Genomic DNA, 101,684 nt, shown 5'->3' on the forward strand with positions numbered 1-101,684 from the left:
TGGCCGGTCAGGCCACCCGCCGCCGGCGCTTCCCCGAGGCCAAGCGCTGCGGCGAGATCGACCACGCTCCAGAGCCGCCCGGCCAGGCCGCTGACGCCGATGACCGGCGCGGTGGCGCCGGGGACGGCCACGCAGGCCCGGGCGGGCAGGATCTCCGCGATGGCATCGAGGCTGAGCGCGTAGGTATCGCCGCCGCAGGTGCAGGCCAGCACCTGCGCGGTGGCGAGGGGGGCCGGCGCGCCACGCTGCGGCGCGGCCAGCAGGGCGGTGCGGGCATCGAGGATGCGCTCCGCCTGCGCCGCGCTAGGGCCGGCTGCGGGATGGCGGCTCGGCATGCCTCAGCTCCTGCCGCTGGCCAATTGCAGCCGGGCGAGGTCGCGGAAGGCGGCGGCCGTCAGCCCATCGCCCTCCCGCAGCGGCGCCGCATCGGGCAGGCCGCGGGCGATGCTGAGCGCATTGCCGATGGCGCGATGCGCCTTGGCGGGATCGCCACCCTTCAGCAGCAGCAGGCCGAGCTGGTAATGCGCCATGACGAACCCTGTATCGAGATAGATCGCCCGGCGGAAGGCTCCTTCGGCCTCCGCCCGGTCCCCGCGCCCCCAGGCCAGCAGCCCGGCATAGAAATGCAGCTCCGCCGCCATGGGCTCGGCGGCCAGCCCCTGCCGGCAGAGCGTGGCGGCCCGCTCCGGCTCGCCATGATTGGCGAGGGCGCGCAGCTCCGCCAGCAGCTCCGACGGATCGGGCCGCGGCGCCGGGGCCGGCGGCGGGGCGACGGGTTTCGGGACGGGCCGGGCCTCCACCACCGGGGCCGGCACCGGCGGGGGCGGCATCGGGGACACGGGTGGCGGCGTGAAGACCGGCGCGACCACCTCGATGGTGGCGGAGCGGGGGCGATAGGCGACCGTCCCGGGCAATTCCGTCAGCCGCAGGAATTGCGTGAAGGCAGGGTTGGGCTCGGCATGGCCCAGCAGCATCCAGCCCTCCGGCGCCAGCCGCTGCCCGAGCGCGCGGACGATCTCCGTCACCGTCTCCGGATGGAAATAGATCAGGACGTTCCGGCACAGGATCAGGTCGAAATCGCTGAATGTCAGCGGCGCCGTGCCATCCAGCAGGGATTGCAGGTTCTGCCGATCGAACCGCACCAGCGCCCGGTGCTTCGGCCGCAGCCGCCAGAGCTTGCCGTCAGCGCTCGGCAGGAAATCCTCCGCCCGCTCGGCCGGGGGAATGGAGCGTAAGGCCCAGGCGCCGTATTCGGCGCGGCGTGCGGCCTCGAGGAAGGCCTGGTTGATATCCGTGCCGATGATGCTGATGCGCCACTGGCCGATGGCCTCGCCCAGCAGCTGGCGCAGCAGGATGGCGACGGAATGCGGCTCGGCCCCGGTGGCACAGCCGGCGCTCCAGATGCGGATCCGGCGCTGATCCCGGTTGGCGGCGATGATCGCCGGCAGGATGGTGTGGCGGAGCGCGGCGAATTGCTCGGCGTAGCGGAAGAAGAAGGTCTCGCCGATGGTGATCTCGGCTTCCAGCGCCGCCCATTCGGCCTCGCCCTGCACCGGGTCGGCGAGCCGCGCCAGATAGGCCTCACTGTCATCGAGCCCGGTCGTCCGGAAGCGGCGCGCCAGCCGTTCCCAGAGCAGCGCGTCCTTGTCCTCGTAGTAGAAATGCCCGGTCCGCCGGATCACTGCCTGCTTCAGGCGCCCGAAGGCCGCGGCCGATCGGGCGGGACTCATGCGGGCTGCGCTCTCCAACCCTCCAGCCGCGCCTCGGCCGCGGCGCGGAGGCCGAGCAGGGCCTGCCGTTCCTCCTCCAGCAACAGGCGGTCCACTGCGATCAGATGGACGAAGCCGCCGGCCAGCTCGAACTCGGCTTCGACGCAGCCATTCAGCGTAGCCTTGTCCGCGACCGGGCGCAGCCTCTCCGGCGCGAAGGACACCAGGTCCTGCACGCGGGTGACGAGCAGGGCGACGGGCGTGGCGCGCAGCAGAATCAGGTGCCGGTAGAGGCCGGCGCCCGGGTCATCCTCACCATCAGGGAGGCCGAACAGGCGGGCCAAGTCCAGCACCGGCACCGCCTCCCCCGCCAGATTCAGGAAGCCGGCCACCGGCGCGGGCTGTGTGGGCGCCCGCCAGAGCCGCGGCAGCGGCAGCAATTCCCGGACATCGGCATGGCGGATGGCGCAGCGGAGTCCGGCGAGGGTGAAGACGACCAGCATGCAACGCGCACTCGCGGATGGCCCGCCGGTCTAGCAGAGGGCCCGGCAGGCGGCCACCGGTGCCGCGATCAATCTGCCAGCGGTACCCAGGGAATCCGCGCCACCTCGATCCCCTCGTCGCGCAGGGCCTCGGCCTCCGCCTCGGAGGCCTCGCCATAGATCCCGCCGCGCTCGCTCTCGCCGCGATGGATGCGCCGCGCCTCCTCGGCGAAGTCGCGGCCGACATAGTCGCATTTCTTCTCGATCTCGGACCGCATCCGCTGCAGCAGCGCGACCAGCTGGGCCGGCACGGGGCCGGAGACGGCCTGGGCGGGCGGCGCCTCGGCTGGGGGCACAGCGGGCGCCGGCACTTCGGCCTTCGGGCGGCTGCGGCTCTTCTTCGGGATGGCCGGCGCCATCAGCTGCTTCGCGACATCCTTCGAGCCGCAGACCGGGCATTCGACGAAGCCCGCCCGAGCCTGACTCTCGAAGGCTTCGCTGTCCTTGAACCAGCTGTCGAAGGCATGGCCTGCGCCGCAGCGCAGATCGTAGTGGATCATCCCTGCTCGTCCCGGGGGCCTAGAACCGTTCCGTCATATAAGGATGGCGCTCAAGCCTTGCGAGTGCCAATCCCTTGCGGCGGCGATTCAGGCAGCGAGCAGCGCGTCCAGCTTGCCGGCGCGGTCCAGCGCGGTCAGGTCGTCCGAGCCGCCGATGGCCTCCCCGTTGATGAAGATCTGCGGCACGGTGGACCGGCCGCCCGAGCGGGCGATGGCGTCCTTCCGGGCTTGGGAGCCGCTGGGGGCGTCGATCTCCTCGAACGCCACGCCTTTCTTCGAGAGCAGCGCCTTGGCGCGCTCGCAATAGGGGCAGAAGAGGATGGTGTAGATCTGGACCTGGGCCATGGCGGAGAGCTTGGCAGCCGCCCGGCCCGGGTCAAGGGCCCGGGCCGAGGCGCGGGCTCACAGCGCCGGCAGCACCGAAAGGCCGACCAGGGCGGTGAGGGCGAAGACCAGGCCCAGCGCCATTAGGAAGCCGCGCAGATCCCCCACCTCGATCGCCTGCGCGGGCGCCGGCGGCGGCACCGGGGCCGGCAGCGGTGTGGTCATTAGGCGGGAGGTGCTTGGCTTGGGCGGGATGGCGATGAGGGATTCCCGCAAGGGCGTCTTCGGGGCGATCTGGGGCTCGGGCATCCTGCCGCATCCTTCCATCCTGGGGGTGCGGCGGCAGCATGGCGCAGAGGAGTAAAGGCCCGGTTAGCGCCCCTCCAGCCGCGGATCCGGCACCCGCGCCGCCGCGAGGACGGAGACGGATGCGGCGCCGCCCGCCAGCAGCACCCGGGCGCAGCCCTCGGCGGTGGCGCCGGAGGTCATGACGTCATCGACCAGCAGCACATGCCGCCCGGCGATGCGCCGGGCCGCGCCACGGCTGAGGGCGAAGGCCCCCTCCAGCGCCGCCGCCCGTTCCGCCGCCCCCATATGCCCGAGGGAGGGGGTCGGCCGGCAGCGGCGCAGCAGGGCCGGGGCGTGCGGCCGCCCGGCGATCCGCGCCAGCCGGGCCGAGAGCAGCGCCGCCTGGTTGTAGCGCCGCGCCACCAGCCGCCGCCAATGCAGCGGCACCGGCGCCAGCAGGTCGGCCCGTTCCAGCAACTCGGCGCCGGCGCGGGCCATCTGCCGCGCCAGGGGCCCGGCCAGCTCGGTCCGGTCGGCATGCTTGAAGGGCAGGATCAGCCGCTGCGCCCCGGCATCGTAGCGCAGCGCCGCACGGGCAGCACCGAAGGCCGGTGGCCGCGCCTCGCAGGATGGGCAGACGGGCCCGATCCCGGCATGCGGGAAGGGCACGCCGCAGTGCTCGCAGAGCGGGGCGGTGACGAAGGACAGGCTGCCGAAGCAGGTGGCGCAGAGCGCGCCCTGCCGGTCCACCTCCGCCTCGCAGGTCAGGCAATGCGGCGGCAGCAGCACATCCAGCAGCCCGGTCCCGAGCCGGCCGAGCCGCGCCGCGAGGCTCACATCACCCCGAAGCGGGCATCGCCGTCGCGCGCCACCTCATGCACCAGGTCGATCTCCCAGGAGAGGTATTCGCGCATCGCCTCCTCTACCCCCTCGTTCCGGTCATAGGGACGGAGATAGGTGTCGATGCAATCGGCATCCTCCGGGTTGCGGCGGTCGCGGGCGAGCGGCAGCCCGGCCGCCCGCCAGGCGCCGAGGCCGCCGGCCAGCAGCCGCACCGGCGCCGCGACCAGCCCTTGCAGCTCCGGCACCGCGAGCCGGGCCAGCGCCTCCTCGGCCCCTGCGACCACCACCGGCCGGTCGGCCTGGAGGCGGGGCGCCAGCCGGGCCAGACGGGTGCGGACACCCCAGAGCGCGCCGGGGATATGCGCCTCGCGGAAATCGATGGAGCGGGAGAGCTGCACCACCTGCGCCCCGCCCTCGGCCAGCAGGGCCGAGAGCTCGGCCGGCGCGACGGTCACCGGGCGGAGGGCATCGGCCTCCGGGCAGCGGGGCTGCCAGGCGCCCTCCTCCAGCCGGCCGGAGAGCCCGTCCTCCAGCACATAGACCTCCCATTGGCCGAGCTGGCGCAGCCAGCCGCCGGTCATCCGCGCCCTGACGCCGGTGTCGTCCACCAGCACGATCCGCGCGCCGCGCACCGCGACCCACTGGTCCGTCGCCTGCACCAGCTGCCCGCCCGGCGCGCTGCGGCTGCCGACCAGATGCCCCGCCGCATACTCGGCCGGGTCCCGCACATCGAGGAGGTATGTGGTCCGCCCCCCATCCGCGAGCAGCCGGTCAAGCCCCGCCCGGTCGATCGTCTTCACTCCCGACCGCTCGGCGAAGGCCCGGGCGCGGTCGAGCGCGACCGGCAGGCTGCCTGGCGTGCCGGCGGGGTAGCTGGCGGTCTTGCCGGTCTCGCAGGCGAAGCCGGCCAATTCCCAGCCCATGGTGCCGTTGCGCAGCGCCACCACCTTGTTCGGCAGGCCGGCGCTGCGCAGGCTCTCGGCGCCCATGATGCTGCGGGTGCGGCCGGCGCAATTCACCACGATGGTGGTGCTCGGGTCCGGGGCGATCTCGCCGATCCGGTAGACCAGCTCGCCGCCCGGCACGTCGATGGCGCCGGGGATCGACATGCGGCGGAACTCGTCCATCGGCCGGCTGTCGAGGATGATCATGTCCTGCCCCGACTCGCGCATCGCCGCCAGCTCGGCCGGGTCGATGGAGGGGGTGTGGTAGTGGTGCTCCACCCATTCGCCGAAGGCCTTGGAGGGCACGTTCACGCCGGAGAAGAGGACATAGCCCGCCGCCGCCCAGGCCGGCGTCCCGCCCTCCAGCACCGCGACATCGGTGCAGCCGATCCCTTCCAGGTAAGCGGCCAGCCGCTCGGCCAGGCCACCTTCCCCGCCATCGACGCAGGCGATCCGGGTGCCGAAGCGCGGCAGGATGGCCCGCGCCCGCAGCTCGGCGCGCGAGAGGCCGCAGGGATTGGCCCAGAACAGGTGGGAGCGGCCGAATTCGCCATCCTCCCGCGCATCGAGGATCGCCAACTCCTGCCCATCCGAGATCCAGGATTTGAGGGTGGCGGCACTGATTCGCTGCATGGGGGCGTCCCTTCTTTCCGGCCAGGGTATGGCGGGCAGGTGTGGACAGCAACTCGGCCCGGCGGCAAATGACGCCATGCGCCGATCGAGCCAAGCCGCCCCCGCCCCCCGCCGCCCGCCCCAGCCGGATGGCCGCGCCGCCGGCGGGCTATGGCTTTACGGCCAGCACGCCGTGGCCGCCGCGCTGGCCAATCCGGCCCGCCGCCTGAAACGCCTGCTGGTGACCGAGGAGGCGGAGGGCGCGCTCGCCGCCCGCCTGCCGGGCGGCTTCCGCATCGCCCCCGAACGCGCCGAGCGCGGCCGCTTCGGCACCTTCCTGCCCGAGGATGCGGTGCATCAGGGCGCCGCCCTGCTGGTGGAGCCGCTGCCCAACCTCACCCTCGACCGGGCGGTGGAACATGGCACCGGCCCGGTGCTGGTGCTCGACCAGGTGACGGACCCGCGCAATATCGGCGCCATCCTGCGCTCGGCCGCGGCCTTCGGCGCCGCGGCGCTGGTCATGCAGGACCGCCATGCCCCGCCCGAGACCGGGGCGCTGGCCCGCGCCGCCTCCGGTGCGCTGGAGATCGTGCCGGTGGTCCGGGTGGTGAACCTGGCCCGGACGCTGGAGGAGCTGAAGCGCGCCGGGCTCTGGGTGGTGGGGCTGGATGGCGGGGCGCCGGTGACGCTGGCGCAATCCGGCCTCGGCGGTCGGCGGGTGGCGCTGGTGCTGGGTGCCGAGGGCGAGGGCATGCGCCGGCTGACCCGCGAGGGCTGCGACGAGCTCTGCCGCTTGCCCATCGCGCCGGAAATGGAAAGCCTGAACGTCTCGGCCGCCGCCGCCGTCGCGCTCTATGAGCTGGGCCGGTCGTAAGGGGAGGACAAAGGCATGAACGCCACCGCACAGGCCATCCTGGAGGCCCGCCGCGCCCGGCGGGTGCTGGCGCCACTCGGCGAGGCCGCACCGGCCGATGTCGCCGCCGGCTATGCCGCGCAACGCCAGGTCGCCGAGGCGCTGGGCGAGGTGCCGCCGGCCGGCTTCAAGATCGGCGCCACCACACGGCAGATGCAGGAATATCTGGGCCTCGCGGGCCCCGCCGCCGGCTTCGTCCCGCGCGCCAGCCTGAATGGCGACGGCGCCGAATTCCGCTTCGCCGACTTCCTCGCCCCCGGCGTCGAATGCGAGATCGGGGTGCGGCTCGGCCGCGACCTGCCCGCGGGCCCGACCACCCGCGCCGCCGCCGAGGCCGCCGTGTCCGAGGTCTTCCCGGCGATCGAGATCGTCGAGCGGCGCTATGGCGACCTCGCCGTGCTCGGCACGCCGAGCCTGATCGCCGACCAGGTCTTCCATGCCTCGGGCGTGCTCGGCGCGCCGCGGGCGGATTGGCGGGGGCTCGATCTCAGCGCGGCGCGGGGCACCTTCCATGTCGGCGGCAAGGTGGTGGGGTCGGGCCATGGCCGGGACCTGCTCGGCCATCCGATGGAGGCGCTGGCCTGGCTCGCCGGCTCCGGCGCGGTGGCGGAATTCGGTGGGTTGCGGGCCGGGCAGGTGGTCTGGCTCGGCTCGGTCACCCCGCCGATCTGGCTGGACGGCCCCTGCGAGGTGGTGGCGGATTTCGACCTGCTGGGCACGGCGCGGCTCCGCTTCCGGTGATCGCGGCGGCAACGCCGGGTTAACCCCTCGCAGTCCAGGATGCCGGTGCCGCCGCTGGGCGGCTGTGATTGGTCCCGCCAGAATGGCGTCACGGAATGGAAACCCCATGCCGCCCGCCGACTGGAACCTGCTGACCGACGATCTGCAACTTGCGCTGACGCGCGAGGCCCTGCGACGTGCCGCGGAAACCCTGGCGGACCATGCGCGGCTGCTGGCGCTCGAGATGGAACAGGGCACGCTCGGCGACCGCGGCGGGCCGGAGGCGCTGCGCCTCTTCGCCGCCGTGGTTACCGCAACCAGCGTCGATGCCTTCGGGCCGATCGGGCATGCCTGATCGGCGGATTGCCCGCGTCCCGGCCCCCTGATAGGGGCATCGGGGTATGGAAGATCCGATCCTCTTCGCCCTCGCCGTGCTCGCGGTGCTCGGCACGCCCGGCCCCACCAACACGCTGCTGGCGACCGCCGGGGCGACGGTCGGGTTCCGCCGCGCCCTCTGGCTGATCCCGGCCGAGGCGGCGGGCTACTGCATCGCCATCCTCACCCTCGGCCTGATGCTGGGGCCGGTGCTGGCCGCGGCGCCGCTGCTGGCGACCGGGCTGCGCGCCGCGGTCGGCGCCTGGCTGCTGCTGCTTGCCTTCCGGCTCTGGCGCAGCGGCGGGGCGGCGCTGACCCGCGGGGCGGCGGTGCGGCCGGCGCATCTTTTCATCACCACCCTGCTGAACCCGAAGGCCATCGTCTTCGCCCTCGGCATCATCCCCTTCGGCCGAGTGCCGGTGCTTCTCTATATGCTCGGCTTCCTCGCCCTGCTGGCGGGCGTGGCGCTGGGTTGGGTGGCGCTGGGCGCGGCGCTCGGTGGCGCTGCGGGGCGACGGGGTTGGGGCTGGGTGGTGCCGCGGGTCGGCGCCACCGCGGTCGCGGGATTCGGACTGCTGCTGCTGGTCGGGCCGCTGCTGCGCTGACGCCGCGGCTACGCTAACTCTCGGAACATCCTTTTCTTGACCCGCCGAGGATAGAAGAGGCGACGGGGAGCCGTTGCACGAACCGGCTGCAGCAGGCGAGGATGGCGGCAAGGCGCAACAAGCGCTTGCTGGGAGGACACCATGGCCATGCCATCCATCCGCCGTCGCACCGCGCTCGGCGCCGCATTCGCGGCGACGGCACTCGCCCGTCCTGCGCTGGGGCAGGCGAAATTCCCCGACCGTCCGGTGCGGTTCCTCATCCCCTGGGCGCCCGGCGGCACGCTGGACGGCTTCATGCGGTTGCAGGCGGAGCTGTTCCAGCAAGAGACGGGCCAGCCCCTCATCATCGAGAACCGTCCCGGGGCGCGCGGCACGCTGGCGGCGCAGGCCCTGCTCCAGGCCCGGCCGGACGGCTATACCATCGCGCATCACCACCTCTCGGTGATCCGCCACCCCTTCCTGACCAAGCGGCCAAGCTGGGATCCGGTGGGCGACTTCACCTACATCATGCAGCAGACCGGCTTCGTCTTCGGCCATGTGGTGCACCCGGCCTCGGGCTGGAACAGCTTGGCCGATATGTGGGCCGAGGCGCGGCGCCGGCCCGGCGAGCTGACCTATGGCACATCCGGCATCGCCACCTCCAACCACCTGGCGATGGAGGAGCTGTGCGAGAAGGAAGGCGTGCAGATGACGCATGTCCCCTTCCGCGGTACCTCGGAGAACATCACCGCGACGCTGGCGCGGCAGATCGACTGCATCGCCAATTCCAATTCCTGGCAGCAGAATGTGGAAGCCGGCCAGCTGCGGCTGCTGGCAGTCTGGACGCGGGAGAGGCTGAAGAGCCTGCCGAATGCGCCGACGCTGCTCGAGCTCGGCTATGGCATGGTCGTGACCTCGCCCTATGGGATCGCCGGGCCGAAGGGCATGGACCCGGCCATCGTCCGGCGGCTGCATGACCTGTTCCGCGGCACCCAGTTCCATCCGCAGATCCAGGAATTCATGGCCCGCAACGACCTGCCGGACGAATATCTCAACCCGGCCGACTACACCGCCTTCGCCCAGCAGCGCGCCGAGTATGAACGCCGGATGGTGACACGGCTCAATCTCTCGATCGACTGACGGCAGGCTGTCCAACACAGGAGGAACCCGTACCGCATGATCGACAAGTTCGTGCGTTCCATGGCGGAAGCCATGAACGGCATCCGGGACGGATCGACCATCCTGGTCGCAGGCTTCGGCGAGGTCGGCGTGCCGCATGCGCTGCTGGACGGCCTGATCGAACAGGGCGCCAGCAACCTCACCATCGTCGTCAACTCCGCCGGCCGGGTCCATAAAACCGGCGATGCGACCGCGGGCGTCGTGCGGCTGATCGAGCTCGGCCGCGTCCGCAAGGTCATCACGACGTTCCTGCGCAGCCAGAGCCTCGCCGGCGAGGCGGTGCGGGCCGGCCGGATGGAGGCGGAGGTCGTGCCGCAGGGCACGCTGGCCGAGCGCATCCGCGCCGCCGGCGCCGGCGTGCCGGCCTTCTTCACCCCGACCGGCGCGGGCACGCTGGTCGCGCAGGGCAAGGAGGTGCGGGAATATGGCGGCCGGCCCTGCGTGCTGGAGACAGCCCTGCCGGGCGATGTGGCGCTGATCGAGGCCTGGTGCGCCGACCGCTGGGGCAACCTGACCTACAAGGATAGCGGCCGGAACTTCAATCCGATCATGGCCATGGCGGGGGGCCTCACCATCGCGCAGACCCATCATGTCTGCGATCTCGGGCAGTTGCCGGCCAATGACATCGTCACCCCGGGCATCTTCGTCGACCGCGTGCTGCATGTCGCGGCCGGCGCGCCGACCCTGCCGCGCTGAAGGAAACCGTGATGAGCGACACCGCACAGGGTTTCAGGCCGCTCGGCCGCACCGGCATGGCGGCCCGCGTGGCGCAGGACATACCGGCGGGCTGGTATGTCAATCTCGGGATCGGCATCCCGACGCTGATCGCCGACCATATCCCGGCGGAGCGGGAGGTGGTTCTGCATTCGGAGAACGGCGTGCTCGGCATGGGGCCGGCGCCTCAGCCGTATGAGGAGAACCCCTGGCTGGTCAATGCCAGCACCCAGCGCGTGACCATCCGCGCCGGCGGCAGCTTCGTGCACCATGCCGACAGCTTCGCCATCGTGCGCGGCGGCCATCTCGACCTCTGCGTGCTCGGCGGCTTCCAGGTGGCGGAGAATGGCGACTTGGCGAATTGGGCGCATTCGGCGACCGAGGCCGGGCGGCAGATCGGCGGCGCCATGGACCTCGCAGTGGGGGCCAAGCGCGTCTGGGTGGTGATGGAGCATGTGACGAAGGACGGCCAGCCGCGAATCCTCTCGCACTGCACCTATCCGCTGACGGCGGCGGGCTGCGTCAGCCGCATCTACACCAACCTCGCCGTGCTGGAGGTGACGCCGAAGGGGCTGGTCGTCCTCGACCGGGTGCCGGGCCTGTCCTTCGAGGCCTTGCAGGCGCGCACCGAGGCCGTGCTGCAACAGGCCTAGGAGGGCGCCGCGCTTTGGGCTCGCCAAGCGGGGCCGGCTGTCTATAATGCCGACCAACCGCTCGGTCGGGCCATCACCATCTTCGGCTCCCGCAAGGCGGAAAGGCGGCGCCAAGGCCAGCCGAGGGGGATGCGGATGAGTGAGGTGGTGCGCTACGAGGTCGAGGACGGCATCGCCGTCATCACCATCGACAACCCGCCGGTGAATGCGCTGGGCGCCGGCGTCTCCGAAGGGGTCGTTGCCGGCGCGGACCGTGCCGCGGCCGATCCGGCGGTGCAGGCCGTGGTGCTGATCGGGGCCGGGCGCAGCTTCATCGCCGGCGCCGATATCCGCCGCTTCGGCACCAAGCGCGAGACGCCGACGCGGCGCAGCTATGACGCGCTGGAGGCGAGCCCCAAGCCGGTGGTCGCCGCCATCCATGGCTTCGCCCTCGGCGGCGGGCTGGAGAATGCGCTCTGCTGCACCTGGCGCATCGCCGTGCCGGAGGCCAGGATCGGTCTGCCGGAGGTGCTGATCGGCATCATCCCTGGCGGCGGCGGCACGCAGCGCCTGCCGCGGGTCGCCGGGGTCAAAGCCGCGCTGGAGATGATCACCTCCGGCCGCCATGTCCCGGCACCGGAAGCCAAATTTCTCGGCATCATCGATGAGCTGGTGGAGACCGGCGACCTGCGCGCCGCGGCGATCGCCTTCGCCCGCTCCATCGCCGGCAAGGGGCTGCGCCGGGTCGGCGAGATTCCCCCGCCCGCCGCTGAGGCCGGCCTGTTCGAGGCGCAGCGCAAGGTCATCGCCCGCAAGGCCCGCGGTCAGCCGGCGCCCTTCGCCGCCATCGCGGCGGTCGAGGCCGCGACGCGCCTGCCCCTCGCCGAAGGCCTTGCCGAGGAGCGGCGGCTCTTCGCCGAGTTGGAGAATTCGCCCGAGGCGCGCGCCCTGCGCTACGCCTTCTTCGCCGAGCGCGAGGTGGCGAAGCTGCCGCATCTGCCGAAGGACACGCCGACGCCCGAGATCCGCCGTGTCGCCGTGGTCGGCGCCGGCACCATGGGCGGCGGCATTGCCATGAGTCTCGCCGATGCCGGCATCCCGGTGAAGCTGATGGATGCCTCGCCGGAGGGCCTCACCCGCGGCCTGCAGAAGATCCGCGACAATTACGCCGTCAGCGTGAAGCGCGGCAGCCTGACCCAGGCGGAGATGGACCGCCGCCTGCCGCTGATCGAGCCGGTCGAGGGCTATGACGCCATCGCCGATTGCGATGCGGTGATCGAGGCGGTGTTCGAACAGCTCCCGGCGAAGCAGGAGGTGTTCCGCGGGCTCGATGCGGTGATGAAGCCCGGCGCCCTGCTCTTCACCAACACCTCGGCCCTCGATATCGACCAGATCGCCGCGGCGACAGGCCGCCCCGAAGCCGTGGCCGGCACGCATTTCTTCGCCCCGGCCAATGTCATGAAGCTGTTCGAGGTGGTCGAGGGGGCGAAGACCGCACCGGCCACCTTGCTCGCGGCGATGAAGCTCGGCCGCGCCATCGGCAAGGTGAGCGCCTATGCCGGCACCTGCGACGGCTTCGTCGCCAATCGCAGCCGCATCCCCTTCGGCCTCGAGCAGAACCTGATGGTGGAGGAAGGCGCGCGGCCGGAGCAGATCGACCGCGTCATGACCGCCTTCGGCTATCCCATGGGGCCCTTCGCGGTGAACGACCTCTCGGGGCTCGACGTCAACTACATGACCCGCAAGCGCCGTGCCGCCGCCGATCCCAATTACCGGAAATGGCCGGTGGCCGACCGGCTGGTGGAGATGGGCCGGAAGGGCCAGAAGACCGGCGCCGGCTGGTATCGCTACGAACCGGGCGACCGCACGCCGCATCCGGACCCGATCGTGGACCAGATCGCGCGCGAAGTCGCGGCGGAGCTCGGCATCGAGCAGCGCAGCTTCACCGATGAGGAGATCCTGCACCGCCTCCTCTTCGCCTCGGTGAACGAGGCCTGCCGGATCCTGGCCGAGGGCAAGGCGCTGCGCGCCAGCGACATCGATGTCATGTGGCTGAACGGCTTCGGCTTCCCGCGCTATCGTGGCGGGCTGATGTTCTGGGCCGACGGCATCGGCGCCCGCGAGATCTACAACCAGATCGCCGCCTGGCATCAGCGCTACGGCGCCCGCTGGGCCCCGGCGCCGCTGCTGCGGGAGATCGCCGAGGCCGGCGGCTCTCTGCGCGAAGCCAAGGCGCCGCAATTGCGCAACGGATAAGGGAGGAACAGGGGATGGATCTGCGGTTCACGCCGGAGGAGATCGCGTTCCGCGAGGAAGTGCGCAGCTTCATCCGCGACAACCTGCCCGCCGGCACGCGGGAGAGGATGCGGCTCGGCCACAAGCCGAGCAAGCCCGAGACCATCGCCTGGCAGCGCATCCTGAACGCCAAGGGCTGGGCCGCCTTCAACTGGCCGAGGGAGTATGGCGGGCCCGGCTGGAGCGCGATCCAGCGCATGATCTTCCTCGAGGAGAACCTCTCGGCGCCGGCGCCGGAGTTGCTCTCCTTCAACATCACCATGATCGGCCCGGTGCTGATCCAATTCGGCACCGAGGAGCAGAAGCGCCGCTTCCTGCCCCGCGCCGCCAATCTGGACGACTGGTGGTGCCAGGGCTTCTCCGAGCCCGGCGCCGGCTCCGACCTCGCCAGCCTGCGCACGGCGGCGAAGCGCGAGGGCGACCATTACGTCGTCAATGGCCAGAAGATCTGGACCAGCACCGCGCATCATGCCGACTGGTGCTTCTGCCTGGTCCGCACCAACCCGCAGGCGGCCAAGCGGCAGGAAGGCATCTCCTTCCTGCTGATCGACATGAAGACGCCGGGCGTCGAGGTGCGGCCGATCATCAGCATCGATGGCAGCCACCACCTGAACGAGGTCTTCTTCACCGATGTGCGGGTGCCGGTGGAGAACCTCGTCGGTGAGGAGAACAAGGGCTGGAACGTCGCCAAATACCTGCTGGGCAATGAGCGCACGGGCATCGCGCGCCTCGGCATCAGCAAGGCTGCCATCCGCCGCGCCAAGGAAGTGGCCCGCGAGGTCCGCATGAACGGCCGGCCGCTGATCGAGGACAAGGCCTTCCGCATCCGGGTGGCGCAGCTGGAGATGGACGCCAAGGCGCTGGAGATCATGCAGCTCCGCGTGGTCTCGGCCTTCGCCAAATCGGGCGGCAAGAAGCCGGATCCGCTCTCCTCGGTGCTGAAGATCAAGGGCACCGAATTGCTGCAGAACTCCTCGGAACTCGTGATGGATGTCGGCGGGCCGCTGGCCATGCCGGCCTGGCAGCAGGAGCTGGAGGCGATGAGCAACGAGCCCTCGCCGGGACCCGACTGGGCGGCGCAGATGGCACCTGCCTATCTGATGCTGCGGGCCGCCTCGATCTATGGCGGCACCAACGAGATCCAGAAGAACATCCTGAACAAAGCGGTGCTGGGGCTGTAAGATGGATTTCGATCTCACCGAGGATCAGCGCCTGCTGACCGACAGCGTCGCCCGCCTGCTGGGCGACCGCTACAGCTTCGAGCAGCGCAAGCAACTGCTGGCCGCGCCGCCCGGCTATAGCGAGCCGCTCTGGGCCCAATATGCCGAGCTGGGCCTGCTCGGCCTGCCTTTCGCCGAGGATTTCGGCGGCTTCGGCGGCGGCCCGGTGGATGTGATGCTGCTGATGCAGAGCTTCGGGCGGCATCTGGTGCTGGAACCCTATCTGGCGACGGTGGTGCTGGCCGGCACCGCGCTGCGCCTGGCCGGCAACGAGGCGCAGCAAGGCGAGCTGATCCCCGCCATTGCCGCCGGCGAGCTGCGGCTGGCCTTCGCCCATAGCGAAAGGCAGGCCCGCTACGACCTGACCGACGTTCTCACCACCGCCAAGGCCGAGGGCGGCGGCTGGGTGCTGGAGGGCGCGAAGAGCGTGGTGCTGCATGGCGACAGCGCCGACAAGCTCCTCGTCAGCGCCCGCACCGCCGGCGGGCGGGACGATGCGGAGGGCATCTCCCTCTTCATCGTCGATGCCGAAGCGGCCGGGGTGGCGCGGCGCGGTTATGCCCTGCGCGATGGCTCGCGCGCGGCCGAGCTCTCCTTCTCCGCGGTCCGGCTGCCGGCCGAGGCGCTGCTGGGCGAGCGCGACCAGGCCTTCCCCATCATCGAGCAGGTGGTGCAGGCCGGCATCGCGGCGAGCGCGGCGGAAGTGGTTGGCGGGATGGAGGCCCTGCAGGCCATGACGCTCGACTATCTCAAGACCCGCCAGCAATTCGGCCGGCCGATCGGCGAGAACCAGGCGCTGCAGCACCGCGCCGCCGAGATGCTGGTGAATCTGGAACAGGCCCGCTCCATGGCCATGCTGGCGACCATGGTGCTGGAGGAGCCGGATGCGGCGGACCGGGCGCGCAGCATCAGCCTCGCCAAGGTGGGCGTCGGGCAGGCGGCGCGCTTCGTCTCGCAGACCGCGATCCAGCTGCATGGCGGCATCGGCATGACGGATGAATATGCCGCCGGGCATTTCTTCCGCCGCGCCATGGTGTTCGAACATATGTTCGGCGACACCGCCTACCACCTCGACCGGCTGGCCGAGGGTATCGAATAGGCCGGGCCCTACCCCGCCCCGAGCAGCCGGTAGAGCCGCACCGCCGGCGGCCAGGCCGCCATGATCGTGCCGCGCCACACCCAGGCCGAGCCGAGCAGCACCCCGACCAGCAGCCCGGAGCCGATCCAGGCCACCCAGAGCGCCACCACCGCAAGGCGTGACGGTGGCGGCTCCGCAGGCGGGGCCGGGGCCGGCTCGGCCGGCGGCGCGGGGGGTGGTGGCGGCTCCGGCGGCGGGGGCTCAGGCTCGGGCGGGGGGGCTGGCGGCGGCGCCTCGCCCTCCGCCTGCCATTCGCCCCCGCAGCGGGCGCAGCGCAGCCGTCGCCCGGCGAGGCTCAGCGTCGCCGGCACCTCATACACGGCCTCGCATCGGGGGCAGGCAATCCGCATCGCCGGCGTAATGTGTGGCCACCTTCCCTCTACCGCAAGCATCCTTCTCCTCGGGCGCGGCCTTGGCGTGGCGGGCCGCCGGCGGCATTGTCCCGCCCCATGGTGCGCTTCGCCGAAGTCGGGCTGCGATACGCGACGCCGGCCGGGCAGCCCGGTCCGGCGCCGGAGGTCCTGCGCGATGTCAGCTTCGACCTGCCGCAGGGCAGTTTCCACTGGCTGCTCGGCGCCTCGGGCGCCGGGAAATCCTCGCTGCTCGGGCTGATGCATCTGGCGCTGCGGCCGAGCCGGGGCGAGGTAGAGATTCTCGGCCAGCGCCTCTCCCGCCTCGGCCGGGCGGCGCTGCCGGCGCTGCGGCGTCGGATCGGCGTGGTCTATCAGGATTTCCGCCTGCTGCCGCATCTGACCGTGCAGGAGAATGTCGCCCTGCCCATGCGCGTCGCCGGCCGGCCCGAAGGGCAGCTCCGCACCGATGTCGCCGAGATGCTCCGCTGGGCGGGGCTGGAGGCGAAGGCCGGCGCCCTGCCCGCCACCCTCTCGGGCGGCGAGCAGCAGCGGGTCGCCATCGCCCGCGCCGTGGTGACGCGCCCTGCCCTGCTGGTGGCGGATGAGCCGACCGGCAACCTGGATGGTCTCCAGGCCCGGCGCGTGCTGGCGCTGCTGCGGGAGATGCATCGGCTCGGCACCACCGTCGTCGTCGCCACCCATGCCGAGACGCTGGTGGCCGAGCACCCTGCCCCGGCGCTCCGCCTGCAGGAGGGCCGGCTGGTCGCCCATGGCTAGTGTGCCACGCCTTCGCCGCAGCCGCGGGCGGGACCCGCTCGGCCTGCGCCGCGCTCTCTCGGACCGGCTGCTGCCGGCGCTCGTCGCCGCCATGACGCTGCTGGCGGCGCTGGCGCTCGCCGGCGCCCGCGGCGCGGCGGAACTGACCGCGCGCTGGGAGGCGGGCGCCGCCGCCGCAGTCACCGTGCAGCTGCCTGCCAGCGCCGCGGCCGGCGGGCGGCTGGAACGCGCGTTGGCGGCGCTGAACGCCCTGCCGGAAGTCGCCGAGGCCCGGGCCATGGACCAGGCGCGGATGGCGGCGCTGCTGCGCCCCTGGCTGGGCGAAGCGCCGGCAGTGACGCTGCCGACGGTAATCGAGCTGCGCCTGGCCGGGCTGCCGGCCGAGCCGGAGGCGCTGACGCGCCGCATCGCTGCCGCAGTGCCGGGGGCCGCGGTCGAGTCCCATGGCGTCTGGGTGGCACGGCTGGTGGCGCTGGCCCGCAGCCTGGAAGGCGTGGCGCTGGCGGCGCTGCTGCTGGTCGCCGGCATCGCCGCGGCGGTGGTCGCCGTCGCCGTGCGCGCCGGCATCGCGGCACGGCGCAGCGCCATCGGCATCCTGCACGATCTCGGCGCCACCGATTCCGACCTCGCCGGGCGCTTCGCGGCGCGGGCGGCGCTGCTGGTCGGGGCCGGGGCGCTGCTCGGGACACTGCTCGCCGCGCCGGTGCTGGCGGGCTTCGCCGATCTCGCCGCGCCGCTGCTCGGCGGTGCCCCGGCCGGGCGGCTGCTGGACCTGCCCTGGGCGCGGCTGCCCTGGGCGGAGCTCGGCCTGCTGCCCCCGGCCGGGGCGCTGCTCGGCTGGCTGACGGCCCAGGTCACGGTGCGGCGATGGCTGCGGCGCCTGCCATGAGCGAAGCCCTTCCCCGGCCGCGCTGGCGCCGCCGCCGGCGGCTGTTGGTCATGGCCCCGGCCCTGACGCTCGGCCTGCTGGCCGCCGGCTTCGCCTGGTTCCTGCTGCTGGCCGGCCGCGGCCCGGCCGAGCCGGAGCGGCATACCGACGGCATCGCCGTGCTGACCGGCGGGGCGGAGCGGGTGGAGACCGGCCTCCGCCTGCTGCGCGAGGGGCGGGCGGAGCGGATCCTGGTCTCCGGCGTGCATCCGCAGGTGACCCTGGCCGACCTGGCCCGGCTGGGCGGGCAGGAGCCGGAGGCGCTGGCCGGCCGGGTCAGCCTCGGCCCACGCGCCACCACCACCCGGGGCAATGCCGCCGAGATCGCCGAATGGGCGCGGGCGGAGCATCTGGACTCGCTTCGGGTGGTGACGGCCGGCTATCACATGCCGCGGGCGCTGCTGGAATTGCGGCGGCGCCTGCCGGAAGTGGCGCTGGTCGCCCATCCGGTGGTGCCGGCGACGCTCCGGGACCCGGCGGCCGGCGGCCGGGCGCGGACCTGGTCGCTGCTGGCAGGCGAATATCTGAAATTCCTCGCAGCCTGGGCCGGCATCCCCTACCTGCTGGGCCTTCCCCTGGACCCCCCACGATGATCTGGCTGCGCTCGCTCCTGTTCAACATGGCCTTCTTCGGCATCTCCGCCTCCATCGCGGTGCTGGCCACGCCGCTGCTGCTGGCGCCCAGCCGCTGGACCATGCCGGTGATCCGCTTCTGGGCCTGGACGGTGGTGCAGGAGCTGCGCTTCCTCTGCGGCATCCGGCTGGTGGTGCAGGGGCGGGAATACCTGCCGCAGACCGGCCCGGCGCTGATCGCGGCCAAGCACCAATCGGCCTTCGACACCATCATCTGGCTGCTGCTGCTGCCGCGCTGCGCCTATGTGCTGAAGCGCGAATTGCTGCGGATCCCCTTCTACGGCTTCCTGGTGGCGAAGGCGGGGATGATCCCGGTGGACCGCTCGGCCGGCGGCGTGGCGATGCGTCAGCTGCTGAAGGCCGGCCGCGCCGCGGCGGAAGCCGGGCGGCAGCTGGTGATCTTCCCCGAGGGCACGCGGACCGCGCCGCGTGAGAAGGTGCCGTATCAGCCGGGCATCGCCGCCCTGGCCGGGGCGACCGGCCTGCCGGTGATCCCGGTGGCGACCGATAGCGGCGTGCATTGGGGGCGGCGCGCCTTCCGCAAGCGGCCGGGAACCATCACCGTCTCCATCCTGCCGCCACTGCCGGCCGGGCTGCCGCGGGCGGTGCTGATGCAGCAATTGGAAACCGTGATCGAGCGCGAGAGCGAGCGGCTGATCGGTGGAAGGCTTGTGGATAACTCCGTGGACGAATGCCCGCAACCAGCTGCGCCGTGAGGCCAGGATTTACACCCAAGCTGCTGCGGCAACACGGTTTTCCCCATGCAAGAGGGCTTGGGACCGAACTTGTCCACCAGCCTCTACACAGGCTAATGCTTTGAAATGCATGGAAAATCCCGGGCATGCCCAAGGGGTTTCCCCGCCCGTCCTTCGATGCCGCGGCATCGATTCGGGCTATTATCGAAGCCTATGAGTGGATTGTGGACAATCTGCCGCTGGAGTCAGAGCTCCGGCAGCAGCGCCGCGATCCGGTCCAGCCCTGCATCCCTTAGCCCGAGGGCCTGGAGATGCGACAGGGTATTCAGCAGGTAGTCCCGGTTGCTGCCGGCCTGCCCGATGCCGCGGGCGATGGCGGCGGCCGCTTCGGCCGGGCTCGGACGACAATAGGCCCGATGGGTACGGTTTGCCACATAGGCCACCGCTTCCACCATCCGCCCGCTATCGAGCAGCCGCACCGGCAGCATCCGGCGGGCATAGACCACCTCTCCGCCTAGATTTTCCCGCGCATCGAGATAGTCCAGCACCGCCGGGGCGGCCTCGGGCGGCACCCGGAAGACCACGCCGCGGCAGGACCCGCCACGATCGAGCCCGAGGACCAGGCCGGGGCATTCCGCCGTGCCGCGGTAATGCCGGCTCCAGAGGCAGAAGCGGCGGTGGAAGCCGCGCAGCATCGCGGGATGCATGCCGTCATGGGTGAAGCCCGGCCGCCAGATGAGCGAGCCATAGGCGAAGACATGAAGCGGCTTGGTCGTGTCCTGCATCGTCTGTCCGGTCGGGGCGGCGCGATATATCCTCGCGCCGCATGCTCGCCAAGCGCGTCTTTCTCTCCAGTCTTTTCACCCTCCTGCTGCTGCTCGCCGGCCATGGGCTGCTCTGGCTTTGGCTGGCCGGGCGGCTGGAGGAGGGCTTCGCCGCCTGGGCCACGGCGCGGCGGGCCTCGGGCTGGCAGGTGGCGCATGGCCCGCCAGAGCGTGGCGGCTGGCCCCTCTCGGCCAGCCTGACCCTGCCGGGCTTCCGCCTCTCGGGCGGCGAGGGGCTGCTGCCGGGCGGGATCGACTGGCAGGCCGAGGCGGTGACGTTGCGCCTCGCCCCGCCGCGGCTGCGGGAGCTGGCGGTGGAGATGCCGGGTCAGCACCAGCTGCGGCTCGGCCCGCTGGCCGGCCCGGCGGTGGCGCAACGGCTGGTCGCCACAATGCCGCTCGACCAGGGCCCCATACCCCCGGAGATCCGGCTGGGCGGGTCGGGGCTTCGCCTGGACGCGACGGAGATCGGCGCGGCGCGGCTGCGGATCGGCAATCATCTCGAGGCGCGGGAAGGCGAGGCGGCGATGACCCTCACGGGCGGGGCCGATGCGGTGCTGTTGCCGCCCGGCGCCTCGCCGCTGGTCGCCTCGCTCGGGCGGAGCCTCGACCGGATCGGCCTCGACCTCGTGCTGGACGGCCCCCTGCCGGGGCGGGGCAGCGCCGCCGGCCGGGCCGCCGCCTGGCGGGATGCCGGCGGCACGCTCGGCCTGCGCTCGCTCGAGCTCCGCTGGGGTCCGGTCACGGCGGGGGGCGAGGCGACGCTCGGCCTGGATGACCGGCTGCAGCCGATGGGGGCCGGCACGCTGCGGCTGGAAGGCGCCGATGCGGCACTGAATGCCGCCGCCGCGGCCGGGCTGCTGCCGCCACGCAATGCCTTCGCGGTGCGGGCAGTGGTGGCCATACTCTCCCGCCTGCCTCCCGAGGGCGGGCCGCCGCGGCTGGAGGTGCCGCTGGCGCTTGAGCGGGGGCAGCTCAACCTCGCCCGCATCCCCCTGGCCCGGCTGCCGGACTGGGATTGGGGCCAGCGGTGAATTCAGGGGTGGCCAGGCGGGGTGAGGCTGGGCTAGGCTGTCGCCCCATGAGGTTCCGTTTCGCCCTGTCTGCGCGAATTACCGGCCCGGCTGCCTGAGCCGCGCCGTGGGTACGGCGCGTCCGCGCCGCCGGGTTCGCCCTTCCCACACCCTCAGCTCCCGGAACCTCCCCAATGTCCGAATCCTCTCTGTGCCGCGCGCATTTCCATGTCCTCGCCGAGGCCTCGCCCGGCCTGCTCTCCCGCCTCCTCCAGCCGCTGGCCAAGCGTGACCTGGTGCCGGATTTCGTCCGGGCGGTGCGGGAAGGCGATCTGATGCGGGTCGAGCTCCTGCTGGAGGCGATGCCGCAGGAGATGGTGCATCTGGTCGGCGGCAATCTCGGCCAGGTGATCGGGGTGCTGGAACAGCATTGCGAGTCTGGGCAGGCGCTGCTGCTGGCGGCATAACCTTGCCCGGTTGAGGCCGACCCTCCACCGGAGCCCTTGGCATGCTATGGGACGCCCTGCCCGATGCGCTGCTGCTCGCGCGCATCCAGTTCGCCTTTACCGTCACCTTCCACTTCCTCTTTCCCGCCCTGACCATCGGGCTGGCCAGCTACCTGACGGTGCTGGAGGGGCTGTGGCTCTGGACCGGACGGGCCGCCTATCTCGATCTCTTCCGCTACTGGCTGAAGGTCTTCGCCGTGAACTTCGCCATGGGCGTCGTCTCCGGCATCGTCCTCTCCTACCAGTTCGGGACCAATTGGTCGGTCTTCTCCGACCGCACCGGGCCGGTCCTCGGCCCCCTGCTGGGCTATGAGGTGCTGACGGCCTTCTTCCTGGAGGCAGGCTTCCTCGGGGTGATGCTGTTCGGCCTCGGGCGCGTCGGGCGCGGGCTGCATTTCGCGGCGACCGCGTTGGTCGCGATCGGCACGCTGATCTCGGGCTTCTGGATCCTCTCGGCCAATTCCTGGATGCAGACGCCGGCGGGCTTCACGATCGGGCCGGATGGGCGCTTCCTGCCGGCGGATTGGTGGGAGATCGTCTTCAACCCCTCCTTCCCCTTCCGCTATCTCCACACGATCACCGGCGCCTATCTGACCACGGCGATGATCGTCGGCGCGGCTGGCGCCTTCCACCTGCTGCGCGATCGCGGCAACGAGCGGGCGCGCATCATGTTCTCCATGGCGATGTGGATGGCGGCGACGGTCGCGCCGGCCCAGGCCTTCTTCGGCGACATGCAGGGGCTCTGGGCGCTGCACTACCAGCCGCAGAAGGTGGCTGCGATGGAAGGGCATTGGGAGACGCAGCGCGGCGCCCCGCTGATCCTGTTCGGCCTGCCCGACATGGCGCGGGAGGAGACGCGGATGCGGGTCGAGATTCCCTATCTCGGCAGCCTGATCCTCCGCCACAGCCTGGATGGCGAGATCCGCGGCCTCAAGGATTTCCCGCCCGACCAGCGGCCGACCAATGTCCCGCTGGTCTTCTGGTCCTTCCGCATCATGGTCGGCCTCGGCTGCCTGATGATCGCGCTCGGCCTCGCCTCGCTCTGGCTGCGCTGGCGCCGGCGGCTTTACGAGACGGAGTGGTTCCAGCGCTGGACGGTGGCGATGGCGCCTTCCGGGCTGATCGCCGTGACCTTCGGCTGGATCACCACCGAGGCGGGGCGGCAACCCTATACCGTCTATGGGCTGATGCGGACGGCCGAGAGCGTCAGCCCGATCGCGGCGCCGGCCGTCGCGGCCTCGCTCGCGGCCTTCGTCGTGGTCTATTGCTGCGTCTTCGGCGCCGGGATCTGGTACCTGTTCCGGCTGCTGGGCCAGCCGCCGCTGCCGCAGGAGGCGGGGCCGCGCGAGGATCAGCCGATCCGCACTGCCGGCATCACCCCGGCGCCTTCCGCCCAGCGTCTGTCCCCGAAGCCGGAGCGCGTGGGATGAGCGCCGAGACCATCGCCACGATCTGGGCCTTCCTGATCGCCACCGCCGTCTTCCTCTATGTCTGCATGGATGGCTTCGACCTTGGCGTCGGCATCCTCTTCCCCTGGATTCGGGGGCAGGAGGATCGGGATGTCTCGGTCAACACCATCGCGCCGGTTTGGGACGGCAACGAGACCTGGCTGATCATGGGCGGCGCCGGGCTCTTCGCCGTGTTCCCGCTGGCCTATGCGACGATCATGCCGGCCCTCTACATGCCGATCATCCTGATGCTGCTGGCGCTGATCTTCCGCGGCGTCTCCTTCGAGATGCGCTTCCGTGCGGAGACGGAGGGGCAGCGGCTGGCCTGGGACCGCGCCTTCTCCTGGGGGAGCTATGCGGCGACGCTCTGCCAAGGGCTGGCGCTCGGCGCCTTCGTGCAGGGGATCGAGGTGGAGGAGCGCGCCTATGCCGGCGGCTGGTGGGACTGGCTGACGCCCTTCTCCTGCCTCACCGCCGCGGCGCTGGTGGTGGGATACGGGCTGCTCGGCGCCTGCTGGCTGGTCTGGAAGACCGAGGGCGAGTTGCAGGACCAGGCGCGGACACTGGCGCGGCGGCTGGGCTGGCTGACGCTGGCCTGCATCGCGCTGGTCAGCGCCATCATGCCCTTCCTCCAGCCGGAATTCCGCGACCGCTGGTTCGCCTTCCCGGCCATCCTCGCGGCGCTGCCGGTGCCGTTGCTGGTCGTCTGGCTCGGCTGGCGGATGTTCCGGGCACTCGGCGAGACGGATGGGCATCCCTGGCGGGACGGGCTGCCCTTCCTCTGCGCGCTGGGGCTGTTCTTCCTGGCCTATACCGGGCTCGGCATCTCCATGTGGCCGATGATGGTGCCGCCGGAGATCACCATCTGGGACGCGGCGGCGCCGCGGGATTCGCAGCTTTTCCTGCTGGTCGGAGCGGCGGTGCTGATCCCGATCATCCTGGCCTATACCGGCTACGTCTATTGGCTGTTCCGCGGGAAGGTGAAGCACGGCGAGGGGTATCATTAGCCGCTGGCTGTGGTTCCTCGGGCTCTGGGCGGCGGGGGTGGTGACGGTCGGGGCCGTCGCCATCCTGCTCAGGGCGGCGATGCGGGCGCTGTGAGGCGGGCCAGAAGCACATCCACATTCGCCTCGGGGGCGAGGAGTTCCCAGAGCGTATAGGGGCAAGCTGGCGGCAACGGACGGATCGCGCCGCCCATCGCAGCCAACTTGCGGTCAGCGTAGCGCCGGGCATCCTCCCAGGCATCTGCGAGGCTGATTCTTTGGCCCATGCCCGGAGTGAAGCGCTTCCGAGCGCCTTGCAGCGCGGCCAGGGCTTCCGCCAGCCAATGCTGCACCGGCTCGGGCTGCGGGGTGGCACAGGCCAGCATGAGATGACGCAGCGCGATCTCGATCAGGCTCTCGACCGCGTGTAGTTCGCTCCGCCCCACGCTCTCGACCTCGTCGATCAGGTTGGTCCAGTCGACGGCGTCGTTCACCCGCTCGCCGGCGGCGAGGCGGCGAAGCAGATCGGCCTGCTGCTCCGACCAGAGCAGGATGTCGCGGTCGTAGAGCCCGTCCATGGCGGAAAGATAGGGCGCCGGGTGCGCCGGCGCTATGCCTGCTTCCGCTCGATCAACCCCCGCCGGATACGCCGCCCCCGGCGAATGCGGTCCTCGATGAAGTCGGACTGCCCCCAGCGCACGGCCCGTGCCAGGGCATGGCTGTCCTCGGTGAAGCGGGCGAGCATCTCCAGCAGCGCGTCGCGGTTGTTCAGGAAGATGTCGCGCCACATGTCCACATCGCTCGCCGCGATGCGGGTGAAGTCGCGGAAGCCGGAGGCGGCGAATTTCAGCACCGCCTCGCGCGTCTCCTCCGCCAGGTCGTCCGCCGTGCCACAGATGGTGAAGGCGATCAGATGCGGCAGGTGGGAGACGATGGCGACGACCTTGTCATGCGTCTCCGCATCCATCCGCTCCACCATGGAGCCGCAACGGCGCCAGAGCTCCGCCACCCGCTCCACCGCCTCCCGGTCGCCATTCGGCACCGGCGTCAGGATGCAGTAGCGCCCCTCGAACAGGCTGGCGAAGCCGGCATCGGGGCCGGAATGCTCGGTGCCCGCCATCGGATGCGCCGGGACCAGATGCACCCCGGGCGGCAGCAGCGGGGCCAGGTCGCGGATCACGCTGCCCTTGGTGCTGCCGACATCGGTCAGGATGCAGCCGGGTGACAGGTGCGGCGCGATGCTCGCCATCACCCCGGCATAGGCGCCGACGGGGACGCAGAGGATGACGCCATCGGCGCCCCGCACCGCCGCCGCCGGATCGCCCTCCACCACATCGGCGAAGCCGAGTTCGCGCACGCGGGCCAGCGTCTCCGGCCGGCGGGTATGGGCGACGACCGTCTCCGCGATCCCGCCCCGCTCCCGCGCTGCCCGCGCGATGGAGCTGCCGACCAGCCCGACGCCGATGAGGCAGAGCCGCCGGAACAGCGGCTCAGCCATTGTCGCGCATGAAGCCCGTCAGCGCGTCCAGGACCATGGAGCATTCCTCGGCGGTGCCAATGGTGATCCGCAGGCATTGCGGCAGGCTGTAGCTGCCCATGGCGCGGACGATCAGGCCGCGCGCCTTCAGCGCCGCATCGGCCCCCTTGGCGCGCTCGGCGGTGCCGAAATCGGCAAGGATGAAATTGCCCTCGCTCGGATGCACCGTAATGCCGGCGGCGCGGAGGCCGTCGGAGAGCTTCGCCCGCCATTCGCTGTTGTGGGCGACGGACTTCTCCACCCAGCCCGGCTCGGCCAGCGCCGCGATGCCGGCGGCCATGGCGGGGGCGTTGACGTTGAAGGGGCCGCGGACGCGGTTCAGCACATCGGTGATGTGCGGCGGCGCATAGGTCCAGCCGAGGCGCACGCCGCCGAGGCCGAAGACCTTGCTGAAGGTGCGGGTCATGATGGTGTTGGTGCCGGCCTCGACCAGCGCCGTGCCCGGGTCGTAATCCGGCCGCGTCACATATTCGGCATAGGCGCTGTCCAGCACCAGCAGCACGTCCTCGCGCAGGCCGGCGCGCAGGCGCTCGATCTCGGATTGCGGCAGGATGGAGCCGGTCGGGTTGTTCGGGTTGGCGAGGAACAGCAGCCGGGTGCGCGGGCCGACGGCCGCCAGCAGCGCATCGACATCGGCCGTCAGGTTCCGCTCCGGCACCTTGATGATGCGGCAGCCGGCATAGCGGCCGGCGATGTCGTACATGACGAAGCCATGCGCGCTCATCACCAGCTCGGTGCCCTCGCCGCCATAAGCCATGATGATATGGCCGATGAGCTCGTCGGAGCCGTTGCCGCAGACGATCTTCTCCGAGTTCAGCCCGTAGCGGCGGGCGATTGCCTCACGGAGCGCCGTGCTGCCGCCATCCGGGTAGCGGTGCAGCTCGGTCGCCAGCTTGGCATAGGCCGCCTGGGCAGTGGGCGGAACGCCGAAGGCGCCCTCGTTGGAGGAGAGCTTGATAATCCGGTTGACGCCCGGGATCTTCGACTCGCCGCCGACATAGGGCTCGATCGAGAGGATGGAGGGGCGGGGCAGCAGGGTGGGCATCAGCCGATGACTCCTCTCTCGGGCACTGCGTAGAAGCCGAGCGGCAGGGCGCGGTCCACCGCCAGGGCGGCGAGGCGCGGATCGCCCTCGGCGAGCACGCCATCCACCTCGGCCAGGGCCCGCAGCACGCCGCCCTCGCGGCGCAGCAGCAGCAGGCGTGGCGGCAGTCCGGCGGCGGTCAGCGCGCCGGCGAGCTGGGCGCGGCTGCGATCCGCCACTGCCTCGATCCGCAGCAGGGACCGGTCGGCGCCGCTCGGGTCGGGGGCGCCGGGTGCGACCGCCAGCGCCTCCGGCACGCCATCCCGGCGCGGGGCATAGAAGGGCAGCCGAGCGACGACCTGCAGCCGCGGGCTGTCGAGGCTGGTCCACCAGGCATCCTCGGGCGCCTCGCCCTCCTCGGGCAGCGGCAGCACGGCCACCTGCGCCTCCCCGGCGGCGACGGCGGCCAGCGCGCGGGAAGCGGTGGGCAGGCTGCGCAGCGGCGTCAGGCTGCCGAAATGCTCCCGCGCCAGCCGGCCATGCTCCGGGCTGCGGGCATAGGCGGCCACGGTGAAGCCGCCCTGCTGGGCGGAGGAGGAGGCCAGGATCTCCCGCCACACCCGCACCAGCGCCTCGGCCGGCAGCGGGCCGTGATGGCGGGAGAGCAGGCGGCGGAGGATCATCGCCTCCCGCCCCGGCCGCAGCGGGCTGCCGGTCTTGGCGCGGCTGGCGGCGAGGCGCGCCACCACCTCGGCGCGCCGCATCACCAACTCGTGCAGCGCGTCGTCCAGCGCATCGATCTCCGCCCGCGCGGCGGCGAGCGCGTCGGGCGCGGGGCGCGCCGCGGTGGCGAGGCCAGGGGCGAGATCTGGGGCGAGGTCGGGGCTCGGGGTCATTGTCCGGAACATCGTTCGCCGGTTGCTTTAGACGCGCCGGGGCCCCGCGCCAAGGCATTCCCCCAGGGAGTCCAACCGGGGCGGCGGTTGAAGCCGGCGCCCGCCCGGCCTAATGCTGCCGTCCGAGCACGAATAGGCCATGTCAGCACACGTCCTGCCCTTCCCCCAGGTGGACCATCAACGCGCCCTCTTCCCCGAGGGGCTGGCGCTGGATTGCGGGATGGCCATCGCCCCGCTGGCGGTCGCCTACCGCACCTATGGCCGGCTGAACGCGGCGCGCAGCAATGCCATCCTGGTCTGCCACGCCCTGACCGGCGACCAATACATGGCCGAGCCGCACCCGCTGACCGGCAAGCCCGGCTGGTGGGAGGCGGTGGTCGGTCCCGGTCGGCCGCTGGACACCGACCGCTACTTCCTGGTCTGCGCCAATGTGCTGGGCGGCTGCATGGGCTCGACCGGCCCGCGCGACGAGATGACGGATGCCGAAGGCCGCCCGCTCGGCCGCCCCTGGGGGACGGATTTCCCCAATGTCACCATCCGCGACATGGTCCGCGCCCAGCGCAAGCTGGTGGAGCATCTGGGCATCGAGCGGTTGCTGGCCGTGGTCGGCGGCTCGATGGGTGGGATGCAGGTGTTGGAATGGGCCGCGACCTTCCCCGAGGCGATCTATGCCGCGGCGCCGATCGCGACGGCCGCCTATCACAGCGCCCAGAACATCGCCTTCCACGAGGTCGGCCGCGCCGCCATCCATTCCGACCCGGACTGGCGCGAGGGCCGCTACTGGGAGGATGGCCGGGTGCCGGCCAAGGGCCTCTCGGTCGCCCGGATGGTGGCGCATATCACCTACCTGTCCGAGGAAGCGCTGACCCGGAAATTCGGCCGCCGCCTGCGCGGCGCCAGTTCCCTCACCTTCCTCGAGGATGTGTTCGAGGTGGAGAGCTACCTGCGCCACCAGGGCAGCACCTTCGTCCGCCGCTTCGACGCCAACAGCTACCTGACCATCACCCGCGCCATGGACTACTTCGACTTGGCCTCGGAGCATGGCGGCGACCTGGCGGCGGCCTTCCGCGGACAGGAGACGCGCTTCTTCGTCGCCTCCTTCAGCAGCGACTGGCTGTTCCCGACCGGCGGCAGCCGGGAGATCGTGCGGGCGCTGAACGCGGCGGCGGCCAATGTCTCCTTCGTCGAGATCGCCTCCGACAAGGGGCATGACGCCTTCCTGCTGGAGGAGCCGGACTTCCACCGGGCGCTGGGCGGTTTCCTCTCGGGCTGCGCGGCGCGGCTGGGGGTTTGAGAGGCGGCTGTCAGCTCGGCCCGGCCTGGTGTCCTTCCGCGGGTTTGCCGCGGAAGGCTGTGCGAGGTCTTGGGAGAGGAACGACTAACCGGCCCCCCCCGCAAAGCCGCGTAGCGGTTTTGTGGGGAATTAGAGGAAGTCCTGCAGCATCGCCACCAGCGGCTTGTCCGCCGGCGGCATGGCATAGCCGCCCATCTGCCGTGGCCGCACCCAGGCCAGCGCCTGCCCCTCCACCGCCCGCATCGTCCCGCCCCATTTCCGGCAGAGATAGAGCGGCATCATCAGGTGGAATTTCTCATAGGCATGCGAGGCGAAGGTGAAGGGGGCGAGGCAGCTCTCGCTGACATCGATGTCGAGTTCCTCCTTCAGCTCGCGGATCAGCGCGGCCTCGGGGCTCTCGCCCGGCTTCACCTTGCCGCCGGGGAACTCCCAGAGGCCCGCCAGCGGCTTGCCCTCCGGCCGCCGGGCCAGCAGCACCCGCCCATCGGCATCGACCAGCGCCACGGCCGCGACCAGCAGCACCGTCCGGTCGGCCGGCGCCGGCGGGACGGCGGTGGCCAGGATCTCCTCCCGCGTCGCGCGGAACAGCAGCACCGGCATCGGCCCGCCGCGCGAGAGGAAGGTCTGCATCGCCTCCCCCGCCGGCCGCAGGCCCAGCCGCCGCAGCACGGCGGCGGAGCGGGTATTCTCCCGCAGCGCGCTGGCATGCACCGCCTCCAGGCCGAGCTGCGCCAGCGCCCAGCGGCAAAGCCCGGCGGCGGCTTCCGGCGCCACGCCATGGCCCCAGAATTTCCGCCCCACCCAATAGCCGAGCTCCGCCCCGCGCCGGTCGGCATCGAGCGTCAGCGCCACGCAGCCGACCAGCGTCTCGGCCGGGCCCTCGGGCCCCGGCTCCTCGCCGGTGATGGCCAGGTGCCAGGCCTCGCCGGCCTCGATCTGCGCCCAGGTCGAGCGGATCCAGCTCTCGGCTCGGTCGAGGCCATAGGGGTAGGGCACGCGGGCAAGGGTCTTCGCCACCTCCCAGTCATTCACCAGCCGGTGCAGCGCCGGCGCATCCTCGGCGCGCAGCGGGCGGAGGGTGAGGCGTTCGGTGCGGATGGGCGGGAAATCGGGGGGTGCGGTCACAGCCAGGGAGGAGGCGCCAGCCGCCCCTCCCCTGTCAACGCGGCGGTCCCTGCGCCCACTGGGCCGGGCGCATTTTCAGCCCGGCTGTGGCGCCGCCGCCGGCCCGAAGCCGAGCGCCCGGAGTGCGGCGATGCTGCCTTCGGCCGAGACATGATGGACGAAGATGCCGCCCTTCTTTTCCCAGCCCGGCCCGGCCGAGGCGCGGTCATCCACCAGCACATGGCCGGGGCCGGACCAGCGCGGCTTCTCCCGGCTCATGCAGGTGATGACGGGGACATGCGCGCCGAGCACCCGGGCGACCCAGGCCCGCTTCTGCGCCGGGGCCCAGGCGCCGAGCGGCAGGCCGGTGAGGATGGTCGGGCGGTGCGGCGCGCAGAAGCGCCACAACGCCTCGGCATCGTGCATCGTCTCCAGCGTCTCGAAGAAACGGGGGGCGCGGGACAGCGCGGCCCACATGGTCTTCAGCGGCAGGTCCTCGGGCCGCTGGCCGGTCACCGCATGCACGCCGCGGTCGAAATCCGCCAGCACGCCATCAAGGTCGAGGAAAAGCGGGCCCAAGGGACGGATGCCTGGAGGATGGGTGGTGGAGCTGAGCGGGATCGAACCGCTGACCTCGTCATTGCGAACGACGCGCTCTCCCAACTGAGCTACAGCCCCGAACCATCCGGCGGGCTTGGGGACCCGCAGGGCGCGCTAGATGCCCCCGCGCCGCGTCCGAGTCAAGCGTGCTTGTCCACGGGAGCCGCCGTCACTAGGTTGCGCCCGCGTTTCCACAGGCTCCGCCGCAGCTCAAGGTCCCCCGCATGTTCCTGGACGTGATCTTCTACCTGGCCGGCGCATTGCTGGACCTGCTCTGGTGGGCGGTGATGCTGGCGGTGGTCGTCCAGCTCCTCATCAGCTTCAACGTGCTCGACACCCGCAACCGCGTGGTCTGGACCATCGCCGATTTCCTCTACCGGGTGACGGAGCCGCTGTTCGGCCGCATCCGCCGGGTGCTGCCGAATTTCGGCCCGGTCGATCTCTCGCCCCTGGTGGTGCTGTTGCTGATCACCGCCTGCCAGATGCTGCTCGGCGCCATCCGGCGCTCCCTCCTCGTCAACGGGATGTATTTTTGACCGATGGCTGGTGGCGGCCGGTGCCCGGCGGCCTCTCGGTGCAGATCAAGGTGCAGCCGCGGGCGCGGCGGCCGGGCATAGGCGGCCTCGCCCCCGGGCCGCGGCTGCGCCTGGCGGTGACCGAGCCGGCCGAGGATGGCCGGGCCAACCGCGCCGCCTGCGCGGCGCTGGCCCGGGCGCTTGGCCTGCCCGCCTCCGCCGTCACCCTGCTGCAAGGGGTCGGGGTGCGGGAGAAGCTGCTGCAGGTGGCGGGTAAGCCGGCGGCGCTGGCGCCGAAGCTGAAGGAGCTGGAATGACCGCGACCATCATCGACGGCAAGGCCGTGGCGGAACGGCTGCGTGCCGGCCTCGCCGGGCGCGTGGCCGCCCTGCCCTTCCGCCCCGGCCTGCGCGTGGTGCGCGTCGGCGACGACCCGGCGAGCGGCGTCTATGTTCGCAACAAGGACCGCGCGGCGCTGGCCGCCGGCTTCGACAGCGCGACCATCGCCCTGCCGGCAGATACGCGCGAATCCGACCTGCTCGCCCTGATCGCCCGGTTGAACGCCGATCCGGCGGTGGATGGCATCCTGGTCCAGCTCCCCCTGCCGCCGCAGATCCGCGCCGATGCGGTGATCGAGGCGGTCGATCCGGAGAAGGATGTGGACGGCTTCCACCCGGTCAATGCCGGGCGTCTCGCCAGCCGCCAGCCCGGCCTCGTTCCCTGCACGCCGAAGGGGGTGATGCATCTGCTGCGGGAGGCCGGCGCCCGGCTGCCGGGCGCCCGCGCCGTTGTGCTCGGCCGCAGCCAGATCGTCGGCCGGCCGATGCTGCAATTGCTGCTGGCCGCCGACTGCACCGTCACCGTCGCCCATTCCCGCACCCGCGACCTGCCCGGCGAGTGCCGGCGGGCCGAGATCCTGGTCGCCGCGGTCGGCCAGTCGGAACTCGTCCGCGGCGATTGGGTGGCCGAGGGCGCCATCGTCATCGATGTCGGGATCAATCGCGGCCCGGACGGCAAGCTGCGGGGCGATGTCGCCTTCGCCGAGGCGCTGCCGCGGGCCGCGGCCATCACCCCGGTCCCCGGCGGGGTCGGGCCGATGACCATCGCCTGCCTGCTCGAGAACACGCTGGAGGCGGCGATCGCCCGGCGGCGCCTGCCCAGTTAACATTCCCCACAAAACCGCTTCGCGGCTTTGCGGGGACCCCGGATTGTCGCCCCCTTCCCATGGCCTCGCACAGCCTTCCGCGGCAAAGCCGCGGAAGGACAACGAGCAGGGCCGGCTTCGACAGGTGCCCTGAAAGCCTATGGCGGGTTTCGGCCTCGGCCTCCTCTTCGTCCTGATCTGGGCCTCCGCCTTCACCGCCATCAAGGGGCTGGTGCCGGAATGGCCGCCGCTCTGGGCGCTGGCGGCGCGGTTCAGCCTGGTGGCGCTGCTGCTGGGCGCCATCCTGGCGGCGCGCGGGGTCCGCTGGCCGAGCCGCGGGGATGGCTGGCGGCTGGCGGCGATGGGGGTCTTCGGCTCGGCCGGCTATCTGGGCGGGGCCTGGCTGGCGGCGCTCACCCTTCCCTCCGGGCTGATCGCGCTGCTCTCCTCCACCGCGCCGCTGTTTGTGGCGCTGGGGGAGGTCGCCTTCCTCGGCCGGCGGGTGCCGGCGGCGGCCTGGGCGGGGCTCGGCCTCGGCTGGCTCGGCGTCGCCATCCTGGGCGCCGGGCGCGGCGCGGCGGGGTTCGAGCTGCATGGGGTGCTGCTGGCCCTTGGCGGGGCGCTGTCCCAGGCGGCGGGCATCCTGATCTTCGCCCCGGCCCGCAACCGGGTGGATGCGTGGACCGCCAATGCCATCCAGGCCGCGATCGCGGCGCCGACCCTGGTGCTGCTGGCGAGCCTGGTCGAGACCCGGCTGCCGGGGGCGCCGAGCCTGACCGCCATCTTCTCCCTGGCCTATGGCGTCGTGGTGGTCGGAATCGGCGGCTACGCCCTTTATTTCACCATGATGCGGCGGCTGCCGCCGGCGACGGCGGCGGCGCTGCAACTCCTCGCCCCGCCGGTCGCGGCGCTGCTCGGCTGGGCCCTGCTGGGCGAGGTGCTGGGCTGGACCGATCTGGCGGGCGGGGCGGTGACGCTCTCGGGCCTCGCCCTGCTGTTCCGCGCCCGGGATGCGGGGGGACGTTGACGCGGCCGCCGAGTCCCGTCTATACGCCCTGCCTCCCGGTGGCGCCCCTGGCCCTGCCGGCGGCCAGCTTTGGCCGATACCGAATCAGAACCCTTGCCCGGGGCAGCGCCGACCCCGGCCCATGATCCTGGCGCGACCAGTCGAGGCCGCACGATGACCTTCGCAGTGATCCGCACCGGCGGAAAGCAGTACCGGGTGACGCCCAACGCCATGCTGGCGGTGGAGAAGCTGGAAGCCGAGCCCGGCGCCACCGTCACCTTCCACGACGTGCTGGCCATGGGCGGCGATGCCGGCCTGACCCTCGGCGCGCCCACCATCCCGGGCGCGACCGTCACCGCGACCGTGGTGAAGCAGGCCCGCACCGACAAGGTGATCATCTTCAAGAAGAAGCGGCGCCAGAACTATCGCCGCAAGGGCGGCCACCGGCAGGAGATCACCGTGGTCCGCATCAGCGACATCGCGGCGGCCTAAGGAGACAGACGATGGCACATAAGAAGGCCGGCGGTTCTTCCCGCAACGGGCGCGACAGCGCCGGCAAGCGCCTCGGCGTGAAGCTGTTCGGCGGCCAGGCGGTCACCGCCGGCAACATCATCGTGACCCAGCGCGGCACCAAGATGCTGGCGGGGCGGCATGTCTATGTCGGCCGCACCCATTCGCTGCATGCCGCCGTCGATGGCCGGGTGAAGTTCGAGCGCAAGGCGGAGGGCCGCGTGCAGGTCTCCGTCGAGCCCGTCGCCCAGGCCGCCGAGTAACCCTCTCGCCCCGCAGGCGAGCCTAACGGGGGCCTTGCGGCCCCCGTTTTCGTTTGTCCTTGGGGGCCTTGCGGCCCCCGTTTCTGTTTCCAGGGTCCAAGCCCCGATGAAGTTCCTCGACGAAGCCAAGGTCTGGGTGAAGGCCGGCGATGGCGGCGATGGCGTCATCGCCTTCCGGCGCGAACGCTTCGTCGAATTCGGCGGCCCGGATGGCGGCAATGGCGGCAAGGGCGGCGATATCGTCGTCCAGGCGGTGGAGGGGCTGAACACCCTCATCGACTACCGCTACGCCCAGCATTTCAAGGCCCGCAAGGGCGGCAACGGCGCTGGCCAGGACCGCACCGGCGCGGGCTCGGAGAATGTGGTGCTGAAGGTGCCGGTCGGCACCCAGATCCTCGCCGAGGACAAGGAGACGCTGCTGGCCGATCTGGATGAGGCCGGCAAGCAGGTGGTCATCGCCCAGGGCGGCGATGGCGGCTTCGGCAATGCCCACTACAAGACCAGCACCAACCGCGCCCCGCGGCGCGCCGACAAGGGCTGGCCGGGCGAGGAGCGCTGGCTCTGGCTGCGCCTCAAGCTGATCGCCGATGCCGGGCTGGTCGGGCTGCCGAATGCCGGGAAATCCACCTTCCTCGCCGCCGTCAGCGCCGCCCGGCCGAAGATCGCCGACTACCCCTTCACCACCCTGCATCCGCAGCTCGGCGTCGTCCGCCTCAACGCCACCGAGGAGTTCGTCATCGCCGACATCCCCGGCCTGATCGAGGGCGCGCATGAAGGCGCCGGCCTCGGCGACCGCTTCCTCGGCCATGTCGAGCGCTGCGCGGTGCTGCTGCACCTGGTCGATGGCTCGCAGCCCGACCCGGTGCGCGCTTGGCGCACGGTGCGGGAGGAGCTGGCCGGCTATGGCCATGGCCTCGACGAGAAGCCGGAGCTGGTGGCGCTGAACAAGCTGGATGCGATGACGCCCCAGGCCCGCAGCAGCCGGCTGAAGGCGCTGGAACGCGCGGTGGGCCACCCGGTGCAGCTGATCTCGGGCGTCACCGGCGAGGGCGTGCCGGAGGTGCTGCGCAGCCTCGCACGCACCATCGCGGAGACCCGCAAGGCAGGCTAAGACGCCGCCATGACGACGCATCCCGCCCTCCCCGACCTCGCCGCCGCCCGCCGGGTGGTGGTGAAGATCGGCTCCGCCCTGGTGGTCGACCCGCGCACGGCGGCGCCGCGCGAGGCATGGCTCGCCTCGGTCGCCGCCGATATCGCCGCGCTGCGGGCGCGGGGGACGGAGGTGGTGGTGGTCTCCTCCGGCGCCATCGCGCTGGCGCGCCATGCCCTGGGCCTCACCCGCAAGCGCCTGAAGCTCGAGGAGAAGCAGGCCGCCGCCGCGGTCGGGCAGATCCGCCTCGCCGGCGCCTGGCAGGCGGCGCTGGCCGGCCATGGCCTCGCCGCGGCGCAGCTGCTGCTGACGCTGGAGGATAGCGAAGACCGCCGCCGCTACCTGAATGCGCGCGCGACGCTGGGGACGCTGCTGGAGCTCGGCTGCATCCCCGTCATCAACGAGAACGACACGGTCGCCACCACCGAGATCCGCTTCGGCGACAATGACCGCCTCGCCGCCCGCGTCGCCGAGATGATCGCCGCCGATGCGCTGGTGCTGCTCTCCGACATCGACGGTCTCTACACCGCCGATCCGCGCCGCGACCCGGCGGCCGCGCATCTGCCGGTGGTCGAGCGCATCACCGACGAGATCATGGCGATGGGGGGCGAGCCGCCGCCCGGCTATTCCTCGGGCGGGATGCGCACCAAGCTGATCGCCGCTCGCATCGCCACCGGCGCCGGCTGCGCCATGGCGATCGCCCTCGGCCATCGCAACAACCCGCTGCAGGCGATGCAGGAGGGCGCGCGCTGCACCTGGTTCCTGCCGGCGCCGGAGGGCCGCACCGCCCGCAAGCGCTGGATCGCGGGCAGCCTCGCCCCGCTCGGCGCGCTGGTGGTGGATGCCGGCGCGGCCCGGGCGCTGGCGCGCGGTTCCTCCCTGCTGCCGGCCGGCATCCGGCGGGTGGAAGGCCAGTTCCACCGCGGCGACCCGGTCAGCGTGCGCGATGCCGAGGGGCGGGAGCTGGCGCGCGGCCTCTCGGCCTATGACGCCGAGGATGTCGGCCGCATCGCCGGCCACCGCTCGGAAGAGATCGAGGCCATCCTCGGCTGGCGCGGCCGGGACGAGGTGGTGCACCGCGACGACCTGGTCTTGCTGTAGCCGCCAGCCGGCGCTAGGCCTTCGGGAATGAACGCCCTCGCCGACGAAGCCGCCCGCCAGCTCGAAGCCGCCGCCCGCGCCGCCCGCGCTGCGGCCGCCGATCTCGCCCGCGCGCTGCGACCGGCGAAGGACCTGGCGCTGCGCGAAGCCGCCCGCGCGCTGCGGGAGCAGGCATCCACCATCCTCGTCGCAAACGAGGCCGACCTCGCCGCCGCGCCCGACCTCTCCCCCGCCTTCCGCGACCGCCTGACGCTGACGCCCGCCCGGGTCGAGGCGATGGCGCGCGGCCTCGAGGAGGTGGCGGAGCTGCCCGATCCCGTCGGCCGCATCCTCGCCGAATGGACCCGGCCGAACGGCCTCGTGATCCGCCGCATCGCCCAGCCCCTCGGCGTCATCGGCATGATCTTCGAGAGCCGGCCCAATGTCGCGGCCGATGCCGCCGCGCTCTGCCTGAAATCCGGCAATGCCGTGATCCTGCGCGGCGGACGCGAAAGCCTGCGCAGCGTCGCCGCCATCCATGCCGCCATGGTGGCGGGGCTCCGCGCCGCCGGCCTGCCGGAGGCCGCGGTGCAGGTGGCGCAGACCGCCGATCGCGGCTTCGTCGGCGCCATGCTGCGCGCCGCCGGCCTCATCGACCTGATCATCCCGCGCGGCGGCAAGGGCCTCGTCACCCGGGTGATGGAGGAAGCGCGCGTCCCCGTCCTCGCCCATGCCGAAGGGCTCTGCCACACCTACATCCATGAAGCGGCCGATCCCGCCATGGCGCGCGCCGTGCTGCTGAACGCCAAGCTGCGCCGCACCGGCGTCTGCGGCGCGACCGAGACCCTGCTGATCGACGCCGCCATCGCCCCCGGCCTGCTGCCGGTGCTGGTCGCCGATCTCCGCGCCGGCGGCTGCGACTTCCGCGCCGATGCGCGCGCGCGCGCCATCTGCCCCGAGCTGCCGGTCGCCAGCGAGGCGGATTTCGCCACAGAGTGGCTGGACAGCATCCTCTCGGTGGCCGTCGTGGATGGCGTCGCCTCGGCGCTCACCCACATCCGCCGCTACGGCTCGGAGCATACCGAGGCGATCGTGACCAAAGATGCGGCGGCGGCGACCGAGTTCCTGAACGGCCTCTCCTCCGCGGTCGGGCTCTGGAACGCCTCCACCCAATTCTGCGACGGCGGCGAATTCGGCTTCGGCGCGGAGATCGGCATCGCCACCGGCCGTCTGCATGCGCGCGGCCCGGTCGGGTTGGAGCAGCTCTGTACCTACCGCTACCATGTGATCGGGAGCGGACAGGTCAGGCCCTGATCCCTCCCCAATCACCGGAGGGACCGATCATGCGCCGCCTGCTCCTCGCCACGGCCGCCCTGCTGCTGCCCGCCTTCGCGGCGGGGGCGGCCTGCCCGCCCGATCCGGCAGTGGCCGCGACCACCGGCGCGCTGCTCGGCCATCCGCTAGATGTCATCCCATGGCTGGTCGGCGACCTCGCCCGCAACGGCATCAGGCTGAAGGCCGGCGACATCGTCTCGCTCGGTGGCTTCGCGCCCTCCGTCCCCGCGGTCGGCGGGCGCAGCTATTCGCTCCGCTACGAGGGCCTGCTGCCGCAACCGGTGACGATCGGCCTGCAGGTCAGGTGATCGGCGCCTGGGGGGATCGCCGCCGGGCGCGCATCGGCCTGCTCGGCGGCAGCTTCAACCCGGCCCATGCCGGGCACCGGCATGTCGCGGAGCGTGCCCTGCGCGCGCTTCGGCTCGACCAGGTCTGGTTGCTGGTCTCGCCCGGCAATCCGCTGAAGCCGCGCCGCGGCATGGCGCCCTTCGCCGAGCGCCTGGCCTCGGCCCGCGGCATCGCCGATGGGCGGCGCATCCTGGCGACGGATATCGAGGCACGGCTCGACAGCCGCTACACCGTGGCGACGCTGGCGCTGCTGCACCGGCGCTTCCCGCGCGCCTGCTTCGTGCTGCTGATCGGCGCCGACAACCTCACCCAGTTGCCGCGCTGGAAGGGCTGGCGGGTGCTGGCGCGGCAGACCCCGCTCGCGGTGCTGCCGCGGCCGGGGGAGACGCGGCGCGCATTGTCGGGCCAGGCGGCGCAGGCGCTGGCACGGCACCGGCGGCGGCCCGGCGCGTTGCTCCGCGCATGCGGAACGGGGGGGCATGCGGGCTGGAGCCTGGTGCCGGCCCGGGAACACCCGGCCTCGGCGACGGCGATCCGTCGCGCGGCCGGCATCGTGGTATAGAGTCGAACCATAGAACGAGAGGAGGCGGCCATCGCGCGCTCGCCCAAGCCCCCCACCGGGGGCGAGACCCGATCCACCACGCGGCGCAGCCCGGCCAAGCCCAGGGGAGGCAGCACCGCCGGCGCGACAGCAGGCGCGACCCGCGCCGCCAAGCCGGCGGCGCCGGCCAAGCCGCGCATTCCCGGCAAGCAGGCCCCGCGCAACGCGGCCAAGGCCAAGCCGGCCCCGCGCAGCCGGGCGACGGAGCGGCCCGAGGCACCGGCGCGCGCCAAGCCCGCCCCGAAGGGCCGCGCTGCGCCGCGCAACGCGGAAGCCCCGACCCGCGGCCGCGGCCAGGCGGAGCGCCCTGCGCCCCGCAGCCGCAGCGCCGCCCCGCGCGATGCCGAAGCCCCGGCCCGCAGCCGCTCGTCGGAACGCCCGGCACCCCGCGGCCGCAGCGCTGCCCCGCGCGATGCCGAAGCCCCGGCGCGCACCCGCCGCGCCGCCGCGCCGGCGCCGCGCAGCCGGACGCGCGAGCGCGACGAGGAGGTGACACCCCGCCCCCGCGCCACCGCCAAGCAGCGCACGGTGCCCAAGGCCCGCTCCGCCCGGCCCGAGACGGTCGCGACGCGGCCGATGCGGCGCGAGGACAAGCCGTCCCGCCCCGCCGCCCGGCCCGCCTCCTCGCGGATGGTCCCGGCCCGGCCCATACCCGAGGCCAAGATCATCCGCCGCCCGGTCGGCGCCCCGCCGAAGCCGGTCCCGCAGGAGGAAGCCAGCCCGCGCAAGCGCCAGGTCATCGCCGGGCCCGAGGCGCCGGCCAGCCGCAGCCGCGCCAAGCCGAAGCCGGCACCCGACCGGCTGGAGCAGCTCGTCGCCGCCGCCCGCGCCAGCCTGGAGGATGACAAGGCCGAGGATGTGGTCGTGCTCGATGTCACCGACCGCGCCAGCTTCACCGACCGGATGATCATCGCCACCGGCCAGGTCGAGCGGCAGATCCAGGCGATGGCCAATCATCTGGAGGATGCGCTGGAGAAGGTCGGGCTCAAGCTGCGCCGTGACGCGATCCAGGGCTCGGAGGACTGGGTGCTGATCGATTGCGGCGACCTGGTCATCCACCTCTTCAAGCCCGAGGCGCGGGCGACCTACGCGCTGGAGCGCATGTGGGGGCCGGAAAGCCCGGCGGCCGAGGACGCGCCGCCGCCGGAGGCGTGAGCAGGGCTGCAAGGCTGATCGCCATCGGCCGGCTGAAAGGCGGGCCGGAGGCGGCGCTGTTCGAGCAGCACAATGCGCGGCTGCGCCCGCCCTTCGCGGTGACCGAGCTGCCCGAGGCCCGCGGCAGCCCGGCCGAGATCCGCCGGCGGGAGGGTGCGGCGCTGCTGGCCACCCTGCCGGAGGCAGCGCTCGTCGTTGCCCTCGATCTCGGCGGCGAGGCGCCGACCAGCGAGGCGCTGGCCGCCCTCGCCGCCCGCTGGGAGGGGACGGGCAAGCCGCTCTGCTTCCTGATCGGCGGGGCGGAGGGGCTCGACCCGGCAGTGCTAAGCCGGGCCGACCATCGCCTCTCGCTCGGCCCGCTCACCTGGCCGCATTTCCTGGTACGCGGGCTGCTGGCCGAGCAGTGGTACCGAGTGCAGGCGATCCGCAGCGGGCATCCCTATCACCGGCCGTGGCGGCCCTGAGGGCTGCCTTTACGCCTCCGCCCAGTAGCGGCGTTGCAGGTAGCCGGTCAGGGTCTTCGTGTCCGGCAGGTCCAGCACCGGGCGGAGGAAGGCCCCCGGCGTCGTACCGATATAGTGCTCGGGCTGCTTGAGCACCGCCCGCCAAGCCTCGCCGACCGTGCGGCCGGGCAACGGGGCGGTGACATTCTCATGGAAGTCGGCATTGCCCTGGGGGACCACATGCACATGCCGGAAGGCGGTGCAGCCATGGTCGCGGTTCCTGGCGGCCAGCCAGCCGAGCAGCGTCTGCCGCATCAGCTGATAGAAGGGCTCGAAATACAGGGATGCCGGCTCCACCGGCAGGAAGGGCGAATCCGGCGCACGGATCAGCGCGTCATAGACCTTGGCGTGCGCCTCGACATGCAGGTCCTCGCGCCGGTAGCGCTCGGTGTATTTCCACTCGATCAGGAAGGCGCGCCGCTCGCCCTCTGCGGTGCGGCCGATCATGCAGGCATCGACCGAGGTGCAATTCGCGCCGCGGGAGAAAGCCTTCTCCTGCAGGTAGGGCCGTTCGCCAATGAACTCGAACTCCACCAGCCCGTCGTCCACGGGCTCGGCCGCGACGATCTCGGCATCAATGCCGCGGAGCACCGCCGTCGCTAGGTCGGGTCGCTGGCGCAGCAGGTAGAGATGGTTCACGCAGGCGACCTGCGAGGACAGCACATGCCCGGTGGGATCCCCGGCTTCGCCCTTCCACCAGGCGATGCGGTTCCGGGCAAAATAGTCCAAGGCGTCGTCGCGGAAGCCGGCCCAGAGATTGTTGGCCGCTTCGCTGAGGACAAAGTCGCGCGGTAGGCCGGAGAAGATGCCCCCGCCGGGATCGCCGAACAGCGCATCCCGCGCCGCGACCAGGCGCTGCCGTTCGCGCTCCTGATACCCCATCCCGCTGCCTCTCCATTTCATTCTGAAAAGCGTAGCATCTCGGCGCGCGCCGGCACCAACGCATGCCCCTCGGGACCCGTCAGCCCGCTAGGCTGCGATGCCGCGCGTGGAACCACCGCTTGGCCAGCTCGACGGCGCCGAGATAGGCCACGGTCAGCCCCGCCAGCGCCGCCAGCAGCGCCGGCGGCGGCGGGACGAAGCCGAGCCAGGCGCCGAAAGGCGTGAAGGGCAGCGCCACCGCGACGGCGAGGACGCCGAGCGAACTCGCCACCAGCAGCGGATGCGGCCGGCTGGCGAAGGGGTTGCCGCGGGTGCGGATCAGGAAGATCACCAGCACCTGCGTCGCCATGGATTCGATGAACCACCCGGTCTGGAACAGCGCCGCCCCCGCGCCGAAGACGCCGGCCAGCAGGCCGAAGGTCAGCAGGTCGAAGGCCGAGCTCAGCGGGCCGAGCACCAGCATGAAGTCGCGCACAGTGCGCATGTCCCAGTGGCGCGGCCGGGTCACCGCTTCCGCATCCACGCGGTCGAAGGGGATCGCCGTCTCCGACAGGTCGTACAGCAGGTTGTTGGCCAGGATCTGCACCGGCAGCATCGGCAGGAAGGGCAGCAGCAGCACCGCCGCCGCCATCGACAGCATGTTCCCGAAATTCGAGCTGGTGCCCATCATCACGTATTTCATGATGTTGGCGAAAGTTCGTCGCCCTTCCCGCACGCCCTCCGCCAGCACGCCCAGCTCGTGCCGCAGCAGGATCATCGCCGCGGCATCCTTGGCGACATCCACCGCGCCCTCGACCGAAAGCCCGACATCCGCGGCATGCAGCGACGGCGCGTCGTTGATCCCGTCGCCGAGATAGCCGACCACATGGCCGGCGCGGCGGAAGGCGCGGATCACCCGCGCCTTCTGCGCCGGCGTCACCCGGCAGAAGGCGGTGGTGCGGCCCAGCCGGGCGGACAGCGCCTCATCGTCCAGCGCCGCCAGCTCCGGCCCGGTCAGCAGCCCCTCGCAGGGCAGGCCCAGCTCCGTGCAGACGCGGCGCGTCACCCTTTCGTTGTCGCCGGTCACCACCTTCACCACGACGCCGAGCGCGGCGAGCTCCGCCAGCGCCGGCCGGGCGCTTTCCTTCGGCGGGTCGAGGAAGGCGACATAGCCGGCGAAGACCAGCTCGGCCTCATCGGCGGTGTCGATATGAGCCCGGGTGACATCCACCTCGCGCCAGGCGATGCCGAGGGCGCGGAACCCCTCCTCGCCCAGCCGGGCGAAGACCGCCTCCGCCGCCGCCCGTGCCGCCGGGTCGAGCGCCCGGGGCACGGCGGCGCCGGCCGGCCGATGCGCGACGCAGAGCGCCAGCACGTCCTCCGGCGCGCCCTTCACCACCAGGAAGCGGCGTCCCTCACGCTCGGCCAGGACGGAGACGCGGCGCCGCTCGAAATCGAAGGGCACCTCGTCGATCTTGCGCCAGCCCGCGGGCATCGCCCCGGGCGCAGCCAGGATCGCCTCGTCCAGCGGGCTGCGGAGGCCGGTCTCGAAGCCGGCATTCACCTTGGCCCAGTCCAGCACCTCCTCGGACGGCGCGCCGGTCCCGTCGAGCTGGCGTACGACGCGCACCTGCGCCTCGGTCAGCGTGCCGGTCTTGTCGCTGCACAACACATCCATGGCGCCGAGGTCGTGGATGGCCGAGAGCCGCTTCACGATCACCTGCCGCTGCGCCATCCGCAGCGCGCCGCGCGCCAGGGTGACGGAGACCACCATCGGCAGCAGTTCCGGCGTCAGCCCGACCGCCAGCGCCAGGGCGAAGAGGAAGGAGTCCAGCACCGGCCGGCCGAGCAGCAGGTTGCCCAGCAGCACGAACAGCACCATCAGCACCGTCAGCCGCAGGATCAGCAGGCCGAAGCGGTGGATGCCGAGGGTGAAGGCGGTGGGCGGCGGCTCCCGCCGCAGGCTCCGCGCGATCTCGCCGAGCCGGGTGGCGTGGCCGGTGGCGGCGATCAGCACGCGCGCCGTGCCGCTCACCACCGAGCTGCCCATGAAGACCGCATGGGCATCATCCTCCGCGGCGGCGGCGGTCTTCTCGACCGGATAGGCCTCGCCGGTCAGCAGCGCCTCGTTCACGAAGAGGTCGCGCGCCTCGAGCAGCCAGCCATCCGCCGGCACCAGGCTGCCCGCCGCGAGGCGGACGACATCGCCCGGCACCAGCGCCGCGGCCGGCCGCTCCCCCCACTGGCCATCGCGCAGCACCTGCACGGTCAGCGCAACGCGCTGGCGCAGTGCGGCGGCGGCATCCTCGGCGCGGCGTTCCTGCACCAGGTCGATCAGCACCGACAGGCCGATGACGCCGGCGATGATGGCGAAGCTCGCCGCCTCCCCGGTCAGGGCGGAGACGCCGGCGGCGAAGAGCAGGATGACGACCAACGGGTTGCTGAACCGCTTGAGCAGGCTGACCACCCAGCTCTCGCGCCCTGCCACCTCCAGGCTGTTCGGCCCGTACTGGGCCAGCCGCGCCGCGGCCTCGGCGGAGCCGAGCCCCGTCGCCTCAGGGCTGGTCGCATCGCCGGACATGGCATCTCCCCCGGCATGGTGCCGCATGGGGGCGGTTTCTCCCGGCCGCGCCGCTGCCGCCTTGACCTCGATCAAGGCAGCCGCCGCGACGGGCGGGGATGATGGCGCGGTACGACGAAGGAGAGCTCCGATGGGCCTCGTGATCCGCCTGGTGCTGGCGCTGTCCGGCCTGCTGGCCGGGCTGCTCGTGGCGCGCGACGCACCCAATTTCGGCGTGGTGCAGGCGATGCTCTCGCTCTGGGTGGTGCTGGTCGTGGTGGGCATCGGCGCCCTGATCGCGCGGCGCTAGCGGGCTGGAACGAGCGGGCATAGACGCTGTGCGTCCGATCCCCTCGTCTCCGCTGCCCATGGAGGGCTGAAGGCGGCAATCGCCCGCGTGCTCGGCGCGGCGTCGCAACGGGGCAGAGCCCATCGGATGAGGAATGCGTTGGCGCCTATGGGCCAGGCCCTGCAGTCCATGGCCTCGGCTGCACTGCGCCAGGCGTTCCTGCAGCCCGACCAGGCCAGCGCCCGGCAGCTTGGTGCCATCTCGCCGACCAGTTCCGCCCTCGGTGGCCGAAGCTCGGCGTGCCGATGGACGGGAGCGGCGATGACATAATCGCTCCATGTCCTTCCTCGGCCCGGACCGAACGAAGGAGACCATGACCGATAGGCTCAGCCCCGCACCCGCCCAAGAAACATTACAATTGCCAACCAGGCCCGCCTGAGCCGTGGCCATCCGCAGCCCGTCAGCGAATTCCACCACGTTGACGGACGCTGCCCCGACGCCTCGACGACTCATGGAGTGCGTCGCACCCAACCCGCGGACTTGATGTCTGGGATGCGGTAGGCCGTGCCTCGCCTTGCGTTTCGTTTGAGGCAGAGCACCGAAATCGCGGCAGGGGTCTACCACGACTGTAATGTGGTGAGGACACACCGGAACTGCTCCTTGCGTTCAGCCTTTCGGTCTTCAGCGCACGGAGTTGAAAATGCCAAACGACAAGGGAAAGGGAACCGGGGAGCCCGGCTGGACCGCGGAGGAGAAAGGCCGGGGAGCTCCCATGTCGAGCGACGCGGATGCGGCGGGGGAAGCGGGCGACGCGGCTCCCAAGGCGGGCTATGGCGGCGATGAGCGCGCCGCGACGGAAGCCGCGGCCGCACGGGTGGAACAGGACCCGAAGGGCGACACCGACCCAAAGGACCGTAAGCGCTGACAAACCACGTTCCAGTCGAAGCCTGTGGTCCTGCCTCCGCTGCCAGCGCAAAGCTTGTCCAGAACAGCGCGATCGACAGAGTGGACTACGGTTTACAGGCCGCAGGCGGCTTAGCCTGGGGCGTAACATTCGGCAAGGGCTGCCGGTTGGAGGAGGCCCTGGCCGGCGAGGCGCCCATCATCTCGCTATATGCCCATACCGGTCATCGCGCCCCTCCGCTCAACGCTGCGGGTTACCCCGATGCTGAAATCCGTTGCCGCCGTGGATCCCCTGCTCGCGCGGCGTACCGGCAGCACGGATCTGGACTGAGACGGCGTCACCCGACACGATCGGGAACGCCTTCCGGACACGCAGGGCTTCGAGAGAGGGACAAGGCCATGACCATCCTATCGACACGGCGCGGCATGCTCGGCATCGCGGCTTCCGCCACCCTGGCCACGCCAGCCCTCGCGGCCTATCCGACCCAGCCCATTCGTATCGTCGTGCCGTGGAACCCAGGGGGACCGGCTGACATCGTCATCCGCGCGCTGGCCCCGGCCATGGCGCCCGCACTCGGCCAGCCCGTGGTGATCGAGAACCGGGCCGGCGCGAACGGCGCAGTGGGCACGCAGGCCGTCGCTCGCGCGTCGCCGGACGGGCACACGCTGATCCTCGCGAACGCAGAGACGCATGCCATTAATCCGCTGATCTACCCGCGCCTGCCCTACGATGCCGTTGCCGATTTCCGGCCCATCAGCCTCATCGTACACGCCCCCTGCGTGCTGCTCGTGCGCCCCGAGTTCGGGGTGAACAACGTGGAGGAGTTCGTGGCCAAGGTGCATGGGCAGCCCGGAGGGTTCACCTACGCCACCTGGGGTATCGGGAGCACCTCGCACCTCGCAATGGAAGCGCTCAGCCGTCAGGCGAAGCTGCAGATGCTGCACATTCCCTTCACGGGCGGCGCGCCGGCCAGCACGGCGCTGGTTTCGGGACAGGTCGACGCCGCCTTCCTCAATGCTGGCCCAGCGGAGGCCCTGGCGCGCGACGGGAAGGTGAAGATCCTGGCAGTGGGCGGGCCGCAGCGCCTGCCCTTGCTGCCGGATGTACCGACATTGGCCGAGCGCTCGCTTCCGGTGAATGCCGCAACCTGGTTCGGCCTTCTTGGGCCCGCGAAGATGCCGGAGGATGCGGTTGGGCGCGTAGCATCCGCTGTTGTCGAAGGACTGAAGTCTCCCGCAGTGCAGGAGTTGTTCCGGGCGCAGGCAGTCATCACGGACGCGCGCGGCCCGGAGGCGATGCGGGTCTTCATCGCCGAGGACGTCGCGAGCCGGACCGACCTCGTGCGCGGCCTCGACATTCGACTGGAGTGAACCCGCCGGCGGCCGACCGACCCTGTTGACCGGTGCCAGGGGAGAACTGAGGGACGCTCACGGATCCGTGCGATGCCCGCGGGCTGGTCAGGATGGCAAAATTTCAGTCAACGGCGCCACGCTTGCCGGCTTGAGAAGGTGGAAACAGCCCATGAGCGATACCTCTCCCCCTGGCTCCAGCCGTCGTGACCTCCTCGCGCGCATCGGCCTCGCCGCGGGCGGTGCCGCGATGTACCAGGCAATGACTGCCCTCGGCGTCTCGGCCGCGTCCACCTACACCGGCCCCATCCGGCTTGATGGCGACCCCAAGGGGGCTTCCGTCCTTATCCTGGGCGCCGGCGTCGCGGGCATGGTCGCCGCGATGGAGTTGCGCAAGGCCGGCTACCGCGTCCAGGTGCTGGAGTACCGAGAGAAGGCCGGCGGCCGTGTCTGGACCCTGCGCGGCGGCGATCGCTACACGGAACTCGGCGGGGCAACGCAGGAGATCCGCTTCGACGAGGGCCTGTACTTCAACCCCGGCCCATGGCGCATCCCCTACAACCACCAGGGCATCCTGGACTATGCCCACCGGCTGAACGTGCCGCTGGAGCCGTTCATCCAGGTGAACCACAACGCAATGGTCCACGGCACCCGCGCCTTTGGTAGCCGGCCGAAGCGCTACCGCGAGATCATGTCCGACTACCACGGCGGCATTGCTGAGCTTCTCGCCAAGTCCACCCAGCAGGGCAAGCTGAACGGGATGGTCACGAAGGAGGACGGCGAGATCCTCATCGAGTCCCTGCGCAGCTTCGGGGCCCTCGACCGCGACCTGAACTACGCGAAGAACGTCGTGACCTCCGATCGCCGCGGCTTCGACAAGGACCCGGGCGGCGGGCTCAATGCCCGCCCCGTGCCGTCCGAGCCCATGTCGCTGAAGGATGTCCTGTCCTCCCGCGGCTGGTCCTATCTCGCCTCGGGCGCGCTCTACGAGTTCCAGATGACGATGTTCCAGCCCGTCGGCGGCATGGACATGATCGCGCAGGCCATGGCGCACGAATGCGGCGACATGATCCAGTACAGCCGCAAGGTCGTGGGTATCCAGCAGGACGAGCGCGGCGTGACCGTCGCCTTCGAGGAGACGGGCCGCCCGGGCCAGGTGCAACAGGCCCGCGCGGACTACTGCCTCGCCACCATCCCCCTCTCCATCCTCAGTCAGCTGGAGATGAATGTCAGCAGCCCCATGGCGGCTGCCATCCAGGCCGTGCCCTACGCGGCCTCGGTGAAGGTCGGCCTGCAGATGAAGCGTCGCTTCTGGGAACAGGACGAGCATATCTACGCCGGCATCTCCTATACCGACCTGCCCATTCGGATGATCCAGTACCCGGCCTATGGCTACGGCTCGCGCGGCAAGGGCGTTCTCCTCGGCGCCTATGCCTTCGGCCCCTATGCCTACGAGTTCACCGCCCTGTCGCCGGAGGAGCGCGTCCGCCGCGCCGTGGACTGGGGCGCCCAGATCCACCCGCAATACCGGGACGAGTTCGACAACGGCGCCTCCGTTGGCTGGCACCGCGTTCCCTGGGCACTCGGCTGCAACGGGATGTGGACGGACGCGACGCGCGCAGAGCACTACGACAATCTCTGCGCCCTCGATAACCGTATCCTGTTGGCGGGCGAGCACGCCTCCTACATCCCTGCCTGGCAGGAAGGCGCTGTCCTCTCCGCCCTCGACGCCGTCTCTCGCCTCCATCGCCGCGTGGTGTCCACATGAACCGCCTTGTCCTCAGCATGGCCGCGGTGGCCCTGCTTGTGCTGCCCGCCTTGGCGCAACAGCCGCAGGCGCAGCAGGGCCCGGCCGCCGCAGGGGCGCCGGCAAGCGCGCAGCAGCGGAGCGAGAGTGCGGCGGCCGACAGCCACGGCTTCGTCTCCGCCACCCGCTTCGGCCAGCGGGATGGCGCCTCTCTCTACGCCGCCACCTGCGCCGGTTGCCACATGCCCGACGGCCGGGGTGCCGCCGGCGCCGGCCGCTATCCCGCGCTCGCCGGGAACGAGAAGCTGGAGACGGCCGCCTATCCCACGAGCATCGTCCTCAACGGCCTCCGTGGCATGCCGGGCTTCGCAACGCAGATGGACGACGCCCAGGTCGCTGCCGTCGTCAACTATGTCCGCACTAATCTCGGCAACCGCTACGCCGCTGATCCCGCGACCACCGAAGACGTAAAGGCCCTTCGCCGATGACCCGCGCACTGTTCCTTATCGCCGCCATCTCGGCGGCTTCCTTTCCAGTGGCCGCACAGGACGTGACGCGCCATCGCACTCCGGGATCGAACTTCCCCATCGCCATGGCGGTGGAGGTCCCGGCCGGCCGCACACAGGTTCTCGTCAGTGGGATGGTCCCCGCCGTGGTGAACGCGGATGCACCGCGCAACTCCGTCGCCTCCTTCGGGGATACCCGCGTGCAGACCAAATCCGTCCTCGACCGCATCGAGGCCGCGCTGCGCTCCATCGGCCTTGGGCTTGAGGATGTCGTGCGGATGCAGGTCTTCCTCGTCGGTGATCCCGACAAAGGCGGCCGCATGGACTTCGACGGCTTCATGGCTGCCTACACCGAGCGCTACGGCACTGCGACCCAACCCAACCTCCCTGCCCGCTCGGTCATGCAGGTGGCGGGGCTGGTGAATCCCGGCTGGCTCGTCGAGATCGAGGTGACGGCGGTTCGCCCGTAAAGTCGGCTCGCGTGGCGGCGCCTCGGCTTCGGGCAGAATCCGCCCCATTCGTATGTGCTGGGAATGTGGTTGGCGCTGTGGGCTACGCTTCGGTCATGCTCCCTGCCGGGCTGATTCGAACCAGCAGTTTCAACACTCACATGCGACAGATGCCCATTGCAGCCCAAGGCATGGCTACTCGCCATCGCGGGCGTTGCCGTATCATGCCTTATGAGACACTCGGTGCCGGCTACGACAGATGATAGGATTGCAAAGTCAGGATGATCCTGCGCGACACGCACCTACCACGCGCCGGATATTCTTCCGAACGCAACAGCGGTTGAAGCGCTCCACACCGACATGAACGATATCGGCCGCCTCCCGCCAAGGCGGGCCATTGCGGTAGCATCGGCCCATGAGCAGTCGAACGGAACCCCCACCCTTGCCCTCTCCTATGCCGCGCCCAAGCGCGAGGTGACACGGTGCGGGATCGGCTCGCACATCAGCCGCCCCCGGACAGGCCTGCCCAGATGGCTCGAGCCGACCGCCCGGCCATTCTGCTTTTCGTCATGGCCACCGGCATCGTCTCGCTCGCCACCCAGCTCCATGAAGTGCCGCTTGGCCCTGCTGCGCTGTTCGCGCTCAACCTGGTCGCCTACCCGGCGCTGGTAGCGATCAAGCTGGCGGGGCTGCTGCGGGCCCCATCCGTCCTGCTGCCTTGCGGTGTCGCTCAGAGCGAGGCCCGAGCCTCCGCCAACCAGCTCCGGTCGATGTAGTCTTCTGCTTGCGCGCGCGCGCGCGACGGCAAGTCGCGAATCAAGGCACTGGTTTCGATCAATGCCTGCACGCCCGCGGCACTGACCTCGCCGTCGCGCGGGAAAATAGCGTCGCGCGTGTATTCCTCCCAAGCCAGGTCGGCGTGGCGCATCTCGATGCCGGTCTCGGCAACGGCGACCGCATTCGCCTCCTCGCGCTCGACGTAAAAGCGTTCATGCGCGCGGAGGAAAGCACGCAGGAAGGGTAGCAGCGTGTCGCGGTTCGCGCTCGCCCAGTCGAGCTGCGTATCGAGGCTGGTGAACTGGAAATGTGGCACCTCGTCGCGCGGCTCGCACAGCGACACGAAGCCCTGCTCCATCGCGATGCGGTTCAATGGTGTGCCTTGCAGGCCGGCATCGATCCCGCCGCTCCGCAGCAGATCCCAGCGGGCCAGGATGGGGCCGCAGGGTACCAGTTCGTAATCCGTCGGCCAGTTCAGGCCGCGCGCCGCCAGAAGCTTCATGACCAGCGAGGAACTGCCGGCGCGCAGCGAGGACACCCCGATCCGCTTGCCGCGCAGCCCCTCCAGCCCCTCGATCCCGGGCCTTGCGATCAGCGAGAAGGGCAGCTTGTTGACATTGCCGCCAATGATCGCGCTGCGGCCGCCCGCCTCGGCGTCCAGGATCACGTGTTCGGTGACGCCATAGGCGAGCTGTGCCCGACCATCGCGCAGCCGGGCATTCACTTCCTCGATACCCTCGATGTGGTCGATGGTGACATCGAGCCCTTCGGCGGCGAACAGCCCGGCGGTGCGGGCGATCCAGAGCGGCAGGTTGAAGTAATTGCGCGACACCACCGCCACGGTCAGACGCTTCATGCTGCCCCCTCCTCGCCGCCGATGCCGAGATAGGCGCGCTGCACTTCCGGGCTACGCGCAAGTTCCGCCGCTGGCCCCTCCAGCACGGAACGGCCGGTCTGGATGACGTAGCCGCGGTCGGCGATCTCCAATGCCAGTTCTACCGACTGTTCGGCGATCAGCAGGGTCATCCCCTCGCCACGCAGTGCGGCGAGCTTCTCGTACATCATCTCGACGATCGCCGGTGCGAGGCCGAGCGAGGGCTCATCCAGTAGCAGCAGGCGCGGCGCGCTCATCAATGCGCGGCCAACTGCCAGCATCTGCCGCTCGCCGCCCGAGAGCGTGCCGGCCGATTGCCGCCGCCGCTCCTTCAGTCGCGGCAGGAAGGCGAAGACCCGTTCCAGCAGCTCCGCCTCCCGCCGGCGGTCGCGCAGCGGCGTGGCGCCGAGGCGGAGGTTCTGCTCCACCGTCTGGTTGACGAAGAGCCGCCAGCCCTCCGGCGCCAGCGCCAGGCCGCGGCCGACCACGGCGAAGGCGGGCAGCCCGCCGATCGGGGCGCCCGCCCACAGCACCTCGCCGGCGGCCGGCCGCACCAAGCCCATGATGGCATTGAGAACGGTCGTCTTTCCCGCACCGTTGGAGCCGAGCAGCGCCACCACCTCACCCTGGCGGACCTCGAGCGACACATCGGCCACACCGACCAAGTCGCCGTAGCGCACTTCCAGGTGGCGCACGGCAAGCAGCGGCCCGGCATTCATGCCGGTGGCTTCCGGCTGAGGCTGCGGCCGAGATAGGCCTCGATCACGCCCGGGTCCTGCACCACGTCGCGCGGCGCGCCCTGGGCGATCACCTTGCCCTGGTTGAAGACCACCGCGCGATGCGCGAGCGAGAGAATCACCTCCATCACATGCTCCACGATCACGAGGGTGATGCCGCGCGCATGGATCTGCCGCACCAGATCTATGGCGGCGCGCACCTCGGTCGGCGTCAGCCCGGCCAGCGCCTCGTCGAGCAGCAGAATCTCGGGCTCGGTCGCCAGCGCGCGGGCAATCTCCAGGCGTTTGCGCGCAGGGGTGCCGAGGCTGCCAGAGCGCGCCCTGGCCACGGGGCGCAGGCCGGTGAAGTCGATCACCTGGTCGGCCGCCGCGGCTGCCTCGGCAGCATGCGGGTGGCGCAGGAAGGCGCCGACCATGACGTTCTCATGCACGCTCATGTCGTCGAAGACCGCAGGCACCTGCCAGCTGCGCGCGAGGCCGAGCAGTGCATGGTCCTCCGGCGAGGCGCGCGTGACGTCCCGCCCGCGCAGCATAATGCTGCCGGAGGCCGGCTGCCGCTCGCCAGCCAGGCAGTTGAAGAAGGTGCTCTTCCCTGCACCGTTCGGCCCAATCAGCCCGATGATTTCGCCCTTGCGGATGGCGAGGGAGGCACCGTCCACGGCACGAAAGCTGCCGAAGGCCACGACGATGTCGCGTGCCTCGAGCAGCGGTGCGTCATCCGCCACGGCGTGTCCCCCTGGCCCGCAGCCAAGTCCAGATCTCGGCCAGCCCGCCTGGCGCGAAACGGCTGATGAGGACGATGATGGCGCCGTACACCACATAGGTGATGCCGGTGCCGCCGCCGCCGAAGGCCGCGTTGGTCATCTCCTCCAATGGGACCAGGATGGCCGAGCCGACCAGCGGCCCGAACAGCGTGCCCGCCCCGCCAAGCGCGGCGGCGATCACCATCTTCACCGAGAGAAGGATGCCGAGGCCGCTGTCCGGATCGACGAAACCGAGCATGGCTGCGTAGAGCGAGCCGGTCAGCGAGGTGAAGGCCGCCGAGACCAGGAGCGCAAAGAGCTTGTAGCGCTGCGCCGGCACGCCGAGGCTGCGCGCCGCCCGTTCCTGCCCGCGGATGGCGCGGAGGTAGAAGCCCATCCGGCCGCGGCTCATCCACCAGGTGAACAGCAGCAGCACGGCCAGCACGCTGCCGAAGATGTAGTAGTAGGGCAGTGGACTGATGAAGGAGAGGTCGAGCACCGAACGCGGCATGGCCGGCCCGGAGACGCCGACCGCGCCACCGAGCGCCGGCGTGTTGACCACGACGATCCGCGCCAGCTCGGCCAGCGCGATCGTCGCCATGGAGAAGTAATGCCCCTTCAGCCGCAAGGTCGGCGAGCCGACGATCAGCGCCAACAGCAGCGAGGTCGCGATGCCGAAGGGGGCACCCAGGATCGGCGCCCATTCGAACCAGGTGAAGCCGAGCAGTGAGGCATAGGCACCGCAGCCAAAGAACAGCACATGGCCGATGGAGATCTGCCCGGCATAGCCGCCGACCAGGTTCCAGGCCGAGGCGGAAAGTGCCGAGAGCATCACCAGCGCTCCGATGCGCTGAATGAACTCGTCCTCGACCAGCAGTGGCCAAGCCAGCAGCGCGGCCAGCGCCGCCACGCCCAGCACCCAGCGGCCGGCGGCGCGCGGCGCCGTGGGAATCGTCGCGGCGCTCATGCCTTGCCCAGAAGCCCCTGTGGGCGGAACCACAGCACGGCCAGGAAGAGGATGAAGACGACCAAGTCCTTGAAGGCCGGGCCGATCCAGAAGGCGCTGAGCGATTCGATGATGCCGATGGCGAGCCCCGCCACCAGCGCCCCCGGCACACTGCCAAAGCCGCCCAGGCAGACCACCACGAAGGCGATCAGCGCAAGTGATTCACCCACAGTCGGAGTGATGTAGAAGAACAACGCGATCAGCGCGCCGGCGACGCCGGTGCAGGCCGCGCCGAGCCCCCAGGCCAGCGCCTGCATCGGGTCCGGCCGGATGCCCACCAGCATGGCGGCGCTGCGGTCCTCCGCCACCGCCAGCAGTCGGCTGCCGAGCGCGGTGTGCGTCAGCAGCAGGTGCAGCCCGATGGTCAGCCCGAGCGCGGCGAGCCCGGCCGCCACCCGCGAAGGTTCTAGCCGCAGCCCGGCGAAGGTCTGCACCTCGCCCAGCAGATTCTCCGGCAGCGAGACAAAATTGGCGGAGAAGACCCAGAGCGTCGCGTAGCGCAGCACCAGTGCGAGGCCGAAGGTGCCAAGGATTTGCGCTAGCATCGGCCCACGCATCACGTGCCGGACCAGCGCGTAATAGACCAGCACACCCAGCAGAAAGAGCATGATGGCCGCCAGCGGCACGAAGATCGCAGGGCCAAGATGCAGCATGGTGAAGGCGACGAAGGCTACGTACATCGCGATCATGACGAAGTCGCCATGGGCGAAGTTCACCACATTCATCATGCCCCAGATCAAGGTGAGGCCGGAGGAGAACAGCGCGTAGACGGCCCCCACCAGGAAGCCGTTCAGCACGACCTGCGCGAGGATCATTCCCAGCCCTTGTAAGGCAGCTGGAGCGGCGCCGTCGCCGTGGCCTCCGGCCAGACCGAGATGTATTCCCGGCCGCGCAGCTGCACGAGCAGCACCGAGGCCATGCTGTTCTGGCCCTTCTCGTCGAACTTCACGCCGCGATAGCCGATCATCAGCTGCCCGGCGTCCAGGTTGGTCTCACGCAGCGCCTTCTGAATGGCGGCGGGTTCGGTGGCGCCGGCGCGGTTGATGGCGTCGCAGGTCACCAGGAAGCCCTGCATGATGCGGGCAGTAGTGTCGTCCATTTCGCGGCCGGTGCGGGCCTTGTATAACGCATTGACCTTGAAAGAATTGCTGCCTGGCCGACTGGGATCGAAGGCGCTGCGGTTGATGATCCCCTGGGCGATGTCGCCCGCTGTCTGCACGAAGTTGTCGTCGGAGAAGCCGGAATTGTCGCCGATCAGGATGGGTGGCCGGTAGCCTTGCGCTCGCATCGTCCGGGCATAGAGGATGGCGTCCGAGGTATAGCTGATGAAGATTGCCACATCCGGCTGCGCGTCCTTCAGCTGCAGGACCTGCGCCGAGACATCCGCGCTGTTCGCGGCATAGGGAATCTGCAGTGCGATGCCGATCCCCCGCGCCTCGGCAGTGCGCCGGATCACTTCGGCGATGGAGGTGCCGTATTCGGTGTTCTCGTTGACGATGGCGACCTTCGTCACCGGACGCCCGTTGACCCGTGCCGATTGCAGGAACTCGACATAGATGGCGGCGATGTCGGGGCCGATTGGCGTGGTGCGGAAGAACCAGCGGAAGCCCCGCTCGGTCAGGTTGGTGGCGACCGCCTCGCCGGTGACGTAGGGAATGCCGTGCCGTTCGGCGATGGCACTGGCTGTCTGCACCAGGCCAGACTGGTAGCCATTGGTGATTGCCACCACGCGTTCCTGGGTGATCAGCCGCAGCGCCTGATTCTGTGCGACGGAAGGGCTCCCCTGCTGGTCGGCAATCACCACCTGCAGCGGTCGTCCACCGAGCCCGGGAAAGCCGGAGGTGGCCATCAGCGGCATTGAGGCCAGGTCAGGTTGGGGCGTGTTGATGAGTTCCACCGCCAGCTCGATCGCCGCCTTCGCGGAACCGCCCGCCGAAGCGGCCACGCCTGTCAGTGGCAGCAGCGTGCCCACCTTGACGGGGGCGCCCTGGGCGAGGAGAGGGCTCGCGGACAGCAAGGCCGGCAATGCGAGCAGGTGGCGTCGGGCGATGGACATGCGCTTCCTCATGGGCCCCGGTGGCCGGGGTCGCGTTCTGTTTCGGTAAGCTTAACAGGCCCGGCTGGCTTCGCCTACACGGGTTGCGCTGGCAGGTGCCGGAAGAACGGCGCATTGAGCCCGGCGCACCTAACTCGCCTCAGCCCGCGACGAAGCCTTCAAGGCAAGGTGTTGCACCGGTTTACGGCGTTGCTGGCGAACGGCGGAGGATGACGGGAGATACCTGATGTTCGACGGGCGCCCAAAGGACCCTTGACAGGGATGACCTGGGTCATGCCCCCGAATTTGGCGATCGCCTCGAAACCTTCTCAAGGCGCTTCCCGTCTGGCGTGACGAACAGGGCGTCGCACGCCAGGGTCGACTTCCAGGCGGAGCCCCCGCGCCGGTCAGCGCGGGTCGGGCTCCCCCATGGACGGGAGGGCCAGCCTGCGCGTCAGCACGCCGACGTCTCCTACCGTGCCGAAGGAGCGGAGACAGGCGAGGCTCGCCTCGACAGCGTCGGAAGCCAGGCCGGAACGTGGCACGAGGCGCCGGTACTTCGCCTCGACGTCCGCCCATTCGAGGCCGCCGGCACTCGACCCGCGCGGCGCCCTGCAGGTGCTGCTGACCTCGCGCCCGTCCTTCAGGACGAGCGTCACCGTCCCACCATGTCGGTGCGGAAAGCGGTCAGGCAGCGGTGGAGGGTTCGGGTCGAGCACCACACGGTCGAGCAAGCCCCGGATCACCGGGTCGGCCATCTTGGCCGGCTCGATGTGCTCCCATCGAAATCCGCGGTCGGCCACCGCGGCGGCGGTGAAGTAGACGAAGCTGTGGGCTGCGCTGACGAGGTCCGTCGGACGGGTCGGCCCATGCCAGTCGGCAAGCTGCGCCGCGGTCAGGACGATACGCTCGACCTCATCGGGGCGGACATCCCCGGCAATGGCCGCCTCGGACGCCGCCTCGGCGATGGCGTGGAACGGGTGCGCCCCGGGCATCAGCTTGATCGCCATGTCCGTCACGATATCCCAGGACGCGCCAAGGTCCCGGGTGATCGCCTCGACCGCCTCGCCGTTCATTGCCGAAAGAAAGCCCCGGGGCGCCTCAAGCACGGACGGCTCCGCGCGGAAGCCCCGCGCCGCCGCCCGCGCCGCATCCAGCCCGAGCATGGCCGCGAGGCCCGCATGCCACTCACGCGCCCAGCTCGTATCGGCCGAGATCGCCATGCCACCGATCGACGTCGCGGCGAGCGCGATCGCGTGCGTCATGCGCTCCTCGTCAAGTCCGAACAAGGTGCCGGCCGCCACTGCCCCGCCGAACACTGTCGAGACCGAGCCGTGAAAGCCGCGGCGCATGCGGCCTGGCGTGAGCGCCTCGTCGATCCGGCCGGCAACCTCGTAGCCGAGAACCATGGCCCGCAGCACCTCGGCCCCGCCGAGGCCCAACTCCTCGGCGAGGGCGACTGAGACGGTCGAGACGATGGTGCCGATGTGTGCGATGCTGCGCATGTCGCTGTCGTCGGCGGCGGCGGCATCGCTGCAGACGGCGTTGGTTCGAGCCGCGGCGCGCGCCGGGAGCCGCGCCGGGGTGAACCATACTGCGGCTGCTGGCGCTCCGCCCGCGTCCAGCTCCGTGGCGCGGACGATCGCCGCGGACGGAATCGACACTCCCGCCGCCGTGCTGGCGATCGTGCTGGCAAGGCTCATCTTGGCCCGCTCGAGCGCAAGCGGCGGGATGTCTCCTGGCCGGGTGCCCACGACAAACCCGGCCAGGACCCGGGCGAGGGGCGCTGCACCGGCGCCTGCTGCTTCAGGGGACAAGGGGACACCTCCTTGATCTGGGGCCCCACCGGAGCCCCTTCTGCCGCTGCGCGCCCAAGCGGGGTCTACTCAGGCTTCGCACCGGCTTCACGCAAGATGGCCGGCCACTTCGCCAGGTCATCCTGGATCAGCCGTGAGAACTCCGCCGGTCCACCAAGGGGTACGGATGGGAGGTCGAAGCCCTGCACCGTCAGCTTCTCCCTCAGGGCGGGCCGCGAGAGGATCTGGTCGAGCGCCCCGTGGATGCGCCCGATGATGGCCGGTGGCGTGCCCGCAGGCGCCACGAAGCCGAGCCAGGTCGACACGTCGTAATCCGGCAGCCCTGCCTCCTCAAGCGTGGGCAGGTCAGGCAGCGAGGCGGAGCGGCGCGCGGTCGTGACGGCGAGCGGGCGGAGGTCCCCCGCCGCGATAAGGCCCTTCGCGGCAGGGATGTTGAAGAAGCCTGTGTCGACGTTCCCCGAGATGATCGCCGTCATCGCGGCGGGCGCGCCCGTGTAGGGGACATGCGTAAGCTCCGTGCCGGTCGCGCGGGCAAACATGGCGCCTGCGACGTGCATGCTCGTACCAACTCCGCTCGAGGAATAGGTGACTGTGCCCGGTGGCTTCGCCCGGATTGCATCGACTACCTCACGGACCGAGCGGTAGGGGCTGTGGCGCGCCACCACCATGACGTTCGACATGGCCGCCACCACCGCAATCGGCGCGAAGTCGCGGATCGGGTCGTAACCGGTGTCCCGGTAAAGGGCCATGTTGATCACCATGTTGCCCTGGCTGACCTGGCCGATCGTGTAGCCGTCAGGCGCGGAGCGTGCGATGGCCGTGGTGCCGATGTTGCCGCCGGCACCGACCCGGTTCATGACCACGGCAGGCTGTCCGACCACGCCAGAGAGCTGCTGCGCGAGCTCGCGCATGAGGGAGTCGGCCGCGCTGCCGGCCGCGAGCGGGGCGATGATCGTGATCGGCCGGGACGGGTAGCTCTCGGTTTGCCCACGTGCCCCGGACGCCCTTGCAAGGAGGGCCGGCGCGGCAATCGCCGCCACGATAGACCTCCGCCTGATGCATCCGACAACGTCAGGCAAACTTCCGCCCGCATGACAGGCTGACATGGGCGATCACTCCCTCTCCCGAGATTCCCCAGTTGTCCAGGGATTTCGCCGGCTCAGAACGGATGATAGCCACCACCCGCGCTTCACGGCAACGAGGCTGCCGACCCGAGCGCTGGTAGGACAGCACGGCGCGGTTTCCATTCCAAACCCGTCATTCGGACGCGCCCCTCCTACTAAACTCCAGGCAGGTCGGCTGCGACGCTGGTCCTTAGATGTTTGATCCCAGGGTTGATAGTGCAGCCTTTCCCTTGACATGGAGGAAGGTCGCGTCCCGGGTGATGGTGTAGCAGCTGACCGCTGGATCTGAGGCGGTCACCGCGGTGATTAGGTCCACGGCATTTCGACGAGGTCGGTGGACAACCTGGTGCGGGCCATGGGTATGGAGGGGATCAGTAAGAGCGGGGTCAGCCGGCTCTGTGCCGAGATCGATGAAGGGGTTCGCGACTTCCTCGCGCGGCCCATCGAGGGCGACTGGCCCAAGCTCTGGCTGGATGTGACCCAGGTGAAGGTGCGCGAGGGTGGACGGATCGTCTCCTCCGCATCCTTGCCCGCCGGGGGCTGCGTGGAATCAAGCTCGTCATTTCCGATGCCCATGAAGGATTTGAAGCGGCCGTGACGAAGGTGCTTCGGGCCAGGCGGCAAAGGTGTCGCGTGCATTTCGCCCGCAACGCCCTCGTGCATACAGGCAAAGCGCAGCGCCGTATTGTTTGAACGTGGATCGGGCCGGCCTAGGCGGAGGTCGATGCGGACGGCGCGAAGCGGCAGTGGAGGACGGTGGCCGACCAGCGCCGCCCGAAGGTACCGATGCTCGCAGCCTTGATGGACAGCGCCGAAGAAGACGTCCTCGCCTACATGGCCTTCCCCGCCGCATACTGGGCCAAGGTGCACAGCACCAACCCAATCGACCGGCTCAACGGTGAGATCAAGCGCCGCACCGACCTGATGGGCATATTCCCGAACGAGGCGGCCGCCGTTCGATTGATCGGGACCATCCTACTTGAGCAGTCCGACGAATGGGCCACCCAGCGCTCCCGTTCCATGACACCCGCGACCGTCGCCGCGGTCAGCGATCCTGGCCGAGTGAGGCTCCGCGCCGTGCCCGCCAGACACGACCTCGCCTCCGTCCTGATTGCAATTTCGTGAGGCCGACATCAGGCATTAGGGTTCGCATCAATGCCAGCATACGCCTAGATATGTGAGTAGCGTTGTTCGTTCCTGGAAGTAGAGTTCGGAAAAGGATACTCACCAATGCGCTGATTGGGCGGAGATGCCTGCGGGGCTTTTCCTTCCTGCAGCGCTGCTAGCGCGAACCTTACCGTGTGGCGAAGGCGTCCTCCATCGCTCGGTGCCGGTCGTCTCGCGGTGACCTAGCGTCCCCATACAGGAGTAGCCCGCAATGCAGCGATTGATGCTGGCGTTCTTCTGCTCGGGCTTCGGCGCCCTGCTCTGCCAGATCGTCTGGCAGCGCATGCTCGGCATCTTCGCCGGTTCGGACACCGTCAGCGCCGCCTTGGTCGTGGGCGCCTTCCTCGCCGGCCTGGGCCTCGGCTCGATCATCGGCGCCAAACTCGCAGACCGCCTAACCCCGGTCCAAGCGCTTCTGGGCTTTGCGCTATGCGAGGTCGGCGTCGCGATTTCGGCCCTGATTTCCAAACCATTTCTCTATGACTGGTTGGCCCTCGGCTTGGTCGGACAGGTGGACAGTCCGATAGCGATCTTCGCACTCTGCTTCGTCGGACTAGTGATCCCGACCACCCTCATGGGTGCCTCCTTGCCGCTGCTTTGCCGTTCCGTCGCCACGACGCTGGATACGGTGGCGGAGCGGATCGGCAGGCTCTACGGGCTCAACACCCTGGGCGCCGGCCTGGGTGCTCTGCTCGGCGGCTGGCTCGTCGTGGGCAATCTTGGCTTCGTCGGCACGCTCTGGCTGGCGGCGGCGTTCGACCTGCTGGCGGCCAGCTTGGCGCTCACTTTGCTACCGCAGTTGCGGGCGACGCCGGCCCAGGTGCTGCACCGGAGCCCGGCAGTTCCCGCGCCTTTCGGCAGCTTGTCGCTCTGGTGTCTGCTGGTCTTCCTGTCGGGTTATGTGATCGTCGCGCTCGAGATCCTTTGGGTAAGGCTGCTCGGCCAAGTCGGGCAGTATCACGCCTACCTGTTCTCCACCGTGCTTGGCGTCTTCCTGCTGGCTGATGGCGCTGGCATGACCTTGGCCGCGCGCATGGTCCGACGGATGGCGGATCCCCGCCCGGCATTTTTCATCACCCAAGGCGCTGGCTTTGTGCTGGCAACGCTGTTGATTGGCGCGCTCTGGCTGGCAGTGCCGAACCCGCCGCTCTCCTGGTTCGTCCCGGTCGATTATGGGCGCTTCGGTCTGTTTGCCATGAGCCTCACCACCATCCTCGTGGTGCTGGTGGTTGCGCCGCCTGCCTTCCAGATCGGTATGACCTTCCCCTTCGTGCAGCGCGCCGTGCAGCAGGACTTGGCGAGCGTTGGCGCCCGGGTTGGCTGGGTGCAGCTGGCCAACATCGCCGGCAACGCCGCGGGCTCGATCGGCACCGGCCTTATCACGCTGCACTATCTCGGCAGCATGGGCACACTGAAGTTGCTGGCCGGGCTCTCCTGCCTGTTACTGCTCGGCTGGCTGTGGCACGCTGGCCGTGGGCGGCGGCTGGAGGCCGGCCTTGCCCTTGCCTGCGCCGTCGCACTCATCGCGTTACCCGGTAACGGTGCTTTCTGGAGCCGTATGCACGGTCAGGCACCCAACAGCTTTGCTGCCTGGTCAGAGGACCGCTCCGGCGTTGCCTTCTACCGCGAGACGCCGCAACGCCAGGACTTCGCGCCAGACCGCTTCTTCATCATGGGATATAGCCAGGGCCGTGTGCCGTTCCTGCCGATCCATATGCTGCTTGGCGCCATTGGTCCGCTGGTGCATCCGGCGCCAGAGCGAGTTCTCGCCATCGGTGTCGGCAGCGGCGGCACGCCCTGGGGCGCCATGGTCTCGCCGGCGACGAGGGAGATCCGCGCCATCGAGCTGATCAAACCGGTACTGGACACACTGCAGGAGATTGCCGTGGCGCGACCGGAGAGCGCGCTCGCCGCACTGCTGGCTGACCCACGCCTGCGGTTGGAACATGCCGATGGCCGTCTGGCTCTGGCTCGGGGGCAGGAGCTTTACGATGTCATCGAAGCGGATGCGATACTACCCCAGACCTCCCATAGCGGTCTGCTCTATAGCGTCGAATTCCTAAAGGCTGTGAAGGCGCGGCTTGCTCCCGGCGGCATCTATGTTCAATACGCAGCCTCGGCACGGGTCGTAGAAACCTTCGCGGCGGTATTCCCCCACGCCGTGCTGCTTCAGCCTTTTCCGGTGCTGATTGGCTCGCAGGATCCGATCTCTTTTGACCATAAGGCGCTGCTGGCGAAGCTGAACGACCCGGCGGTGGTGGCACATATGCGGCGCGGGAACCCAGCGACGGAGAACCTAGCCAAATCCGTCAGCGACCCGGCCTATATCTGGCGGCCGGAGACGCTGCGTGACCCAGCTTCGTTGACTGATATGTTTCCACGCGACGAGTTCTTCGTGAACAACCAGGTCAGCGAGAGCTGGTATCCGCGCAACCTTGGCCAGGCCCAATCCCAAGCTTCGCGCTAGGTCATTGGCAACTGTCTCGGCGCAGAGCGCCCAACGATCCCACCCGACGCGAAGCTGAGCGAGCATCTGCAAGCCCGCTTCAGAGTTGCGCCGGAATGGCCGCAGGCGATCCGAACCCGCTTGTGGTGCGCTGTCCTACCAGCGCTGCGGTGGCGGCTGATGCCCCGGCGGGCGGTCCGGGTACCAGCGGCGGAACTCACCGGGTGGCGGCATATGACCCTGGGGGATCGGCGGGGACACCCATCCCCGGCCATCCCGCCGGGCCTCGCGGTCCCGGTGGTCGCCGCCGCGTCGGTCCTCCCACCGCTCGCTGCGATGGCTACCCCGCCGGTCATCCCACCTCTCGCTGCGATATTCGCTGGAGCGGCCGCCACGACCGTTCCCGCTCTCGTCTTTCCAGGGGTCCGCCCCAGCAATCCCTGGTGCGGCAAGGGCCATGCCGAGGCAGGCGGTAAGCAGCTGTAAGCGGGACACGGCGCAACTCCTCATCCTTGCATCTCGTGGGAAAACGCTGGGACTAAGGAGAAGTCGTGCCCACCCTGGGGCAGGACCGTGGCGACGCTGGCCATCGGCGACCATTGCTCCAAAACCCGCTCCTGCCGATCCCGGCAGTTCCTAATCGATGCTAAAGCAGGCTCTTGATGCCCGCTTCAGGATGGCGACCGAAGGTCCGAGATGGGTGGACAGCGGACCAAGGCCCGCCGTCCGCAAGGCCGATTCACGCCGCATTCGCACACAAATCGGCTCTGACGGCCTCCCACCGCGCCGCCTCCTCATCAGTCATGGAGGGCGAGGCGAGGCAGCCGAAGGCGGCGGCGTCCGTCATGGTCCTCGCCGCGGCGTCGGCGCGCCGGTCCGGCCCTACCAGCCGGAAGGAGGCGGGCGAGAGCGGGCCAAAGAGCAGCGCGCGGCACAGCTCCGGCCAGCGGTCCGGGTCCGGCTCCACGCCCGCGTTCCGCGCGAAGAGTAGCGCCATGGCGTGCATCGGCACCGCCTGCGGGCTGCCCCGCCGCGCGCGGCAGGCGGCGAGACCGGCCTGCATGGCCGCGGCGCTCGGCTGTAGCACCACCCCTGACCAGGCGTAGGCCAGCCAGCGCGCCTGCAATTCCAGCACGGGGAAGAGCGGCCCCACCTGGTCGAAGAGGCCGAGGAAGGCGAGGCCATCGAGCTCCGGGTGGAAGGTGTGGTCGTGCAGGCCGATGTGCCGATCGTCCAATTCGAGCGCCTGCGCAATCTCCGGCGCCAGGAAGGGCAGCGAGAGGCGGTAGCCGGTGCCGAGAATGAGGCCATCCGCCGCCTCCGCGCTGCCATCGGCGAAGCGCACCTCCCGCCCCGCGACGCCCGCGATCCAGGGACGGACGCGGATGCGCCCCTCGGCGACGAGGCCGAGATAGTGCTGCGACTGCGTCAGGCCCGCGGCGAAGATATCCGCATCCGGCGCCGGCGCACCGACCTGCTCCGGACTGCCGGCGCTCGACACCACCAGATTCCGCAGGCCCTGCGCTACCGCGGCGGGCGGCATGACGGTCCCGGCCAGCGCGGCGAAGCGGGTGAAGGCGACGTGGTCGGTCGGCACCCCGGCGGTCAGCTTCTGCAGCACGTAGCGCTGGCGGCGCAGCGTGACGGTCACGCGCCGTGCCCCGGCGAGCGCCAGCTCCGAGGCGATCTCGAGCGCGCTGATCGAGCAGCCGGCAACGACGACCGAGCGGTCACGGTAGCCAGCCGGGCCGGCATAGCCGAAGCTGTGCAGCACGCCGGCCTCGCCGGCGAAGCTGCCGAGCCCGGCGATATCCGGCAACTGGGGCGCGTTGTAGCGGCCCGTTGCGACGACGACGCGCGCGAAGACCTCGACACGTTCCTGCCCGCCGCCCCGCGACCGCAGGAGCCAGCCCTGGCCCCCCGGTGCGCGCGAGAGATGCTCGACGCGGGTCCCGAACCGGATGCGCGGCAGCAGCCCGGCCTGGGCGGCGTAGCGGTGCAGGTAGCCCAGCACCTCCTCCTGTGCCGGGAAGACGGGCGTGCCCGGCGCATGGTCGAGGTCGGCAAAGGCCGTCAGGATCCGGCTCGTATTCGTGCGCATGCCTGGCCAGACGCCGCTCATCGGCGAGGTCGCGTTCCACTGGCCGCCGAGGCCGTCGGCGGCCTCGAACAGAAGGGGCTCGAAGCCCTGGCGCGCTAGCCAGGCGCCAGCGGCAAGGCCCGCGGGGCCGGCGCCGATGACCGCGACCTCGCGCGGCGACATGACGACGGGATCTCGGTTGCTCATCCTCGGCCCTCCTCCAACCTTGGTGTCGGGCCGGATCCCTAGCCCCTCCCGCCGCGCGGCCGCTTCCTAAGTCTTCCCTAAGAGCGCCCCGCGCTTCCTAAGACTTTCCTATCCGGTTAGCCTGCTCGGCCATGCGACCCGTCCAAGGCAGTCTGATCAGCGCAGAGCTGGCCGCCTTCCTCGAATCCCCGGTCATGATCATCCTCGGCACCGGTTCGGCGGGTGTGCCGGAGATCGGGCGCGGCCTCGGCGCCTCCGTCGAGGGAGGCGGCGATGCCCTGTATGTCATGGTCTCCGCCTGGCAATGGCCGGAGACGGTGGCGAATGCGCGCGCGAACGGGCGGATTGCCGCCACCTTCGCCCGGCCCGCCGATTACGTGACCTACCAGGTTAAGGGGCGCGTGGACCTCATCGCGCCGCCGACACCGGCGCTCCATGCCTGCGCGATGCACTACGCCGCGCGGATCGCGGAGGCGCTGGCGGAACTCGGCCTGTCGCCGGAGCATACGGCACCATGGCGGTCCGACCGCGACCTGGCTGCGCTCCGCATCCGGCCAGCGCAGGTCTTCGTGCAGACGCCAGGCTCCCGGGCCGGCCGCCTGCTCGCGGAGCGCCGCGGGTGACGCTCCCTCTTGCCACGCTCGACGGCTGTTTCGAGGGCGTGGTGCCCTCCATTGTCTGCACCCTTGCCGCGGACGGCACGCCGAACGTCTCCTACCTCTCCCACGTCGCGCGGCTAGGCGAGGCGCAGGTGGCGCTGTCGAACCAGTTTTTTTCGAAGACCGCGGCGAACCTGCGCTCGATCCCCCGCGCCGCGCTGCTGGTGGTGGACCCGACGGACAGCGCCCAGTACCGGCTCGATATCCTCTACCGCGGCAGCCGCGAAGACGGCCCGGCATTCGCGCGCATGGCCGCGGACCTGCGCGCGACGAGCGCGCAGCTCGGCGTAACCGACGTCATGCGGCTGCGCGCCGTGGACATCTTCGACGTGCTGGCCGTGCGGCAGGTGCGCGGCGGCCGGGTCGCCACGGCGCCGGAGCGTCCCGCCGGGCAGGGCCTGGTGCGCGCGCTGGCCGTCACCGAGGCGCTGACGCGCGCGACGGAGCTGGCGGGCGTCGTTGATGCCGTGCTGGACGCGCTGGCAGCGGCCTTCGGGCATGAGGCGACGCTCGTGCTGCTGCACGACCCCGGGCGAGGCTGCCTCGTCGCACTCGGCAGCCGCGGCTACGGGGCGAGCGGGATCGGTGCCGAGGTGCCGCTCGGCGAGGGGCTGGCCGGCCTCGCCGCCCAGGACCGCCGCCTTTTGCGCGTGGGCGATGCAAGCCGGCTGCGCCGCTACGGCGCCGCCATCGAGGCCAGTGCCGAGCTTGAGGCGCGCACGCGCTCCGTCGCCCTGCCGCGCCTGCCGGAGGCGATGAGCCAAGTCGCCGTGCCGATGGAGGTGCAGGGCCGGTTGCTGGGCGTGCTCTTCCTCGAAAGCACCCGACGGATGGCCTTCGGCGCCGAGGACGGGCTCGCACTCTCCCTCGTGGCGCGGCAGCTCGGCACGGCCATCGCGCTGGCCGAGGCCGAATCCGGGGAGGCAGCGGCCGCCGGCCCGCAGGGTTCGACGCCCCCGGTCACGGACCGCCCTGTTCAGGTGACGCACCACGCGCAGGACGACAGCGTGTTCATCGAGCACGAGTACCTGGTGAAGGGCGTCGCCGGCCGGCTGCTGATATGGATGCTTCACGCCTATCAGGCGGGCGGCCGGGTGGACTTCACGAACCGCGAGATCCGCGCCGAAGGCGCGCTGCGCCTGCCGGAGCTGAAGGACAATCTGGAGACACGGCTGCTCCTGCTGCAGCGCCGGCTGGAGGAGAAGCGGGCACCCGTCCGCCTCCTGCGCCCGGCGCGCGGCCGCATCCGCCTGGAGGTGCAAGGGCGCCTAGTCGTCACGTCCCACCGCAGGGGGACCTGACGAGGGCGGCCGACCGGCACTGGAGCCAATCTGGGGTCGCATGCCGGCGGCCAACTCGGGCGGTTCTGTCGATGAGGTCGCGGTGTGGAGCGGAGCAGGGCATCCTTCTTGAGCTGCTTTCTAGTACCAAATCCGCGCCAGCGGACACCTGGCGACGCGTCGCGCTCGGCAATTCCCGACCCAGCTTCGCCGCCACGCTAGGGTGAAGCCCCCTGACCTTGCTCCCAGCGGCCCATGGGCGGGTCTGCAGCGCATGGCAGCCTGGCCAGATCTCGCACGTCGACGAAACGGCCCGCGATGGCGGCCGCGGCGACCGTGGCCGGCGAAGCCAGATGCGTCCGCGCACCTGGACCCTGGCGTCCCTCGAAATTGCGGTTGGACGTGCTGGCGCAGCGCTGCCCAGGTGCAACTCGGTCCTCATTCATCCCGATGCACATGGAGCAGCCCGGCTCGTGCCACTCGAATCCCGCCTCCAGCAGCACACGGTCGAGGCCCTCCTCCTCCGCCTGCCGCTTCACCAGGCCGGACCCGGGCACCACCAGCGCCCGCACGCCTCGCGCCACGCGCCGCCCGCGCGCCACCGCCGCGGCTTCGCGCAGGTCCTCGATGCGACCGTTCGCGCAGGATCCGATGAACACCACGTCCACCGCCAACTCCGTCATCCGCTGCCCCGGCAGGAGTCCCATGTAATCCAGCATCCGGCGGTGCCGTGCCTGCCCTACTGCGTCGAGAGCCTTGCCCGGGTCTGGCACGGTGCCGGTCACCGGCACTGCGGTGTCCGGCGTGGTGCCCCAGGTCACCAGCGGGGCAAGCCCGGTGACGTCCAGCGCGACGACCCGGTCGAAGGCGGCGCCGGGATCGGACCGCAATTCGCGCCAAGCGGCGACGGCGTGGTCGAATGCCGCGCCCGTGGGCGCCCGCTCGCGGCCCCGGAGATAACTGAAGGTCACGTCGTCGGGCGCGATCAACGCGGTGCGGGCCCCAGCCTCGATGGCGAGGCTGCACAGGGTCATCCGGCCGGCCATGCCAAGGGCACGCACGGCGTCGCCGCGGAACTCCACCGCGTGCCCGGCGGCCCCAGCAGGGCCGAGTGCAGCGACCACCGAGAGCGCGAGGTCCTTGGCCGAGGTTCCGGGTGGCAGCGCGCCGGAGATTTCCACGGCCATCGCCTTCGGCTTCGGCAGCAGCAGGGTTTGCGTGGCCAGCACCTGCTCGACCTCGCTCGCACCGACGCCGAAGGCCAGCGCGCCGAGCGCACCATGGGTGGATGCGTGAGAGTCACCGCTTGCGATCGTCAGGCCAGGCAGCGATAGCCCCAGTTCGGGTCCCACGACATGAACAATCCCCTGCCGAGGGTCGCCGAGCGGGATGTGGGGCACGCCGGCGGCTTGGGCATCGGCGGCCAAGGTCTCGACCAGCCGCCGAGCGGCCGCGTCCCCGATGTCGCTGCCGCGGTCCGTGGTGGGGACGGCGTGGTCGGGGATGGCAATCGCAGCCGCCGGCCGGCGCACGGTGCGACCGGTGGCGCGCAGGGCGGCGAAGGCCTGCGGGCTGTGCAGGTCGTCGAGCAGGTGCAGATCGACATAGAGGAGGTCGCTGCCGAGCAGCCGCGCCACGACGTGTGCGTCCCAGATGCGGTCGAGCAGCGTGCGCGGCGTCGCCCCTGTCGTCATGGCCACCCTCTCGGAACCCCGAACAGCAGCACCGTTCCCAGGACCACCCAGTAGCACGCAAGCGAAAATGATGGCCTGCGCGACCTCCGCGCACGGTCGGCGGGCATCAGGTCGAGGTTGCGGTCGCCAATTGGGAGCGTAGGGTATCCGCGGTCGGCCCAGGCCGGGTGACTTTGGATTGCCTCCAGCGGGAGGCGACCGATACCCTGAGAGGCGCCGGGAGGAAGCGAAGGCGTGACACCAAGGTCAAGGTCCATGACGGACGGGCCCACCAGCAGCAATGCCATGGCACCCAGGCGCGGACCGCGTGGCCGCCAACCGAGCGAGACCGACCGCGCCGCCGTCGCCGCAGCGGCCGTGGGCCTTGCACCGGTCCCTGAAATGCTCATCGAACACCTTCATGCGCTACAGGACCGGCATGGCGGATTGCGCGCGGGGCATCTTGTGGCCTTGGCCGAGGCTCTGCGCCTGGCACCTGTCGAAGTCTTCGAGGTGGCTAGCTTCTACCATCATTTCGAGATCCTGGAGGACACGGCGCCAGTTCCTGCGCCGTTGACGGTCCGGGTCTGCAACAGCTTGCCTTGCCAACTCGCCGGGGGTGGCGCCCTGCTCGATGCGCTCAGTGCCGCGCCGCCGGCCGGGACCCGGGTGGTGGCCGCGCCGTGCATGGGTGCTTGCCACCATGCGCCAGCCTGCGCTCTGGGCCATGAACTCCTGGAATCCGCAACGCCAGCGGCGGTTGCCGCTGCCGTACAGGGCGGCCCGCCGGCCTTGCCGTCGCCCCCTGGTCTCGACGCCTATCTGGCCCGTGGCGGCTATGCGGCGCTGCGCGCCATCCGGCAGGTCGGCGAAGACGGGCGGGACGCGATGCTTGCGACGCTGGAGGCGGCCTCGCTGCGTGGCCTGGGCGGCGCCGGCTTCCCGACCTCGCGCAAGTGGCGGCTGGTGCTCTCGCAGCCCGGGCCGCGCCATATGGTGGTCAATGCCGATGAGGGCGAGCCAGGCACCTTCAAGGACCGGTACTGCCTGGAGACCGAGCCGCACCGCGTGCTGGAGGGCATGCTGATCGCCGCCCATGCCATCGGCGCCGAGGCCTGCTGGATCTATCTGCGCGACGAGTATCCGCATCTCCGCCGCGCGCTGGAGCGTGAGATCGCAGCCCTCGGCGCGGCCGGGATCCCGTGGCTGCCCATTCATCTTCGCCGTGGCGCGGGCGCCTATATCTGCGGCGAGGAGACGGCCCTGCTCGAAAGCCTGGAAGGGCGCCGCGGCTATCCGCGGCACAAGCCGCCCTTCCCTGGCGAGCACGGCCTCTTCGGCCGGCCGACCCTGATCCACAATGTCGAGACGCTGTGGTTCCTGCCGGAGGTCCTGGGCGAGCCGAACGGCGCGGCCCGATTTGCCGAGCGCGGGCGGCGTGGGCGGCAGGGCCTGCGCTTCTTCAGCGTCTCGGGCCGGGTGCGGAACCCAGGCGAGAAGCTGGCGCCGGCCGGTGTCACCGTGCAGGAACTCATCGAGGAGTTTTCCGGGGGAATGGCGGAAGGGCACCGCTTCGCGGCCTATCTGCCGGGCGGCGCCTCGGGCGGCATCCTGCCGGCCTCGATGGCGGATCTGCCGCTCGATTTCGGCACGCTCGACACGGTGGGCTGCTTCGTCGGCTCCGGTGCCGTCGTCATCCTTTCGGACCAGGACGATCTGGCGGAGGCGGCGCGGAACCTGGTGCGCTTCTTCCGCGACGAAAGCTGCGGCCAATGCACGCCCTGCCGCGTGGGCACGGCGAAAGCCGATGCGCTGCTACGTGCGCCGCGATGGGACCGCGCCCTGCTCGAGGAATTGGCGGCGGCGATGGCGGATGGCTCGATCTGCGGCCTCGGCCAGGCGGCGATGAACCCCGTGCGCAGCCTGCTGCGCCACATGCCGGAGGCGGTGCCGTGATCCGCTTTACTCTGGACGGCCGTGCGGTCGAGGCTGCGTCCGGCGAGACGATCTGGACGGTGGCGCAGCGCGAAGGGGTGGAGATCCCGCATCTCTGCCACCTGCCGCGGCCGGGCTACCGCCCGGACGGCAATTGCCGCGCCTGCCTGGTCGAGGTCGAGGGCGAGCGGGTGCTTGCCGCCTCCTGCATCCGCACACCGCGCGAGGGCATGGTGGTGCGGAGCGCGAGCGAGCGTGCCGCCCAGGCCCGGCGCATGGTCTTCGAGCTCCTGCTGGCTGACCAGCCGGGACAGGAGGCGCGCGACGCGACCGGTGGCTTCGCCCGCTGGGCGGGGAAGCTTGGTGTCGCCCAGTCCCGCTTCGCGCCCGAGGAAGCACGTCCGGCGCCGGATTTCTCCCACCCGGCCATGGCGGTACAGCTCGACGCCTGCATCCAATGCGGCCTGTGCGAACGGGCCTGCCGCGAGGTGCAGCACAACGATGTCATCGGCCTGGCGGAGCGCGGCATGGCGGTGACCGTCAGCTTCGATCTGCTGGACCCCATGGGCGCCTCGACCTGCGTTGCCTGCGGCGAATGCGTGCAAGCCTGCCCGACCGGCGCCTTGCTGCCGAAATCGGTGCTGGATGGGAACGGCCGCCGCGCCGCGCCACCAGAGCGCGAGGTGGCCAGCATCTGCCCCTATTGCGGCGTCGGCTGCCAGGTCGGCTTCCGGGTGCGCGAGAATCGTATCGAGGAGGTGGTCGGCCGCGACGGCCCCTCCAATCAGGGGCGGCTCTGCGTCAAGGGGCGCTTCGGCTTCGGCTACCTGACCCATCCCGACCGGCTGACGAGGCCGCTGATCCGCATCGAGGGCGCGGCCAAGGACCCGGCCGATTGCCTGAACCCCCATGCCGCGCGCGGCAAATTCCGCGAGGCGAGTTGGGAGGAAGCGCTGGACCACGCCGCTGCCGGCCTCGCCCGCATCCGCGATGCGGGGGGATCGGACGCGCTGGCCGGCTTCGGCTCGGCCAAGGGCTCCAATGAGGAAGCCTATCTGTTCCAGAAGCTGGTGCGCACCGGCTTCGGCACCAACAATGTCGACCACTGCACCAGGCTTTGCCATGCGGCAAGCGTGGCGGCGCTGCTGGAGGGGATCGGCTCGGGCGCCGTCACGGCCCCCTTCACCGCCGCCCGCGATGCCGAGGTGATCATCGTCATCGGCGCCCGGCCAACCGAGAACCACCCGGTCGCGGCCACCTATCTGAAGGATGCTGCGGCCCGGGGCGCAACGCTGATCACCATGGACCCACGTGGCAGCGCGCTGGATCGGCATGCCGCCGAGGTGGTCCGCTTCGCCGCGGGACGCGACGTCGCCGTGCTGAACGCCATGCTCCACACGGTGATCGCGGAGGAGCTGTACGACCGCCAGTATGTCGCCGCCCATACCGAGGATTTCGCGACCATCCGCGACCATGTCGCGGCCTATACGCCCGAAGCGATGGCCCCGATCGCCGGCGTCTCCGCCGGGCAGCTCCGGCGCGTCGCCCACCTCTATGCGCGCGCAAGATCGGCCATGATCCTCTGGGGCATGGGCATCTCGCAATCCACCCATGGTACGGACAATACCCGCTGCCTGATCGCGCTGGCGCTGCTCTGCGGCCAGGTCGGGCGGCCCGGGACGGGGCTGCACCCGCTGCGCGGGCAGAACAACGTGCAGGGGGCCTCGGATGCCGGGCTGATCCCGATGATGTTCCCGGATTACCGCCGGACCGGGGACGACACGGCGCGAGCCCATCTGGAGCGGCTCTGGAATGCGCGGCTCGATCCGCGGCCGGGCCTGACGGTGGTGGAGATCATGCATGCCGCCGAGCGAGGCGACATCTGCGGCATGTATGTCATGGGCGAGAACCCGGCCATGTCGGACCCCGATGTCAATCATGCCCGCGCCGCGCTGGCGCGGCTCGGGCATCTGGTCGTGCAGGACCTGTTCCTGACCGAGACCGCGGCGCTCGCCGATGTGGTGCTGCCGGCCTCCGCCTGGCCGGAGAAGGACGGCAGCGTGACCAATACCAACCGCCAGGTCCAACTAGGGCGAGCCGCCGTGCCGCCGCCCGAGGGCGTGCGGCAGGACCTCGCCATCATCGTGGAACTCGCCCGGCGTCTCGGCCTCCCCTGGTCCTACACGCACCCGCGCGACGTCTTTCCGGAGATGGCGGAGGCCACGCCCTCCCTCGCCAACATCACCTGGGAGCGTCTGGAGCGGGAGGGCAGCATCACCTATCCCTGTGCCGGACCCGACCAGCCTGGGCGGGAGATCGTCTTCGGCGACCGCTTCCCGACCGCCTCGGGCCGCGCCCGCTTCGTCCCCGCCGGCCTCGCCGACCCGGCGGAGATGCCGGACGCGCAGTATCCGTTCGTGCTCACCACGGGCCGGCAGCTGGAGCATTGGCATACCGGCACCATGACGCGCCGCGCCGGTCCGCTGGACTCGCTGGAGCCCGGACCGACTGCCGCTCTCGCGCCGGCCGAGCTGGCGCGGCTCGGCCTCTCGCCCGGAGACCGCGTGCGCCTTGCCACACGCCGCGGTGCCATCGAACTCGCGGCACGGTCCGACCCGACCCTGCCGGATGGGCTGGTTTTCGTTCCTTTCGCCTTCCGCGAAGCGGCAGCAAACCTGCTGACAAACCCGCAGCTCGACCCCTGGGGAAAGATCCCGGAGTTCAAATTCTGTGCGGTGCGCGTGGAACGGGTCTGAACGCGTCAGAGCCGGTGCCCTCGAGCTGATCGAACCAGGCTTAACCGAGGCAGCTTGACCTGAACCCCTTAGCAGGCTGCCGAAACTCCCTCTCGCAACCGACTGCGGATCGTGATTCGCTTGCCCTGGGCGAGGGGCAAGGTCGGGATGCATGGCAAGGAGGAAGCGCCAAAGGCGATCAACCGGGCCAGTGTCAGCGGACCACCCGGGGTGGGCAGCCGCGCTACTCTGCCTTGGCGATCACCACGGCATTCACCCTGCGGGCAGTGTTTCGCCTGGCGCTGCGCCAAACGGAGGGCCTCATCGCCTCCATCATCGGCTTGCTTGGGGCTGGACCTGGCCGTGCCCGACCACAGTACGATGAGCCGCCGAGCAGAGACATTGGAGGTGCCACGCCCATGCCGTGGGCGTGAGTCCGTGCACCTGCTGGTGGAGGAGCACGGTACGAGGACGCGGTGCGGCTGGGCCCGAAGCGGTCCTGCGTTGCGCCGGCAGGTCGACCCTGGCGTCAGCCTCTCCCCTTGAGCCTGCGCATTTCCTAGCCATTTCGGCTCAATACTGTGGGGACCGGCGACTGTGACATCGATGTGGTCTGAGGATGAGATCAGGGTCTTGCGCTTGGCACTCCGCAGGCAGCCCGATCTCGATCTGTCCGACATGCTCTTCTGGAGCAAGGCGGACTGGCCCAAGGCTACGGTAACGCTACGGAAGGCTTATGACCGCGAGATGCGGCGGGCCTGCCGGCTCGCGCTAGCCCATCCTGGCTGGCGCCGCTGGATCGAAGGGCGAATCAATTCCGATCCTGATTGCAAGGCCCAGGCGGAACGCGAATTGCGGCGCCATGGCGCAGGCGCCCTGATCTATCGGGACAGTGGCAGGCTTCGGGTCTGGCGCCGCGCATGACGCTCCGGGTCGGATGAGCAGAGCGTTGCCTCAGCCCGACTCCGACCAGAGGTCCCGTCCTGGTCGACCCCTGTTCACCGATCCTGCCTGGCGCCGGCTGACCATCCTTGTCCTATACGGATATCAGGGGCTGGTCGCAGGCTTCGCGGTCATGGCGCTGCCCAACCATTTGGCGGAACTCGGTGCGGCGCCGAACGCCATCGGGGCGATGCTGGCGCTGATCGGCCTGCCCTGGGTCCTGCAGCCCTTCTGGGGCCCGCTGGTCGATCGCTTCGGCGATTTCCGGACGGGCCGCCGCCGGACCTGGATCATGCTCGGCCTGGCGGGCGCCCTGGCCTGCCTGGCCGGGCTGCCGCTCGCCGGCGACGGCGCGGCCGCACTCGGCGGGCTTGGCGTGGTGTTGCTTCTGCACAATGCTTGCGCGGCGCTGCTCGACACCTCGGTCGATGCGATGATCATCGATCGCGTTCCCCCCGACCGTCTGGGCGAGACAACCGCCCTGACGCGGGCCGGCTTTGTCGGCGGCTCGGCCCTGGGCGCGGCGCTGTTCTCGGCGCTGATGGCGGCCCATGGCCTGGTCCTGGCGGAGCGGCTACTCCTCCTGCTCGGCCTGCTGGCGGCCGCCATCCCCATCCTGGTCCGCGAGGATGCGGGCGACGCGCTGCTGTCGCTACGGCGGCGCGGGCATATGGGGCACGGTCTGCCGGGCACGCCTTCCTACCTCGCCTTTCTCGGAAGCCTGCTGGCCTTCGGCCGAAGGCGGGAGATCCTTGCGCTTCTAGCGGTCTGCGTGGTCGAGGAATTCGCGACCACCGCTTTCGGCGTGCATTTCGGCCTCGATCTCGTGGCGACCGGCCGATGGGACGCGACCTCGCTCTCGCAGCTCCAGGGTGGGCTGACCCTGGCCAGCGGCACGGTCGGCGCGCTGTCCATCGGCCTGTGGCTCGACCGGGTGGGGCCGCAGCATGCCCTGCGCCTGCTCCTCGGGACCTGCGTCGCGGCCTATACCATTACGGCGCTGCTGCTGCTCGGGCCACGAAGCACCCTGCTTGAAGCCTGTGCGATGGCCCTGTCCAGCGTCGTGCCGGCCCTGGTATTCGTCTCGCTCGCGCCTGCCGTCATGCAGATCATCCGCGGAACCGGCGCCGCCACCCAATTCGCCCTGGTCATGGCCGCCTTGAATGGCGGCGGCATCCTGGGATCGGCGGCGTCCGGTTCCATCGGCGCATTGCTCCCGTCCTGGCTGATCGCGCTGGGAGGCGCCATCCTCTTCGCCCTCTGCACCCTGGTGGCCTCGAAGCCGGAGCGGCTGTTCGGCAGCCCGGAGCGATGACCGCTTCTCGGCTCCGGTATACGTGATCGCATCATCGCCTAGCGCATTTCCGATACGGCCCGATGTCCGTCGGCAAGAGGCAAGGGCGGAGCGGAATGGTGAATGCGTCAAGGCGCCGTCGCGTCGGTGTGGCGGTCGTGGGTCTGGGTGGCGCCGTGGCGACCACCGCCGTGGCCGGGGTCGAGCTGATGCGCCGCGGCGCGAACAGCATGAGCGGACTTCCACTCGCTGATGTCTCGGTGCCCGGCCTCGCCGGCTACGAGGACCTTGTCTTTGGCGGCTGGGATGTGAACGGGCAGAGCCTTGCCGCCGCTGCGGCCGAGCATCATGTCCTGAACGACAACCAACTTTCCGACACTGAGGATGCGCTGTCCCGCGTCACGCCATGGAAGGCGGTGGCGAGCAGCGCCTTCTGCCGCCGGATCGGCGGTGGCAACATGCGCGAGATGCGCGGCCACCGCGCGGCGATCGACGCCATCATCAGCGACATCCAGCAGTTCAAGGCGGCGAACGACCTCGACGATGTCGTCATGATCAACCTCGCCTCGACCGAGCGCACGCCGGCCGAAGGCGAGGCGCTGCGCACCGCGGACGGCTTCCAGCGTGCCCTCGACCAGGACGACCCGGATATCGGCCCGGCCATGCTCTACGCCGCCGCGGCGATCGAGGCGGGCGTCGCCTATGGCAACTTCACCCCCTCCGTCGCGGCCGACATCCCCGGCCTCACCGAGCTTGCCGAGCGGCGTGGCGTGCCCGTCGCCGGCAAGGACGGCAAGACCGGGCAGACCCTGCTGAAGACCGTGCTGGCACCGGCATTCCGCGCCCGCGCGTTGCATGTCGATGGCTGGTTCTCCACCAACATCCTCGGCAACAGGGACGGCCAGGCGCTCGAGGACCCGGACAGCCTGAAGTCGAAGCTCGGCACCAAGGGTAACGTGCTCGACAGCATCCTCGGCTACAAGGTCGAGGACCACCTCGTCGACATCCGCTACTACCGCCCGCGCGGCGACGACAAGGAAGCCTGGGACAATATCGACGTCAGCGGCTTCCTCGGCCACAAGATGCAGATCAAGGTCAACTTTCTCTGCAAGGACAGCGTCCTCGCCGCGCCGCTGGTGCTGGAGATCGCCCGCGTGCTCGACCTCGCGCGCCAGCGTGGCGAACGCGGCCCGCAGGAGCAGCTCTCGCTCTTCTTCAAGGCGCCAATGACGGCCGGGCGCCGCGCGCCGGAGCACGCCTTCCACCGGCAGGAACGCATGCTCGCCGACTGGCTCGGGGACAAAGCCGACCGATGAGGTCGGAGCAGGAGGGCGGGCTGGCCCCGCCCGCCCTGATGCCCCTGCTGCGCGGCCTCGAAGATCTGAAGCGCATCCGCTCGGCGCATCTCGCCGGTTCCATCGCGGAACGACTCTTTGCCAATGCATGGTCTGCGCTGGTGGCCGGGGCGTATCCGGCCGAGGTCGCCCGCCACACGATCCGCCAGGCGCTGGCGGCGACGGTGCTCGGCGATCTCGATGCCGATGTGCTGCGCACAGCCGGCGTGCCGGATGAGCCGGCGCGCGCCATCGTGCAGTCCACCGTCGAGGCGGCCTCGGCACCGCTCGCGCCCGACCTGCGCGCTTGGCTGCTCGACACGGCCACCCCGCTGCCGGCCGCCGATCCGCCGCGCTTCGTCGCCCGCCTGGCCGCCCAGCCCCGCGCCGGCGCCACGGCTCCGGGCCGCGGCCGGCTGATCCTCGACCCGCCGGAAAGCCATGCCGAGCATTGCGCCCTGGTCGCCACCTTCGGCGTCCTTCTCGCCCCAAGCTGGGGCGCGCAACCGGAAACCGTCTTTCTCGCCGCCCTCGCCCATCACTTCCACAACGCGCTGCTGCCCGATTCCGGCTTCGCAGGCGAAATGGCGCTCGGGGACTGGCTGGCGCCGGCCATGGCGCGTGCGACCGCGCTCGCGCTCGACGAACTGCCCCCCGGCCTCCGCGCCGCGACCGAGTCCGCCTGCCGCATCCTGCCCGATGCCACGACGCCCGAGGGCCGCGCCTTCCACGCCGCCGACACGCTCGACCGTGTCCTACAGGTGGAATCTCAGCTCCGCGCCGCCGGCACCAGCATGGGCTTCGTGCTGCGCGAGATGGAGCTGGTGCATGCCGGCCCGGTGAAGCCCTTCCAGGATGCGGTGCTCGCCCGGATGGGCCTCGCCGCATGATCGCCGACACCGCCCATTCGGTGCGGGATGCGGCGGGGCTGCGCTGGCCTGCGCCGGATGGCATCCCCTTCCTCCGCGCCGGGCGTCGCCCGCTGGCAGAGGCCGCGCTTTCCCACTGCGACGCCGGCGACATCAAAGCCGCGCTTGTCCTGCTCCTCGCTGATCAGGACGACTGGTGGCGCGGCCCCACGGCCGACCCGGCCGCGCTGCGCCGGTTGATCCGCGAGCGCGCGACGCTCACCCTGCGCGAGGCGATGCGCCTGCTCGCCTGGGGCCCCGTCGCCGACTACTTCGCGCATCGCTGGTCGGACCCGACCTTCCTCGCCGGGCTGGCCCTGACCGAAGCGCATTGGAACGCCCCCCGCAGCGCCTTCGAACTGGCCTGCGGCATCGGCCACCACCTGCGCGAGCTGGCGCGGCGCGGCGTCGCGGTGACCGGGGCCGATGTGGTCTTCGCCAAGCTCTGGGTAGCACGGCACTGGGTGGTGCCGGAGGCGCGGCTGCTCTGCCTCGATGCCGCGCAATCCTGGCCGCTGGAGGGGCCCTTCGACCTCGTCGCCTGCCACGACGCCTTCTACTTCCTCGAGCCGAAGCGGCCGATCCTCGATGCGCTGCGCGGGTTGCTCGACCCGGCACGGGGCATGCTGCTCATCGGCCATGTGCATAACCGCGACTGGCCCAACCTCTCGGCCGGCGCCGCCCTCTCCGCCACGGAGATGGCCGACCTGCTTCCGGATGCCCGGCTTTACGAGGATGCCGAGCTGACCCGTGCCCTCACCGCCGGCCGCACGCCGCAATCGACCCCTGCCGAGGCCCTGCGCGGCGCCGAGGCCTTCGCCGCCGCCGTGGGGCCCGGCCTGCGGGCGGCGCAGCCGGTGACCGGGCTGGTCGCCCTGCCGCCACCGGGCGCGCTGCTGCGCCGCAACCCGCTCTATGACGAGGCAGGCCGCATCGCCTGGCCTTCCGAGCGCTATGCCCGCGAATACGGTCCGCTCGCCACCTACCCGCCCGAGACCGCCCAACCTCCCGCCGCGCCCCTCTCGCCCGCCACCGCCGAAGCGGCGCGGCGGCGCGAGCTGGTCGACCTGCCGGAGGGCTGGTGACCATGCTCGACGCCGCGCAGCACGCCACGACGGGCGCGTTGGGCTGGGGCGTGATCGGCTTCGGCTGGGTGGCGCGCGACTATGCCGTGCCCGGCCTCCTGGGCGCCGGCGGCCGGCTTGTCGCGGTGGCGGACCCGGATGCCGGCGCGCGACGCCACGCCCGCACCCTCGGCGCCGAGGCCCATGCCGATGCCGATCGCCTGCTGGCCGACCCGGCGGTGCAGGCCGTCTATGTCGCCACGCCCAACCACCTGCACCGCGCCGCCGTCGAGCGCGCCGCGGCCGCCGGCAAGCCGGTGCTCTGCGAGAAGCCGATGGCCGCCAGCCTCGCCGAGGCCGAGGCCATGGCCGCCACCATCCGCGCCACCGGCATCCGCTACGGCACCGCCTTCGATCAGCGCCACCACCCTGCCCATGCCGCCATCCGCGCCGCCATCGCCGCGGGTGCGATCGGCCGGGTCACCGCCATCCGCATTGCCTATGCCTGCTGGGTCGATGCCGGCTGGGCCTCGGACAACTGGCGCGCCGATGCCTCCCGCGCCGGCGGCGGCGCCCTGATCGACCTCGCCCCCCACGGGCTCGACCTGGTGGACTACCTGCTGGGCGAGCCGGTCGAGGAGATCGCGGCGCTGACGCAGCAGCGCGTGCAGCGCTACGCGGTCGATGACGGCGCCATGCTGGTCGGCCGCACCGCCTCCGGCGTGCTGGTGCAGCTCCACGTCGCTTACAACTGCCCCGAAGGACTGCCGCGCCGGCAGCTCGAGGTGCTCGGCACGACCGGGCAGCTCCTTGCCGAGCGCACCATGGGTCAGGCGCCCGGCGGCAAGGTGTGGTGCATCGACGGCCGCCTCGGCCTTCGCACGCCGCTGCCGGTGCCGGAGGCCGAGGCCTCGCCCTTCCTGCGGCAGATGGACGCCTTCGCCCGCTGGCTGCGGGGCGAGGCCCAGCCGGATGCCTTCTCGCTCGCGCGGGACCTCCACACCATGCGCCTCGTCGAGCGCGCCTATGCCGCCGCCGGAGAGCGCCGATGCCGCTGAAGCCCTATGCCTGCGCCAATTGCGGCCACTGGCAGCGCTACTTCGCCCCGCCGCCGGACTGCCCCGTCTGCACCGACACGCGCAACGACCTGCCCGAGGATGGCTGGCGCTTCCTGACGGTGGAGGAGGTGCGGCCGATGCTGCGCGGCCACTGGCGCCGGCTGGAGCGCGACCTGGTCGCCTTCTCCGTCTCGCCGCCGCTCGGCCTGAACGGCACCGGCTGGCTGCTGCTGCACCCGGAAGGCAACATCGCCTTCGAGGCGGCGCCCTTCTACACCAACGACATGCTGGCCGAGATCGAGCGGCTGGGTGGCATCCGCATCCTCGCCGCCTCGCATGTGCATGGCTACGGCGCGCTCTGGCAGCTGCAGGACGTGTTCCGGCCGGAGGTCATGGCGATCCAGAAGGAGGACCTCCGCCTCACCAAGGCCTTCCGCGTCACCTGGCCCTATGACGAGGCGCTGGAGATCGCGCCCGGCCTCGTGCTGCACCATGTCGGCGGCCACTACGAAGGCCAGGCCGTGCTGCACGATGCCGGGCGGCGCATCCTCTTCTGCGGCGACGCCTTCAAGGTCGACCAGGACGCGGCCGGCAACAGCACCGCCGTCTCGACTCACAAGGCCTTCCACAAGTCGATCCCGCTGACGCCGGGCGAGATCCGCCGCTACCGCGAGGTGATCGCGGGCCTCGACTTCGACACGGTCTGCACGCCCTTCGAGCACGCGCCCGGCATCGGCCGCGAGATCGCCCTTGCCGTGCTGGACGACCAGCTCCGCGGCCCGCCGGGCGTGCGGCACCTGCCCCTGGACGAACTGCGCAGGAGCGCGACCCGATGAGCCAGACCACCGACCTGCACGAGGTCGCCCGCGCCTTCCGCGCCTCCATGCCGGAGGAAGGGCATGTCACCGTCTTCCGCATCGACATGCTGGACCGCATCGGCATCCCCGTGGTGCAGGCCAACCTGATCGTGGCGAAGGAGCCGGCCACCACCGGCTATGGCTACGGCTTCGAGCCGATCGAGGCAGAGGTCGGCGCGCTCGGCGAGCTCTGCGAGGAAGTGCATGTCGGCGCCTGGATGAAGCAGGCCGAGCGATTCGATGGCTCCTACGCGGATATGGTGCGGCAGCGCGGCGCGGCCGGCGTCGCCGACCCGCTGACGCTCTGCCTGCCGGCCGGCAGCCCCTACACGCCGGAGATGCCGCTCTCCTGGGTCGAGGCGCGGCGCTGGTCCAGCGGCGAGCCGGTGCTGGTGCCCCGTGATTGGGTCGCCGCCTATCCCTACCAGCTCGGCGAGCCGTCGCGCCTGATCACGCCGATCACCAACGGCCTCGGCGCCGGCTTCGACCTGCCGCATGCGGTGGCGCACGGGCTGATGGAACTGCTCCAGCGCGACGGCAACGCCGTCACCTACCGCGCGCTCGATCAGGGCGTGGTGGTGGACATCGACACCGAGGAGGAGCCTGAGGTCGCCAGGCTGCTGGAGCATCTCCGCTCGCTCGGCATCGACGTCACCGTCAAGCTCGCCTGCATCGATTTCGGCATCCCCAACCTCTATGTCGTCGGCAACGACCGCGGCGCCCCGACGGTGCCGGTGCAGGTCACCTCCTGCGGCGAGGCCTCGCATCCCGATCGATCGCGCACGCTGCGCAAGGCACTGCTGGAATTCTGCGGCTCCCGCTCGCGCAAGGCGGCGACGCACGGGCCTATCGAGCTCGTCCAGGCCGCGCTGCCGCGCGACTATGTCGACCGCCAGATCGGCGTCGCCATGCTGGAGGAAGAGGAAGGGCGCGCCCTGCACGCCATGGCCGAATGGGTCGGCCAGGAGGCGGGCGAGTTGCGCCGCCGCCTCGCCGGCAGCGTTTTCTCGGATCGCCGCCGCGTGCGGCTGTCCGACCTGCCGACCGTGCCGGCGGCAGCGGTCACGGACCCGGACGCCCGGCTGCGGTTGCTGCTCGAGCGCCTGGCCACCGAGCGGCTGGAGCCACTGGTGATCGACTGCTCGCCCTCCGGCAGCCCGGTGAAGGCGGTGAAGACCATCGTCCCCGGCCTTGAGAGCGAGACGATGAGCTACCACCGCATCGGCTGGCGCGGCGTCCGCCGCCTGCGCGAGCGCGGTGACCCGCTGCTGCTCGACGCACCGCGCGAGGGCGCGGCGCGCATCCTGCTGCGGCCCGAGGACGAGGCGCGCGCCGGCGGCCCGGCTTGGTTCGATGCGCGGCGGGCGGACGAGACGGTCGGCCGGCTCTACCCGCTCTACCGCGAATGCGGCACCTTCTCCGCCCAGCTCTACCGCCAGCGGCAGGCGGCCTGACCATGGCGCTGCGCTTCGCCTACAACACCAACGGCGCCGCCAACCACCGCCTCGCCGATGCCATCGCGCTGATCGCCGAGGCCGGCTACGACGGCATCGCCCTCACCCTCGACTTCCAGCATCTCGACCCGCTGGAAGAAGGCTGGGTGGCCCGCACGGAGGCGCTCGCGCGCGAGCTGCGCACCCGGCGCCTCGGCTGCGTCATCGAGACCGGGGCGCGCTTCCTGCTCGACCCGCGGCACAAGCACGAGCCGACCCTGCTGACCCCGAACGCCGAAGGCCGCGCGCGGCGCGTCGCTTTCCTCCAGCGCGCCATCGACATCGGCAACATCCTTGAGGCCGAGGCGGTGTCCTTCTGGGCCGGCGTGCCCCGGCCAGGGGTCGATCGCGGCGAGGCCGGCGAATGGCTGCTGGAGGGCCTGGCGCAGGTGACGGACTACGCCACCCGCCACGGCGTGACCGCGGCGCTGGAGCCGGAGCCCGGCATGCTAGTCGAGACGCTGGACGACTGGGCCAGGCTGCAGCCGCACCTGCCCGGCCTCACCCTCGCCCTCGACCTCGGCCATTGCCTGGTAACGCAGGAGCGTGAGCCAGCCGATGCGGTGCGCGAATTCGCCGTGGAGATCGGCACCGTGGCGATCGAGGACATGCGCCGCGGCGACCACACCCACCTGCCCTTCGGCGAGGGCGACATGGACATCCCCGGCTGCCTCGACGCGTTGGAGGCGATCGGCTTCGCCCGCCTCGTCTGCGTCGAGCTGTCACGCGAGAGCCACCGCGCCGACCGGATGATCCCGCAATCCCTCGACTGGCTGCGGCAATGCCGGGAAGGAGACACCCGATGAGGATCCTGTTCTGCAGCCGCCGCTTCTTCCCGGCCATCAGCGGCATGAGCGTCTATGCGGTCAACCTGCTGCGCCAGCTTGTCGCCGCCGGGCATGACGTGACGATGGTCAGCCAGTACCGCGGCGATGCCGCTGGCACGCGCGTCTATGGCGGCGGCCCGCCGCCGGCGGTGCCAGGCGTCACCGTCATCGGCCGCCAGTCCCTCGGCGAGGAAGCCTTCGCCGAGCCAGGCGGCGCCGATTTCGAGCGTGACGTGGATGACATGGTCTCCGTCATCCTCGAGGAGCACCGGAAGAAGCCCTTCGACCTCCTGCACGCGCAATACGGCTACCCGAATGGCTGGGCCGTGCTGCTGGCGGCGCGCGAGCTCGGCATCCCGACCGTCGTCTCCATCCAGGGCGGCGACGGCCACTGGGTCGGCTCCTGCTGCGAGACCCACCGGCTCGGCATGCTGAACGTGCTGAACCATGCGAACGCGCTGCTGATCGGCTGCGAGAGCTTCGCGCAGGAGGTGGTCGAGCGCCTCGGCGTGGCGCGGGAGCGGTTCACCATCGTCCCCGGCGCCGTTGATACCGAACGCTTCCACCCCGCTGCGGGCTTCGTCCCCGGGGAGGCCCAGGACCCCGTTCGCCTGCTCTATCACGGCCGCGTCGACCGGCGGAAAGGCGCCCTCGACATGATCGAGGCGCTGGCCCTGCTCCAGGCCGAGGGCCTGGGCTTCGCCGCCACCATCTCCGGCATCGGGCCGGACTACGACAGCTCCCGTGCGCTGGCAGAGGAGCGTGGCGTCCCGGTCCGCTTTACCGGCTATGCGGATTACGACGCCGCCCCCGCCCTCTACCGCGAGGCCGATGTTTTCGTCAGCCCGACCTATGCCGAGGGTTTCAGCAACACCATCCTCGAGGCGATGGCGAACGGGCTGCCGAGCGTCTCCTGCTACGCCGTCGGCGTCGTCGACTGCCTTCGCGACGGCGAGAACGGCCTGCTGGTGCAGCCGGGCGACATCCCCGCGCTGGCCGCCGCGCTGCGCCGAATCATCGAGGACGCGCCGTTGCGCCGCCGCCTCGCCGCGACCGCGCTGGAGGAATGCCGGCGCACCTATTCCTGGGAGGCGGTCGGCCGCCAGATCATGGAGGTCTATGCCGAGGTCGCCGGCCAGAAACCCGATACCGGCTTCGATCCCCTCCTGCCGCGCGACCCGGACTGCCGGTTCCGCGCCGCGCCGCACCTGCTCTGATGCCGCGCGCCCTCGCCCTCTCGCCGCATCTCGACGACGCCGCCTTCTCCTGCGGCGGCACGCTCGCGGCATTGGCACAGGCAGGATGGGAAGTGACGGTGGCCACGGCCTTCACCCGCTCCGTGCCGAACCCCACCGGCTTCGCCCTGGCCTGCCAGCTCGACAAGAACCTGCCAGCGGATGTGGACTACATGGCGCTCCGCCGCGCCGAGGATGCCGAGGCCTGCGCCCGGCTCGGCGCAAGGCCGCTCTGGCTCGACTTCCCGGAAGCGCCGCATCGCGGCTATGCGGATGCACGCGCCCTGTTCGGCCCGCCGCATGAGGCGGATGCGATTCTGCCGCCGCTCTCCGGCGCGCTCGCGGCGCTGATCGCCGAGGCGCCCGACCTGCTGCTGGCACCCCAGGCCATTGGCGGGCATGTCGACCATGTCCGCCTGGTCGAGGCGATCCAGGCCGTGCTGCCCGCCGGGCTGCCGGTGCTGTGGTGGACCGATTTCCCCTATGCGACCCGTCCGCAGCGCGAGACGGCCCGCCCCTTCGCTGCGGCGATGGAAGTCGATCCGGAACGCGCGATCCCTGGCGATGCGGCGGCACGCTTCGCTGCCTGCGCGGCCTATACGACGCAGCTCGGCTTCCAGTTCGGCGGCGAGGACGGGCTGCAGCGCGCGCTGGACGCCGCCGGACCAGTCGAGCGGTTCCGGGAAAGGGGTGCGGTGCCGCTCCGGGTGGCGGCATGACGGACGGCTCCACCATCCTCGTCACCGGCGGCGCCGGGTATATCGGCAGCCATGTCGTCCTCGCCTTGCTCGATGCCGGCCTGCGCGTCGTGGTCCTCGACGACCTCTCGACCGGCTGCCGCGAGGCCGTGCCGCCCGGGGTGCCGCTGGTGCAGGCGAGCACCGGCGATGCGGCGGCGGTGCGGACGGCGATCCGAAGCTGCGGCGTGGGCGCCATAGTGCACATGGCCGGCTCGCTGATCGCACCCGAGAGCGTCGTCGATCCCGTCCGCTACTGGCGGAACAACCTGGCCAATACCCTCATCCTCGCCGAAGCCTGCGTCGCCGAGGGCGTCACGCGGCTGGTCTTTTCCTCCACCGCCGCCGTCTACGGCATCCCGGACCGGCTGCCGGTCGACGAGGATGCGCCCTGCCGGCCAATCAACCCCTATGGCGCCTCGAAGCACGCGGCGGAGCAGTTGCTGCAGGCCATTTCCGCTGCGCATCGGCTGGAGGTCGTCGCGCTGCGCTATTTCAACGTGGCCGGTGCCGACCCGGCCGGGCGCGCCGGCCAGCGCGTCGCAGGCGCCACGCATCTGATCAAGGTGGCCTGCGAGGCCGCGCTCGGGCAGCGCCGCGAGGTGGCGATCTACGGTGAGGATTACGACACGCCTGACGGCACCGGCATCCGCGACTACATCCATGTCACCGACCTCGCGCGCGCGCATGTCGAGGCGCTGCGGCACCTCGCCATGGGCGGCGAGACCGCCGTGCTGAACTGCGGCTACGGCCGCGGGCATTCGGTGCGCGCCGTGCTCAGGGCGGTCGAGCGGGCCACGGGGGTGACGCTGCCGGTTCGGGTGGCGCCCCGGCGTCCAGGCGACCCGCCTGCCGTCGTCGCGGCCGCGCAGCGCATCCGCAGCCTGCTCGCCTGGCGGCCGGCCTTCGACGATCTCGACTCCATCATCGCCGATGCCATCAGCTGGGAACGACGCATGGCAGGCCAAAGCCGGCGGCAGCTCTGGAGCTGAGCTCCGCCACGCTGGAAGGGGAGCGGCGCGCGCTGCGGCGGCGACGTGGCGTAGTGGCGGCGCTGGTGGCCGGCATCGCCTCGAGCCTGATCGTGCTGGGATGGCATGTGCTGTCGGCCGGCGGCTGGACGGTATGGGAGGCGCTGATCCTCGCCTGCCTGGCCGTCAACGCACCCTGGCTGGGCCTGGCCGGGGCGACGGGGCTGATCGGCTTCGCCATCCGCATGCTGTCGCCCGATCCGCTGGCCGCCGTCCTGCCCGTGATGCGGCAGCCCGGTTGGCAGGAAGCCGCCATCGGGGCTCGCACCGTGATCGCCGTCTGCGTGCGATGCGAGGATATGGAGGCGGTTCTGCCTTCCCTGAAGCGCCTGCTGGCGAGGTTGCGCGCCTCGGCCGCCAGTGCCGATCGCTTTCGCCTCGCCATCCTGTCCGACACCCCGGACGGCGCAACAGCCCTGGCGGAGGCGGCGGCGGCGGCCAGCCTCGCGGCGGGGTTTCCGGCGGGGGCGGTCCGCTACCGGCGGAGGGCGCGCAACAGCGGCTACAAGGCCGGCAACCTGATGGATTTCCTCGACCGGGATGCCGAGGACGAATTCCTGCTGCTGCTGGATGCGGATTCGGTCATGTCCGCGGCGGCGGTTACACGCCTCGTGCGGTTGATGCAGGCCGACCGGCGCCTGGCGATCCTGCAACCGACCACCTGCGGCCATGGGGCAACGACCCGCTTCGCACGGGCTTTCAGCCTGGGCCAGCGGCATGGCATGCGGATCTGGGCCACCGGCCAGGCTTGGTGGCAGGGGCCGGAAGGGGCGTTCTGGGGCCACAATGCCCTGATCCGCATCGCCCCGTTCCGCACCCATGCCCGCCTCCCTCCCTTGCCCGACGGCGAGGCGATCCTGAGCCATGACCAGGTCGAAGCCGCGCTGCTGCATGGTGCCGGTTGGGCGGTGCGGGTCCTGCCGGACGATGTCGGCTCCTTCGAGCGGCATCCGCCGGACCTGCTGGCCTGTCTCGACCGCGACATCCGCTGGGCGCGTGGGAACCTGCAATACCGCTACTTGTTGCAGCGCCCCGATCTCGGCCGGGTGGGCCGGCTGCAGATGGTGCAGGCGATCCTTCATTATGCGCTGACGCCATTCTGGTTCGCCTTGCTGCCCTTGGCGGCGCTCAATGTGGCGACCGGCGGCGGCGAGGGAACCTCCCGGATCTGGCTGCTGGTCCTGCTGGCAGCCGGCTTCCTGCTGCTCCATCTGCCGAAGCTCGCCGGCCATGCGGAGGCCTTGCTGAGGCCGGAGCCAAGGCTCGCGCGCCTTCGCAAGATCCTGGGAGAAATCGCCGCTTCGGTCGCGGCCGATGCGATCATGGCTGCTGAACGGACATGGCTCATCCTGGCCTTCGCAGCGGGGACGCCCGCGGGATGGGATCTGCAGCAGCGGGATGGGCGCAGCCTGCCTTGGGGCGCGACGGCGCGGCGGCTTCGCTTCAGCATGGTGGTGGGCCTTGGCAGCCTTGCCCTTCTGTCCTGCGGGGGGCTGTTTCCGGTCCTGGTCACCGCGCCGGTCTGGATGCCGTTGCTGCTCGCCGTGCCCTTCGTGGTGCTGACAGCCGATCCTGCCTACGCCACCGCCGAGGATGTGCGGAGCGGGAGCGACGCAATTCGCCGATCGCCGCGCGAGCGGCCCGAGCCAGGTCGGCATCCCGAACCGGTTCCAGGGGAAGGCGTTCCGGGTTCGGAGCCATGAACAGGACGAAGGTGATGCGAATCCTGGCCGTCGGTCCACGCGTGTATCTCGGCGATATCTACCTTGCCCTGATGCGCGAGGGGCATGCTGTGCGGGTGCATGCCGAGGACAGCCCCGAGGAGCGCGCCTTCGACGGCCTGATCGAGACCGTGCCCGACTGGCGGCAGCAACTCGACTGGGTCGGCCGCGACGGCATCATCCTGTTCGAGCGCGCCAACCGTGGCGAGATCGCCGATGCGCTCCGGCGCGATGGATATCGGGTCATCGGTGGGAGCGCCTTCGGCGACCGATTGGAAAACGACCGGGCCTTCGGGCAGGCGGTGCTGCAGCGGCTCGGCCTGCCGGTAGCCGGCAGCCGGGCTTTCGACAGCCCCGCCGAGGCGCTGCGGTGGCTGGCGCAGGCGCCCGGATGCCAGGTGCTGAAATTCGATGACAGCCGCCTGCCGACCTTCGTGGGCGAGCATCCGGCCGGGCTCGACCTTGCCTTCATGCTGCGGCGCGCCGGCCCCGGGCGGGTGCTGCTGCAGGAGCGGCTGGGTGGCGTCGAGGTCGGTGTCGGCGCCTATTTCGACGGCCGGCAGTTCCTGCGCCCGGCCTGCATCGACTTCGAGCACAAGCGTTTCTTCCCTGGGGAAATGGGCGAGATGACCGGCGAGATGGGCACGCTCGCCAGCTATGAGGGCGGGGAGCGGTTGTTCGAAGCGACGCTCGGGCGCGTCGCGCCGCTGCTCGCCGAGGCGGGGCATGTCGGCTACGTCAACCTCAACCTCATGGTGGACGAACGCGGCCCGCTGCCGCTCGAGTTTACCTGCCGGTTCGGCAATCCTGGCTTCGCCGTGCTGGCGGCGATGCAGCGTGGCGGCTGGGGCGACCTGTTCCACCGCATGGCCGAGGGCGGCTTCGAAAATTTCGAAACGGTTCCGGGTTGGTCGGTGGCCGTGGTGCTGACCGTGCCGCCCTTTCCGGCAGTGGACCAGCAGGCGACGCCAGCGGATGATGTGCCGATCTTCTACGGCGAGCCGCCCGACGCGGAGGAACTTGGCCATTACCATCCCGTGGACGTCCGACGTGATCCAGAGGGGCAATTGCTCGTGCGCCGCCGGTCGGGGCACGCCATGATCGTGACCGGCACGGGTATGACGGTGCGGGATGCCCAAGCGGCAGCCAAGGCCCGAGCCCGCAATGTCATCGCACCCGAATTGCGCTGGCGGGCCGATATTGGCGAGCGCTTCCTCAATGGCGAGGGCGACCGGCTGAGTGCCTTGGGCTGGATCGGGTAGATCCAGCCGCCGGCACAGGTTCAGCGCATGCGGCTTCGGAATGCCTGGAGCTGGATTCACAGGGACGCGGCGACGACCTGCTGACGCGGTTCGGCCCAAGGTCCCACTGGCTGGCCGAGATCATGCACGGCTTCGACGAGTTCATCCGAGGTGAATGGCTTCACCACGACACGCTCCCGCACCCCCAACAGTTGACCGGCAAGGCATTCCGGGTTGCCGGTGGCATAGACGACCGGCAATCCAGGTGAACGTCGCCTTGCCTCGGTCGCGACCGCGACGCCATTCGGCCCTGGGCCGAGATTATAGTCGGTCACCAGCAGGTCCGGCTGCCAACCGCCCTTGTCGTCAAGTATCTCCGCTGCATCTGCAGCGTCACCGGCATCCCGGCATTCGAAGCCGGCATCTTCCAGCAGGTCGCGGACCAGCATCCGGATCAGCACCTCGTCCTCGACAATTAGTATACGCATGATCTCCCCCCGCCCCCTGCGAACCCTTCCCCCAAGGGTTTCATTCGGGGCGTCAACAAAATGCTCTAAGTTGCTGCGATCGCTTTTCACCAGGGCGTGACAGCGCAGCGGCTGTGGCATTCAGGCAGTCGTATGTGATCCCAAAGCAACGATCACGGCGCTAAGTGCCGGTTGTGAGCTGCCTGCCTCGAATGTTTTGGGGCGTTGGGGCGGTCTGGTGAGCGGAGGATCTGGCCCATCTGAGTTGCGGGTTGAGCAGCTTGGGTTTGGTGCAGCAGGCGGCGTTGCTGGATGGTCCTGCGCTTGATGCATCCGCGCTCGTGCAGGAGGTCTGGCCCCAGTCGAAGTGGACGTCGGCAGGGTCAGGTTGCCCAGGCTCTCGTGGTAGCGCTGGTGGTTGTAGTGTCAGCCGCAGCTCAAGGGCCTGCTCGGCCAGCCTCTCCTTGAGGATGCGAGTTCCTGCCGCAGCGTCCTGATTTCATCCGGCGTGGCAGCCCCGGACGTATCCCCGGCCAGGCCCCGCTTGCCGGTCTTCAGGAATCCTGTCGGTATCAGGATCGCTTGAGGCTAAATCATCCGGCAATCATTGCTTACGGCTTTTTGGAGCGATGCGTTATCCGTGCACGCTCGAGAGATGCTGCCCTGCGGCGCTCCTCCCGCAATACCTCAATCACTGGCTGCCACCAGCCGCGCGCCAAATCAGACGGGCTGGGCGGTGTGCGTGCGGGCCAAGCCTGAACCATCTCGGCATGGTTCGGCCTGCGCCAGGCCGCCCAGATCAACGTGGCGGATCCGGCAACGACACCCGGGTAGAAGCGGGTGGTGACATCAGGTTCCGCAAGCTCGCCGGTCATGGCCTCGAACAGCACACATCCCGCATGGGTCATCAGCACGCGGCCGAGCGGCGGCTGTGCGTCCTCGGGCACGGGATACCGCCGCCGGCGGCGTTCAGCGGCCTCGGCTCGCCGTTCTGCCTGCTCAGGAGAGGCCTTGCGGCTCTCCTCCCGCTTTCGCCGCTCCTTGGGCTCGGCCAGGCGGGCCGCGTCCTCGATAGCGGGCCAGCGCCTGCGCAGCTCCTCAACGGAGCGGAACGGCACGCGCCAGGCCTTCACTGCCGGGTCCCACCGGGCCCAGGGCACTGCCCGCAACTCGGTGATGACCGCCCGGGAGTATGGCGTCCTGACCACAAGGCCGTCGGCGACCTCCAGATAGGGACTGGCGATGGGCTCGAACGCGAAGGCGTCACGGCCACGCTGGTCGGCATAGGCCAGCACGCCCGACCATTCGCGGCCCATCCATGTCGTCAGGCGCCGTTCCGCTCGCGCGCCCGGTACGAACCAGGCCCCCAGGTCGTCGCGCCAGCGTGCCCTTGGGAATGCCTCGCGAAAGCGCTCCACGGTCATGCGGTCATAGGGGAAGGCAGCCGTAGCCCCGGGCGCGTCATCACCGGCATCCCGCTGCGCCACGCTGAACTCCAGGGTATCGTCCGTCACCGGTTTCCCCTCCGCGCAGCAGCGCGTGCTATCGGCCCGTGCGGCCTGGCAGCAACCGAAGGCACCCTGACCCGGACGGCCGTGTTCCACTGGGATGCAAGGGTTGTCGCCCCGGCCTAGATCCTGCCCGGCCGCGCAGCCGAGCAGACGAGCGCCAGGGCAAGGCTGGCTGCCAAGGCATCCTCGGTGAGCGCGCGTGCCCAGTCGCTGCCGGACCGGGTGGTGGCGCCTCGTGCCGCGCGGCCGAGCAGCGTGCCAGCAACAGCACCGGCGACACCGGTCATGGCGCCCTCCCTTCTCGATACGCCGCCTCCGGCCAGGGCCGCGCCACCGACCGCACCAAGGACGAGGCGAACCAGGAAGGACGGGACGATACGGCGGTCGGGCGCGAATGGCATCTTGTCGCCAGCCATCTCGGCCAGGGCGGCCACGGTCGCAAGCCCGCGTCTCTCAGGACCGAGCGGGATCCAACCGATCCGGATGTGGCCGGACGCGGCGGCCCAGCTCAGGGCGGCCACGGCCGACATGCTACGAAGCCCGGACAGGACGCCGATGCCGAACGCGCCCCAATGGCCTTCCATCACGCCTCCCTGCGCTGCAGGGCCGATCCTCTGACCGTCCATCCGCACCTCCCACCGATGCCAAGCTCAAGCCGTAAGAGCAGAGTTGGTTGCGGCTTCGGCGAAGATGGGCAGGGACTGGCCGGGTCGGGAATGCCCGCATCCAAGCGCCAAGCTGTGCTCCTTCGCTATTCTATAACCGGCGACAACCTTCCTTGCCGCAAGCTTTACAAAGCTTGCCTTGGTCATGAATAGCTCAGGCAGTGGTACCCTCGCCGGTCGCCGCAACGAACCGAGAAGGGCAAATATTTACAGTGCGCAAGAACACCTTCCGTCTTCGTCTGCCCAAGCGACGGATTCCGGGTGTTCGCACCTATTCCGGGCGGATGCCGGCCACCTCCGCGGTGCGGCGAATGCGCTGCCGCTCGGCGGCAAGGAAGGCGGCGAGACCCGTGGGGCTGCGTTCGGCTGGGTCGGCGAGTTGCGCCCCAACCTCGGCCTGACGCTCGCGGTAACCAGGATCCTCCAGCACGGCGGCAGCGGCCCTGGCCAGTATTCCGATAACCGGCGCCGGCGTGCCGGCAGGCGCGACGAGCGCCGCCCAGGAGCCACCGGTCAGGTGTGGCAGCCCGCTCTCTATGAGGGTCGGCACGGCCGGCGCCAGAGCTGAGCGGGTTGCGGTGGAGACGGCCAGGATCCGGATGCGTCCGTCCTGCCATAGCGGCAGCACGGTGGAGAACTCCGCCATCACCAGCCGGATGTTGCCGGCGATGAGGTCGGGCACAGAGAGGCTGCTGCCGCGGTAGGGCACATGGCTCAGCCGGATGCCGGCCTGAGCCATAAGCTGCTCGATGAGGAAATGCGTGGCGCTACCCTGGCCGGAGGAGCCGATGCTGATCGCACCGGGTTGCGCCTTCGCCGCGGCGGTCAGATCGGCCACGCTGTGCCAGGCGCTATCGGCACGAACCGATAGCGTCAGCGGGCTGCGGCTGAGCAGCGCGACAGGCTCGAAATCGGCCGCTGCGTCATAGGGCATGCGGGCCTGCAGGACCGGATTGTTGACCAGCGGGCCGTTGGAGCCGAGCAGCAGGGTGTAACCGTCAGGCCGTGCCTTGGCGACAACCTCGCCGCCGAGCGTGCCGCCGGCGCCGGCACGGTTCTCCACAACGAAGGTCTGGCCGAGTTGGTCGCCCATCCGGGCCGCGATCAAGCGTGCCTGGACATCGGAGCTGGTGCCGGCCGCGAAGGGCACAACGATGCGCACGGGGCGTTCCGGAAAGCTGGACTGCGCCTGGGCCCGACCCGACAGCGGCAGAACCGCCCCTGCTGTTGCAAGAAATGCACGGCGATGCCACTGCATCCCTTATCCCTCCTCCCGGTCATTCCGTCCATTTTGCGCAGGTGGAGGGATTGGAGCCAAGGGCTCTCGTCCTGTCCGCCAGCCGACATAGACCCATGATTCTTAGGGATGAGCTGTTTCCAACCGAGCTGGCCCGCCTCGTCCGGCTGCGGATCGGACGGGGCGAGGTCAGTCCCACCGGCGCCAACAACCGGCCGCGGCCGGAGAGGCTGGCCAGCCTGCTGCGAGACATCGGTGGCATCGGCACCGAGAGCCGAGAGGGCAGTGTGACTACGGCGACCAGCATCACAGTCCGGGTTCCGTTGACCATCCACCACGGGGTGCGGAAGCTCGTGGCCATGCCGGACGGCAGCCTGCTTGGTGCCGCAGCGGCACGCATGCGGGCCGACCCTGCCCTGATCAAGGCGCTGGTTCGCGCATTAGCGGAAGTGCCTGTTCGAGGAGGGCCGATGCGGCTCTCTTGCCGAACTCGCAAAGGCCGAGAAGACCGACCGGCCCTATCTTGGCAGGATGCTGCGACCGACGCTGCTGGCGCGGTCGCGGCACTTTGAGATTTCGCAGCGGAGGTGAGGCCATAGCGCGGGGGTGCTTGTCTATGGCCGCAGCTGGTCTAGAAGGCCGCCCCACAGACTGGGAACCACCATGCGTGAGCTTATCGCGCCGCTCCTCGCGGTGATCGCGACGGGGCTGGCGGCCTGTGACGACCCGCCGAAGAACCAGCCTGGCCTCGACCCTGCCCTTGCCATCGCGCGCCAAGCGGCAGAGGCGCAGGTACGCGCTCGGCTGCGCATGGTTGGCGAGATGCAGATGCGCGCCGTGCAGACTTGGCGCCAGCAAGTGCCGAACACCGTCGCGGTATGTGGCCAGGTCAACCCGACCGGCGAGGCCAACGACCCGTTCATTCCTTGGGTCGTGACTGTGAGCCTGAAAGAGGGAAGGACCGAGCGGGCGGACCTCGTGATCGGCATGTCGAATGCGGAGGCAGGCCGCGTCTTCGTCGAGATGCTCGACCGCTGCTTCGAGGGCGGCGGCCCGCCGACAGGGCGCCCGCAGGCACGTGCCTTGCCGCCATTGCCGCTCGATGTCGCGCCCGCTCTGCAGCGCGGGACGCCGCCAACCGCTGCGACGGCTCCAGGTCCCCCCGCCCTGCCGACGGTAGTGGTGCCAGCGCCGGCGCCGTCCCTGCCAGCCGCAGCGCCAGGGCGAATGGTGACCACCACAGCCGCGCACCCCGTGAACATACGCAGCCAACCGGGCGGCGGTGGGGCTGTGGTGCAGATAGTCCCACGCGCTTCCAACCTGCGCGTCTTCGGCGAGGCACCGGGTGGCTGGCTGCAGGTCGGCGAGGATCAGCCCTTCGGCTGGGTGCACGGGTCGATGCTCGACCGGTAGGCAAGCACGTGGCGGCTCGGCACATGCCGATTTCAGTGCCGGCCGCCAGCCCGAGGCGAGGCGTTGGACCAAACCAAGACCAAGGCCGTCTTGGATCGGTTAGACTCATTCTGGAAGGAAAGGTCCGCAGGGGATTCGCACCCGGAAGTTCGCGCGCGAGGCGGAACATTTTGGGCTTGCCCGGCGCCATTTGGCCCGGTGGCCCTCAACGTCTGGATGTTGAGACCGCAGGCTGTGGCACGGCCATGCCCTCCGGCCGGCGTTCCTTCTGCGCCGCGCCGCGCGTCTCACCACCGCCACCGCCCTCGCCAGGTCTCGGGGGCAGGAGAGGTACTCCGTCATGGGCTGTCGCAGCCGAGCACATCCGCCGCCGGGACCGCCACGGGACGTTCGATGACATCCACCGTTGCGGCGTTCTCCTCGCGCCCCAGCATGCCGATGGAGTTGCGGTTCAGCCTGGCGAGGGCGGCCAACTCTTCCTGCGGCAAGCCGTAGGCGCGCCGCGAGCGCTGAAGGTTTCTCGCCAGTATGCGCAGCAACTGCATGCCGCGAGACCTCACCCTTAGGGTTCGTTGGCGCCTGAGCCAATCGGCTGTGGCGGCGAGGCGGAGGACGCCGAGGAAGGAGGCGGCGGTCTTCTCATTCTGAGTATCGACGGCGCGCCACTCTTTGAGCCTCGCCCAAAGGCGCTCGGCGCGGTTGCGGTTGTTGCAGATCGGCGCCGGGCAGGCGATGTGCGCTTCGTTGACTTGCGGCGGGATGGCGGGCCGTGCGCCGAGGTCCCAGACGTGCTGACGAAGGCCGTTGCCGCCAGAGGATGGCCGAGATCGTCCGCCGCAGGTTGCTCGGTGGCACCTTGAAGTGCTTTTGAAGCCGGCCGCTCGGATTGACACCTCGGTGTGGAACTAAGGCCCTTGGCAAATATGTTCTTGATTCGTTCGATTTATCTCGCCATCGTCGCGGCATGGATTCGCCAAGCCCGCCCCCGCCCAATCCGTCCGATACCCCTGCCGAGCGCGCGGGTGTTTCCGCTGGCCCTCTGCTGCCTGTTGACCATGCAGAGCTCGCCTCCGCGATAGCCTATGGCCTGCGCTTCGATGAGCGCGGCAAGCCGCGCCGCGGCGCTGCCTGGGAAATGGCAGCCAGCCTGCTGGCCGAACAGCTCGTGGCCCAGCTCGAGCGGGCCAATTTCGTCGTCCTCAAGCGCCCATCCCGCCCACCGCACAGCACCTGATCGCAGACCGGCCGCTCAGCGGCAGACCCGGGCAATCCGCCGGGTGACGGACCATGGCCATGCGGGTGCCTGCTCATGCCTCCAGCCCCTTCGGATATCCCGCTCGACCAGTCCGCCATGCTGGCGGCCCTGCGTGCGCGTGTGGCGCGGCTGGAGGCTGGTCATGGCGATCGGCGCGGCCGGGACGCCATCCCGATCTGCGATGGGCTGCCGCTCCCCGGTGGCGGCCTAGCGCGGGCCGCGGTGCATGAAGTGCTCGCCACCTCGCCTGGCTGTGGCGCTGCCTTCTGTGCCCTGCTGCTGGCCCGCACCGGCGGCACCGTCCTCTGGATCGCCCTCGAGGTGGACATGCTCCTGGCTTGGCCGCCGGGGCTGGCGCGTTTCGGCCTGCTGCCGGCGGAGTTGGTGCTGGTGCGGGCCCGGCGCTGGCCGGACGCGCTCTGGGCGATGGAGGAGGCGCTCCGGTGCCCGGCCGTGACCGGGGCGGTGCTGGCCCTGCCGCAGGAGCAGAGCGCCGAGGCTCACCCGCTGGACCTGACGGCGACACGCCGGCTGCAACTGGCGGCCGAGGCGGGCGGCGCCCTCGGCCTGCTGCTGCGGCCGGATGCCGCCAGCGTCGCACCCAGCGCCACCACCACCCGCTGGCGGATCGGCGCCTATCCCACCGATGCCGATGCCACGCTCGATGAGGGATGCTGGCAGCTGGAGCTGCTGCGCAGCAAGGCCGGCCGCCCAGGCGGGCCCTGGGCTGTGACCTGGCAGGCCGCGACGGGGCAGTTGGTCCTGGCGACCGCGACACCATACCCGGCTCGCCAAGCCGCGCGATGACCGGGCGCTTCCTGGCGCTGCACCTGCCCAGCCTCGCCACCAATCGGCTCCGCCGCGCCGAGCCGAGGCTGCCGCCGACCCGACCGCTGGCCACCTGGGCTGCTTTCGGCAATCGACGGCTGCTGGTGGCCGTCGACGCGGCCGCTGAGGCCGCCGGTCTCCGGCCCGGACAGGCATTGGCCGATGCGCAGGCGATCGCGCCCGATCTTGCCCTGCAGGCCGCCCATCCGGGGGCCGATGCGCAGGCGCTACAGGCCCTGGCGTTCTGGGCTCGGCGCTATACGCCGCTGGCGGCCGTGGATCCGCCGGATGGCCTGCTGCTCGACATCACCGGCTGCGCCCATCTGCAGGGCGGCGAGGCTGCGCTGCTGCGGGATGCGCTGGCGAGGCTGGGCCGGGCCGGTGTCGCGGCACGCGGCGCGGTCGCGGGCGCCCCGGCCACTGCCGCCGCCCTGGCAAGGGCCCGCAGCGACAACCCGATCGTCGTCAATGGCATCGAGGCGGTTGTCGCCGGGCCATTGCCGCTCGGCCCGGCCCTGCGGCTGCCGCTGGCCCTGCTGGACGAGTTGCAGCGGCTCGGGCTGCGGCGGGTGCATGACCTGCTCGACCTGCCCCGGGCACCCCTGGCGCGGCGCTTCGGGCAGGATTTGCTGGATCGGCTCGACGCGGTCACAGGCCGGCGGCGGGTCGTCCTGCAGCCGGTGACCCCGCCCCCGGACCTGACCGTGGTGCAGGACCTGCTTGAGCCGATCATCACCCGCGCCGGCATCGAGGCCGTGCTCGACCGGTTGCTCGACGGCTTCTGCCGCGGGCTGCGGCAAGCCCAGCTCGGCGCCCGCCGGGTCGCGCTCCTGGCCTGGCGGGTGGATGGGGTTGTGCAGGAGGTGGCGATCGGCACCGGGACGCCGGTGCGCGAGCCACGGCACCTGCACCGGCTGTTCGCCGAGGGGCTGGAGCGGCTGGAGCCCGATCTGGGCTTCGAGCGGATGGCGCTGGAGGCCCGGGCCACGGATTCCATGGCCGCGGGAACCCAGGCTGGGCTCGGCCTGGGCGGCCGGTATGACGAGGCCGTGGCGGCCAGGGACCTGGCCCAGTTGCTCGACCGGCTGGGGCAGCGGCTGCGGGTGCAGCGGGTCAGCCCCGTCGCCAGCCATTGGCCGGAGCGTGCGGTGGCCGCACGGAGCCTTCACGGTCCGGAGCCTGCCATCCCGCCGGGCTGGGACGTACAGCCTTGGCCGGTCCTGCTGTTCCGGCGACCGCAACCGGTCCAGGCCGCGGCCCCGTGGCAGGCTGGAGCGCCAGCGATGTTGCCTTGGCGCGGCCGCAACCACGCCATTCAACGAGCCGAGGGGCCGCAACGGCTGGAGCCCGAATGGTGGCGCGCCAGGCCAGGCCTGCAGCGGCGGGATTACTATCGGGTCGAGCTCGCCTCGGGCGTACGACTCTGGATCTGCCGCGGCGAGTCGCCGGAGGCGCCGGCCTGGCTGCTGCATGGTTATCTGCCATGACCGGCTATGCCGAGCTGGCAGCCCAATCCAATTTCAGCTTCCTCGATGGCGCCTCGCACCCGGAGGAGCTGGCCGAAACCGCCGGGGAACTCGGCCTCACGGGCCTGGGCATCTGCGACACCAACAGCCTCGCCGGTGTGGTCCGCGGCCATGTCGCCGCCAGGGAGCGGAAACTCCCCTTCCTGGTCGGCTGCCGCCTGCGACTCGACGACGCCTCCGAATGGCTGGCCTGGCCCAGCGACCGCGCGGGCTACGGCCGGCTGACCGCGCTGCTCTCCCGCAGCCGCATGCAGGCGGCCAAGGGCGAGGCTCGCATTGGCCGCGCGGCGATGCTGGCCGCTGCCGAGGGCTGGGTCCTGGCCGCGATCCCGCCAGCCGACCCCGATGCGGCCTTCGCCGCCGGGCTGCGGCGGGATGCCGCAGCGCTGCGGGGCAGGCTCGCCCTGCCGCTGCATCTCGTTGCCATCCATGCCCTCCGGGGCGACGACCGCCAGCGGATCGGCGTCCTGGCCGAGATTGCCAGGCAGGCCGGGGCCCGGCTGCTGGCCACCGGTCATGTCCGCTACCACCACCGCTCCCGGCACCGCCTGGCCGATGTGCTGACCGCCATCCGCCTGCGCACCACGGTCGATGCCCTGGGCTATGCCGCAGAGCCCAATGCCGAGCGGCACCTGAAGTCTCCGACGGAGATGGCGCGGCTCTTCGCCGGCTGGCCGGAGGCCCTGGCGAACAGCCTGGCGATCCTGGACGCCTGTCGTGGCTTCTCCCTCGACCAGCTGCGCTACGAATACCCCGATGAGGTCATGGAGCCCGGCCGGACCGCCCAGGAGACCCTGGCGAGCCGGGTGGAGGAGGCGTTGGCGGCACGCTGGCCGGGCGGCGTCCCGGCCGACATCGCCGATCGCATTGCCCATGAGCTGCAGCTGATCGGTGAGCTCGGCTACGCCCCCTACTTCCTGACCGTGCACGAGATCGTCCGCTTTGCCGGCGACCGCGGCATCCTCTGCCAGGGCCGCGGCTCGGCCGCCAACTCGGCGGTTTGCTACGTGCTCGGCATCACCGCCGTCGATCCCGGCAAGCACGACCTGCTGTTCGAACGCTTCGTCTCCGCCAGCCGCGGCGAGCCGCCCGATATCGACATCGATTTCGAGCATGAGCGGCGCGAGGAGGTGATCCAGCATCTCTATGAGCGCTATGGCCGCGAGCGGGCTGCCATCTGCGCCACCGTCATCCGCTACCGCACCCGCAGCGCCATCCGCGAGGTCGGCCGCGCCATGGGCCTCAGCGAGGACATCACCGCCCGTCTCGCCAAGGGCAGCTGGGGGCCAGGACATGCGATGGGCCTGAAGGCTCTGGCCGAGGCGGAGGGACTCGACACGGGTGATCCCCGCCTGGCCATGGCGCTCGAGCTGGCGGAGGAAATCCTCGACTTCCCGCGCCACCTGGCGACCCATGTCGGCGGCTTCGTCATCACCCGCGGCCCGCTGATCGAGCTGGCGGTCGTCACCCATGCCGCCATGGAGGGCCGCACGGTCCTCGAATGGGACAAGGACGACATCGACGCGCTTGGCATCCTCAAGGTCGATGTGCTCGGCCTTGGCATGCTGTCCTGCCTGCGGCGGGGCTTTGGCCTGCTGCGCCAGCACCATCGCCTGAGCCATGACCTTGCCAGCCTGCCGCGCGACTGCCCTGAGACCTACGCCATGCTGCGCCGGGCCGACAGCCTCGGCGTCTTCCAGGTCGAGAGCCGGGCGCAGATGAACATGCTGCCACGGCTGCGGCCGGAAAAATTCTACGACCTGGTGGTCGAGGTGGCGATCGTCCGGCCCGGGCCGATCCAGGGCGACATGGTCCACCCCTATCTGCGACGCAAGCAGGGGCTGGAGCCGGTAACCTACCCCGCGCCCTCACCGAAGCATGGCGAGCCCGACGAGCTGGAGCGGGTGCTGGGCAAGACCCTCGGGGTGCCGCTGTTCCAGGAGCAGGCGATGCGGCTGGCCATCGTCGCCGCCGGCTTCTCCGCCGAGGAGGCAGACCAGCTCCGCCGAGCCATGGCCACCTTCAAGCTGACCGGCGGCGTGGCCCGCTACCGCGAGCGGCTGGTCGCCGGCATGGTCCGCCGCGGCTATGAGCGAGACTTCGCCGAGCGGGTGTTCCAGCAGATCGAGGGCTTCGGCAGCTATGGCTTCCCGGAGAGCCATGCCGCCAGCTTTGCCCATCTCGTCTATGCCTCGGCCTGGGTGAAGTGCCACCACCCTGCGGTCTTTGCCTGTGCCCTGCTGAACAGCCAGCCGATGGGCTTCTATGCCCCGGCGCAGATCGTCCGCGACGCCAGGGAACATGGCGTCGCCATCCTCGCCGTCGACGTGAATGCCAGCGATTGGGACAGCAGCCTGGAGCCGCAGCCGGCCAGCGCCGGCGGCCTCGCCTTGCGGCTCGGGCTGCGGCTGGTGGCAGGGCTGCAGGAGGCGGCAGCGCGGGCTGTCCTGGCGGCCCGGCAGGCGCGTAACGGCGCGCCCTTCGCCTCGGTCGAGGAGGCCGCCTGGCGGGCCGGGGTCGGGTTGCGGGCGCTGGGGGCATTGGCGGCGGCAGATGCCTTTGCCGGCACCGGCGTCAGCCGCCGCAAGGCCGCCTGGGACGCCCGCGCTGTCGCCAGCGGGCTGGAAACCTTGCCGCTGTTCGCCGCAGCGCCCGAAACCGCGGCCGCGGCCATGGCGGCGCAGACGCCGCTGGTGCCGGAGCCGGAAGTGGCACTGCCGCTTCAAAGCGAGGGCGAGCAGGTGGTCGCGGATTATCAAGCGAACGGCCTGACCCTGGGGCGGCATCCGTTGGCGCTGCTCCGGCCGGTGCTCGACCGGCTGGGCTATGCCGATTGCCGCCAGCTCGGCCGCCTGCGCTCAGGCGCCTCGATCCGGCTGCCCGGGCTGGTGCTGATGCGCCAGCGGCCGGGCTCGGCCAAAGGGATCGTGTTCATGACCGTCGAGGATGAGCATGGCGTTGGCAACCTGGTGGTCTATCCGGATGTCGCCGCCCGCGACCGGGCGGCACTGGTGGCAGGACGGTTGCTGGTCGCCGAGGGCCGTATCGAGCGGGAGGTCGAGCGAGCAGAGGTGCCCATCACCCACCTCATTGTCCGCCGCCTGATCGACCGTTCGGATCTGCTGGGCTGCCTGACCGATCCGGGCATCGCGGTGGGCGGCAGCGATTGGGTGGACCGGGTGCTCGGCCGCGCCGATGAGGTCCGGCGGCCGGAGCCCGGCAGCCGGCGCGCGGGCCCGAAGCTTCCGGGAAGCCGGGATTTTCGATAGGCCGCAGACCATGAGCCCAGCCCGCAAAGGATCGCAGGATGTGCAACCTCGTTCAGGAGAACCCCGTACACCTGACGGACGCTATTTCGTGGTGCGCGGCCGGCTGTGGCGGCTGAGCAACCCGGCGCTCGACCCCGCCGAGCGCAAGCGGCTCGTGCAGGAGTTAATGGCCGCCCGCCGTGCTGTCCGAACGGCGAAGGCTGACCCCGAGGCGCTTCGTATCGCGCGGTCGAGGGTCGAGGCGGCGAAGCGGGCGCTCGGCGAACGCGGCGCGCCATGGTGGACGGATGGCGCCCCGGACTACAACCGGCGCATGGTTGCGAACACGCCTTATGCCGACTGGTTCGAAACCGTCACCGCAAAGGATGCCGACTAGAGCCGACTTCGATCAGGCGGGAGCGACCGGTTGGGGTTAGTCCCTAACCCGGGCAGAAGCTTAGGGCGATCGCCGTTCAAGCTCAGGGGCAGATGGCCGTCTCACCCAGCCGTGGTGGCTAAGCCAAGCGCAGTTCGCTGGCGAATGGCCGCTGTGAGCCAAGCGCCTCCAGATGCAGGTCTTTAATTCGGCAGGAAAGCCGGAAGCTTCAGCTTCCAGAGGCATCGTATCGTCCACCGTGGATGCACATATCCCTGCAGCGACTGGGAAAGGATCCTGGCTATGACACGCATCGTTGCAGGATTGTTCGATAATCGCGGTGAGGTGGAGCGGGTCGTCGAGCATCTGACCCAACAGCTGGGCGTCGATCCCGCTGCCGTAGAAATTCATGGCGCCGGAGAGGATCAGGGCACTCCGGAGCACCCAGGCGATAGGCCGCGCGGCATCCTGCGGTCACAGATCGACCGATTTTTGCCCAAGGCGGACCGAGCAGTTTTCGTGGAGGGCATCCGCCGAAACGGCATCGTCCTCGTGGCTCAGGTCGAGGAACGCGTGGTCGACCGGGTCATGGATGTCTTTGAAACTCATGGCGCCGCGGATCTCGACGCACGCCAAGCGGATTGGCGTGGCGCCGGCTGGGCACCTGGTGAATCCGGCGGCACCGGCCATGACGAGGACATCGGGTTTGCCACCTATGGTGGAGATGCCGTGTTCCGGCATATCCCCAAGCACCATCATGACAATACGCCGGCGGGCCTGCTGGGTCGTCTGGCCATGGCGGCCATGCGGCCCGAGCCCGGACGCCGCCGGGCAAAGGTCCGCAGCTATGTGGTGGACCCGGAGAAGCAATGAAGCCGAGCGGCTGGTAAGCCCGTTCGCGCTGCCGCAGTTCATCGACGGCGACAATCACCGCGAGAGAGAGCAACGGATTGCGTCGAACCCTTGGATACCCGATGAGATTGACGCAATCTCCTCTCATGGCTAACCGCTTCCGCACCTTCGGTGAGTTTTGGCCTTTCTACCTGCGGGAACATGCTCGCCCGGCGACCCGTGCTATCCATGTGGCGGGCACCTGGACTGCGGCGCTCACGCTCCTCCTGGGTGTGGCGTCAGGGGCTTGGTGGCTAACGTTGCTGGCCCCGTTGATCGGCTACGGCTGTGCCTGGATTTCCCACCTGTTCGTCGAGCGGAATCGGCCTGCTACTTTCAGCTATCCGCTCTGGTCGCTGGGTGGAGACCTGCGCCTGGCATGGCTCGCGGCAACGGGACGGCTAGGTCCGGAACTGCGGCGGCATGGCTTATGATGCTTGGATGCCGCTAATTCAGGGGCTCTCACCCGGGTAACCTGGCAACGTCCCGCGGTCGCCCTCGAAGCGGTCGGCCCAGAAATGCGCGCCCGGCACCGCATTGGCCGGTGATCCGCAACAGGTCGCCGCGACGGCTCCAGCAGCCCGGCTTGCGCCCCCGATCTGGCGCAGGCCCAAGACAAAGGCGGCAGCGCCGGATTCGCAGCGATGCCGAAACGCCTCCCGCCTCTAAGGCCCGTTCGACAAGGCCGGTCGGGTCGGTCCGCCGGCCTTGTCTCACGGGCCCTAGCCCCGCTCGGGTCCCTGGATCTGCCGGGGCAGGCCTGCGGGCTGGCGCTGCCGTAGCGCTGCGAGGCGGTCCGAAAGGCTGGT

99 protein-coding genes, 1 tRNA gene and 4 pseudogenes (1 of these 104 only partly in view) are annotated in these 101,684 nt (G+C 70.6%); 69 read left to right on the forward strand and 35 right to left on the reverse strand.

Going from position 1 to position 101,684, the window contains the following annotated elements; genetic code table 11:
- The 8 genes from JMJ55_RS10315 to JMJ55_RS10350 all read right to left on the reverse strand — a co-directional run.
- Positions 1–335, reverse strand: the 5' portion of a protein-coding gene (locus tag JMJ55_RS10315) for a chemotaxis protein CheW (RefSeq protein ID WP_202825446.1). Its footprint begins 238 nt before the window's first position; 335 of the gene's 573 nt are visible here — the first part of the coding sequence; it begins with the start codon at positions 333–335; its stop codon lies beyond the left edge, outside the window.
- Between the two features lie 3 nt (positions 336–338).
- On the reverse strand, positions 339–1,730 hold the full coding sequence (locus JMJ55_RS10320; RefSeq protein ID WP_202825447.1) for a CheR family methyltransferase: 1,392 nt from the start codon (positions 1,728–1,730) through the stop codon (positions 339–341).
- A complete protein-coding gene (locus JMJ55_RS10325; RefSeq protein ID WP_202825448.1) occupies positions 1,727–2,212 on the reverse strand; it encodes a chemotaxis protein CheW in 486 nt (161 codons plus the stop codon). The genes JMJ55_RS10320 and JMJ55_RS10325 overlap by 4 nt, the downstream gene beginning before the upstream one ends.
- A 68-nt stretch (positions 2,213–2,280) precedes the next feature.
- Positions 2,281–2,751 carry a DUF1178 family protein gene (locus JMJ55_RS10330; protein ID WP_202825449.1) on the reverse strand — a complete coding sequence of 157 codons (471 nt, stop codon included), beginning with the start codon at positions 2,749–2,751 and terminating at the stop codon, positions 2,281–2,283.
- 87 nt (positions 2,752–2,838) lie between these two features.
- Positions 2,839–3,096, reverse strand: coding sequence for a glutaredoxin 3 (gene grxC, locus JMJ55_RS10335; RefSeq protein ID WP_202825450.1), 258 nt, complete (start codon positions 3,094–3,096; stop codon positions 2,839–2,841).
- Positions 3,097–3,153: 57 nt separating this feature from the next.
- Positions 3,154–3,384: a hypothetical protein gene (locus tag JMJ55_RS10340; protein WP_202825451.1), complete on the reverse strand. Its 231-nt coding sequence runs from the start codon at positions 3,382–3,384 to the stop codon at positions 3,154–3,156.
- Between the two features lie 63 nt (positions 3,385–3,447).
- Entirely contained in the window at positions 3,448–4,200 is a 753-nt protein-coding gene (locus JMJ55_RS10345) for a double zinc ribbon domain-containing protein (RefSeq protein WP_202825452.1), read from the reverse strand.
- Positions 4,197–5,783 (reverse strand): rhodanese-like domain-containing protein, encoded by a 1,587-nt coding sequence (locus tag JMJ55_RS10350; RefSeq protein WP_202825453.1) that lies wholly within the window; start codon positions 5,781–5,783, stop codon positions 4,197–4,199. Before JMJ55_RS10350 ends, JMJ55_RS10345 begins: the two co-directional genes overlap by 4 nt.
- A gap of 76 nt (positions 5,784–5,859) precedes the next feature.
- Here JMJ55_RS10350 and rlmB point away from each other — a divergent pair, with 76 nt between their 5' ends.
- The 10 genes from rlmB (at position 5,860) to JMJ55_RS10400 (ending at position 15,493) form a co-directional block, all read left to right on the forward strand.
- The gene (rlmB, locus tag JMJ55_RS10355) at positions 5,860–6,636 is read left to right on the forward strand and encodes a 23S rRNA (guanosine(2251)-2'-O)-methyltransferase RlmB (RefSeq protein ID WP_202825454.1); all 777 of its coding nucleotides are present in this window, start codon (positions 5,860–5,862) and stop codon (positions 6,634–6,636) included.
- A gap of 15 nt (positions 6,637–6,651) precedes the next feature.
- The gene (locus JMJ55_RS10360; RefSeq protein WP_202825455.1) at positions 6,652–7,416 is read left to right on the forward strand and encodes a 2-keto-4-pentenoate hydratase; all 765 of its coding nucleotides are present in this window, start codon (positions 6,652–6,654) and stop codon (positions 7,414–7,416) included.
- Between the two features lie 106 nt (positions 7,417–7,522).
- Positions 7,523–7,750 (forward strand): hypothetical protein, encoded by a 228-nt coding sequence (locus JMJ55_RS10365; RefSeq protein WP_202825456.1) that lies wholly within the window; start codon positions 7,523–7,525, stop codon positions 7,748–7,750.
- 46 nt (positions 7,751–7,796) lie between these two features.
- On the forward strand, positions 7,797–8,375 hold the full coding sequence (locus JMJ55_RS10370) for a LysE family translocator (RefSeq protein WP_202825457.1): 579 nt from the start codon (positions 7,797–7,799) through the stop codon (positions 8,373–8,375).
- 141 nt (positions 8,376–8,516) lie between these two features.
- Entirely contained in the window at positions 8,517–9,494 is a 978-nt protein-coding gene (locus tag JMJ55_RS10375) for a tripartite tricarboxylate transporter substrate binding protein (RefSeq protein ID WP_202825458.1), read from the forward strand.
- A gap of 36 nt (positions 9,495–9,530) precedes the next feature.
- Positions 9,531–10,229: a CoA transferase subunit A gene (locus JMJ55_RS10380; protein ID WP_202825459.1), complete on the forward strand. Its 699-nt coding sequence runs from the start codon at positions 9,531–9,533 to the stop codon at positions 10,227–10,229.
- A gap of 11 nt (positions 10,230–10,240) precedes the next feature.
- Positions 10,241–10,900, forward strand: a complete 660-nt coding sequence (locus tag JMJ55_RS10385) for a 3-oxoacid CoA-transferase subunit B (RefSeq protein WP_202825460.1) — start codon at positions 10,241–10,243, stop codon at positions 10,898–10,900.
- Positions 10,901–11,035: 135 nt separating this feature from the next.
- A complete protein-coding gene (locus tag JMJ55_RS10390; protein WP_202825461.1) occupies positions 11,036–13,135 on the forward strand; it encodes a 3-hydroxyacyl-CoA dehydrogenase NAD-binding domain-containing protein in 2,100 nt (699 codons plus the stop codon).
- A gap of 14 nt (positions 13,136–13,149) precedes the next feature.
- Positions 13,150–14,355: an acyl-CoA dehydrogenase family protein gene (locus JMJ55_RS10395; RefSeq protein ID WP_202825462.1), complete on the forward strand. Its 1,206-nt coding sequence runs from the start codon at positions 13,150–13,152 to the stop codon at positions 14,353–14,355.
- A gap of 1 nt (position 14,356) precedes the next feature.
- On the forward strand, positions 14,357–15,493 hold the full coding sequence (locus JMJ55_RS10400; RefSeq protein WP_202825463.1) for an acyl-CoA dehydrogenase family protein: 1,137 nt from the start codon (positions 14,357–14,359) through the stop codon (positions 15,491–15,493).
- 8 nt (positions 15,494–15,501) lie between these two features.
- Here the strand turns inward: JMJ55_RS10400 and JMJ55_RS10405 are convergent, their stop codons facing one another.
- The gene (locus JMJ55_RS10405; RefSeq protein ID WP_328702603.1) at positions 15,502–15,924 is read right to left on the reverse strand and encodes a zinc-ribbon domain-containing protein; all 423 of its coding nucleotides are present in this window, start codon (positions 15,922–15,924) and stop codon (positions 15,502–15,504) included.
- 57 nt (positions 15,925–15,981) lie between these two features.
- Between JMJ55_RS10405 and JMJ55_RS10410 the strand changes: the two genes are divergently transcribed.
- The 4 genes from JMJ55_RS10410 to JMJ55_RS10425 are packed head-to-tail and all read left to right on the forward strand — an operon-like array spanning position 15,982 to position 18,938.
- Complete coding sequence (locus JMJ55_RS10410) at positions 15,982–16,662, forward strand: cell division ATP-binding protein FtsE (RefSeq protein WP_202825465.1); 681 nt, start codon at positions 15,982–15,984, stop codon at positions 16,660–16,662.
- Complete coding sequence (locus JMJ55_RS10415; RefSeq protein ID WP_202825466.1) at positions 16,655–17,551, forward strand: cell division protein FtsX; 897 nt, start codon at positions 16,655–16,657, stop codon at positions 17,549–17,551. Before JMJ55_RS10410 ends, JMJ55_RS10415 begins: the two co-directional genes overlap by 8 nt.
- Positions 17,548–18,183, forward strand: coding sequence for a YdcF family protein (locus tag JMJ55_RS10420; protein ID WP_202825467.1), 636 nt, complete (start codon positions 17,548–17,550; stop codon positions 18,181–18,183). Before JMJ55_RS10415 ends, JMJ55_RS10420 begins: the two co-directional genes overlap by 4 nt.
- The gene (locus tag JMJ55_RS10425; protein WP_202825468.1) at positions 18,180–18,938 is read left to right on the forward strand and encodes a lysophospholipid acyltransferase family protein; all 759 of its coding nucleotides are present in this window, start codon (positions 18,180–18,182) and stop codon (positions 18,936–18,938) included. Before JMJ55_RS10420 ends, JMJ55_RS10425 begins: the two co-directional genes overlap by 4 nt.
- A 224-nt stretch (positions 18,939–19,162) precedes the next feature.
- On the opposite strand, the gene JMJ55_RS10430 is transcribed toward JMJ55_RS10425, so the two are convergent.
- Positions 19,163–19,702: a gamma-glutamylcyclotransferase gene (locus JMJ55_RS10430; protein WP_202825469.1), complete on the reverse strand. Its 540-nt coding sequence runs from the start codon at positions 19,700–19,702 to the stop codon at positions 19,163–19,165.
- Between the two features lie 41 nt (positions 19,703–19,743).
- On the opposite strand from JMJ55_RS10430, the gene JMJ55_RS10435 reads away from it, so the two are divergent.
- The 4 genes from JMJ55_RS10435 to cydB all read left to right on the forward strand — a co-directional run bounded on the left by JMJ55_RS10435 (position 19,744) and on the right by cydB (position 23,715).
- On the forward strand, positions 19,744–20,775 hold the full coding sequence (locus tag JMJ55_RS10435) for a DUF2125 domain-containing protein (RefSeq protein WP_202825470.1): 1,032 nt from the start codon (positions 19,744–19,746) through the stop codon (positions 20,773–20,775).
- A 173-nt stretch (positions 20,776–20,948) separates the two neighbouring features.
- Positions 20,949–21,221: a hypothetical protein gene (locus JMJ55_RS10440; RefSeq protein WP_202825471.1), complete on the forward strand. Its 273-nt coding sequence runs from the start codon at positions 20,949–20,951 to the stop codon at positions 21,219–21,221.
- A 41-nt stretch (positions 21,222–21,262) separates the two neighbouring features.
- Entirely contained in the window at positions 21,263–22,690 is a 1,428-nt protein-coding gene (locus tag JMJ55_RS10445; RefSeq protein WP_202825472.1) for a cytochrome ubiquinol oxidase subunit I, read from the forward strand.
- A complete protein-coding gene (gene cydB / locus JMJ55_RS10450) occupies positions 22,687–23,715 on the forward strand; it encodes a cytochrome d ubiquinol oxidase subunit II (protein WP_202825473.1) in 1,029 nt (342 codons plus the stop codon). The genes JMJ55_RS10445 and cydB overlap by 4 nt, the downstream gene beginning before the upstream one ends.
- 68 nt (positions 23,716–23,783) lie before the next feature.
- On the opposite strand, the gene JMJ55_RS10455 is transcribed toward cydB, so the two are convergent.
- Genes JMJ55_RS10455 through JMJ55_RS10470 form a run of 4 tightly spaced genes read right to left on the reverse strand, consistent with a single transcriptional unit; the run spans position 23,784 to position 27,148 of the window.
- Positions 23,784–24,269, reverse strand: a complete 486-nt coding sequence (locus JMJ55_RS10455; RefSeq protein ID WP_202825474.1) for a DUF29 domain-containing protein — start codon at positions 24,267–24,269, stop codon at positions 23,784–23,786.
- Positions 24,270–24,301: 32 nt separating this feature from the next.
- Positions 24,302–25,189: a prephenate/arogenate dehydrogenase family protein gene (locus tag JMJ55_RS10460; RefSeq protein WP_202825475.1), complete on the reverse strand. Its 888-nt coding sequence runs from the start codon at positions 25,187–25,189 to the stop codon at positions 24,302–24,304.
- On the reverse strand, positions 25,182–26,273 hold the full coding sequence (gene hisC, locus JMJ55_RS10465; RefSeq protein WP_202825476.1) for a histidinol-phosphate transaminase: 1,092 nt from the start codon (positions 26,271–26,273) through the stop codon (positions 25,182–25,184). Before hisC ends, JMJ55_RS10460 begins: the two co-directional genes overlap by 8 nt.
- Positions 26,273–27,148, reverse strand: a complete 876-nt coding sequence (locus JMJ55_RS10470) for a chorismate mutase (RefSeq protein WP_202825477.1) — start codon at positions 27,146–27,148, stop codon at positions 26,273–26,275. Before JMJ55_RS10470 ends, hisC begins: the two co-directional genes overlap by 1 nt.
- 139 nt (positions 27,149–27,287) lie before the next feature.
- Here JMJ55_RS10470 and metX point away from each other — a divergent pair, with 139 nt between their 5' ends.
- A complete protein-coding gene (gene metX / locus JMJ55_RS10475) occupies positions 27,288–28,442 on the forward strand; it encodes a homoserine O-acetyltransferase MetX (protein WP_202825478.1) in 1,155 nt (384 codons plus the stop codon).
- 129 nt (positions 28,443–28,571) lie between these two features.
- Here metX and JMJ55_RS10480 read toward each other — a convergent pair whose 3' ends face one another.
- The 3 genes from JMJ55_RS10480 to JMJ55_RS10490 all read right to left on the reverse strand — a co-directional run bounded on the left by JMJ55_RS10480 (position 28,572) and on the right by JMJ55_RS10490 (position 30,224).
- Positions 28,572–29,567 (reverse strand): bifunctional GNAT family N-acetyltransferase/(deoxy)nucleoside triphosphate pyrophosphohydrolase, encoded by a 996-nt coding sequence (locus JMJ55_RS10480; protein ID WP_202825479.1) that lies wholly within the window; start codon positions 29,565–29,567, stop codon positions 28,572–28,574.
- 75 nt (positions 29,568–29,642) lie between these two features.
- Positions 29,643–30,125: an HAD family hydrolase gene (locus tag JMJ55_RS10485; RefSeq protein WP_202825480.1), complete on the reverse strand. Its 483-nt coding sequence runs from the start codon at positions 30,123–30,125 to the stop codon at positions 29,643–29,645.
- A gap of 23 nt (positions 30,126–30,148) precedes the next feature.
- Positions 30,149–30,224, reverse strand: a tRNA-Ala gene (locus JMJ55_RS10490).
- Positions 30,225–30,370: 146 nt separating this feature from the next.
- Between JMJ55_RS10490 and JMJ55_RS10495 the strand changes: the two genes are divergently transcribed.
- The 13 genes from JMJ55_RS10495 to JMJ55_RS10550 all read left to right on the forward strand — a co-directional run bounded on the left by JMJ55_RS10495 (position 30,371) and on the right by JMJ55_RS10550 (position 39,717).
- The gene (locus tag JMJ55_RS10495) at positions 30,371–30,682 is read left to right on the forward strand and encodes a YggT family protein (RefSeq protein WP_202825481.1); all 312 of its coding nucleotides are present in this window, start codon (positions 30,371–30,373) and stop codon (positions 30,680–30,682) included.
- Positions 30,679–30,978, forward strand: a complete 300-nt coding sequence (locus JMJ55_RS10500; protein WP_202825482.1) for a DUF167 family protein — start codon at positions 30,679–30,681, stop codon at positions 30,976–30,978. The genes JMJ55_RS10495 and JMJ55_RS10500 overlap by 4 nt, the downstream gene beginning before the upstream one ends.
- A complete protein-coding gene (folD, locus tag JMJ55_RS10505; RefSeq protein WP_202825483.1) occupies positions 30,975–31,826 on the forward strand; it encodes a bifunctional methylenetetrahydrofolate dehydrogenase/methenyltetrahydrofolate cyclohydrolase FolD in 852 nt (283 codons plus the stop codon). Before JMJ55_RS10500 ends, folD begins: the two co-directional genes overlap by 4 nt.
- A gap of 139 nt (positions 31,827–31,965) precedes the next feature.
- Positions 31,966–32,832: a DMT family transporter gene (locus JMJ55_RS10510; RefSeq protein WP_202825484.1), complete on the forward strand. Its 867-nt coding sequence runs from the start codon at positions 31,966–31,968 to the stop codon at positions 32,830–32,832.
- A 153-nt stretch (positions 32,833–32,985) separates the two neighbouring features.
- Complete coding sequence (gene rplU / locus JMJ55_RS10515; protein ID WP_202825485.1) at positions 32,986–33,303, forward strand: 50S ribosomal protein L21; 318 nt, start codon at positions 32,986–32,988, stop codon at positions 33,301–33,303.
- A gap of 11 nt (positions 33,304–33,314) precedes the next feature.
- A complete protein-coding gene (gene rpmA, locus JMJ55_RS10520; protein ID WP_202825486.1) occupies positions 33,315–33,584 on the forward strand; it encodes a 50S ribosomal protein L27 in 270 nt (89 codons plus the stop codon).
- Positions 33,585–33,690: 106 nt separating this feature from the next.
- Positions 33,691–34,695 carry a GTPase ObgE gene (gene obgE / locus JMJ55_RS10525; RefSeq protein ID WP_202825487.1) on the forward strand — a complete coding sequence of 335 codons (1,005 nt, stop codon included), beginning with the start codon at positions 33,691–33,693 and terminating at the stop codon, positions 34,693–34,695.
- Positions 34,696–34,704: 9 nt separating this feature from the next.
- Positions 34,705–35,835 (forward strand): glutamate 5-kinase, encoded by a 1,131-nt coding sequence (gene proB / locus JMJ55_RS10530; protein ID WP_202825488.1) that lies wholly within the window; start codon positions 34,705–34,707, stop codon positions 35,833–35,835.
- Between the two features lie 27 nt (positions 35,836–35,862).
- A complete protein-coding gene (locus JMJ55_RS10535; RefSeq protein WP_202825489.1) occupies positions 35,863–37,128 on the forward strand; it encodes a glutamate-5-semialdehyde dehydrogenase in 1,266 nt (421 codons plus the stop codon).
- A gap of 29 nt (positions 37,129–37,157) precedes the next feature.
- On the forward strand, positions 37,158–37,457 hold the full coding sequence (locus JMJ55_RS30945) for a hypothetical protein (RefSeq protein ID WP_236033554.1): 300 nt from the start codon (positions 37,158–37,160) through the stop codon (positions 37,455–37,457).
- On the forward strand, positions 37,454–38,059 hold the full coding sequence (locus JMJ55_RS10540; protein ID WP_328702604.1) for a nicotinate-nucleotide adenylyltransferase: 606 nt from the start codon (positions 37,454–37,456) through the stop codon (positions 38,057–38,059). The genes JMJ55_RS30945 and JMJ55_RS10540 overlap by 4 nt, the downstream gene beginning before the upstream one ends.
- Positions 38,060–38,674: 615 nt before the next feature.
- Positions 38,675–39,253: a ribosome silencing factor gene (gene rsfS, locus JMJ55_RS10545; RefSeq protein ID WP_407927535.1), complete on the forward strand. Its 579-nt coding sequence runs from the start codon at positions 38,675–38,677 to the stop codon at positions 39,251–39,253.
- Positions 39,250–39,717, forward strand: coding sequence for a 23S rRNA (pseudouridine(1915)-N(3))-methyltransferase RlmH (locus JMJ55_RS10550; protein ID WP_202825491.1), 468 nt, complete (start codon positions 39,250–39,252; stop codon positions 39,715–39,717). The genes rsfS and JMJ55_RS10550 overlap by 4 nt, the downstream gene beginning before the upstream one ends.
- A 9-nt stretch (positions 39,718–39,726) precedes the next feature.
- Here the strand turns inward: JMJ55_RS10550 and JMJ55_RS10555 are convergent, their stop codons facing one another.
- Positions 39,727–40,638, reverse strand: coding sequence for a PGN_0703 family putative restriction endonuclease (locus JMJ55_RS10555; protein WP_202825492.1), 912 nt, complete (start codon positions 40,636–40,638; stop codon positions 39,727–39,729).
- A 79-nt stretch (positions 40,639–40,717) separates the two neighbouring features.
- The gene (gene mgtA, locus JMJ55_RS10560; RefSeq protein WP_236033555.1) at positions 40,718–43,273 is read right to left on the reverse strand and encodes a magnesium-translocating P-type ATPase; all 2,556 of its coding nucleotides are present in this window, start codon (positions 43,271–43,273) and stop codon (positions 40,718–40,720) included.
- Between the two features lie 55 nt (positions 43,274–43,328).
- Here mgtA and JMJ55_RS10565 point away from each other — a divergent pair, with 55 nt between their 5' ends.
- The 8 genes and pseudogenes from JMJ55_RS10565 (at position 43,329) to JMJ55_RS10600 (ending at position 49,197) form a co-directional block, all read left to right on the forward strand.
- A complete protein-coding gene (locus tag JMJ55_RS10565) occupies positions 43,329–43,487 on the forward strand; it encodes a hypothetical protein (RefSeq protein ID WP_202825493.1) in 159 nt (52 codons plus the stop codon).
- A 42-nt stretch (positions 43,488–43,529) separates the two neighbouring features.
- Positions 43,530–43,801 (forward strand): annotated as a pseudogene (locus tag JMJ55_RS10570) (transposase); the annotation flags it as partial.
- A 437-nt stretch (positions 43,802–44,238) separates the two neighbouring features.
- On the forward strand, positions 44,239–44,391 hold the full coding sequence (locus JMJ55_RS10575) for a hypothetical protein (RefSeq protein ID WP_202825494.1): 153 nt from the start codon (positions 44,239–44,241) through the stop codon (positions 44,389–44,391).
- A 377-nt stretch (positions 44,392–44,768) separates the two neighbouring features.
- A complete protein-coding gene (locus tag JMJ55_RS10580; RefSeq protein WP_202825495.1) occupies positions 44,769–45,740 on the forward strand; it encodes a Bug family tripartite tricarboxylate transporter substrate binding protein in 972 nt (323 codons plus the stop codon).
- A gap of 151 nt (positions 45,741–45,891) precedes the next feature.
- Positions 45,892–47,487, forward strand: coding sequence for an NAD(P)/FAD-dependent oxidoreductase (locus JMJ55_RS10585; protein WP_202825496.1), 1,596 nt, complete (start codon positions 45,892–45,894; stop codon positions 47,485–47,487).
- Positions 47,484–47,954 (forward strand): c-type cytochrome, encoded by a 471-nt coding sequence (locus tag JMJ55_RS10590; RefSeq protein ID WP_236033556.1) that lies wholly within the window; start codon positions 47,484–47,486, stop codon positions 47,952–47,954. The genes JMJ55_RS10585 and JMJ55_RS10590 overlap by 4 nt, the downstream gene beginning before the upstream one ends.
- Positions 47,951–48,442 (forward strand): RidA family protein, encoded by a 492-nt coding sequence (locus JMJ55_RS10595; RefSeq protein WP_202825497.1) that lies wholly within the window; start codon positions 47,951–47,953, stop codon positions 48,440–48,442. The genes JMJ55_RS10590 and JMJ55_RS10595 overlap by 4 nt, the downstream gene beginning before the upstream one ends.
- Positions 48,443–48,951: 509 nt before the next feature.
- Complete coding sequence (locus JMJ55_RS10600) at positions 48,952–49,197, forward strand: hypothetical protein (RefSeq protein WP_202825498.1); 246 nt, start codon at positions 48,952–48,954, stop codon at positions 49,195–49,197.
- Here the strand turns inward: JMJ55_RS10600 and JMJ55_RS10605 are convergent.
- The 8 genes from JMJ55_RS10605 to JMJ55_RS10640 all read right to left on the reverse strand — a co-directional run bounded on the left by JMJ55_RS10605 (position 49,152) and on the right by JMJ55_RS10640 (position 57,450).
- Entirely contained in the window at positions 49,152–50,054 is a 903-nt protein-coding gene (locus tag JMJ55_RS10605) for an ABC transporter substrate-binding protein (protein WP_202825499.1), read from the reverse strand. The two genes, JMJ55_RS10600 and JMJ55_RS10605, sit on opposite strands and share 46 nt — an antisense overlap.
- Complete coding sequence (locus JMJ55_RS10610) at positions 50,051–50,791, reverse strand: ABC transporter ATP-binding protein (RefSeq protein WP_202825500.1); 741 nt, start codon at positions 50,789–50,791, stop codon at positions 50,051–50,053. Before JMJ55_RS10610 ends, JMJ55_RS10605 begins: the two co-directional genes overlap by 4 nt.
- Positions 50,788–51,534 carry an ABC transporter ATP-binding protein gene (locus JMJ55_RS10615; protein ID WP_328702605.1) on the reverse strand — a complete coding sequence of 249 codons (747 nt, stop codon included), beginning with the start codon at positions 51,532–51,534 and terminating at the stop codon, positions 50,788–50,790. The genes JMJ55_RS10610 and JMJ55_RS10615 overlap by 4 nt, the downstream gene beginning before the upstream one ends.
- The gene (locus tag JMJ55_RS10620) at positions 51,524–52,519 is read right to left on the reverse strand and encodes a branched-chain amino acid ABC transporter permease (protein WP_202825502.1); all 996 of its coding nucleotides are present in this window, start codon (positions 52,517–52,519) and stop codon (positions 51,524–51,526) included. The genes JMJ55_RS10615 and JMJ55_RS10620 overlap by 11 nt, the downstream gene beginning before the upstream one ends.
- Entirely contained in the window at positions 52,516–53,373 is an 858-nt protein-coding gene (locus JMJ55_RS10625; RefSeq protein ID WP_202825503.1) for a branched-chain amino acid ABC transporter permease, read from the reverse strand. The genes JMJ55_RS10620 and JMJ55_RS10625 overlap by 4 nt, the downstream gene beginning before the upstream one ends.
- Positions 53,370–54,614: an ABC transporter substrate-binding protein gene (locus JMJ55_RS10630; protein WP_202825504.1), complete on the reverse strand. Its 1,245-nt coding sequence runs from the start codon at positions 54,612–54,614 to the stop codon at positions 53,370–53,372. The genes JMJ55_RS10625 and JMJ55_RS10630 overlap by 4 nt, the downstream gene beginning before the upstream one ends.
- Before the next feature lie 386 nt (positions 54,615–55,000).
- A complete protein-coding gene (locus JMJ55_RS10635; protein ID WP_202825505.1) occupies positions 55,001–56,410 on the reverse strand; it encodes an MmgE/PrpD family protein in 1,410 nt (469 codons plus the stop codon).
- Between the two features lie 65 nt (positions 56,411–56,475).
- On the reverse strand, positions 56,476–57,450 hold the full coding sequence (locus JMJ55_RS10640; protein WP_202825506.1) for a Bug family tripartite tricarboxylate transporter substrate binding protein: 975 nt from the start codon (positions 57,448–57,450) through the stop codon (positions 56,476–56,478).
- 445 nt (positions 57,451–57,895) lie between these two features.
- Here JMJ55_RS10640 and JMJ55_RS10645 point away from each other — a divergent pair.
- Positions 57,896–58,659 (forward strand): annotated as a pseudogene (locus JMJ55_RS10645) (transposase).
- Positions 58,660–58,912: 253 nt separating this feature from the next.
- Positions 58,913–61,168 (forward strand): fused MFS/spermidine synthase, encoded by a 2,256-nt coding sequence (locus JMJ55_RS10650; protein WP_202825507.1) that lies wholly within the window; start codon positions 58,913–58,915, stop codon positions 61,166–61,168.
- 718 nt (positions 61,169–61,886) lie between these two features.
- Here the strand turns inward: JMJ55_RS10650 and JMJ55_RS10655 are convergent.
- Complete coding sequence (locus JMJ55_RS10655) at positions 61,887–63,434, reverse strand: flavin-containing monooxygenase (protein WP_202825508.1); 1,548 nt, start codon at positions 63,432–63,434, stop codon at positions 61,887–61,889.
- A gap of 131 nt (positions 63,435–63,565) precedes the next feature.
- Here JMJ55_RS10655 and JMJ55_RS10660 point away from each other — a divergent pair, with 131 nt between their 5' ends.
- Both JMJ55_RS10660 and JMJ55_RS10665 read left to right on the forward strand, forming a co-directional pair.
- On the forward strand, positions 63,566–64,057 hold the full coding sequence (locus tag JMJ55_RS10660) for a hypothetical protein (protein WP_202825509.1): 492 nt from the start codon (positions 63,566–63,568) through the stop codon (positions 64,055–64,057).
- Positions 64,054–65,394: a GAF domain-containing protein gene (locus JMJ55_RS10665; protein WP_202825510.1), complete on the forward strand. Its 1,341-nt coding sequence runs from the start codon at positions 64,054–64,056 to the stop codon at positions 65,392–65,394. Before JMJ55_RS10660 ends, JMJ55_RS10665 begins: the two co-directional genes overlap by 4 nt.
- 197 nt (positions 65,395–65,591) lie before the next feature.
- Here the strand turns inward: JMJ55_RS10665 and leuC are convergent, their stop codons facing one another.
- Positions 65,592–67,067 carry a 3-isopropylmalate dehydratase large subunit gene (gene leuC / locus JMJ55_RS10670; protein WP_202825511.1) on the reverse strand — a complete coding sequence of 492 codons (1,476 nt, stop codon included), beginning with the start codon at positions 67,065–67,067 and terminating at the stop codon, positions 65,592–65,594.
- A gap of 381 nt (positions 67,068–67,448) precedes the next feature.
- Between leuC and JMJ55_RS30950 the strand changes: the two are divergent.
- The 17 genes and pseudogenes from JMJ55_RS30950 to JMJ55_RS10750 form a co-directional block, all read left to right on the forward strand.
- A pseudogene (locus JMJ55_RS30950) lies at positions 67,449–67,808 on the forward strand (NADH-quinone oxidoreductase subunit NuoE family protein); the annotation flags it as partial.
- Between the two features lie 30 nt (positions 67,809–67,838).
- On the forward strand, positions 67,839–69,002 hold the full coding sequence (locus tag JMJ55_RS10675) for a complex I 51 kDa subunit family protein (protein ID WP_236033626.1): 1,164 nt from the start codon (positions 67,839–67,841) through the stop codon (positions 69,000–69,002).
- Entirely contained in the window at positions 68,999–71,737 is a 2,739-nt protein-coding gene (fdhF, locus tag JMJ55_RS10680) for a formate dehydrogenase subunit alpha (protein ID WP_202825567.1), read from the forward strand. Before JMJ55_RS10675 ends, fdhF begins: the two co-directional genes overlap by 4 nt.
- 125 nt (positions 71,738–71,862) lie before the next feature.
- Positions 71,863–72,150: a transposase gene (locus JMJ55_RS32345; RefSeq protein WP_456237073.1), complete on the forward strand. Its 288-nt coding sequence runs from the start codon at positions 71,863–71,865 to the stop codon at positions 72,148–72,150.
- Between the two features lie 503 nt (positions 72,151–72,653).
- The gene (locus JMJ55_RS10690) at positions 72,654–73,973 is read left to right on the forward strand and encodes an MFS transporter (protein ID WP_268885279.1); all 1,320 of its coding nucleotides are present in this window, start codon (positions 72,654–72,656) and stop codon (positions 73,971–73,973) included.
- 155 nt (positions 73,974–74,128) lie between these two features.
- Positions 74,129–75,268, forward strand: a complete 1,140-nt coding sequence (locus tag JMJ55_RS10695; RefSeq protein WP_202825514.1) for an inositol-3-phosphate synthase — start codon at positions 74,129–74,131, stop codon at positions 75,266–75,268.
- Entirely contained in the window at positions 75,265–76,176 is a 912-nt protein-coding gene (locus JMJ55_RS10700; RefSeq protein WP_202825515.1) for a hypothetical protein, read from the forward strand. Before JMJ55_RS10695 ends, JMJ55_RS10700 begins: the two co-directional genes overlap by 4 nt.
- Positions 76,173–77,279, forward strand: a complete 1,107-nt coding sequence (locus JMJ55_RS10705) for a class I SAM-dependent methyltransferase (protein WP_202825516.1) — start codon at positions 76,173–76,175, stop codon at positions 77,277–77,279. Before JMJ55_RS10700 ends, JMJ55_RS10705 begins: the two co-directional genes overlap by 4 nt.
- A gap of 2 nt (positions 77,280–77,281) precedes the next feature.
- The gene (locus tag JMJ55_RS10710) at positions 77,282–78,316 is read left to right on the forward strand and encodes a Gfo/Idh/MocA family protein (RefSeq protein WP_236033631.1); all 1,035 of its coding nucleotides are present in this window, start codon (positions 77,282–77,284) and stop codon (positions 78,314–78,316) included.
- Positions 78,307–79,152 (forward strand): MBL fold metallo-hydrolase, encoded by an 846-nt coding sequence (locus JMJ55_RS10715; RefSeq protein WP_202825518.1) that lies wholly within the window; start codon positions 78,307–78,309, stop codon positions 79,150–79,152. The genes JMJ55_RS10710 and JMJ55_RS10715 overlap by 10 nt, the downstream gene beginning before the upstream one ends.
- Complete coding sequence (locus JMJ55_RS10720; protein WP_202825519.1) at positions 79,149–80,627, forward strand: YcaO-like family protein; 1,479 nt, start codon at positions 79,149–79,151, stop codon at positions 80,625–80,627. Before JMJ55_RS10715 ends, JMJ55_RS10720 begins: the two co-directional genes overlap by 4 nt.
- Before the next feature lie 2 nt (positions 80,628–80,629).
- Positions 80,630–81,472: a sugar phosphate isomerase/epimerase family protein gene (locus tag JMJ55_RS10725; RefSeq protein WP_202825520.1), complete on the forward strand. Its 843-nt coding sequence runs from the start codon at positions 80,630–80,632 to the stop codon at positions 81,470–81,472.
- Positions 81,469–82,710, forward strand: a complete 1,242-nt coding sequence (locus JMJ55_RS10730) for a glycosyltransferase family 4 protein (protein WP_202825521.1) — start codon at positions 81,469–81,471, stop codon at positions 82,708–82,710. Before JMJ55_RS10725 ends, JMJ55_RS10730 begins: the two co-directional genes overlap by 4 nt.
- Positions 82,710–83,447: a PIG-L deacetylase family protein gene (locus JMJ55_RS10735; protein WP_202825522.1), complete on the forward strand. Its 738-nt coding sequence runs from the start codon at positions 82,710–82,712 to the stop codon at positions 83,445–83,447. The genes JMJ55_RS10730 and JMJ55_RS10735 overlap by 1 nt, the downstream gene beginning before the upstream one ends.
- Complete coding sequence (galE, locus tag JMJ55_RS10740) at positions 83,444–84,457, forward strand: UDP-glucose 4-epimerase GalE (RefSeq protein WP_202825523.1); 1,014 nt, start codon at positions 83,444–83,446, stop codon at positions 84,455–84,457. The genes JMJ55_RS10735 and galE overlap by 4 nt, the downstream gene beginning before the upstream one ends.
- Before the next feature lie 32 nt (positions 84,458–84,489).
- Positions 84,490–86,199, forward strand: coding sequence for a glucans biosynthesis glucosyltransferase MdoH (gene mdoH / locus JMJ55_RS10745; RefSeq protein ID WP_268885292.1), 1,710 nt, complete (start codon positions 84,490–84,492; stop codon positions 86,197–86,199).
- Positions 86,200–86,213: 14 nt separating this feature from the next.
- Positions 86,214–87,479 (forward strand): hypothetical protein, encoded by a 1,266-nt coding sequence (locus JMJ55_RS10750; protein ID WP_202825525.1) that lies wholly within the window; start codon positions 86,214–86,216, stop codon positions 87,477–87,479.
- 56 nt (positions 87,480–87,535) lie between these two features.
- On the opposite strand, the gene JMJ55_RS10755 is transcribed toward JMJ55_RS10750, so the two are convergent.
- The 4 genes from JMJ55_RS10755 to JMJ55_RS10775 form a co-directional block, all read right to left on the reverse strand.
- Positions 87,536–88,066, reverse strand: coding sequence for a response regulator (locus JMJ55_RS10755; protein WP_202825526.1), 531 nt, complete (start codon positions 88,064–88,066; stop codon positions 87,536–87,538).
- A gap of 470 nt (positions 88,067–88,536) precedes the next feature.
- On the reverse strand, positions 88,537–89,439 hold the full coding sequence (locus JMJ55_RS10765) for a hypothetical protein (RefSeq protein ID WP_202825527.1): 903 nt from the start codon (positions 89,437–89,439) through the stop codon (positions 88,537–88,539).
- A gap of 116 nt (positions 89,440–89,555) precedes the next feature.
- Positions 89,556–90,020, reverse strand: coding sequence for a hypothetical protein (locus JMJ55_RS10770; RefSeq protein WP_202825528.1), 465 nt, complete (start codon positions 90,018–90,020; stop codon positions 89,556–89,558).
- Between the two features lie 352 nt (positions 90,021–90,372).
- Positions 90,373–91,263 (reverse strand): Bug family tripartite tricarboxylate transporter substrate binding protein, encoded by an 891-nt coding sequence (locus JMJ55_RS10775; RefSeq protein ID WP_202825529.1) that lies wholly within the window; start codon positions 91,261–91,263, stop codon positions 90,373–90,375.
- 738 nt (positions 91,264–92,001) lie between these two features.
- On the opposite strand from JMJ55_RS10775, the gene JMJ55_RS10780 reads away from it, so the two are divergent.
- Positions 92,002–92,751: an SH3 domain-containing protein gene (locus JMJ55_RS10780; RefSeq protein WP_202825530.1), complete on the forward strand. Its 750-nt coding sequence runs from the start codon at positions 92,002–92,004 to the stop codon at positions 92,749–92,751.
- Positions 92,752–93,089: 338 nt separating this feature from the next.
- Here the strand turns inward: JMJ55_RS10780 and JMJ55_RS30955 are convergent, their stop codons facing one another.
- Positions 93,090–93,296, reverse strand: a complete 207-nt coding sequence (locus tag JMJ55_RS30955) for an XRE family transcriptional regulator (RefSeq protein ID WP_236033634.1) — start codon at positions 93,294–93,296, stop codon at positions 93,090–93,092.
- A 33-nt stretch (positions 93,297–93,329) separates the two neighbouring features.
- Positions 93,330–93,557 (reverse strand): annotated as a pseudogene (locus JMJ55_RS30960) (transposase); the annotation flags it as partial.
- Positions 93,558–93,715: 158 nt separating this feature from the next.
- Here JMJ55_RS30960 and JMJ55_RS10790 point away from each other — a divergent pair.
- From JMJ55_RS10790 to JMJ55_RS10820, 7 genes are all read left to right on the forward strand, one after another.
- On the forward strand, positions 93,716–93,985 hold the full coding sequence (locus JMJ55_RS10790) for a hypothetical protein (protein WP_202825532.1): 270 nt from the start codon (positions 93,716–93,718) through the stop codon (positions 93,983–93,985).
- A 75-nt stretch (positions 93,986–94,060) separates the two neighbouring features.
- The gene (locus tag JMJ55_RS10795; protein ID WP_202825533.1) at positions 94,061–94,813 is read left to right on the forward strand and encodes an ImuA family protein; all 753 of its coding nucleotides are present in this window, start codon (positions 94,061–94,063) and stop codon (positions 94,811–94,813) included.
- Positions 94,810–96,321, forward strand: coding sequence for a Y-family DNA polymerase (locus JMJ55_RS10800; RefSeq protein WP_202825534.1), 1,512 nt, complete (start codon positions 94,810–94,812; stop codon positions 96,319–96,321). The genes JMJ55_RS10795 and JMJ55_RS10800 overlap by 4 nt, the downstream gene beginning before the upstream one ends.
- Positions 96,318–99,629, forward strand: a complete 3,312-nt coding sequence (locus JMJ55_RS10805) for an error-prone DNA polymerase (RefSeq protein ID WP_202825535.1) — start codon at positions 96,318–96,320, stop codon at positions 99,627–99,629. The genes JMJ55_RS10800 and JMJ55_RS10805 overlap by 4 nt, the downstream gene beginning before the upstream one ends.
- 10 nt (positions 99,630–99,639) lie before the next feature.
- A complete protein-coding gene (locus JMJ55_RS10810) occupies positions 99,640–100,005 on the forward strand; it encodes a hypothetical protein (RefSeq protein ID WP_202825536.1) in 366 nt (121 codons plus the stop codon).
- A gap of 282 nt (positions 100,006–100,287) precedes the next feature.
- Positions 100,288–100,857 carry a hypothetical protein gene (locus JMJ55_RS10815; protein ID WP_202825537.1) on the forward strand — a complete coding sequence of 190 codons (570 nt, stop codon included), beginning with the start codon at positions 100,288–100,290 and terminating at the stop codon, positions 100,855–100,857.
- A 125-nt stretch (positions 100,858–100,982) separates the two neighbouring features.
- Positions 100,983–101,309, forward strand: a complete 327-nt coding sequence (locus JMJ55_RS10820; protein WP_202825566.1) for a DUF962 domain-containing protein — start codon at positions 100,983–100,985, stop codon at positions 101,307–101,309.
- The last annotated feature ends 375 nt before the right edge of the window (positions 101,310–101,684 follow it).

This window comes from Belnapia mucosa (genome assembly GCF_016775475.1).
In the GTDB taxonomy this organism is placed as follows: domain Bacteria; phylum Pseudomonadota; class Alphaproteobacteria; order Acetobacterales; family Acetobacteraceae; genus Belnapia; species Belnapia mucosa.

Excerpts from the sequence above, each read along its gene's own strand:
- JMJ55_RS10800 (WP_202825534.1), top strand. The coding sequence starts at position 94,810 with ATGACCGGGCGCTTCCTGGCGCTGCACCTGCCCAGCCTCGCCACCAAT.
- JMJ55_RS10380 (WP_202825459.1), top strand. The coding sequence starts at position 9,531 with ATGATCGACAAGTTCGTGCGTTCCATGGCGGAAGCCATGAACGGCATC.
- JMJ55_RS30955 (WP_236033634.1), bottom strand. The coding sequence starts at position 93,296 with ATGCAGTTGCTGCGCATACTGGCGAGAAACCTTCAGCGCTCGCGGCGC.
- JMJ55_RS10340 (WP_202825451.1), bottom strand. The coding sequence starts at position 3,384 with ATGCCCGAGCCCCAGATCGCCCCGAAGACGCCCTTGCGGGAATCCCTC.
- JMJ55_RS10720 (WP_202825519.1), top strand. The coding sequence starts at position 79,149 with ATGAGCCAGACCACCGACCTGCACGAGGTCGCCCGCGCCTTCCGCGCC.
- JMJ55_RS10420 (WP_202825467.1), top strand. The coding sequence starts at position 17,548 with ATGAGCGAAGCCCTTCCCCGGCCGCGCTGGCGCCGCCGCCGGCGGCTG.
- JMJ55_RS10730 (WP_202825521.1), top strand. The coding sequence starts at position 81,469 with ATGAGGATCCTGTTCTGCAGCCGCCGCTTCTTCCCGGCCATCAGCGGC.
- folD (WP_202825483.1), top strand. The coding sequence starts at position 30,975 with ATGACCGCGACCATCATCGACGGCAAGGCCGTGGCGGAACGGCTGCGT.
- JMJ55_RS10630 (WP_202825504.1), bottom strand. The coding sequence starts at position 54,614 with ATGTCCATCGCCCGACGCCACCTGCTCGCATTGCCGGCCTTGCTGTCC.
- JMJ55_RS10390 (WP_202825461.1), top strand. The coding sequence starts at position 11,036 with ATGAGTGAGGTGGTGCGCTACGAGGTCGAGGACGGCATCGCCGTCATC.
- JMJ55_RS10400 (WP_202825463.1), top strand. The coding sequence starts at position 14,357 with ATGGATTTCGATCTCACCGAGGATCAGCGCCTGCTGACCGACAGCGTC.
- JMJ55_RS10375 (WP_202825458.1), top strand. The coding sequence starts at position 8,517 with ATGGCCATGCCATCCATCCGCCGTCGCACCGCGCTCGGCGCCGCATTC.
- hisC (WP_202825476.1), bottom strand. The coding sequence starts at position 26,273 with ATGCCCACCCTGCTGCCCCGCCCCTCCATCCTCTCGATCGAGCCCTAT.
- JMJ55_RS10755 (WP_202825526.1), bottom strand. The coding sequence starts at position 88,066 with ATGCCACAGCCGCTGCGCTGTCACGCCCTGGTGAAAAGCGATCGCAGC.
- JMJ55_RS10410 (WP_202825465.1), top strand. The coding sequence starts at position 15,982 with ATGGTGCGCTTCGCCGAAGTCGGGCTGCGATACGCGACGCCGGCCGGG.
- JMJ55_RS10805 (WP_202825535.1), top strand. The coding sequence starts at position 96,318 with ATGACCGGCTATGCCGAGCTGGCAGCCCAATCCAATTTCAGCTTCCTC.
- leuC (WP_202825511.1), bottom strand. The coding sequence starts at position 67,067 with ATGACGACAGGGGCGACGCCGCGCACGCTGCTCGACCGCATCTGGGAC.
- obgE (WP_202825487.1), top strand. The coding sequence starts at position 33,691 with ATGAAGTTCCTCGACGAAGCCAAGGTCTGGGTGAAGGCCGGCGATGGC.
- JMJ55_RS10425 (WP_202825468.1), top strand. The coding sequence starts at position 18,180 with ATGATCTGGCTGCGCTCGCTCCTGTTCAACATGGCCTTCTTCGGCATC.
- rplU (WP_202825485.1), top strand. The coding sequence starts at position 32,986 with ATGACCTTCGCAGTGATCCGCACCGGCGGAAAGCAGTACCGGGTGACG.
- JMJ55_RS10535 (WP_202825489.1), top strand. The coding sequence starts at position 35,863 with ATGAACGCCCTCGCCGACGAAGCCGCCCGCCAGCTCGAAGCCGCCGCC.
- metX (WP_202825478.1), top strand. The coding sequence starts at position 27,288 with ATGTCAGCACACGTCCTGCCCTTCCCCCAGGTGGACCATCAACGCGCC.
- rpmA (WP_202825486.1), top strand. The coding sequence starts at position 33,315 with ATGGCACATAAGAAGGCCGGCGGTTCTTCCCGCAACGGGCGCGACAGC.
- JMJ55_RS10655 (WP_202825508.1), bottom strand. The coding sequence starts at position 63,434 with ATGAGCAACCGAGATCCCGTCGTCATGTCGCCGCGCGAGGTCGCGGTC.
- JMJ55_RS10625 (WP_202825503.1), bottom strand. The coding sequence starts at position 53,373 with ATGATCCTCGCGCAGGTCGTGCTGAACGGCTTCCTGGTGGGGGCCGTC.
- JMJ55_RS10325 (WP_202825448.1), bottom strand. The coding sequence starts at position 2,212 with ATGCTGGTCGTCTTCACCCTCGCCGGACTCCGCTGCGCCATCCGCCAT.
- JMJ55_RS10715 (WP_202825518.1), top strand. The coding sequence starts at position 78,307 with ATGCCGCTGAAGCCCTATGCCTGCGCCAATTGCGGCCACTGGCAGCGC.
- JMJ55_RS10585 (WP_202825496.1), top strand. The coding sequence starts at position 45,892 with ATGAGCGATACCTCTCCCCCTGGCTCCAGCCGTCGTGACCTCCTCGCG.
- JMJ55_RS10320 (WP_202825447.1), bottom strand. The coding sequence starts at position 1,730 with ATGAGTCCCGCCCGATCGGCCGCGGCCTTCGGGCGCCTGAAGCAGGCA.
- JMJ55_RS30945 (WP_236033554.1), top strand. The coding sequence starts at position 37,158 with ATGCGCCGCCTGCTCCTCGCCACGGCCGCCCTGCTGCTGCCCGCCTTC.
- JMJ55_RS10725 (WP_202825520.1), top strand. The coding sequence starts at position 80,630 with ATGGCGCTGCGCTTCGCCTACAACACCAACGGCGCCGCCAACCACCGC.
- JMJ55_RS10510 (WP_202825484.1), top strand. The coding sequence starts at position 31,966 with ATGGCGGGTTTCGGCCTCGGCCTCCTCTTCGTCCTGATCTGGGCCTCC.
- JMJ55_RS10430 (WP_202825469.1), bottom strand. The coding sequence starts at position 19,702 with ATGCAGGACACGACCAAGCCGCTTCATGTCTTCGCCTATGGCTCGCTC.
- JMJ55_RS10660 (WP_202825509.1), top strand. The coding sequence starts at position 63,566 with ATGCGACCCGTCCAAGGCAGTCTGATCAGCGCAGAGCTGGCCGCCTTC.
- JMJ55_RS10710 (WP_236033631.1), top strand. The coding sequence starts at position 77,282 with ATGCTCGACGCCGCGCAGCACGCCACGACGGGCGCGTTGGGCTGGGGC.
- JMJ55_RS10370 (WP_202825457.1), top strand. The coding sequence starts at position 7,797 with ATGGAAGATCCGATCCTCTTCGCCCTCGCCGTGCTCGCGGTGCTCGGC.
- JMJ55_RS10735 (WP_202825522.1), top strand. The coding sequence starts at position 82,710 with ATGCCGCGCGCCCTCGCCCTCTCGCCGCATCTCGACGACGCCGCCTTC.
- JMJ55_RS10350 (WP_202825453.1), bottom strand. The coding sequence starts at position 5,783 with ATGCAGCGAATCAGTGCCGCCACCCTCAAATCCTGGATCTCGGATGGG.
- JMJ55_RS10555 (WP_202825492.1), bottom strand. The coding sequence starts at position 40,638 with ATGGGGTATCAGGAGCGCGAACGGCAGCGCCTGGTCGCGGCGCGGGAT.
- JMJ55_RS10470 (WP_202825477.1), bottom strand. The coding sequence starts at position 27,148 with ATGACCCCGAGCCCCGACCTCGCCCCAGATCTCGCCCCTGGCCTCGCC.
- JMJ55_RS10445 (WP_202825472.1), top strand. The coding sequence starts at position 21,263 with ATGCTATGGGACGCCCTGCCCGATGCGCTGCTGCTCGCGCGCATCCAG.
- JMJ55_RS10605 (WP_202825499.1), bottom strand. The coding sequence starts at position 50,054 with ATGAAGCGTCTGACCGTGGCGGTGGTGTCGCGCAATTACTTCAACCTG.
- JMJ55_RS10580 (WP_202825495.1), top strand. The coding sequence starts at position 44,769 with ATGACCATCCTATCGACACGGCGCGGCATGCTCGGCATCGCGGCTTCC.
- JMJ55_RS10770 (WP_202825528.1), bottom strand. The coding sequence starts at position 90,020 with ATGGAAGGCCATTGGGGCGCGTTCGGCATCGGCGTCCTGTCCGGGCTT.
- JMJ55_RS10385 (WP_202825460.1), top strand. The coding sequence starts at position 10,241 with ATGAGCGACACCGCACAGGGTTTCAGGCCGCTCGGCCGCACCGGCATG.
- JMJ55_RS10435 (WP_202825470.1), top strand. The coding sequence starts at position 19,744 with ATGCTCGCCAAGCGCGTCTTTCTCTCCAGTCTTTTCACCCTCCTGCTG.
- JMJ55_RS10565 (WP_202825493.1), top strand. The coding sequence starts at position 43,329 with ATGGGCCTCGTGATCCGCCTGGTGCTGGCGCTGTCCGGCCTGCTGGCC.
- grxC (WP_202825450.1), bottom strand. The coding sequence starts at position 3,096 with ATGGCCCAGGTCCAGATCTACACCATCCTCTTCTGCCCCTATTGCGAG.
- JMJ55_RS10590 (WP_236033556.1), top strand. The coding sequence starts at position 47,484 with ATGAACCGCCTTGTCCTCAGCATGGCCGCGGTGGCCCTGCTTGTGCTG.
- JMJ55_RS10460 (WP_202825475.1), bottom strand. The coding sequence starts at position 25,189 with ATGGCTGAGCCGCTGTTCCGGCGGCTCTGCCTCATCGGCGTCGGGCTG.
- galE (WP_202825523.1), top strand. The coding sequence starts at position 83,444 with ATGACGGACGGCTCCACCATCCTCGTCACCGGCGGCGCCGGGTATATC.
- JMJ55_RS10700 (WP_202825515.1), top strand. The coding sequence starts at position 75,265 with ATGAGGTCGGAGCAGGAGGGCGGGCTGGCCCCGCCCGCCCTGATGCCC.
- JMJ55_RS10810 (WP_202825536.1), top strand. The coding sequence starts at position 99,640 with ATGAGCCCAGCCCGCAAAGGATCGCAGGATGTGCAACCTCGTTCAGGA.
- JMJ55_RS10620 (WP_202825502.1), bottom strand. The coding sequence starts at position 52,519 with ATGAGCGCCGCGACGATTCCCACGGCGCCGCGCGCCGCCGGCCGCTGG.
- JMJ55_RS10820 (WP_202825566.1), top strand. The coding sequence starts at position 100,983 with ATGGCTAACCGCTTCCGCACCTTCGGTGAGTTTTGGCCTTTCTACCTG.
- JMJ55_RS10405 (WP_328702603.1), bottom strand. The coding sequence starts at position 15,924 with ATGCTTGCGGTAGAGGGAAGGTGGCCACACATTACGCCGGCGATGCGG.
- JMJ55_RS10330 (WP_202825449.1), bottom strand. The coding sequence starts at position 2,751 with ATGATCCACTACGATCTGCGCTGCGGCGCAGGCCATGCCTTCGACAGC.
- JMJ55_RS10750 (WP_202825525.1), top strand. The coding sequence starts at position 86,214 with ATGCGAATCCTGGCCGTCGGTCCACGCGTGTATCTCGGCGATATCTAC.
- JMJ55_RS10415 (WP_202825466.1), top strand. The coding sequence starts at position 16,655 with ATGGCTAGTGTGCCACGCCTTCGCCGCAGCCGCGGGCGGGACCCGCTC.
- JMJ55_RS10595 (WP_202825497.1), top strand. The coding sequence starts at position 47,951 with ATGACCCGCGCACTGTTCCTTATCGCCGCCATCTCGGCGGCTTCCTTT.
- cydB (WP_202825473.1), top strand. The coding sequence starts at position 22,687 with ATGAGCGCCGAGACCATCGCCACGATCTGGGCCTTCCTGATCGCCACC.
- proB (WP_202825488.1), top strand. The coding sequence starts at position 34,705 with ATGACGACGCATCCCGCCCTCCCCGACCTCGCCGCCGCCCGCCGGGTG.
- JMJ55_RS10600 (WP_202825498.1), top strand. The coding sequence starts at position 48,952 with ATGGCTCGAGCCGACCGCCCGGCCATTCTGCTTTTCGTCATGGCCACC.
- JMJ55_RS10705 (WP_202825516.1), top strand. The coding sequence starts at position 76,173 with ATGATCGCCGACACCGCCCATTCGGTGCGGGATGCGGCGGGGCTGCGC.
- JMJ55_RS10815 (WP_202825537.1), top strand. The coding sequence starts at position 100,288 with ATGACACGCATCGTTGCAGGATTGTTCGATAATCGCGGTGAGGTGGAG.
- JMJ55_RS10690 (WP_268885279.1), top strand. The coding sequence starts at position 72,654 with ATGAGCAGAGCGTTGCCTCAGCCCGACTCCGACCAGAGGTCCCGTCCT.
- JMJ55_RS10495 (WP_202825481.1), top strand. The coding sequence starts at position 30,371 with ATGTTCCTGGACGTGATCTTCTACCTGGCCGGCGCATTGCTGGACCTG.
- JMJ55_RS10575 (WP_202825494.1), top strand. The coding sequence starts at position 44,239 with ATGTCGAGCGACGCGGATGCGGCGGGGGAAGCGGGCGACGCGGCTCCC.
- rlmB (WP_202825454.1), top strand. The coding sequence starts at position 5,860 with ATGCGCCGATCGAGCCAAGCCGCCCCCGCCCCCCGCCGCCCGCCCCAG.
- JMJ55_RS10610 (WP_202825500.1), bottom strand. The coding sequence starts at position 50,791 with ATGAATGCCGGGCCGCTGCTTGCCGTGCGCCACCTGGAAGTGCGCTAC.
- JMJ55_RS10395 (WP_202825462.1), top strand. The coding sequence starts at position 13,150 with ATGGATCTGCGGTTCACGCCGGAGGAGATCGCGTTCCGCGAGGAAGTG.
- JMJ55_RS10455 (WP_202825474.1), bottom strand. The coding sequence starts at position 24,269 with ATGGACGGGCTCTACGACCGCGACATCCTGCTCTGGTCGGAGCAGCAG.
- JMJ55_RS10365 (WP_202825456.1), top strand. The coding sequence starts at position 7,523 with ATGCCGCCCGCCGACTGGAACCTGCTGACCGACGATCTGCAACTTGCG.
- JMJ55_RS10795 (WP_202825533.1), top strand. The coding sequence starts at position 94,061 with ATGCCTCCAGCCCCTTCGGATATCCCGCTCGACCAGTCCGCCATGCTG.
- JMJ55_RS10650 (WP_202825507.1), top strand. The coding sequence starts at position 58,913 with ATGCAGCGATTGATGCTGGCGTTCTTCTGCTCGGGCTTCGGCGCCCTG.
- JMJ55_RS10780 (WP_202825530.1), top strand. The coding sequence starts at position 92,002 with ATGCGTGAGCTTATCGCGCCGCTCCTCGCGGTGATCGCGACGGGGCTG.
- rsfS (WP_407927535.1), top strand. The coding sequence starts at position 38,675 with ATGCGGCGCGAGGACAAGCCGTCCCGCCCCGCCGCCCGGCCCGCCTCC.
- JMJ55_RS10360 (WP_202825455.1), top strand. The coding sequence starts at position 6,652 with ATGAACGCCACCGCACAGGCCATCCTGGAGGCCCGCCGCGCCCGGCGG.
- JMJ55_RS10790 (WP_202825532.1), top strand. The coding sequence starts at position 93,716 with ATGGATTCGCCAAGCCCGCCCCCGCCCAATCCGTCCGATACCCCTGCC.
- JMJ55_RS10440 (WP_202825471.1), top strand. The coding sequence starts at position 20,949 with ATGTCCGAATCCTCTCTGTGCCGCGCGCATTTCCATGTCCTCGCCGAG.